The organism is Flammeovirga sp. SJP92 (assembly GCF_001583495.1).
Taxonomy (GTDB): Bacteria; Bacteroidota; Bacteroidia; order Cytophagales; family Flammeovirgaceae; genus Flammeovirga.
Window position 1 is genome coordinate 57,672 of record NZ_LQAQ01000060.1, and the last position, 108,209, is coordinate 165,880.

At 35.0% G+C, this 108,209-nt stretch carries 76 protein-coding genes (1 of these 76 only partly in view); 29 read left to right on the forward strand and 47 right to left on the reverse strand.

Going from position 1 to position 108,209, the window contains the following annotated elements:
• From AVL50_RS12440 to AVL50_RS12485, 10 genes are all read right to left on the reverse strand, one after another.
• Positions 1-4,664, reverse strand: partial view of a DUF6359 domain-containing protein gene (locus AVL50_RS12440; RefSeq protein WP_062616824.1) — the 5' portion only. 628 nt of this gene lie to the left of the window's left edge; 4,664 of the gene's 5,292 nt are visible here — the first part of the coding sequence; the start codon lies at positions 4,662-4,664; its stop codon lies beyond the left edge, outside the window.
• Between the two features lie 98 nt (positions 4,665-4,762).
• Complete coding sequence (locus tag AVL50_RS12445) at positions 4,763-7,486, reverse strand: TonB-dependent receptor (RefSeq protein ID WP_062616825.1); 2,724 nt, start codon at positions 7,484-7,486, stop codon at positions 4,763-4,765.
• Between the two features lie 2 nt (positions 7,487-7,488).
• Complete coding sequence (locus tag AVL50_RS12450) at positions 7,489-8,526, reverse strand: hypothetical protein (protein WP_062616826.1); 1,038 nt, start codon at positions 8,524-8,526, stop codon at positions 7,489-7,491.
• Positions 8,527-8,548: 22 nt separating this feature from the next.
• Positions 8,549-9,445: an endonuclease/exonuclease/phosphatase family protein gene (locus tag AVL50_RS12455; protein WP_062616827.1), complete on the reverse strand. Its 897-nt coding sequence runs from the start codon at positions 9,443-9,445 to the stop codon at positions 8,549-8,551.
• A gap of 779 nt (positions 9,446-10,224) precedes the next feature.
• Positions 10,225-11,664, reverse strand: coding sequence for an endonuclease (locus AVL50_RS12460; RefSeq protein ID WP_062616828.1), 1,440 nt, complete (start codon positions 11,662-11,664; stop codon positions 10,225-10,227).
• A 68-nt stretch (positions 11,665-11,732) separates the two neighbouring features.
• Positions 11,733-13,088, reverse strand: a complete 1,356-nt coding sequence (locus tag AVL50_RS12465; RefSeq protein ID WP_062616829.1) for a DUF5689 domain-containing protein — start codon at positions 13,086-13,088, stop codon at positions 11,733-11,735.
• Positions 13,089-13,245: 157 nt separating this feature from the next.
• On the reverse strand, positions 13,246-15,462 hold the full coding sequence (locus tag AVL50_RS12470) for a DUF5689 domain-containing protein (protein ID WP_062616830.1): 2,217 nt from the start codon (positions 15,460-15,462) through the stop codon (positions 13,246-13,248).
• Positions 15,463-15,560: 98 nt separating this feature from the next.
• A complete protein-coding gene (locus AVL50_RS12475; RefSeq protein WP_157491313.1) occupies positions 15,561-18,275 on the reverse strand; it encodes a hypothetical protein in 2,715 nt (904 codons plus the stop codon).
• A gap of 2 nt (positions 18,276-18,277) precedes the next feature.
• A complete protein-coding gene (locus AVL50_RS12480) occupies positions 18,278-19,315 on the reverse strand; it encodes a hypothetical protein (protein WP_062616832.1) in 1,038 nt (345 codons plus the stop codon).
• A 21-nt stretch (positions 19,316-19,336) separates the two neighbouring features.
• A complete protein-coding gene (locus AVL50_RS12485; RefSeq protein WP_172826829.1) occupies positions 19,337-20,221 on the reverse strand; it encodes an endonuclease/exonuclease/phosphatase family protein in 885 nt (294 codons plus the stop codon).
• Positions 20,222-20,877: 656 nt separating this feature from the next.
• Here AVL50_RS12485 and AVL50_RS12490 point away from each other — a divergent pair.
• Together AVL50_RS12490 and AVL50_RS12495 are read left to right on the forward strand one after the other, a co-directional pair.
• Positions 20,878-21,999 carry an MBL fold metallo-hydrolase gene (locus AVL50_RS12490; RefSeq protein WP_062616834.1) on the forward strand — a complete coding sequence of 374 codons (1,122 nt, stop codon included), beginning with the start codon at positions 20,878-20,880 and terminating at the stop codon, positions 21,997-21,999.
• Between the two features lie 14 nt (positions 22,000-22,013).
• Positions 22,014-22,604 carry a sigma-70 family RNA polymerase sigma factor gene (locus AVL50_RS12495; RefSeq protein WP_082795788.1) on the forward strand — a complete coding sequence of 197 codons (591 nt, stop codon included), beginning with the start codon at positions 22,014-22,016 and terminating at the stop codon, positions 22,602-22,604.
• Between the two features lie 127 nt (positions 22,605-22,731).
• Here the strand turns inward: AVL50_RS12495 and AVL50_RS12500 are convergent, their stop codons facing one another.
• The 13 genes from AVL50_RS12500 to AVL50_RS12560 form a co-directional block, all read right to left on the reverse strand.
• The gene (locus AVL50_RS12500) at positions 22,732-23,700 is read right to left on the reverse strand and encodes a permease (RefSeq protein ID WP_062616836.1); all 969 of its coding nucleotides are present in this window, start codon (positions 23,698-23,700) and stop codon (positions 22,732-22,734) included.
• A 12-nt stretch (positions 23,701-23,712) separates the two neighbouring features.
• Entirely contained in the window at positions 23,713-23,952 is a 240-nt protein-coding gene (locus tag AVL50_RS12505) for a thioredoxin family protein (RefSeq protein ID WP_062616837.1), read from the reverse strand.
• A 196-nt stretch (positions 23,953-24,148) separates the two neighbouring features.
• Positions 24,149-25,051: a homocysteine S-methyltransferase gene (mmuM, locus tag AVL50_RS12510; RefSeq protein ID WP_062616838.1), complete on the reverse strand. Its 903-nt coding sequence runs from the start codon at positions 25,049-25,051 to the stop codon at positions 24,149-24,151.
• Between the two features lie 6 nt (positions 25,052-25,057).
• Positions 25,058-27,025, reverse strand: coding sequence for a DUF3857 domain-containing protein (locus AVL50_RS12515; RefSeq protein ID WP_062616839.1), 1,968 nt, complete (start codon positions 27,023-27,025; stop codon positions 25,058-25,060).
• A gap of 72 nt (positions 27,026-27,097) precedes the next feature.
• Positions 27,098-29,059, reverse strand: a complete 1,962-nt coding sequence (locus AVL50_RS12520; protein WP_082795789.1) for a DUF3858 domain-containing protein — start codon at positions 29,057-29,059, stop codon at positions 27,098-27,100.
• 4 nt (positions 29,060-29,063) lie between these two features.
• On the reverse strand, positions 29,064-30,929 hold the full coding sequence (locus AVL50_RS12525; protein WP_062616841.1) for a DUF3857 domain-containing protein: 1,866 nt from the start codon (positions 30,927-30,929) through the stop codon (positions 29,064-29,066).
• A 99-nt stretch (positions 30,930-31,028) separates the two neighbouring features.
• Positions 31,029-31,613: a hypothetical protein gene (locus AVL50_RS12530; protein ID WP_062616842.1), complete on the reverse strand. Its 585-nt coding sequence runs from the start codon at positions 31,611-31,613 to the stop codon at positions 31,029-31,031.
• Positions 31,613-32,596 carry a Smr/MutS family protein gene (locus AVL50_RS12535; protein ID WP_062616843.1) on the reverse strand — a complete coding sequence of 328 codons (984 nt, stop codon included), beginning with the start codon at positions 32,594-32,596 and terminating at the stop codon, positions 31,613-31,615. The genes AVL50_RS12530 and AVL50_RS12535 overlap by 1 nt, the downstream gene beginning before the upstream one ends.
• Before the next feature lie 3 nt (positions 32,597-32,599).
• Positions 32,600-33,328: a carboxypeptidase regulatory-like domain-containing protein gene (locus AVL50_RS12540; RefSeq protein ID WP_062616844.1), complete on the reverse strand. Its 729-nt coding sequence runs from the start codon at positions 33,326-33,328 to the stop codon at positions 32,600-32,602.
• Positions 33,325-33,927 carry a ribonuclease HII gene (locus tag AVL50_RS12545; protein ID WP_062616845.1) on the reverse strand — a complete coding sequence of 201 codons (603 nt, stop codon included), beginning with the start codon at positions 33,925-33,927 and terminating at the stop codon, positions 33,325-33,327. The genes AVL50_RS12540 and AVL50_RS12545 overlap by 4 nt, the downstream gene beginning before the upstream one ends.
• Before the next feature lie 122 nt (positions 33,928-34,049).
• Positions 34,050-35,264 carry a peroxiredoxin gene (locus AVL50_RS12550; RefSeq protein WP_062616846.1) on the reverse strand — a complete coding sequence of 405 codons (1,215 nt, stop codon included), beginning with the start codon at positions 35,262-35,264 and terminating at the stop codon, positions 34,050-34,052.
• A gap of 173 nt (positions 35,265-35,437) precedes the next feature.
• Complete coding sequence (locus AVL50_RS12555; protein ID WP_062616847.1) at positions 35,438-36,454, reverse strand: ABC transporter ATP-binding protein; 1,017 nt, start codon at positions 36,452-36,454, stop codon at positions 35,438-35,440.
• Between the two features lie 141 nt (positions 36,455-36,595).
• A complete protein-coding gene (locus tag AVL50_RS12560) occupies positions 36,596-37,723 on the reverse strand; it encodes an ATP-binding protein (protein ID WP_062616848.1) in 1,128 nt (375 codons plus the stop codon).
• A gap of 348 nt (positions 37,724-38,071) precedes the next feature.
• On the opposite strand from AVL50_RS12560, the gene AVL50_RS12565 reads away from it, so the two are divergent.
• Complete coding sequence (locus AVL50_RS12565) at positions 38,072-38,854, forward strand: nuclear transport factor 2 family protein (protein WP_062616849.1); 783 nt, start codon at positions 38,072-38,074, stop codon at positions 38,852-38,854.
• Between the two features lie 239 nt (positions 38,855-39,093).
• On the opposite strand, the gene AVL50_RS12570 is transcribed toward AVL50_RS12565, so the two are convergent.
• The 3 genes from AVL50_RS12570 to AVL50_RS12580 form a co-directional block, all read right to left on the reverse strand.
• Positions 39,094-41,604, reverse strand: a complete 2,511-nt coding sequence (locus tag AVL50_RS12570; protein WP_062616850.1) for an endonuclease — start codon at positions 41,602-41,604, stop codon at positions 39,094-39,096.
• 265 nt (positions 41,605-41,869) lie between these two features.
• Positions 41,870-42,781 carry an oxygen-dependent coproporphyrinogen oxidase gene (gene hemF, locus AVL50_RS12575; RefSeq protein WP_062616851.1) on the reverse strand — a complete coding sequence of 304 codons (912 nt, stop codon included), beginning with the start codon at positions 42,779-42,781 and terminating at the stop codon, positions 41,870-41,872.
• Positions 42,762-47,297 carry a translocation/assembly module TamB domain-containing protein gene (locus tag AVL50_RS12580; RefSeq protein ID WP_157491314.1) on the reverse strand — a complete coding sequence of 1,512 codons (4,536 nt, stop codon included), beginning with the start codon at positions 47,295-47,297 and terminating at the stop codon, positions 42,762-42,764. The genes hemF and AVL50_RS12580 overlap by 20 nt, the downstream gene beginning before the upstream one ends.
• 491 nt (positions 47,298-47,788) lie before the next feature.
• Here AVL50_RS12580 and AVL50_RS12585 point away from each other — a divergent pair, with 491 nt between their 5' ends.
• On the forward strand, positions 47,789-48,160 hold the full coding sequence (locus AVL50_RS12585) for an Imm51 family immunity protein (protein ID WP_062616853.1): 372 nt from the start codon (positions 47,789-47,791) through the stop codon (positions 48,158-48,160).
• Between the two features lie 297 nt (positions 48,161-48,457).
• On the opposite strand, the gene AVL50_RS12590 is transcribed toward AVL50_RS12585, so the two are convergent.
• From AVL50_RS12590 to AVL50_RS12600, 3 genes are all read right to left on the reverse strand, one after another.
• Positions 48,458-49,582 carry a phytase gene (locus AVL50_RS12590; protein ID WP_062616854.1) on the reverse strand — a complete coding sequence of 375 codons (1,125 nt, stop codon included), beginning with the start codon at positions 49,580-49,582 and terminating at the stop codon, positions 48,458-48,460.
• Positions 49,583-49,674: 92 nt separating this feature from the next.
• Positions 49,675-50,217 (reverse strand): 5-formyltetrahydrofolate cyclo-ligase, encoded by a 543-nt coding sequence (locus tag AVL50_RS12595; protein ID WP_062616855.1) that lies wholly within the window; start codon positions 50,215-50,217, stop codon positions 49,675-49,677.
• On the reverse strand, positions 50,210-51,598 hold the full coding sequence (locus tag AVL50_RS12600) for an MATE family efflux transporter (protein ID WP_062616856.1): 1,389 nt from the start codon (positions 51,596-51,598) through the stop codon (positions 50,210-50,212). The genes AVL50_RS12595 and AVL50_RS12600 overlap by 8 nt, the downstream gene beginning before the upstream one ends.
• A gap of 381 nt (positions 51,599-51,979) precedes the next feature.
• Here AVL50_RS12600 and AVL50_RS12605 point away from each other — a divergent pair, with 381 nt between their 5' ends.
• Positions 51,980-54,418: a bifunctional UDP-N-acetylmuramoyl-tripeptide:D-alanyl-D-alanine ligase/alanine racemase gene (locus AVL50_RS12605; protein ID WP_062616857.1), complete on the forward strand. Its 2,439-nt coding sequence runs from the start codon at positions 51,980-51,982 to the stop codon at positions 54,416-54,418.
• A gap of 26 nt (positions 54,419-54,444) precedes the next feature.
• Here AVL50_RS12605 and AVL50_RS12610 read toward each other — a convergent pair whose 3' ends face one another.
• Together AVL50_RS12610 and AVL50_RS12615 are read right to left on the reverse strand one after the other, a co-directional pair.
• Positions 54,445-54,945, reverse strand: coding sequence for a hypothetical protein (locus tag AVL50_RS12610; RefSeq protein ID WP_062616858.1), 501 nt, complete (start codon positions 54,943-54,945; stop codon positions 54,445-54,447).
• 1 nt (position 54,946) lies between these two features.
• Positions 54,947-55,618, reverse strand: coding sequence for an outer membrane beta-barrel protein (locus AVL50_RS12615; RefSeq protein ID WP_062616859.1), 672 nt, complete (start codon positions 55,616-55,618; stop codon positions 54,947-54,949).
• Between the two features lie 223 nt (positions 55,619-55,841).
• On the opposite strand from AVL50_RS12615, the gene AVL50_RS12620 reads away from it, so the two are divergent.
• The gene (locus tag AVL50_RS12620) at positions 55,842-56,348 is read left to right on the forward strand and encodes a biotin/lipoyl-containing protein (RefSeq protein ID WP_062616860.1); all 507 of its coding nucleotides are present in this window, start codon (positions 55,842-55,844) and stop codon (positions 56,346-56,348) included.
• An 84-nt stretch (positions 56,349-56,432) separates the two neighbouring features.
• On the opposite strand, the gene AVL50_RS12625 is transcribed toward AVL50_RS12620, so the two are convergent.
• Positions 56,433-57,239 (reverse strand): hypothetical protein, encoded by an 807-nt coding sequence (locus AVL50_RS12625; RefSeq protein ID WP_157491315.1) that lies wholly within the window; start codon positions 57,237-57,239, stop codon positions 56,433-56,435.
• A gap of 483 nt (positions 57,240-57,722) precedes the next feature.
• Here AVL50_RS12625 and tgt point away from each other — a divergent pair, with 483 nt between their 5' ends.
• From tgt to AVL50_RS12665, 8 genes are all read left to right on the forward strand, one after another.
• Positions 57,723-58,859, forward strand: coding sequence for a tRNA guanosine(34) transglycosylase Tgt (tgt, locus tag AVL50_RS12630; RefSeq protein ID WP_062616862.1), 1,137 nt, complete (start codon positions 57,723-57,725; stop codon positions 58,857-58,859).
• 206 nt (positions 58,860-59,065) lie between these two features.
• A complete protein-coding gene (locus tag AVL50_RS12635) occupies positions 59,066-59,632 on the forward strand; it encodes a hypothetical protein (protein ID WP_062616863.1) in 567 nt (188 codons plus the stop codon).
• A 96-nt stretch (positions 59,633-59,728) separates the two neighbouring features.
• Complete coding sequence (locus AVL50_RS12640; protein WP_062616864.1) at positions 59,729-60,478, forward strand: bifunctional 2-polyprenyl-6-hydroxyphenol methylase/3-demethylubiquinol 3-O-methyltransferase UbiG; 750 nt, start codon at positions 59,729-59,731, stop codon at positions 60,476-60,478.
• A 100-nt stretch (positions 60,479-60,578) separates the two neighbouring features.
• Positions 60,579-62,267, forward strand: a complete 1,689-nt coding sequence (locus AVL50_RS12645) for a hypothetical protein (protein WP_062616865.1) — start codon at positions 60,579-60,581, stop codon at positions 62,265-62,267.
• 341 nt (positions 62,268-62,608) lie between these two features.
• Positions 62,609-62,863 (forward strand): hypothetical protein, encoded by a 255-nt coding sequence (locus tag AVL50_RS12650; protein ID WP_062616866.1) that lies wholly within the window; start codon positions 62,609-62,611, stop codon positions 62,861-62,863.
• A gap of 141 nt (positions 62,864-63,004) precedes the next feature.
• On the forward strand, positions 63,005-66,244 hold the full coding sequence (locus AVL50_RS12655; protein WP_157491316.1) for a hypothetical protein: 3,240 nt from the start codon (positions 63,005-63,007) through the stop codon (positions 66,242-66,244).
• Positions 66,245-66,527: 283 nt separating this feature from the next.
• Complete coding sequence (locus AVL50_RS12660) at positions 66,528-67,451, forward strand: universal stress protein (protein WP_062616868.1); 924 nt, start codon at positions 66,528-66,530, stop codon at positions 67,449-67,451.
• A gap of 253 nt (positions 67,452-67,704) precedes the next feature.
• Positions 67,705-69,321 carry an aspartate:alanine exchanger family transporter gene (locus AVL50_RS12665; protein ID WP_062616899.1) on the forward strand — a complete coding sequence of 539 codons (1,617 nt, stop codon included), beginning with the start codon at positions 67,705-67,707 and terminating at the stop codon, positions 69,319-69,321.
• A 68-nt stretch (positions 69,322-69,389) separates the two neighbouring features.
• Here the strand turns inward: AVL50_RS12665 and AVL50_RS12670 are convergent, their stop codons facing one another.
• Positions 69,390-70,226 carry an alpha/beta hydrolase gene (locus AVL50_RS12670; protein WP_062616869.1) on the reverse strand — a complete coding sequence of 279 codons (837 nt, stop codon included), beginning with the start codon at positions 70,224-70,226 and terminating at the stop codon, positions 69,390-69,392.
• Positions 70,227-70,418: 192 nt separating this feature from the next.
• On the opposite strand from AVL50_RS12670, the gene AVL50_RS12675 reads away from it, so the two are divergent.
• Positions 70,419-71,297: a YicC/YloC family endoribonuclease gene (locus tag AVL50_RS12675; RefSeq protein ID WP_062616870.1), complete on the forward strand. Its 879-nt coding sequence runs from the start codon at positions 70,419-70,421 to the stop codon at positions 71,295-71,297.
• A gap of 56 nt (positions 71,298-71,353) precedes the next feature.
• Here the strand turns inward: AVL50_RS12675 and galE are convergent, their stop codons facing one another.
• The 6 genes from galE to hutG form a co-directional block, all read right to left on the reverse strand.
• Complete coding sequence (galE, locus tag AVL50_RS12680; protein WP_062616871.1) at positions 71,354-72,388, reverse strand: UDP-glucose 4-epimerase GalE; 1,035 nt, start codon at positions 72,386-72,388, stop codon at positions 71,354-71,356.
• A 58-nt stretch (positions 72,389-72,446) separates the two neighbouring features.
• Positions 72,447-74,036 carry a S8 family peptidase gene (locus tag AVL50_RS12685; RefSeq protein ID WP_082795791.1) on the reverse strand — a complete coding sequence of 530 codons (1,590 nt, stop codon included), beginning with the start codon at positions 74,034-74,036 and terminating at the stop codon, positions 72,447-72,449.
• A 218-nt stretch (positions 74,037-74,254) separates the two neighbouring features.
• Positions 74,255-74,620, reverse strand: coding sequence for a translation initiation factor (locus AVL50_RS12690; RefSeq protein WP_062616873.1), 366 nt, complete (start codon positions 74,618-74,620; stop codon positions 74,255-74,257).
• Positions 74,621-74,630: 10 nt separating this feature from the next.
• Positions 74,631-75,494 (reverse strand): ABC transporter permease, encoded by an 864-nt coding sequence (locus AVL50_RS12695; RefSeq protein ID WP_062616874.1) that lies wholly within the window; start codon positions 75,492-75,494, stop codon positions 74,631-74,633.
• A 132-nt stretch (positions 75,495-75,626) separates the two neighbouring features.
• Complete coding sequence (gene ung / locus AVL50_RS12700) at positions 75,627-76,289, reverse strand: uracil-DNA glycosylase (RefSeq protein WP_062616875.1); 663 nt, start codon at positions 76,287-76,289, stop codon at positions 75,627-75,629.
• A gap of 44 nt (positions 76,290-76,333) precedes the next feature.
• Complete coding sequence (hutG, locus tag AVL50_RS12705) at positions 76,334-77,323, reverse strand: formimidoylglutamase (RefSeq protein WP_062616876.1); 990 nt, start codon at positions 77,321-77,323, stop codon at positions 76,334-76,336.
• A gap of 270 nt (positions 77,324-77,593) precedes the next feature.
• Here hutG and AVL50_RS12710 point away from each other — a divergent pair, with 270 nt between their 5' ends.
• Positions 77,594-78,292: a hemolysin III family protein gene (locus tag AVL50_RS12710; RefSeq protein WP_062616877.1), complete on the forward strand. Its 699-nt coding sequence runs from the start codon at positions 77,594-77,596 to the stop codon at positions 78,290-78,292.
• A 293-nt stretch (positions 78,293-78,585) separates the two neighbouring features.
• Here AVL50_RS12710 and AVL50_RS12715 read toward each other — a convergent pair whose 3' ends face one another.
• Positions 78,586-79,158, reverse strand: coding sequence for a cytochrome b/b6 domain-containing protein (locus tag AVL50_RS12715; protein WP_063850691.1), 573 nt, complete (start codon positions 79,156-79,158; stop codon positions 78,586-78,588).
• 180 nt (positions 79,159-79,338) lie between these two features.
• On the opposite strand from AVL50_RS12715, the gene AVL50_RS12720 reads away from it, so the two are divergent.
• On the forward strand, positions 79,339-79,749 hold the full coding sequence (locus AVL50_RS12720) for a hypothetical protein (protein ID WP_062616879.1): 411 nt from the start codon (positions 79,339-79,341) through the stop codon (positions 79,747-79,749).
• Positions 79,750-79,873: 124 nt separating this feature from the next.
• Here AVL50_RS12720 and AVL50_RS12725 read toward each other — a convergent pair whose 3' ends face one another.
• Positions 79,874-80,380: a hypothetical protein gene (locus AVL50_RS12725; RefSeq protein ID WP_062616880.1), complete on the reverse strand. Its 507-nt coding sequence runs from the start codon at positions 80,378-80,380 to the stop codon at positions 79,874-79,876.
• A gap of 159 nt (positions 80,381-80,539) precedes the next feature.
• Positions 80,540-81,907 (reverse strand): GAF domain-containing protein, encoded by a 1,368-nt coding sequence (locus AVL50_RS12730; RefSeq protein WP_062616881.1) that lies wholly within the window; start codon positions 81,905-81,907, stop codon positions 80,540-80,542.
• Between the two features lie 153 nt (positions 81,908-82,060).
• Here AVL50_RS12730 and AVL50_RS12735 point away from each other — a divergent pair, with 153 nt between their 5' ends.
• The 3 genes from AVL50_RS12735 to AVL50_RS12745 all read left to right on the forward strand — a co-directional run bounded on the left by AVL50_RS12735 (position 82,061) and on the right by AVL50_RS12745 (position 87,392).
• Positions 82,061-83,527 (forward strand): nicotinate phosphoribosyltransferase, encoded by a 1,467-nt coding sequence (locus tag AVL50_RS12735; protein ID WP_062616882.1) that lies wholly within the window; start codon positions 82,061-82,063, stop codon positions 83,525-83,527.
• A gap of 231 nt (positions 83,528-83,758) precedes the next feature.
• Positions 83,759-86,656 carry a DNA translocase FtsK 4TM domain-containing protein gene (locus tag AVL50_RS32730; RefSeq protein ID WP_082795792.1) on the forward strand — a complete coding sequence of 966 codons (2,898 nt, stop codon included), beginning with the start codon at positions 83,759-83,761 and terminating at the stop codon, positions 86,654-86,656.
• Between the two features lie 79 nt (positions 86,657-86,735).
• On the forward strand, positions 86,736-87,392 hold the full coding sequence (locus tag AVL50_RS12745; protein ID WP_062616883.1) for an outer membrane lipoprotein carrier protein LolA: 657 nt from the start codon (positions 86,736-86,738) through the stop codon (positions 87,390-87,392).
• Positions 87,393-87,465: 73 nt separating this feature from the next.
• Here the strand turns inward: AVL50_RS12745 and manA are convergent, their stop codons facing one another.
• Complete coding sequence (gene manA, locus AVL50_RS12750) at positions 87,466-88,665, reverse strand: mannose-6-phosphate isomerase, class I (protein ID WP_062616884.1); 1,200 nt, start codon at positions 88,663-88,665, stop codon at positions 87,466-87,468.
• Between the two features lie 206 nt (positions 88,666-88,871).
• On the opposite strand from manA, the gene AVL50_RS12755 reads away from it, so the two are divergent.
• The 3 genes from AVL50_RS12755 to AVL50_RS12765 all read left to right on the forward strand — a co-directional run bounded on the left by AVL50_RS12755 (position 88,872) and on the right by AVL50_RS12765 (position 91,166).
• Positions 88,872-89,591, forward strand: a complete 720-nt coding sequence (locus tag AVL50_RS12755) for a tRNA1(Val) (adenine(37)-N6)-methyltransferase (RefSeq protein WP_062616885.1) — start codon at positions 88,872-88,874, stop codon at positions 89,589-89,591.
• Complete coding sequence (locus AVL50_RS12760; protein ID WP_062616886.1) at positions 89,591-90,595, forward strand: AraC family transcriptional regulator; 1,005 nt, start codon at positions 89,591-89,593, stop codon at positions 90,593-90,595. Before AVL50_RS12755 ends, AVL50_RS12760 begins: the two co-directional genes overlap by 1 nt.
• A gap of 115 nt (positions 90,596-90,710) precedes the next feature.
• Complete coding sequence (locus AVL50_RS12765; RefSeq protein ID WP_062616887.1) at positions 90,711-91,166, forward strand: hypothetical protein; 456 nt, start codon at positions 90,711-90,713, stop codon at positions 91,164-91,166.
• Positions 91,167-91,310: 144 nt separating this feature from the next.
• Here AVL50_RS12765 and AVL50_RS12770 read toward each other — a convergent pair whose 3' ends face one another.
• Both AVL50_RS12770 and AVL50_RS12775 read right to left on the reverse strand, forming a co-directional pair.
• The gene (locus AVL50_RS12770; RefSeq protein WP_062616888.1) at positions 91,311-92,108 is read right to left on the reverse strand and encodes a bifunctional 2-polyprenyl-6-hydroxyphenol methylase/3-demethylubiquinol 3-O-methyltransferase UbiG; all 798 of its coding nucleotides are present in this window, start codon (positions 92,106-92,108) and stop codon (positions 91,311-91,313) included.
• 72 nt (positions 92,109-92,180) lie between these two features.
• Positions 92,181-92,645 (reverse strand): hypothetical protein, encoded by a 465-nt coding sequence (locus tag AVL50_RS12775; RefSeq protein WP_063850692.1) that lies wholly within the window; start codon positions 92,643-92,645, stop codon positions 92,181-92,183.
• A gap of 220 nt (positions 92,646-92,865) precedes the next feature.
• On the opposite strand from AVL50_RS12775, the gene AVL50_RS12780 reads away from it, so the two are divergent.
• Positions 92,866-93,642, forward strand: coding sequence for a murein L,D-transpeptidase catalytic domain family protein (locus AVL50_RS12780; protein WP_172826830.1), 777 nt, complete (start codon positions 92,866-92,868; stop codon positions 93,640-93,642).
• A gap of 173 nt (positions 93,643-93,815) precedes the next feature.
• Here AVL50_RS12780 and AVL50_RS12785 read toward each other — a convergent pair whose 3' ends face one another.
• Positions 93,816-95,753 (reverse strand): tetratricopeptide repeat protein, encoded by a 1,938-nt coding sequence (locus tag AVL50_RS12785; protein WP_082795794.1) that lies wholly within the window; start codon positions 95,751-95,753, stop codon positions 93,816-93,818.
• 367 nt (positions 95,754-96,120) lie between these two features.
• Here AVL50_RS12785 and AVL50_RS12790 point away from each other — a divergent pair, with 367 nt between their 5' ends.
• Positions 96,121-96,504: a group III truncated hemoglobin gene (locus tag AVL50_RS12790; protein ID WP_062616892.1), complete on the forward strand. Its 384-nt coding sequence runs from the start codon at positions 96,121-96,123 to the stop codon at positions 96,502-96,504.
• 57 nt (positions 96,505-96,561) lie between these two features.
• Positions 96,562-97,212 carry a vancomycin high temperature exclusion protein gene (locus tag AVL50_RS12795; RefSeq protein WP_062616893.1) on the forward strand — a complete coding sequence of 217 codons (651 nt, stop codon included), beginning with the start codon at positions 96,562-96,564 and terminating at the stop codon, positions 97,210-97,212.
• Positions 97,213-97,265: 53 nt separating this feature from the next.
• Here AVL50_RS12795 and AVL50_RS12800 read toward each other — a convergent pair whose 3' ends face one another.
• Positions 97,266-97,976: an NUDIX domain-containing protein gene (locus AVL50_RS12800; protein ID WP_062616894.1), complete on the reverse strand. Its 711-nt coding sequence runs from the start codon at positions 97,974-97,976 to the stop codon at positions 97,266-97,268.
• 276 nt (positions 97,977-98,252) lie between these two features.
• Here AVL50_RS12800 and AVL50_RS12805 point away from each other — a divergent pair, with 276 nt between their 5' ends.
• The 3 genes from AVL50_RS12805 (at position 98,253) to AVL50_RS12815 (ending at position 108,098) form a co-directional block, all read left to right on the forward strand.
• Positions 98,253-102,518 carry a CHAT domain-containing protein gene (locus AVL50_RS12805; protein WP_082795795.1) on the forward strand — a complete coding sequence of 1,422 codons (4,266 nt, stop codon included), beginning with the start codon at positions 98,253-98,255 and terminating at the stop codon, positions 102,516-102,518.
• Between the two features lie 296 nt (positions 102,519-102,814).
• Entirely contained in the window at positions 102,815-106,942 is a 4,128-nt protein-coding gene (locus tag AVL50_RS12810; protein ID WP_062616896.1) for a LysM peptidoglycan-binding domain-containing protein, read from the forward strand.
• A gap of 25 nt (positions 106,943-106,967) precedes the next feature.
• The gene (locus AVL50_RS12815; RefSeq protein WP_157491318.1) at positions 106,968-108,098 is read left to right on the forward strand and encodes a leucine-rich repeat domain-containing protein; all 1,131 of its coding nucleotides are present in this window, start codon (positions 106,968-106,970) and stop codon (positions 108,096-108,098) included.
• Positions 108,099-108,209: the final 111 nt, after the last annotated feature.

The window sequence follows — 108,209 nt, forward strand, 5'->3', positions numbered from 1 at the left end:
TCAGAGGCATCTGCTGTGTATTGGAATGCAATATATACAGCACCCAATCCATCTGCTACAAAGGCATTTTTATCTTCACCTCCAGTTGCCGCACGTGTTTCTTCTACTGAGAATTCATTCCAAGTTGCAGTAGTTGGATTGTCACTGTAGTCAGAAGAGTAGACAACTTTTATTGTTTCAAACCCTTGAGAGAATTTGATTACTTCTGTCAAGTATAAACGAGGAGTTGTGAAAGCTGAGAAATCAACTGCCGTTTTAGAAATCAACCATGATTTCACTTCTCCTTGCTGGTAAGCATTGATTGAAGCTTTTCCTGATGCAGCCGTCCAAATCACTGGGCTTTTCAATTCGTTATAAGTTGTAAAGTCAATTGAAGTCCCTGTCAAGTCTGTTCCATTGATTGGTGTCCCTACACCCTCAAATTCCTCTACTTTTTCTTCTTCTTCAGTAGCTCCGTCATAAGAGAATGAATTAACTCCTTTTATTCCTGGCAAACCAAAATAAGCTTCTAACGTACCCTTTACCCAAACTAATGTATTCATTTTATCAGGATTTTCATTTAAGTTCAATTCATCTCTGATAAAACCTGATGGCAACTGAACTGTGACAATCTTGGCCTGATCTGTCTCATCAGCAGCCAATGCCAATACAATATTTGAACCTGATGCACCTGATGCTCCTGGTACGAAACTGCTGTTCATCGATCCTACGATATAACCTTTCACCCAAGCTTCAGAATCATCTTGTGTAGCTTGTGCTGCTGGTACATTATAAGCATCTGCTAAAGTACCTGTACCTTCTGCATTGTTTGGTACTTCTGGCTCAGCAATTGTTGCTCCATCTAATGAGAACTGTGCTACTGATTTCAAACCTGCCAAACCATAATAGGCTTCCAAAGATCCTTCTAACCAAACTTGTGTTCCTACTAGGTTTGGATTATCTACCAAGTTCAATGAAGTTCTTACAAAACCATCTGGTAATTGAACCGATAACATATTAGTTGAAGCTGTTTCTCCAGCATTTACCGCAATCAACAAGTTAGTTGCTACAGCATTATCAGCACCTAGCTTCACTCCATTATCATAAGTTCCTACAATGATACCTTTCACCCACTTGTTACCTTCTGCATCTTGATTGTCTTGAGCGGCTGTTACATTATAAGCATCCGTTAAAATACCTGTACCTTCTGCAGCAGGTCGAACTGGAGCTTCAATTTCTTCATCAGAAACCTCAACAGAGTTAATTCCCCATGACATTACGGACTCTCCTGTGCCATTGTAAACAAAGGCTACATACACTGTTTCTTCTAATTTAAATTGTGATGTAAAATCACCATCTGCCTCTCTTGCAGTTTGTGCTGCAACAGGTGTCCATAATGCTGTTTTAGGATCTCCAGTTCCTTCATAATCTTTTGAGACCATTACTTGAACATCTGACTCTGAAGTAAAGAAACTTAACTTCTCCTTAATAGTTAAGAATCGAACAGCATCGTTGGAAATTTGAACTGCTGACTTTGTTATCATCCATGAAATCGTCGGGTCTTGATTGTAGGCATTTACAACAGCATTTCCATCAACTAATGCCCAATAAGCTGCTGATTCGTTCTCATTCCAAACTGTAAAATCGATGGCTGTATTTGTTAAACTAGAACCTAAGATTTCAGGACCTGCTCCTTGTACAGTTGGTGCTTCCTCTTCTATTTCAACTTTTTCACCGTCAAAAGAGAATTTCTCTACAGACTTCACACCCGGTAAGCCATTGTAAGTTTCTAATGTTCCCTCTAACCAAATTGAAGTTCCTAATAAAGCTGCATTCTCAACTAAGTTTAAAGAAGCTCTTACAAAACCGCTAGGAAGCTGTACTGTAAGCATATTTTGAGTAGAAGTTTCATCTGCATTTACTGCAATAACCAAGTTAAATTCTGATGCATTGTCAGTTCCTAACTGAACACCATTATCAAAAGTACCGATAATCATACCTTTCACCCACTTTGCTCCTTCAGCTTCTTGATTGTCTTGAGCGGCTGTTACATTATAGGCATTTTCAAGTGTTCCATCACCTTCTGCCGCTGGTTTTTCTGGAGTATCCACTTCCTCTTCCTTCACTTCAACTGTAGAGATATTCCAAGACATTACCTTCTCTCCAGTTCCATCATATACAAACGCTACATATGCTGTTTCTTCAATAGGGAATTGAGATGTATAATCACCTTCAGCTTCTCTCGCTACCTGAGCACTTACGGCTTGCCATGTTGCTGCTTTAGGATCTCCAGTTCCTTCGTAATCTTTAGAAACCATTATTTGAATATCTTCTTCAGCAGTGAAGTACTGTAATTTTTCAGTAATTGTGATATAAGAAGTTGTACCTTCTGCTACTTCAACAGCTGACTTTGTAATCATCCATGAAACCGTAGCATCTTTATTGTAAGCATTCACATAAGCACTGCCATTTGATGCAGACCAGTAAGCGGCTGATTTACTCTCATTCCAAACCGTGAAATCAATCGTTGTATTGGTTAAGCTAGAACCTAAAATTTCTGGACCTGCACCTTCAACAGTTGTTGGCTCTTCTGTATCATCATCTCCTTCAATATTTTCTCCATCAAATGAGAATTGAGCTACTCCTTTTACACCGGGTAATTGATTATACAATTCCAAAGAACCTTCTACCCAAATTGGAGTACCAGCCAATGCAGGGTTAGCCACTAAATTCAATGATTCTCTTACAAACCCACCAGGAAGTTGAACACATACCATATTTTGAGTGGCAGTTTCGTCACTGTTTACGGCAATCAATAAATTGAACTCCGATGCGTTATCAGCACCAGCTTGGAATCCATTGTTAAATGATCCGACAATAATACCTTTCACCCAATGCTCACCTTCTGCATCTTGGTTGTCTTGAGCTGCCGTTACGTTATAAGCATCTTCTAAAGTACCACTACCTTCTGCTTCTGGTTTTTCAGGACCTTCAATTTCTTCATCAGAAACTTCTACTGTATAGACGTTCCATGACATCACCTTCTCTCCTGTTCCGTTATATACAAAAGCAACGTAAGCATTTTCTTCAAGAATAAATTGAGAAGTAAACTCTCCATTGCTTGCTCTTTCTGATTGAGCCTCTAAAGCTTTCCAAGTCGCTGTTTTAGGATCTCCAGTACCAGAATAATCCGTTGACACCATCACTTGAGCATCTTCTGCTGAAGTAAAGAAATTGAATTTCTCTTCTACTGTTAAATAAGCAGTACTCATGCCTGAAATATCAACTGCAGTCTTTGTGATCATCCATGAAGTTGTAGGGTCTTGGTTGTAGGCATTTACATAGGCATTACCATTTGATGCAAACCAGAAAGCTGTTGATGCACTTTCATTCCAAACACTGAAATCAATACTTGTATTTGTAAGGTGAGCACCTAAAATATCAGGACCTGCACCTTCTACTGTATCAGGTTTATCAGGTGTATCTTCTCCTTCAATCGTTTCTCCATCAAAAGAGAATAATGATGTTTCTTTTAAGCCAGGTGCTGAGAAATAAGGCTCTAAGTCACCTTTCAACCAAACCATTACGCCAATTAATTCTCCATTAGAAGCAATATTCAATGACTCCCTTACAAAACCAGTAGGTAATTGAACTGGCATACCATTTTTCACATCTGTCTCGTCTTTTGAATCAGCAATCACCAAGTTAGTTCCTGAAGCATTAGCCGTTCCTAAGTTGAAATCATCCAATGATTTGCCATTAATAGTTCCTATGATATAACCTTTTACCCATTTCTTAGTCTCACCTTGTGCTTTTTGAGCTTCAGCCACAGTGTAAGCCTCGCTGATTTCACCTTCTTTCACTTCAAATCTTGCTCCGCTAAGGTTCACATCAGCTGTAGAGTTCAGCGTCAATTGATTTGCTCCATTATAAACCGTAAGAATAGCAGAAACTTCACCCGAACCCGACGGCATTGTCTCTCCTGCGAAATCGGCAAATTTTGAGTTTCTTACTATGATTGATTTACCTTCAACGTTAGTAAGATTACGATTTGTTGCACTAAATGCTCCTTCTGATACATCTGCATAAGTAGAATCTTTATCTACAAACTGAATGTTCTTTACCGTCACCCAAGTATTGTAAAGGTCTGAAAGATTAGATGGAAGGTTATTCAAATCAATAACAGTTGGAGTTGGCATTTCACCTTTCTCTCCTGCTATGATATGATTGTCAATATCATCTTCATCGATATTTCCCAAACTTCCTTCATATAAGCCTCCCAACTGCATTAAGCCACCATACTGACCTAAATACAAATCTTCTGCTTTGACAACAACTTCTTGTCCCTGAGCAAAATCAAGATACAAGTTTTGTCTGTTTAATTTCACTTGAATACCCGTCCCTTCTTCATCTTGTATTGTGATGTACTTGTACACGTTACCTTCCTCATCAGAAGAAATCACAGTACCTTTAATCACTACTTCCTGTGTTATTTGCATCATCTCCGAATCATCGTACATGGCGATTAACTCTTTGATACTATGCGTCGTTTCAATTGCATCCGGATCCTCTGGATCTTGTCCAGGTCCTTCAACTTCCTTGCTTGTACAGCCTAAGAAAGCCATTGTAATAAAGCTACCAATTAGTAGTAATTGAAGAGCTTTTTTGACAGTTTGCGTTTTCATTGTGATAAAAATGTTTAATGAAATGCTTGTTTTAGATTAAAAAAAAGAGAAAATGTATAAAGGTGAGGCACTCCAGAGAGCACCTCGTTCATTAATTTTTAGAATCTTAAACTCATATTTAAGAAAGCTCTTAAACCTTGAGCGTAATAGTATTTGTTAGGGAATTTTTCAGGGTTCTGCCCTTGGAAGTCAAATCGGTATTGCTGGAAACCTGTTGTTGCAATGTTTTGGTTATTCAAAGCATTGTTGACATTCAAGTTGACCTGAAGAAATTTGTTGTCAAACTTCCAGCTTTTTCCTGCAAAAATATCTACTATAAATGCATCTGGTAATTTCTCCTGATGTAAAATGGCATTGTATTCTTCACTTCCTTTATCAATACCTTCCACGGCTCTGTCTGTATATCTAACAGGATTCAAAGTCACATATCGATCTCCTAAGAAGTTCACCTGAAAACCTACATTCCAATATTTCTTTGACCAATATTCTATACCAATTGTTCCTGCTACTTCAGGAGATGCACCTACTTTTCTACCTTGGTAGAATACTTTTTCGTTCTCAATAAAAATGATTGAATTGTTATCTACAGTAGCTGTAGCATAAGGGTTCGCATTGTATAAGTAAGAAGCATAAGTACCAGCCGCTTTCACTCTTAATTCACTTGTGATATTATAAGACAACCCTAGTTCAACACCTGCATGATCCTCTCCGATTCCGGTAAGTGCATAGTTCATAAATGCATTTTGACCATCATCGAAATATGAAATCACTTTTGCTAAATCAGAAATTTGTGTATAAAAACCTGTCGCTCTTACCTTCAGCTTTTCACCTCTGTAGTAATAGTTAATATCCCCTGACATTACTTTAGAAGAAGATAAACCATCCACCGTTTCATTACGCGTTCTCAACGACAAGAATGAATCAATAAATAAAGGAGCTTTAGTATAAGAAGTCGCATTTACAGTAAAGACATTTCTACCATTTAAGAAGTATTCTCCACCCACTTTAATACCAAAATCAAGGAAGTTCAACTCTTCTGATTTCCCATAAGAAGTTTCAGGGAAAAGACCTTTCTTACGTTTACTGTCTCTGTACATGCTTGTTTGTGTCACATTACCACCTACATAAACTGATCCTTTATCAAAGGTCTTTTTTACCTGACCCCACCATCCTGCAGTTTGAATATGAGCAGTGTAATCATGTCCTATTCTGTCTCCTTCTTTTCTGATCCAAGTAGAATCATTCAAGTTGTTGATGGCCTTTTCAAGTTCAGCATAATCTCTTTCAGCAAAGTTGTCAATGTCTAGCCAGAAGTCTCCACCTAAAAGATCTTCTACTGTATTGTAATTATTGCCTTCATAATATTGATACTGTAAACCTGTAACGATATCTAAAGTCTCATTAGCCTTGAACATAAAAGTAGGATTCACATCAATTCTATGGTAGTCAAGGTGTCTACCTTCAATAATATAATGTGATCTATTTCCAGTATATAGTTCGCCATTCGGATGTTTCCAGCTTACTGGCACAGTAGTAGAATTCTCACGGTTAGTATTGTACATGTGATCCCAGTTGATTTGCCCAAATGTCCCGTTTTGCCACAACTCTTTCACTTTATCACCAATTTGATCTCCTACGTCGGTTCCTTCATTATAGAAGAAAGAAGGCAGGTAACGGTAATAATCAGGGCGAGGATCTGGTGAGTCGTACCAGTTTAATGCTGTTCTTGTCTCTGAACCCATTGTATAACCAAGAGATGCTTTGAATGTCAATTTCTCATTGATATTCCAAGTGTCTTTTAAGATGAACTGTGGCGACACCACTGTTTTCACTCTTGAGTTACGTTTCTCTCCATCTTGCCAGCCCCATGCGGGGTTATAATAATTAGTATCCTTCAGTTCTAAAGCTTCTCTCACTGTCGGCAACTGCAAACCTGCTTTTCTCGGTGCTACAAAAGATGTAAATACCATTTTGTGTCTGTCACTGAATCGCTTTTCTACACTCACAAAACCTGCCCACAGATCTGTCCAAGTACCTTCTGCATAACCTTCATCTGCCCATCTTTTTGAGCCTGAAACGGTGAAAGCCCAACCATTATCCATCAAGCCAGTACTGTAAGTAAGCATGACTCTGTGCTTATAATTTCCATTACCCAATGAATAAACACCTTTAAAGCCTGTTTTTTGGCTTGATGGGTCCGAAATAATGTTGGTAGAACCTCCAATATCTCCAAAGTCAAAATCAATAGGCTGTATAGAAGTTGTTACTTCTTTATTTCTAATCACATCATTCAATCCACCCCAAAGTGACCAATATGCATAACCTCTTTCTGGCGATGCCATATCAATTCCATCAAAATAGACCTTCATATAGGTTGAATTGTACCCTCTTTGTCTGAACCAATAAGGTCCCCAGGCAAAACCTGCCACAGAACTGTAAGCGTCTCCAGAAGAAAATAACAACCCTGGAGTGGACTGTGATTCATCATTATCCATATCCAAATCTGTCATCGACAATGCTATGGTACTTGCTTCATCTGTTTCTTGTACCAATTTTATCACCATATTTTCTTCCAAAAGAGCATCAATTTGGTAATAACCGTCCAACAAAATATGAATTTGTGTTCCTTCTGTTACAAGAGTTGTTGGTATTGAGAAAATACCTTTATCGTTAGTCAAATATTTACTGCCATTGACCTCTACCTGTACTGCCACCATTGGAGCGTTTGTTTCTCCAGACAATACTGTTCCAGAAATGAATTTTTCCTGTGCGAAAGTTAGCACAGCAAAACTCAAAAGTAGTAAAGTAAAAAAATGTTTCATTATTATTTTGAGGAGTTGGAATTTGCTTGTTTTAATAAATAGATTACGACTGGAAAGTGATCAGAATAACCACCAGAGTAAGTTCTGCGAGGATACCCTTTATACCTTCCTTCTTTGTTTTTCAGTTCAGGATAACTACAGATCTCAGCTTTCCAAAAGAACCAGCCTTTGTTTTTGGCTGTAAATTCTTTGGTGAAAATAATTTGATCAAATAAGTTCCAGCTGTCTCTATAAGCTAAGGTACCCAAACCTTTTTTATACATTTTGTAAAAAGGATTGTAGAGATATGCTTTTTCAGTCAGGTTACTGATATCACCTACTGCACCTAATTCTTTTTTAATGGATTTGTTTGAGGGATCATCATTGTAATCGCCCATTGTAATACACTTAATGCCAGAATGCTCACTTCTTAAGGAATCAATGATGTTTCGTTGGAGTTTTCCTGCCGCTTCTCTGTAACTTGAACCGGACCTGCGGGAAGGCCAGTGATTGACCAAAAATACAATAGATTCTCCTTCGAGTTCCGCTTCTACAATCAATTGATTTCTAGACTTGAATTCCCAGTTATCGCCTGCATAGGTTTCTTTGATTCGAAGATCTCTGGCAGATACCTTATTGATTTTCAATATATCTTTTTTATAAAGTAAAGCGACATCAATCCCTCTATTATCAGGACCTTCAATATGTGCAATACCATAGTTCTCATCCTTTAAAACGGGTGTATTGATGAGATCATTTAAGACATTTTTGTTTTCAATTTCTGCCAAACCAATGGCTAGCGGAGCTTTTTTAGTGACATCTTTCCCTAATTTAGCAATAATAGTAGACATGTTCTTTTGCTTGTCCCAATACTTCTGACCGGTCCATTTACGGTCACCATCAGGAAGATATTCATAATCTTTTTTACCTTCATCATGTAAGGTATCAAACAAATTCTCCATGTTATAAAACGCTACCGAATACACTTTGTAGTCGTTTTTCTGTGCTTGAAGAGCGAGCGGTGTAATAATAAAAAATAAGAGGATTGCTAGTTGTTTCATAATTATTAGAGTGTAAACATAATCAGTTCCTAAATACCGTCATGACAGGACGGTGATCACTTACTTGTGCATCAAAGGACGAGGAGCATTGATCCAAAGTGAGAGTATAGGATTGTTGAAATTGATTAAACCATTCATTGGTCATCAAAATATGGTCAATATGACTTCCATTGGGTCTCCAGCTTGGGTAAGACTTCTTTAATGAACTATCACTTTTGGCTTGATCCATATCTGAAAAAATATAATTGTCAGCGTCTTCAATAAAGTTATAAAACGACGATGAGGTCGTTGGATAAATTTCTTCATTGAAATCACCTAACACAATTACATATTCATTATTTAAATTTAAATCAATATACTTTTGTAATCTATTGCTTGCTTCTGTTCTTCTATTTTCATTTGTGTTGCCACTACAACATTTCAGATGGATATTGATTACGTAAAATGTTTGATTGTTGACCTTATTTAAAAATTTAACCAACAAAGGTCTTCTAGGAAAATAATAACTTTCAAAATCACCTGATGCTAAAATTTGACGTTCAAGAACTTCAAGGCGTTCGTTGTTATAAACAAAACCCAAGTGGAAGTCATTATTTACATTTCTGGCAATGTCATCGTCAATGAGCACCGAATAATTTGGACTATTTTGACTTAACAGTCGAAGAGTTCCTTCCTCTTCGATTTCCTGAATTCCCCATAAATCATAATTACTATTAACGATTGTAGCGTTTACCAAACCAGCTGTTTCATCACGCTTCGGAAAGTTTTCTATGTTCCATGTCAACACTTCCAGCGTCTCATCTGAAGCATTGACATTCAAACATTCGACTAGAGTGTCATCATATTCTACTGGAGCAGTTGGTAGACTTACTTCAGAAACACACGCATTTAAAACACTTCCAGCAATTAAAGAGGACAATATTGTAGAAAGAAGTTTAATAGTTTAAATATTTAGTTAAATAAAAAAATCAGTTAGCAACTCATTTAGAAAGAGAGCATTACAAATGTGGAGTTGAAAAACTGCAAATGCAAGAGGGTCAGTGTTAGGAGAGTGCAATTTATTTTAAGTTTACATTAACAATTGAAAAATAAAACTCGACTAATCTGTGTTGAGAAACATAATAATTGTTATCAACAATATTTTATACAAGTAAAAAATAAAAATACATTTAATTTATTTTACAAATGATATATTTGCAAACATTTGTTAAGTTTAAAATATGTGACATGGGGTTCATATAAAAACGTTGAATTAACATTGTTATTCGACATTTTTCGTTTTGCGACTTGCACTTTTCTATAATATCCTTCACGGTTGATATAATCATATACTAGGCTCCCTTCAACTATTAAATTACGATTCAATAAACCTTCAATGTTCTACTTCAAATCTTCCTTCTTCTTCCTATTTTTCTAATCACAAAAGCGAAACAATAAATCAAGGATTTGAGGTACAAATAGGTTTGAAAGAGCATGATTTTACAAACACAAATTCATTACATTTCGTATAGTACTATATTCCCCAAAAAGTCGAAATAAAAAGAGACTTACCCCATACGGAGTAAGTCTCTAAACCAACAGTCCTCTAATAATTAGATCTTTTACAGCAAACCGAAACAAATCGGTTTACTGCTCAACATGTTTGGTTTAATTAAGTTGTAGTTGAATTAATACATTTAGGGTTAATTCAATTGTAGATTATTGTACTACATCTCCCCAAATCATGTTGGCGTATTCTGGATGATCAATGAATGGATTTCTATTTCTCTGCAATTCAAAGATCTGTTCGTTTCTGTCAATTTCTTTATCTGAAACTGGGTCAGCATTGTGCCACTCCAGCATTAATTTCAAGTACCAGTCTTGGTATACTTTGTTTGAAGAACCATCTAAAACAGTTCCCGCTTGACCATTATTTACCCAAGAACCGATTTGGCTTTCATAACGAGTGGCCATGTATAAGTACATTCTTGCAAAGTCACCTTTGTACTCATCAATTGGTTCAAATACTTTACCTGTGTAACCAGACTCAGCAGTACCGCTTCCTAGTTTTGAACCATTGATTGATGTCCATGATGCATTGCCCACGATACCGAAAGGATTGTTTGATCTCATTGTGTTTACGTAAGCATCTACTGGAACAATATGGTGTGCATCTGCTACCATTGGTGATTTTTTATCAAACCAGCTTTGTGGAATTACGTGCTCTCGGTTGTAGCAGTGACCTTCTCCACTACCCGACTGCCCACATTGGTCAATTGTAATCTGGTATTCATATTCTCCTGGTTGTACCCCGTCAGGTACAGTAGGATTGTTTGGATCAGGAATGTCGCTGTACATGTCCCAGATGATTTCTGATTTTTGATACTTGTCATCCGATGTATGGTACAATGTCCAAAGATCACCATAGTCGATCCATTCGTGACCAGTGGTTGTAATTGATGCCAAAGCAGATTTCAATTCATAGCCCTCTAATCCTTCTGCATTTTTATAGTAATCGCTTGGATCTACTGGCTCCTCTTTTCCATCATCATTGAAAATGAAATTATCAATAGAATACCCGCCACTTACTACTCTCTCATCACCTTCGTAATAGAAAGCAACGCTCACATTACCATATGAAGCAAGATCAACTTTTCCTGAGTTTACCCATGAACCATATCCTGTTTTACCATCTTCACTAATTGTAACCTTTAATTCTTCCCAAGTATATTCTTCAGGAGCTGCTTCGCCGTCATAGTCTGGAGAAACCATTACTTTAAATACTACTCCTGCATCATATTCCTGACGGGTATCAAACGAGATGGTTTTGTCTTCTGCGTTTCTAACATCCAATTTTGGAGTGATTAACCAAGTTCTACGCTCTTCACCAGTATTATATACAGTGATATTGGCATAAGATGGATTAGAATAATGGCTTTGGTATTGGAATCCTCCTCTACCTCTCGTCTTGTAGTTTGTCCATCCTTCAATCTCTAATTGATCGTATTGGTTTCCGAAGAATTTCTCATTGATTCTTGCTACTACATTTTCATCTTCTACAGGAATTTCAACCGTTTCCTGATCTTCCTTCTCACAACTCCAAATTGAAATGGATAAAAGGGATAATAAGAGTAGGAATTGAAAATTGTTTTTTTTCATTTGCTTAGTTTATTAAAATGGATGAGCAGGGTTTATTGAATTAGGCGATCAACAAACCCCTTTCGTCTTTATTGGTTGAATTTGAAATTATCGATAGAATAACCACCGTCATTTACATTCTCTTCTCCATCAAATTGGAATCCGACAACTACATTGCCATAAGAAGATAAATCAATATCACCTGAATTCGTCCATGAACCATAACCACCTTGTCCATCATCGCTGATTTTAGCTGTGATTTCAGTCCATGTAAATTCTGATGGTGCTTTACTTCCATCATAATCAGAAGAAACAAATACTTTTAATGTTGCACCTGCCGCAAACTCTTGTCTTGTTTCAAAAGAGATCGTTTTGTTTTGTGCGGCATCCACATCAAGAATTGGTGAAATTAACCACACATTCCTTTTCTCACCTGCTTTGTATACCGTCATGTTTGCATAGCTGTTGTCGTTGAAAGCGTTGATAAACCACTTACGACTTCCCTCTTCTGTAATATTATTCCACCCCTCACGAGCGAAATCATCATACTGTGCAAATCCTTCAAAGTCTTCATTCAATGAAGTCACTACCGTTGGAGGAGTTCCTTCTACTGGAGGTTGCGTTTCAGAACCATCAAAACCAACAAAATCAACTTCAGGATTATTGATATATAATTGAGGAGTACCGTTGAAAATCGATACAATGGCAGTTACTGTACCTGCACCTTGAGGAATGATCTCTTCCGCAAAATCTGCATAACCACTGTTTCTCATAATGATGCTTCTTGAACTTCCTGAATCATCATTGAAATTTCTGTTTGTAGTCTGGTCTTTAACTGCAAACGGTACTTTACCGTCTCTGCCTGAAATATTTGAAATCCTTACTCTTCTTCCAACATAGCTCTCTGGTGCATCAAAAATTTCCTTTACAGTAGCATCAACAGTTGTCACAGATTCAGCAACTTCACCTGAATACATATATTGCTCTACCAATGGACCTGGTACACGGCCTGCCGCTGGAGATCCATTATAAAGGCTTGGAATACCCAATTGTACATTTCCGCCATAAGAACCTAATACTAACCTGTCACAAATAACAGCTACTTCTTGTCCGAAACGGAACTGAGGATAAATTGGAGCAATATCCAAACGGATTAAGATACCACCTGTTTTATCTTGTAAGTACAATTCCTTGTAAATGTTACCTGCTTCATCATCAGAAATAACTTGACCAACAATAATTGTATTTTCAGGAATTGATGTTGTATCGTTATCTCTTCCAGAATGAAGTGCTTTTAACTCCGCAATTGTCATGGTTGCAGTGCCTTCAGGAAGTGGCTCAACTTCTTTGTTTTCAGGATCGTTGTAGTTCTTGTCTACACATCCAAATAATAGTACACTAAAAAATAGCGTGATAAAAGATTTATTTAAAATAAACTGTTTCATCGAATAAGTTAATATGAATTTTAGAGGATTTTGGACTCCGCTCACTTTGTAACGCTCATGATGGAGTTTTCTAGTTTTAGTTCCCCACAAAAGTTGCGAGCTTTTGTGGGGAGAGCTGTATCAATTTCAGTGAATTGAGATTAATACATCTTAGATATTATTGTTTTTCGATGAATTTTACGTCATCAATGATAGTAACACCTCTGTATGCTCTGATTGAGTAATTGAAAGTTGATGCGTCTGCAGGAGCAACTAATTCAATTGAAGCTTCAGTCCACTCAGCGTTGTTTGCTAAGTACTCATTTGGCTTCCAGTCATCACCAGTAGCTGAACCAGTAGATGTTTTGAAGTTAGACCAAGGTCTAATTGTGTTTCCTGAGTTTTCATCTACAGTTGTTACTTTGTATTGGAAAGAAACAACATAAGTTTTACCTGGCTGAACTTTGAATTCTTGCTCGATGTAGCTTTTACCATCTAATTTGGCAGCGCTATTTCCTTCAAAAACGTCAGCAGTTTCTAAAACTGGATCAACACCTGAAGTTCTGCTCCAGTTAGCAGGAAGACCATCTACCCAAGTTTCAAATCCACCATTAGTTAAGTAGTTTTCACCTGGAGCAGGGAATTCGTGCTCCTCTTCCTCTTCTTTATCACCAATTGTTACCGAAGCAACATCCCATTGCATTGAACCAGCACTTGAACCGTCAGCTGCAGTATATCTGAATGCAATATATTGAGCACCGTCAAAAGCGAAGTTTAATAAGTTGTCTCCACCTTGGTTTCTATCCTCGTCAGAAGTAAGAGCTGTCCAAGTAGCATCATTAGGGTTACCAGTACCTGTGTAATCTGATGAACCTAAGATTTGAACATCATCAAACTTAGAGAAGTATTTTAAAGTCTCCTTTACGATTAATCTAGCGTTTGTGAATGAAGTTCCTTCTAGTGTTAAAGCTTCTTTAGTGATCATCCATGACTCTGAAGAACCTTGCTTACCGTATCCGTTTACAGTAGCTACATTATTTGATGCTGACCATGCAGCAAAAGAAGCTACGTTGTAAGTAGAGAAGTTGATTGTAGTTTCAGTTAAGTCTGAACCGTTGATATCTGAACCTGCACCATCAAAGTCAGGATCTTCAACAGGTACTTCACCTTCGTCTTCACCATCAAAAGAGTATTTTGTAGTACTTTTTAAACCAGGAACATTGAAGTAAGTTTCGATGTTACCGAAGATCCAGATTTCTTTTTTAGCGTTTTCTGGATTGTCTTTTAAGTTTACTGCTTCTCTGATAGCAGATCCACTTGACAATTGAACTGGAACACCTAAAGTAGCGTCAGCAATATCTGCGCCTGCAGCAATGATTACGTTTGAAGCTGATGAGTTGTCAGCAGCACCTGGTACGAAATCATTTTCTAATGAACCACCATTTACTGAACCGATGATGAAACCTTTCACCCAAACACCTTGTGCGCTGCCTAATTTTTTCACATCGCTGATTGAGTAAGGGTTTTCTAAAGTACCTTCACCGTCTAAGTTGATTTCAATTTCGAAACGATCATTATTGAAGTCGATGTCTTCTAAGTTTACTAAAGTTAATTGTAAAGTACCGTTGAATACTGTTAAGATTGCAGTGATATCACCGCTTTTTGATGGAACAGTTTCACCAGCAAATGTAGCGTACTTAGATGATCTTAAAATGATTGACTCACCATTCTTGTTCACTAAATCTAAGTTTGTGCTATTGTTTTCTTGGCTAGCAAATTCTACACCTTCTTGAGCGAACTGAACGCCAGTCACTTTCACTAAAGTGTTGTAAAGGTCACCAATGTTTTCAGGAAGTGCGTCTAAATCAATTGTAGTTGGAGTTGGCAAAGCCGCTTCACCTTCTTGCAAGAATACGTGATTTGCAATAGCGTCTTCTTCAATGCTACCTAAAGCGTCATTGTATAAACCACCTAACTGAACTAAACCACCGTAGTTACCGATGTACATATCCTCAGCTTTGATCGCTACTTTACGACCTTGAGGGAATGATTGGTAAAGGTTTGTAGCGTTTAATTTCACTTGAATACCATTACCTGCTTCGTCTTGTACAGTGATGTACTTGTATACGTTTCCAGTCTCATCAGAAGAAATTACAGTACCTGCGAAAGTCAATTCTTCAGTTACTTGGAAAAAGTCGTCATCGCCATCCTTGTTGCTTTCGTACATTGCCAATACGTCAGCAATTGTGCTGTTTACTTCAACATCACTTGGTACTTCAGGATCAGTACCTGGACCGTCGATTTCATCTTCTTTTGTACAGCCGAAGAAGGCCATTGAAATAAAGCTACTAATTAATAAAAATTGTAAAACTTTGTTGATTCTTTGCGTTTTCATTGCAGTAAAAAAAATGTTTAATGAAAGGCTTTAATTATTAGAAAAAATTAGGACACGTATATGAGAGGCACCCCGAAGGGCACCTTTATACTTTGCTTTTAGAAGCTCAAACTAAGGTTTAAGAAGGCTCTTATTCCTTGAGCGTAATAATACTTGTTAGGGAATTTTTCAGGATTTTGTCCTTGGAAATCAAAACGATACTGCTGGAAACCTGTCGTTGCAATGTTCTCATTATTTAGAGCATTGTTAACATTTAAGTTTAAACGAAGAAGTTTGTTATTAAATTTCCAGCTCTTTCCTGCAAAAATATCCACTGTAAAGGCATCATCCATTTTCTCTTGATGCAAGATACTGTAGTACTCTTCTGTACCTTTTTCTACACCATCCACCGCTCTGTCTGTATATCTGACAGGGTTCAACGTCACATAACGATCACCTAAGAAGTTTACTTGAATACCTACATTCCAGTATTTTTTCGACCAATATTCAATACCAATAGTTCCTGCAATCTCTGGAGATCCTCCAACGTGGCGACCATTGTAATATACTTTTTCATTTTCAATCAATACCTCAGAGTTGTTATCCACAGTTGCTGTTGCATATGGATTTGCATTGTAAAGGTATGACGCATAAGTAGCCGCACCTCTAATTCTCAACTCTTGAGTAATGTTGTATGACATACCCAATTCAACACCTGTGTGATTTTGTCCGATTCCTGTCAATGCATAGTTCATAAATGCATTTGCACCATCATCAAAGTAAGAAATCACTTTTGTCAAGTCTGAGATTTGAGTATAAAAACCAGTTGCTCTAATTTTTAATTTCTCACCTCTGTAGTAATAGTTAATGTCACCTGAAGTAACATTTGAGGATGATAATCCATCCACAGTTTCATTACGTGTTCTCAATGAAGTGAATGCATCAATAAAGTAAGGGGCTTGTGTGTAAGCCGTTGCATTTGCTGTAAATACATTTCTACCGTTCACAAAATATTCACCACCTACTTTTACTCCGTAATCTAAGAAGTCTAATACTTCTGATTTTCCATAAGAGTTATCAGGGAAAAGACCTTTTCTTCTATGACTGTCTCTGTACATGCTTGTATGCGTAATATTACCGCCTACATATACAGAACCCTTCTTGAACGTCTTTTTCACATGACCCCACCATCCAGCAGTTTGGATGTGTGATGTATAATCGTGACCAATTCTATCTCCTTCACCTCTGATCCAAGTAGAATCATTAAGGTTGTTGATTGATTTTTCACGCTCAACAAAATCTCTGTCTGCAAAGTTGTCAATATCCAACCAATAGTCACCACCTAAAAGATCATCTACTGTATTGTAATTGTTTCCTTGGTAGTACTGGTATTGTACACCTGTGATGATATCCAAGGTCTCGTTGGCTTTGAACATCAACGTTGGGTTCACATCAATTCTGTGGTAGTCGTTGTGTCTACCTTCAATGATATAATGTGATCTGTTGCCAGTATACGTTTCTCCACCTGGGTTAGACCAATCTACAGGTACTGTCGTTGGGTTGTTGCGGTTCACATTGTACATGTGGTCCCAGTTGATCTGACCGAAGTTACCGTTTTTCCATTGTTCTGTTACATAATCACCTGCTGCAATGTTTCCTTGATCATATTGGAACGAAGGTAAATAACGGTAGTAATCAGGACGAGGATCTGGAGCATCGTACCAGTTCAATGCCGTTCTCTTTTCTTTACCCATTTGATAGCCTGCAGATGTTCTCAATGTTAATTTCTCATTGATATTCCAAGTATCCTTTAAGATAAACTGAGGAGAGATAGTTGTTTTCTCTCTTGAATTACGCTTTTTACCATCTTGCCAGCCCCATGAAGGGTTATAGTAGTTAGAACCTTTCAAGTCATACGCTTCTTTAGTCGTAGCAAGGTTTTGTCCCACCGTTCTTGGTGCTACAAATGATGTAAATACTAATTTATGATTATCACTAAATCTTTTTTCAGCACTGAAAAATCCTGCCCAAACATCTGTCCATGTACCTTCAACATATCCTTCTTCACCCCATCTTCTTGAACCTGAAAAAGTAAATGCCCAGCCATTATCACTTAAACCTGTGCTGTACGTAAGCATTACTCTATTGGTGTAATTACCATTACCCAATGAATACACTGCTTTAAAACCTTCTTTCTGGCTTGAAGGATCAGAAATAATATTAGTAGAACCTCCAATATCACCAAAGTCAAAATCAATAGGCTGTGAAGAAGTTGTTACTTCTTTGTTTCTAGTTACATCATTCAAACCACCCCAAAGCGACCATGATGCATAACCTCTCTCTGGAGAAGCCATATCAATACCATCAAAGTATACTTTCATGTAGCTTGAGTTGTAACCTCTTTGTCTGAACCAGTATGGTCCCCATGCAAAACCTGCAATTGAACTGTAAGCATCTCCAGATGAGAATAGTAAACCAGGTGTAGATTGAGAGTCATCACCATCAATGTCTAAATCTGTCATTGACAATGCAATAGTACTTGCTTCATCCGTTTCAGCAAATAGTTTGATCACCATATTGTCTTCCAATAAAGCGTCTATTTGGTAATAGCCGTCTAATAAGATATGGATTTGTGTTCCTTCACTGACAATCTCTGAAGGTATAGAAAAAATACCTTTGTCATTTGTCAAAAACTTACTGCCATTGACCTCCACTTGTATTGCTACCATTGGAATGTCAGTTTCGCCAGACAATACGGTCCCCTTGATGAAATTTTCCTGTGCGAAAGTAACCACAGCAAAACTCATTAGAAGTAAAGTAAAAAAGTGTTTCATTATTATTTTGAGGAGTTGGAATTTGCTTGTTTTAATAAATAGATTACGACTGGGAAGTGATCAGAATAACCTCCATTGAATGATCTGAAAGGATATCCTTTGTATCTTCCTTCTTTATTTTTCAACTCAGGGTAACTGCAGATTTCAGCCTTCCAGAAGAACCAGCCTTCTTTTTTGTTTTTGAACTCTTTGGTAAAAATAATTTGATCAAATAAGTTCCAGCTATCTCTGTAAGCTAGCGTCCCTAAGCCTTTTTTATACATCTTGTAGAAAGGATTGAATAGGTAAGCATCTTCTGTCAACTCTTTTTCATCCCCTACTGCACCCAATGCTTTTCTGATAGATTTATTGGTTGGATCATCATTGAAGTCACCCATTGTAACACATTTGATACCAGGGTGTTCTTTTCTTAGTGAATCAATAATGCTACGTTGTAGTTTGCCAGCCTCTTCTCTATATGGTGATTTAGCTGCTCGTGAAGGCCAGTGATTGACTAAAAATACGATAGGTTCTCCTTCTAATTCAGCTTCTACAATCAACTGATTTCTTGATTTGAACTCCCAGTTGTCACCTGCATAAGTTTCTTTGATTCTAAGGTCTCTTGCAGAAACTTTGTTGACTTTCAATAGGTCTTGCTTGTAAAGTAATGCCACATCTACACCCCTTTTATCAGGACCTTCAATATGTGCAATACCATAGTTTTCTCCCTTCAATTTTGGAGTGTTCACCAAATCATTCAGAACATTTCTATTCTCAATCTCTGCCAAACCCACTACTAAAGGAGCTTGCTTTGTTACATCTTTACCTAATTTAGCAATGATAGTAGACATTCTTTTCTGTTTGTCCAAATACTTCTGACCGGTCCATTTGTAATCACCGTCCGGCAGGTATTGATAATCATTTTTACCTTCATCATGCAAGGTGTCAAATAAATTCTCCATGTTGTAAAACGCCACAGAATACACTTTGTAGTCATTTTTCTGTGCTTGGAGGACTAGAGGAAATGCTATTAAAAAAAAGAGGATTGTAAGTTGTTTCATAATTGTTTAGAATAAACAGAATCAATTCCTAAATACCGTCATAACTGGGCGGTGGTCACTTACTTTATCATCAAAGTAAATCGAACATTGATCCAGTGCTAACGTATAGGATTGCTGAAATTGATTAAACCATTCATTAGTAATCAGAATATGGTCGATATGGCTTCCATTTGGCCACCAATTCGGGTAAGATTTATCTAATGAATTGTCACTTTTGGCTTGATCCATATTTGAAAACATGTAGTTTTCGCTATCGTCAATAAAGTTTTTAAAAGACGATGATGAAGTTGGGTAAATCTCTTCATTGAAATCTCCTAACACGATTACATGCTCGTTATTCAAATTAGAATCAATGTAGTTTTGTAATCTTTTACTTGCTTCTTCCCTTCTGTATTCGTTGGTGTTGCCACCACAACACTTCAGGTGAATATTTATCACGTAAAAAGTCTGATTGTTTACCTTATTGAGGAATTTAGCTAACAAAGGTCTTCTTGGAAAAAAATAGCTTTCGAAATCTCCAGACGCTAAAACCTGGCTTTCTAGAACTTCCAATCGTTGGTTATTGTAAACATAAGCCAGATGATAGTCTCTATTCACCCCTTTTGCTATGTCGTTATCTACCAATATAGAATACGCTTCATTAACTTGAGATACTTGTTTGATTGTACCAATATTCTCCACTTCTTGAATACCCCATAGATCATAATCGCTCTCAGAAATTGTAGCGTTTACGATTCCAGAAGTTTCTTCATGTTTTGGAAAATGTTCAATATTCCATGTCACTACTTCCAATGTTTCATCAGAAGCATCAATAGTCAGACATTCTACTAAAGTGTCATCATAACCGACAGGAGCAGTTGGAAAACTTACTTCAGAGACACAAGCATTCAAAACACCTCCTACCACCAATAAGGATAATATAACGCGAAGAAGTTTAATAATTCAGATATTTAGTTTAGTAATTTAATTATTAGCGACTCATTTTTTGTGAGGACCCTACAAAGGTGTGCGTGAAAAAATGTAAAAGCAAGAAGTTGAATGTTAGGAGCAGGTAATTTAGCATAAATCTATATAGAAGTTAAAATTGTAATACAGGGATTTAGACATATTATTAAACTGCCTACAACATGTTAAGAGAATATTATTATCAACCATAAGTAATTTCACCAACTTTTATTTTGTTTTAATTTAACTCCTAAACAATTGTTAAAGTAAAAATATGTCACATTAAGTTAATATTAGAAAGTAAAAATGGGAACAACATTAAGCTAACATTTGCTAATAACACCTATTTAGTGTCGTTGATACTCTTTTTTAAAGATCTATCCCAAACAGTCCTTAACATTGTATTCACATTTGTTATCGGTGTTTTTTGAACGATTTTAGACAACAGATGTTTTTTTTAATGTTCTTTCTGAAATTCTCCCTTTTTCCCCTACTTTGCAATAATGAAATAACAGTTTTTATCAACTGCTTATTCGATCGTGATTTGTAAATATATTCTAACCCTGACAATTCCGATCATATTTTAGATTTTAAGTAATTTTTCAAAATAAAACTTTATGTTTAAAAAGTTTCTTCTTTTCATTTTCTCCATTGTCTTCATCATTATAGCCATTGGTTTTGGTTTTTTAACATTCAGTCCTCAATTCGGTGGATCTCATTCAGAATCGGATATTCGTCGATACGAGAAATCAGGACATTATAGTGAAGGTGAATTTTTCAATCTGGTCGAAACCAATATGGATATGAGCCTTTCCAACTTATGGGCTACTCTGAAAGAGTTTGCAGAAGGTGTTCAAAATGGCCGTCCTTCAAAAGATATACCGCCTATTAAAATTACAGCTGAAGCCATTCTTCAAGAAGATACACTTACTAAAGTAACCTGGTTTGGACATTCTGCTTTTTTATTAGAAATAGATAATAAAAATATTTTGGTTGATCCAATGTTCGGACAAGTAGCCGCTCCACATCCTTGGCTTGGAGAACCCCGATACAGCAAAGAACTTCCGTTGGAAGTAGATGAAATGCCAAATATTGATGTTGTTATCATTTCTCATGATCATTATGATCACTTGGATTACGAATCTATTGAGAAATTGAAAGATAAAGTCAGTGCTTTCTTCGTACCACTTGGTGTTGGTGCCCACTTTAGAGCATGGGGTATTCCAGCATCAAAAATTCATGAAATGAACTGGTGGGACTCTCAAAATTATAAAGAACTGAAATTAGTATTTACTCCTTCAAGACACTTTTCAGGCAGAGGAATCACCGACCGTAATAAAACACTATGGGGATCGTGGATTGTTCAAGGAAAACACGAGAACATCTATTTCAGTGGCGATGGTGGTTATGCGGATCACTTTAAAGAAATTGGTCAAAAATACGGTCCTTTTGATCTGGCTTTAATGGAATGCGGGCAGTACAACGACAAATGGGCACTGATTCACATGATGCCCGAAGAATCTGCTCAAGGAGCCGTTGACCTTAATGCAAAAATTATGATGCCTGTACACTGGGGAGCCTTCACTTTGGCATTGCACTCTTGGACGGACCCTGTGGTAAGAGTTACCAAAGCAGCCAAATCATTGGGTATGCCTATTACTACTCCACAAATTGGAGAAACATTTGTTGTCAATGACAGTGTTTCTTATCCTGCTCACCGTTGGTGGGAAGCCTACTAAAATAAAGATAGATTATGAGTTCGAAGTCTTGCAGTAATATGAATGAAATTGTTCATGATTATTACAATTATATCAAAAGTTTTATTCATAAAAAGGTGGGCAATCAAGAAGATGTGGAAGATCTTACTCAAGAAGTGATGTTTCAACTTTCTGTTGCTTGTGAAAAACCTGCGGAAATTAATAATATAAAAGCCTGGCTTTTTCAAGTGGCGAGGAATGTAATCTACCGTTATTATCAATCTCAAAAAATCAATACCGATTCAATAGAAGATGAGAATGCTTTTTTTGATGAAACGGAAGAGGAATCAGATGTGGCTGATTATATTATTTCTATGATTGGTTTGCTCCCTGAAGAATATGCAAAACCGCTAAGATGGGCAGATATTGACGGTATCCCTCAAAAGGAAATAGCAGAAAGACTGAAAATAAGCCTTTCTGCTACTAAGATGAGAGTACAAAGAGGAAGGAAGAAATTACTCGAACTCTTCCATCAGTGTTGTATAATTGAATATGATGCTAAAGGGAATTTCGTGCATTGTACTATCAATGATAGTTGTACCGACAAAGAACAGATTAAGATTAGTTTGGAGCAAGAACGAGATTGATTTTAATAGAAGTAACTCACATTAGATGTGGTTTGTATTGCGGTCAGTGAAGATACCATTCATTTGAACCAAAATACAAACCATTTTTTTTACTCATCTTACCTGATTACATTTACCTTTCAGCGTTTTACCCAAACATCATATTGAAGAAATAGCCAGCGAAAATCATCCCTAAACCTATAGTGGAAAAGAAAGTGATAATTAGCTGTTTTTTCATCACCTTTTTCAATAACAAAGCTTCTGGCAAGGATAAACCAACAGCACCCATCATAAAAGCAATAGCGGTTCCCATTGGTACTCCTTTGGCAATTAAGGTATCTATCACAGGCAAAATTCCTACTGCATCAATGTACAATGGTATAGCTGCAACAACTGCAATTGGCACTGCAAAAGGATTATCTGCGTTAATGTATTTTTCGAAAAAAGAAGCAGGTACAAATCCGTGAATAAAAGAACCAATAGCCAAACCAACTAGAATATAAGGGATCAGTTTCTTTAAAGTCTGTACAGTTTCTGAGTGAATTTCAGGCATACGCTCTTTTAAAGATCTTGTGTCATGCTCTTCTACTGCATGCGTTTCTGCCAAGTTCTGTACCCAATCCGCTACATATTTTGACATCCCTAGTTTATCCAATACTATACCTCCTATGACTCCTAATAGAATTCCGAAAAGCACATAAATCACTGTGAATTTCACACCATATGTGACTAAAAACAAAGCGATCGCCACTTCATTAACCAAAGGTGAAGTAATCAGAAAAGACAACGCAATGCCTAGCGGAATTCTTGACTGCATCATTCCCACAAACAAAGGAATAGAAGAACAGGAACAGAATGGAGTGACAGCCCCTAAAGTAGACGCTAGAATATTCCCTACTCCAAACTTTTTATTACGTTCCAAATAAGCTCTGATTTTATTGAGTGGTAAATAACTTTGGATAATCCCCATCAGATAAGTGATGATCACAACTAAAAGGATAATATGTGTAGTACCCACCAAGAAATAATGCAAGGCACTTCCCATTGTAGTCTCCGGTCTTAAACCGACTAACTCATATACGAGATAGTCGGCTACTTTTATTAATAAACTCTCCATTTCGCCTGAACATTAAGCATTCAACACTTCAATAATTTCAGCATCAGAATTTTTCTGTCTGTAGTTGATTACTTTACCATCCACTACTAGAGAAGGGAATTCTGTTGTCCCGAATTGCATGGTTTCCATCATGTCTGTGATATCTGTAATCATCACCTCCATATTGTTTTCAGAAGCCAGTCTTTCAATTTGTTTTCTGATTCGAGGATTAACGCCACAACATGCTTGATGTAAAATTTTGATGTCTTTCATAAGTGATATTATTTTAAGTTTTAAACTGTTTTCACCTATGTAGTGTGGGGAAGTTTGAAAAAGACACAGCTTTGGTCAAAAAAAATGAAATTATTTTTTCTAAGTGCTAAGTCAAAAACAATAAAGCCTGACTAGAAATTGTATTCCAATCAGGCTTATTTATGTTATAATCTTCCTGTTATATGTTTCTTTTACGCTAAGATGAAGAAATCGCTTTATCCATTGCTCGAATATGCTCATATCCCACCTGACAGCATCCTCCCACAATATCAGCCCCCAGTTTTACCCACTCCTGTGCCATCATTCCACAATGATTGGGATCTGAAATGCCTGACCATTTTTTTGTGTCTGTATGATAAACTTGACCGGAATTTGGATACATTACAATTCTAATTTCCTTGTTTATCTTTCGGATTTCTTTGATCAATGAAGAGATATAAACCGGTTTGGTACAGTTTACACCCATCGCATACACATGAGGTTGTTCTTGTAGAAATGAAGCAACTTCACGAATTGGCGTTCCATCATTTAAGTGCAATTCATCTTTACAAGAACAGCTGATCCATCCTTTATGTTTGGCCGATTTTAACAAAGTTGCTAAAGCTTTCACTTCATCAAAACTTGGTACCGTTTCACATGCCAGAAAGTCAATTGCTGTGTGATCAATTATGGTAAAGCGTTCTTGATGAAAAGCAATCAATTCTTCTATAGATTTATTGTAATCTCCTCTATACTCTGATCCATCTGCCAAAAAAGCACCATAAGGACCTACACTTCCTGCTATAAAAATTTCTTCATTGGGGAATTTTTGAAGAAACTTGTTTTTCGCGTTCAATGCCAAAGAAGTGGTTTTCTGAAGCAAACTTACACTTTCCTCCTTGGACTTTCCCGCTTTTATAAAACCAAGGATCGTAGCTTGGTAACTGCTTGTGATAATACACCTTGCCCCTGCTTCCAAATAATTATAATGGACTTTCTCTATTAGCTCTGACTGATCCATCAAAAGCCTTGCCGACCATAATTCATGATTAAGATCTGCTCCTTCTAGTTCTAATGCATTGGAAAGCCCTCCATCCAAAACAAGTGGTGTATTCTTCAAGATATATTAATTTTCTAAAGGTTCTAAAACCAATTGTACATTTAATTTTTCTACCAATAACGCAAATGTCTTTTTGATTTCAATATAATCCTGAGGGTTAAATTTATCTTTCTTGAACTGATAAGTATATTTCAACAGTAGTTCATTTTCTATTTGATGGGTAAAAAAATTGATTGTAATTAAATCGTTTTCAAGAATTAGATTTTCGGGAACTTCTTTTATGGTGTACCCTTCGGGGACTAAAATACTTGCTATATATTCTTTACTGTTTGCGTAAATAAAGTCAATTATATAGTTTCTTTCTTTTTCAGTAAATGGATTTTTTGCCAACGGAAAATCAAAAAATGGTTTCAAAATGATCTTATCCACTAATTGTTCAACAGGTTTTTCAGCACTGGTTTTAATCTCATATGATTGCGTTGGTGTATTTACACCAGCAGTCAATATCCTTCCAATATTTTCAAGTCCTTTATTTTCAAAGTACTCCTTCAATTTCTGTTCGGTATTCTGATACTCTCTTTTGTAAACGTAAGCATCCATACCTTTCAATGACTTCTTTACTTTCACTTCTGAGGTAGATAAATCTTCTGAAAAAGAAATGGTCAATGTCGTCTTATCATAACTTTTTACATGATTTCTAATTTTGATCCATGTTTCTCCATCATCATTCAAAATAATTCCCTTCTCATTCAAACATCTTACAGGCAATTCATTATAAGCCAAAAGTGAAGTAGTGGCATCTAGTAATAATTGTCCTCTATCTATCTTTAGATAAGCAATGAGGTAATTGTAATAATGTTTAAAAGGATATTCAGAAAATATTTTACCATTGTGGCGAGTACTTAACAATAAAGGATCAGCCTGAATTCCTCCTGCCCTTAACATTCCAATTAAAAATAGATTGATACTCCCCACAGAGCCTGTTTTCGTTTCTTGGAAAGATTTTAATGATTGATGAGCATAAATTCCAAATTCATTATCCCAAATGTAATTTTGCTTCACATACTGAACAATCTTCTTCACTTTTTCAACAGTAGTGCCTTCCAATAAATACGGTTGATTTGAGTATATCTTTTGAGCTAATTTTTCCACTTTTTTGATATACTTCCCAAAATCATCATCTTTTAATAAGTTCTCATGTAATTTTCCCCAAGTAGAAACATACTCCGATTTTTGAGACTTAAAAGGATTATAATATGTGTTCAACTGAAAGTTGGCTTTCATCAAATAATCCTCAATTGATGTAATATAGTTCTCGTCCCTAAAAGCAATAACATCTTCCATCACGAAACGATGTTCAATCAAACGATATTCATGACCATAATATCTCACTGGACTAGGCAAAATTTTGGATTCTTGAAAAGAAAAATCTCTTATATTTTGAGCTACAAAATAGTAGTCATAGTATGGAACTATTGTCAAATAATATTCGCTATATAAAGTTGGTATTCTGTCTTGAAAGGCCCACTCTGGAAGTTGCGATAAGAATGGAGATATTACTTTGTATTCATATTCGATCACAGAGCCTACTTTTACTTTGGGCAAAGTGAATTTATAAAACGTCAGATGGTCATTGTACTTTTCTTTGAAGACTTGCTTTTTATCGAATTCAGTTTTAACAATCTCACCCTCATCAATATTGTATACATTTCCTGTCACTTCCTTTACTCTTTCCTTCATCCTAGAATCTTCTGAATGATACAAAACCACTTTGACATCAGCCCACTTCGAGCCTTCATTTTTTAGGATCTTGATTCGAGATGAACGCGTATATTCTAAATAAAAATACCCTTCAGAGTTATACTTGATTTCAACTTTACCAATATCAAAAAGCTTAACAGCCTCTGCTTTTTCATCTTCTGACTGATAATTCATATCTAGCATTGAAATGCTACCTAGTTCCTTGGAGAGTTCCTGAGCAATAAGAGTAGTTGTAGTAAATAATAGAAAGACGAAAGTTAATAATTGTTTCATGTTTGTTATTCCAATGCTAAAAAAGCTGTTGAAAACTTTCTTAACTTTTAAGTCTCCAACAGCTTTATTTTATTAATTTTCTACCGGTTCTAAAACCAATTGTACATTGAGTTTTTCTTTTAAAAGAGAAAACATCTTCTTAAGATCCGAATAATTATTTGATGTATATTTTGCCTTCTTAAAGAAATAAGAATAAGTGAAAACAACTTGATTCCCCTGTTGTTTAGATTTAAAATTGATTTTTATTAAATCATTATCAACTACTTTTTCATCAGGTAATTCAGCTACTTTATAACCTTCAGGAATATTCACTTTCGAATCGTAAACTATGTTTTCAGTGTAAATTAAATCAATATCATAACTCCTATTCTCCTCTGTGAAAGGATTTTTAGAAATTGGGAGGTGGTAAAATGGACGAATAATTATTTTACCCATCAAACTTTCTGTTGGAGTCTCTCCTTTTACTGAAATGAAATAAGGCTTGTCTGATTTTTCATAATCCTTTTTTCTGATTTCTGAAACATCATCTAGACCTTGTTGTTTAAAATACTTCTTCAGTTTATTGTCTTTGTTCTCATACTTTGTTTTATACTTATAAGCAGACATTCCGTTCAATGACTTCAAAATATCAACTTTAGTAGCAGAAAGATCTTCAGTGAATTGAATCTCAAGTGTTGTTTTATCGTAACTGCTAATATGGTTGTAAATACTCACCCATTTACTTTCTTTTTCCTTAATCAATCTTCCTTTGTCATTGATACAACGGATTGGAAGATCATTAAATCTTAAAAGTGGTGTAGTGGCATCAGATAAAATTCTTCCGTTTCCAAAGTCTATATAAGCCACCACATAGTTGAAGTAATGATCAAATGGGTAATCTGAAGTGATCTTGCCATTATTACGAGTAGACAATATTACAGGGTTAGCATCAAGCCCTGCACCTCTTAGTAACCCAATTAAAAACAGGTTAATATCTCCAACAGAACCTACTTTCTCCTCCATTACTTTCTTTAAAGGATTGTGCGATAATTTACCAAATTCACCATTCCAGATATAATTATTTTTTACATACTCAACGATCTTCTGAGCTTTTTCAGGATCACTTCCTTTCAACAAATCAGGGTTCGCTTCAAAAACAGCCTTAGATTGTTTTTTAGCTTTGACCATATACCTCTCAAAATGTTCATTTTTCAATAACTCCTTCCTGAATTTATCCCATGTAGTCACTACTTCAACAGCTCCACCTGATCCTGTATAATATTTTGACAACTGAAAATTGACCTTCATTAAATAATCCTCAATTGAGGTAATAAAACTTTCATCCCTAAAAGCCACAACATCTTTCATGATAAATGTATGCTGCAGCTCTTTGTATTTGTTGCCGCGATAATTATACTCTGCAATTAGTTTTTTGGAATTTTGATAAGTGAATTTTTTAATATTTTGAGCAACAAAATAGTACTCAAAGTAAGGTATCATTTTGATATTAAATTCACTGTGCACTACTGGTATTTTATCTTGGAAGGACCATTGGGGTAATCGGAATTTAAATGGAGAGATAACTGTATATTGATACTCAATCACAGAACCAACCTTTACTTGAGGTAAAGCAAACTTGTACAACTCATAATAATTAAAAATCTTTTCCGTATAAAAATCCTTTTTATCATATTGAGTAATTGATGTTTTGCCATCTACAATGTTATATACATTTGCATCCACTTTGTATACATATTCTTTTTCCCCTCTATCACTCTTATGCAATGGAATTTCAATATTAGCTCTATTCAAGCCTTCTTCTTTCAAGATTTTTATTCTAGTAGTTCTTTTAAATTGGACATCAAAACCTCCATCACTACTCCGCACAAAACTCACGTCTCCTTTATCATAAAGAATAACGGCTTCTGCTTTTTTATCTTGGGGTTCATAATCAAAGTCCGTCATTGTGACTTTTCCAAATTCCCTTGTCAGTTTCTGTGAATACCCTGTTATAGAAAAAATCAGAATACTCGATAAGATGAATAAATATCGCATTTTACTAAGTTTGTTGTTTGATGATAATCGAAGATTGTTTGCTTCTTTTATTTATTGCTTTATAAAAATTGTAAAATTCAGGGTAGTCCTCAAGACTAATTCCAACTGGTTTTACATAAATACTTCTATCTAAATAAACCTTACCTTCTTTGATATAGAAATGATCTTTATACTCTCCATACTTTGATTGAAGGTGATAATCTTCAGGCAATTCCACTGTCAGTTTTTCTATATTTTCCAATGGAAATTCAAAATGTTCTTTTTTATGAATCACCACATTTATAATATAGGGGTTAAATCTTTCTGAAGGCTTTTCAATTTTAGTATTGATAATGCTTGGTGGAGTGATGACTTCAAAACCTGCAATTTCTCTTTCCAGTTTAGAATAATCTCCCTTAAAACTAGCAGTAATAAATGCCGTATTTCGATCCTCATTCTTAATTTGAATATTATCAATGTCACTCAATTCAAACGGTAAAACATGTTTTCTCAAAATCTTTTCTTGCTTTTCACTTCCAGCATCTGAATAGTGATTCAGCATTTCAAAAAGATCTCCACCACTTGAAGTTAAATTAATATTAACCTCTCTGACTTGCTCTTCATTGGGTAATGAAAAGATATAGGAAATACTATCTTCTGTATTTTCCCTTGTTAGGGTTGGTAAATCAATTAATTTACTTTTACCCTTTTCTACCCACAATCCTTTGCGATTTTGTGTAAAGGTTCCCAGGTAATTGAAAGGAGCAGTTTTTGAAGTATTCTCCAGAAATATTGTATCGTTCTCTACTACTACCCCTAAGAAAACATGATTAAACTGCTGCGCTGGAAAAGTTGTATCAATTTCATAAGGGTTGTCACCAGCAAAAACATCAATTGGATAAGATGAAATACCAATTTCATTCAACATAGAATGCATATAATTGGTCAATGCTTTACAATCACCATATTTATTTTTACAAACATAACTTGCAGGGTGTGGTTTCAGTCCTCCAATCCCTAAAGCCACATTAATATACCTTGTATGATCTTGCATATAATTATACAACACCTTTACCTTTTCCTTTGGATCATCAATAGAATCTGTGAGTTGATGTATTTTTATTTTCTCCTCTTCTGTTAAGTCATCCAAACCCGAATTGAGCAGATAAACCCAATCCCCATATTCTTTCCAATTTGTTACTTTAGAGGTGACTCCATAAGAATAAGTCTCCGGGACTATTGATACACTTGGAAAAGAGTTTCGTATGTTAGGGCTATTTTTTTCTTCAACATATTTGACTTCATCCTTCAACTTCCAAATTAAAGTCTTGAATTCTGAGTCTGAACTCTCTGAAAATTCAAATTGTTCATCTGCACTTACATTAATAGGAAAATCTAATGGATAAGTTACTTTAAGTGTCGATTTTAAAGTAGGTACTTCATGATAATCTAGTGTTGCAAACCAATTCGCCAAATACAAAATATTTCTAGTTGTAATTGTATAAGAGAAATTTACAATGTGAGGATATTGATTGGTTTTCAACTGAGCGCACAACAGGTAAGTATCATCGTGAAAAACACTACCCATCACTGCATTTGTCTTTTTAAAATCTTTCCGCTTAATGGATCTAATCTTATTCCCTTTAACATCGGTAATTGACGCATCATGAATAACAATATCTTCTCCTAAAGAATATAAAATAAATAAATCACCGACTTCGTGGTCAGATTTCTTACTTACTAGAACCTTTTGAGTGTAAGTAGTTCTAAGTTTTTTACCATCAAAAAACACTTCTTCATCATAGGAAAGCACTTTGGATTGCTGTGCAAAGGATACCTGAAAAGAAGTTAAAAAAGTAATTAGTAATAAATTGAAATTTAGTTTGCTCATTGTATTAATCCAAGTAACATAATTGTAAAGATAATTTAAAAAAATAAAGGCACTAACCTTAGCTAGCACCTTTATTTAAAATTTTATCTTTTGTTCATGTTATTTCCTTACCAAACCCCATATCAAAAGAGGAATACCAAGAATACCTAAACCCATACAAATTTGTGTCAGTAATTTTACTCCCTCTTCTAATAACTGGAAATAATTTTCTTTTTCTCCAGCATAACTGTATTTTACTTGTATAAGATCTCCTTCTTGTTCACCCAAAACCAGCAGGCGGGCGTGTTGTTTTACTCCCTGCCATTGAATGGGTGCATTTGAAGAAGTAGTTTCTTCTAAAAGAACATGAGCAATTTCCTCTCCTCTATAAGGAGCTTCTTCAAATATCAAATGTTGAATTCCTGAAGAAGTCTGTAGTTTCAATGTTTGTAATTTTTGTTCTACAGGCTTGAACCCTCTATGCTTACCGGCACCTGTAAATTCTTCTTTTGAAGCCAAAACAAAAAAGTGCTGCAGGGTGTCATTCTGTGACGACACTCTCCCTTCCAAAAACACTTTTCCATCTTTGTTCTCCAATGCCTCTTCTAAGTACGTTTGTTCTTTTGAAAGTTTCGGCTTCCCCACTCCATATAAGGTCAAAGCAATGACCGTGAGTAAAATGCCAATGACTACTCTGAAGTTCATTATTTAAGCTTTACGTAAGTGGCACCATAACCAAACTTCTCTTTTCGAGCATCTTCAAAATATTCTACATCTGCATGCTTCGAAAGACGCTTCTGAATCTCAGTTTTCAACTTTCCAGATCCCACACCGTGAATAAAAGTGATGTGATCCATTCCACTAACAATAGCCGCATCTAATTCTTTTTCAAAATGAAGAATCTGCATACTCAATGTGCTGTTGCCCATGTTAGGATCTAAACCTAGCCTTTCCGCGTGAAGATCCACTTCTGAAGCAGGCTTTTGAAGTACTTTCTCTACCTTCTGACCTGTTTTTGAACCAGACTCTACCAGCCCGTCCTTGATTTTGGCTACGTCTACTTCTGTGAGTGCTTTTATGTCTAATTGGAAAACATACCCATCTTTATTCATGCCAGGCACTTCCTGCTTATTATTAAAGAAGGTCGATGCTTTGAAACGCAACTTCTTCACTAATGGCTCATGATTTACGCTTCTACCAGGGTAAAAGAATAGGGCTTGGAAAATATAAGCTGGCCACTCTTCAAAATTCTGAAGTGTAACTTGATCTGCCTTTACCTGCGTTCTTGGCATCAATGTAGAAGTGAAAATCCCTTTGTACTCACCCTTTCTATCTGAACCTAATACAAATGGAATTGTAAGGTCTGAGTTATTACAAACATACACATCTAAGATTTGATCATTTTGATGTACAAATGCAATAAAAACGCCTCTTTCAGAAATCAGTGGTAACGCCGCCTTTGGTCTGTCTCTATGTTTTTTCTTCTGAGAAGTGGATACAATTCTATCCTCCTCTTCCACACTTCCAAACTCTTCTGATTCTACTGTTGAAACTACAGCAAGGTCCGTAGGAATAAAATCCATTCTGAAACCATCTGTATCTTCAATCTCAATAATTCCACCTTTTAAAGCTACAACAATACCTTCAATATCATCGTGTAAACTTCTTACTTTATCTCCAATATTCATTTTCTAATTACTTACGTGTTCGTATAAAATAAAATCAGGTCCGTATTGGGCTATCATTTGTGTACTTGTTGCTGAAACCACATAGAGTCCAAAACGGGTCTGTTCTAAAGAATCTTTGATGACGATAAATGAGCCATTACTCACTGGGGAAAAAGTCCCTGTAAAATTATCATCTTCACCTTCTTCACAGTCCTGTACTTTACTGATGTACTCAAAATTACCATTTCTATAAAAAACCAGCTCATCGTCTTGCAAGCACTCCGGCACAGATCTTTCCACTCCAGAAGTAACATCTATAAACTGACTATAGGCCCATCGTTTTCCTTCTGAAGACGACATATTTCCTATAAAAGAATTCCAAATAATAACTGTTATTGAGTTTCTAAACCCAATCTCTGATGTCAAAACATCTGTTTGTGTTGCCACCAATAAGTTATTCTTCTCTGTGTTATTATTTTCGTCTTTATATTTTGCCGCTATATAATACGTCCCTTCACCAAGATTCAGGAAAAATGCTCTACCATTTTCATCAGTATAGTTTGGTCCTTGTATAGTATCAGTCTCATTGATGAAATCTTCATAATTTCCGTAAAGTGTAACCTCACAACCTTGAACAAGATCACCAGTTTCATCTCTGATCAGCACATACAAATCGCCATAAGGTGTAGGAACCTCACACTGCAGACTCAATGCAATGACAATGAAAAGTAGAAATGCTTTGAAATACCTCATGAAAAGTCAATGGTTTTCTGTTCTGGTAACAATTTAAAAGAATTTCTATGCCAAGGTGTTGTACCATATTTAGCAATAGCTTCTCTGTGTTTTTTGGTAGGATAGCCCGCATTCTGTTCCCATCCGTACTGAGGGAATTCTTCTGACAATTTCGTCATCAATTCATCACGATGTGTTTTGGCTAAAATAGATGCGGCTGCAATACTTAAGTACTTCCCATCTCCTTTCACAATACACTCATGCTCAATTCCTTTGTAAGGTCTGAACCTGTTTCCATCAATCAACAACAACTCTGGCTTCTTTTCTATACCATCAATACAACGATGCATTGCAGTAAAAGAAGCTTGAAGAATGTTGATTTTATCTATTTCTTCTGCTTGTACTTCTACAACTTCATAGGCAATTGCTTCCTTCATGATCACGGCTCTCAATGCCTCTCTTTTCTTTGCAGAAAGTTTTTTAGAGTCATTCAAATCAGGATGCGAAAAATCTTTTGGCAATATCACTGCCGCCGCTACAACGGGTCCTGCCAAACATCCTCTTCCTGCTTCATCTAACCCTGCTTCTATCTTATCTTCTGTAAAACTTGATGCTAACATCTTTTCTTTCTATTTATTCCTCCCAACGCTTTCTTGCGAATTTAAAAGTTATTTAAGGATAAAAAAAGAGTGAAACAAATCAAACGTTTCACTCTTCCTTTTGAATGCTGTTTTATTACGTATTATTCTTGAATCAATTCATCAATTAATGATGTAAATTCACTCACATAATCCTCATAATAATGGCCAGTAGATGGTCCTGAAAAACCCGTATGGATTTGTGCCACTTCGCCTTTTTTATTCAATACAATTGATGTTGGAAATGACATCACCTTATTCAACATTGGTAATGCCTGGGCAGTTTGTTTTGGTGTTCCTGCATAAACAACCTCATAACTAATATCAAGCTTTTCTTTCATTCTGTTAATACGCTTGTAAGCTTTCTCAGCCTCAGAAGATCGTTCGAATGAAAGACCTACAATTTCTAATCCTTTTGCTTTGTATCTGTCATACAATGGAACAAAGAATTTAGCCTCATCTAGACAGTTTGGACACCAAGATCCCATAATCTGTACGATAACTACCTTGTCCTTGTACTCAGGATTTTCTAATGAGATGGTCTTACCTTCTTGGTTTTTGAAAGAGAAAGCAAACTTGTCAAATCCCTCTTTCAGATAAGTCAAGGTAGTTGGGTCTGGTAAAGCGGCGCGTGGATCATTGATACCCACCCAGTCTTCTGTTCTAGATTTTCCAGACCACATTTTACCGTTTACGATGGTATTTCCCTCCAATTCTCCTTCAAATCTTAAAATGTGGACACCATCAAAAGATGATAAAAACATCTTATTGCCACTGACACTGCCTTCTAAGAATCTATAATCACCTGTTGCTGTTAGGAAAGTTCCTGTCAGGTAATCCTCATGTTGGTTAAAAAGACCTATAGCGTCTGTTTTTCCTAATTTCACGGCATAGGTACCTGTGAAATCTACTGTTGGTTTTGCTCCTTTAGGAAAACGTTTTTCTCCTCCTTTTTTTGCTTGGAAAGGAAGTCTGTAAGCACCGTTTCTCACAAATTGCCCGTTGATCGTTTCTGCTCCTACTTTTACAACCAATTCTGCTTCATAAATTAATAATGGAATGTGCAATGAATCATTTTCATAAAACACTTCATCCAAAACCATTCTTTCATCTCCATTAATAACGGTCCAAACTTGCTTGTCCCCGCTTCCTTTAATGGTAAGGTAAAACGGTATGTCTTTTTGATGCGTATTTGTAATAGTTGCTCTCCATTTGGTCACCGCTACTTCTTCTTTCACAGTGTTGTCTTTCGCCTTATCGCAAGAAAAAATTAAAAGATTGATAGCGATTAGATAAAATAGAATGTCTCTGATAATCATAAAAAATGGTTTGTTAATTAGATTTAGATAACACAAACTAGATCAATAAATGTACCTAGTTTGTGTTGTTTTTTTATAGGTAGTTCTAAATCAGAAATTTCTTCTGACATTTCTGACTTAGTACTTCAAAAAATTCAGTTAAGACTAATAGATCGTTGAACAGCGGAAAGGAATTAACCTTCTAATTTCCACCAATCTATATTCGATTTCATTGCTATGCCTTTTTTATCGCCGATATGATAAGTGGCAAAACTATCATGGTGCACCCACAATTTACTTCCTTCATCCACTTCCCACTCTCCATAACTTGCATTGCCAAAGTAATCAATATGACGAAGAACTGCTGTATGACTAGCGGTATTTTCCTCCACCATTTCCAACCACTCTGGTCTAGCCATATATTTACCTTCAGGTTTTTCGATATCTAACTTCTTCAACTCATCTGCCTCAATCACATTACAGTGAGGAAAGAAATGAGCGGCATATTTATTTTTTGGCTGCTTGTAAATTTCTTCTGGAGTGGCAATCTGAATCAGCTTACCTCTAGACATCACACCTATTCTATCAGACATTGCCAAAGCATCGTGGGTATCGTGGGTTACGAACACAACAGAGATATTAGCTTCAATAGCAATATTTTTCACCATTCTTCTCAAGTCACTACGCAAAGCCATATCAAGGTGTGAGAAGGGTTCATCGAGTAAAAGAATTGGAGGTTCATTTGCAATTGCTCTCGCAATGGCCACTCTTTGCTTTTGCCCTCCTGACAATTCTTTAGGACGAGTATCCCTGTACTCCTCCAATTGACAGATACGTAAAAGTTCGTTTAATCTATATTCCTGATATTCCTTTGTGGTTCTACGGATAGGGTATTTGATATTATCAGCCACCGTTTGATGATTGAACAAGTTGTAATCCTGCTCTACTAAAGCAATTTTATCATGCCCTGCCAATAAGCGTTCATGTGGCCCCAAGATCCTTTCGCCATGTACATAGGCGGCCCCATCATCAGGTCTCATTTGTCCTGAAAGTAATTTTAAAGTTGTTGTTTTTCCACAACCACTTCTTCCAATCAGTGCAAAAACTTCCCCTTCTTTTACATCAAAGGACAGCTGATTGACAGCTAATTTCCCTTCTTCATAAGATTTAGAAAAGTTTTCGACTCTTAGTATAGTTTTTCTTTTTGACATATAATTTTCGTGTTCTGCCACAAAAATAACTGAATATTTATAAACCGTAGAATTTCTATGGTAATTGTATAATGAAAAAAGGCGAAAAGTGTTTTAACATCTTTCGCCGTCTTGATTGTAAAAAGTAAATAATGAGTGAAATTAATCTTTTGGTATAGTGAAATAAAAACAGCTGCCTTCTGTATCATTTCTTTCTACCCATATTCTCCCTTCATGAAGATCCACAATTTTCTTGCATTGTGCTAAGCCAATTCCTGTTCCTTTGAACTTATCGTTCGCTCTCTTAAAGAAGGAGAAAATTTTATGTTTATTTTCTAAATTAATACCAATTCCATTGTCCTGTACATAAAACAGCCATGCCCGACTTTTGTCAATTGCCCCCACTTTTATGATGGGCTGTTGGTCTTCTTTCTGAAATTTAATTGCATTACCGATAAGGTTTTGCAAAAGCATATGAAACTCCACTGCATAGCCATTTATAACAGGTAAATCCGCCTGATGAATAACGACATCACTATGTGCAATCTCCAATGTAAAATCCTCTAATACATTGTCTAGAATAGTACTTGTATCGATATTTTCTTTTTCGCTCTTGATTCCTAACTGACTAAATTCCAATATTGTATCAATCAAACGACCCATTCTACCAACACTTTGGTTGATATAACCGAAGTAAGTACTCCAAGTTTCTGGAATTTCAGTATCACAGTCTTCTTCCATCAACTGCAAAACTCCTTTGATATTCCTCAACGGGGTATTAAGGTCATGCGAAACGATATACGCAAACTGTTCTAATTCCTTATTCTTCTGTGCTAATTCTTTTAATTTCTGATTCAACAGTTCATTAGACTTCTTTAGTGAAGATTCCAGCTCCTTGATCTTCGTTATGTCCCTCCAACAAGAATTACTGTATAATATTTCCCCTTTATTATTCCTAACGGCTTTGGCACTTAATAAAACAGGAAATGTACTTCCATCTTTCTTCCTGACCAACAATTCTTCATTTTCAACTTCTCCACCTTCTAAAAAACTCTGAAATAAGCCTCTTACTTTATTATGACAAGAAATATCATAAAGATCGAAAATAGTTTTGCCAATTACTTCTTTAGTACTATATCCTAGAGTATGTGATAATGTAAAGTTGCAGGTAATTAATTTTTTGGTTTTCGGACATATAGACATGAACATTTCTGGAGACTCATGATAAAGAATCTCATGAGAATTATAAGGGTCACGTAGGTTAGTTTTTTCTATTTCATGTAATTTCATTCTACTCTTTAATTAAATTGGCGAGTTCATCTTATCCAATTTAAGGATATGATTTTCAAGTCTTTTACAATTATCGGAATATTACAATAGAATCATATATTATTGAAACCAAATGTGCGTTGAATATTTTATTTTGCGGTTTCTACAAAACGCTATATTGAGTTGAAGCTTTATACAGTAGTGTTTCATTTTATATCAATAAAATTTAAACAAAATTGTATTCAAGCAAGAATGGAAAGAATACTTCATTCCTGTAACACTATATCCTAAAAGGATCTATTTTAGGAGTACACTTCTGTAAGCTTTTTTTTACTCAACTTTAAATCTGTTTATTAAAATCCAAAAACAATGGGACAAAAATTAGACAATGCTATTGGCTTGTACATGGAAGGGATCAATCAAGGAAAGCCCCGTGAAGCCATCGAAAAATTCACCGGAGAACGTTACACTCAACATTCAACAGGTGTGGCAGATGGGAAAGAAGGATTTATTGAGTTTTTTATTCCTTTTCTGAAAAGAAACCCCATCAGAGATATTCAAGTAATCAGAACAATTGAAGATGGACAGTATGTCTTTGTACATGTACACCAAAACCTCAATAATGGCGAATGGTACTATGTAACAGCAGATATTTTTGACACTTCTGCTGATGATAAAATCATTGAACATTGGGATGTTATACAGGAAGAAGTGAAAGAAACCGTTTCTGGAAGGTCTATGGTAGATGGTGCTACGGAAATTGAAGATGAAGATAAAACGGAAGAGAATAGAAAACTTATTACAGGGTTTGTGAATGAAGTATTGATAGGAGGAGCGTTTGATAAAGTAACAGATTTTATCTCCACAGAAGAGTACTTACAGCATAATCCTGCTGTGGGTGACGGCTTGGAAGGATTTGGAAAATTTGCACAAGATTTGGCAGCAGCAGGAAAAGCTATGAAATATGAACAGGTATACAAAACACTTGTACAAGGCAATTTTGCCGCTACTTTGTCTCATGTAAAACTAGGGGATGAAGATTGGTGTATTATTGATATTTTCAGAGTGAAGAATGGAAAAATTGTTGAGCATTGGGATGTTCAAGAAAAAATTGGTCCTAAAGAAACTTGGAATAATTCAGGCAAGTTTTAAAAATTATATTTGGCTGTCTCTCGTAGTGACAGACAGCCATCTTGTTTTCTTCCTATTCCAGGCATCTATCATCAAGAATAAATCAATATAAACACCTAACTAACAATAGATTAAGTATTTCAAATAATAAACAGCGAATAACGATTATAATAACTTCTTTATAAAAATTCCTTCTTCATTTAAGCATCTTAAACAAAGAAGGAATAAAGTGTCAACCTATCACCAAATAGTTTAATTAATTAGTTTTTAACGAAACGTAGATTTTGAATTTGATCACCAATTAACATTTTCAAAATGTAAACTCCTTTTGGTAATCCTTCAGTAGCAATAGAAACTGAATTCCCTAAAACTCCCCTATTCACTGTCTTCCCTTCCATGGATATAATTTCATATTGCATTCCTTCTTCAGCATTTTGAAATCTCAAGACATCCGTAACTGGATTGCTGAGTAATTTCAATGCCGTAACTTCTAAAGCAAACTGTTTACGAGAACTTGAAGTTTGTGCTGCTGTGGTCCATGTGAGGTTGTCAATTTTAATCTGACCTGATGATGTATTTTTTTGAACCAACTTGATTCGAGCATCTCCAGTCACACCCACTTGTATATCTCCTGTATTTTCAGCTGAACCTTTTGATCCACCTTCCACAGTTGTATAATACACATTATTGACATAGACCTCTAATTTCACAGCAGTACTGTAAGCCTGTGAGTAATCAAAAGACAACGTTTGAACCCCACCACTGATTGTACTTGATTCCAAAGCTCCAGCTGGTGATCTGCCCTTCCCTAACGTCAAAGCAGTACCATTGAAGTTCAAATCACCTCTTGCACTAGCATAAGTCCATGTAATGCCATGAGATCCAACAAAGGATCCACTTTTATAAGAACCTCCTTCTGAAAAATTATCAAAAGTCTCCACAAACTCTTCAGTAACCACTGGAATTTCATCCAATGTTGAAAAAGTGGAAATAGCCCTCGCTGAATTATTTCCTGCGGCATCAAATGCAATAACCTCAACAGTGTAAGTTGTCAATACCTCCAATTCCTGCAAGACAAATGAAGTTGAAGCAGTTTGAGCAATTTCATTTCCATTCACAATTACTTTATACCCTTCTACACCTACGTTGTCTGAAGAGGAAGTCCAATTCATTGTAGCTGTAGTGGTGGTAATTTCACTTACATCTAACGTTGGCTGAGTAGGTGCTTGAGTATCGGCTGAAGCTAAAGATGTCCAAGTCACATTATCAATAGCAACTTGCCCCGAACTGCTTCCACTTTGTTCAAATCGCAGTGTGCAATTTCCATTCATATTTACATTGAACGGTCCTGCTGAAACGATCTGATTTTGACTTCCACCTTGTACAGTGGTCACCAATACAGAGTTTACATAAACCTTAAAACTGACCGAAGTACTAAACGCTTGCATGTATTCAAATGAAAGTGTTCCAATACCTCCAGCGATGACAGAAGATTGCAATGCTCCAGCTGGATTTTTTCCTTTTCCAAAAGTTGGTGTACTTCCTTCAATACTTATATCTCCCCTTGAACTATAATAATTCCATGAGATCTCATTGTCTCCTACAAAAGAGCCTGATTGATAAGAACCTCCTGCTGAAAAGTTGGAAAACGTTTCTACATAAACATCTGAATTAGGAGGTGTTACATCTTCATTACTTGTTGTGACATTAATTGAGGTAGACTGTGAAGATTCATTGCCTACTTGATCAACAGCAGACACTGCTACTTGATAAGAGGTACCGCTCGTTAAACCTTCAATAGTTACAGATGGATTGGAAGTTGTTTTTGATAAAATGCCGTTGACATACACTTTATAGCCCGTTACACCTACATTATCTGAAGATGGTGACCAAGCTAAGTGAAATGAAGTAGAAGTAATAGAAGTGCTGATTAAGTTAGATGGTTTTGTAGGAGGTGCTGTATCTGCAGGTGTTCCGCAATTATACACAAGGCAAACATATTCGGGATGATCAATATAAGGATTTCGATTGCCTTGATAGCTGTAAACGACTTCATTTCTGTTTCTTTCGAAATCATCAACAGGATCTTGTAAATGCCACGCAATCAATGTAGATAATTTTGCATGGATAGGTTCAGGAGTATAATCATTGGATGGAAGGTAATCTACTAATTCCAAATCAGGATCACCTGAAGTTCCTTCATAGCGTGTGGCCATATAAAATAGCATACGTGCCACATCTCCTTTTACTTCAGGTCTTGGTTCCCAAATCCATTCACTAGAACTTGTATAGTTGCCTGTCGCTCCATCACCATCAATATATTCCACACTGGCTTCATCAAACCATCGGCTATTTCTGGCTGAATTCACCGTAATGTCAGTGGGCCTTAGATGATGGCAGTCTGTTCCGGCACCTTGAGATGTCCCAAAATTACCATGCGACTTTGCCCATACATGTTCTCTGTTCCAACCTTTTCCACTGTTGTATTCTTGGTTAGCATTGACAGACCATCCTGTATAAAACAAAATCACATTGTTGGGGTTGTTAGGATCTTTATCTGTTTCTTTCAAAATATCCCAGACATCTGTGGAAGAAGAACTGTAAGGATATTCTCTATGCCCATCAATAATAGAATGAAGAGCATTTTTTAATTCCGAGCCTGATTTCCCCTGTGCTGATCGATAATAATTGGCTGGAATTTGAGCGTAAGACGTTGTGATTATCAAGGCCATAAGCTTTAATAATAACAACCCTTTAAGTTGGTTTTTCATGATAGAAGTTTAGTAATAGATTGACGTCCAAAAGTAAAAATTCAACCTACACAAACCCCTTAATGGAAGTTAATTAATACACAATTAAGTGTTACCAAAAAAACACTAAAAACAGCCTTTTCAGCCTATTAAAAGAGAATATTCTGACCTCTAAAAAGTGCAAGAAATATTCTATCAAAAAATTACCATTATACTTCCAATTATTATTGAACTAAAAAAAAGTAGTCCTTTTCTTTAAAGACTACTTTATGAATTTATTGTGAACTTAATTGTTTATCCAATCTATTCCTTTCTTCAGCAAGCTCAACGTTTCTTCTTCTTTTGATCCTGCTTTAGGCTGATAATCATATTCCCAATTGGCTTGAGGTGGCAAACTCATCAATATCGACTCCGTTCTGCCATTACTTTCTAAACCAAACTTGGTTCCTCTGTCCCAAACTAAATTAAACTCTGCGTACCTGCCTCTTCTCAGCTTCTGCCACTCTAGTTCATTTTCTCCAAATGGAATATCTTTAAATTTCTCTACTTGCTCTTTATAAGCTGGAATAAAAGATTCTCCTACATCTTGAACAAAATGCCATAATTGATCCGGGTTCAGTCCTTCTACATCTGGTTTCAATCGATCAAAGAAAATGCCCCCGATTCCTCTAGTCTCCTCTCTATGAGGTATAAAGAAGTAATGATCTGCCCACTCTTTGAATCGATCGTAATAACCCATTTTTGTATTTTCACAAGCTTCAAATAAGTGCTGATGGAAATCAGCGGCTGCAGATTTATCAACATAATGAGGTGTTAAGTCAATACCTCCTCCAAACCAGAATTCACCATTTGAAAGCTCAAAGTAACGCACATTCATATGGATAATCGGAACCATTGGGCTTTGCGGGTGCAACACAATTGAAACACCAGTAGCTTTAAATGTTTCCGCTGCTTCCACTTTCAATGCTTTAGCCATTTGATCGGATAACGTACCTTCTACTAACGAAAAGTTTACACCTCCTTTGGCAATAATATTTCCATCCCTGATGACCCTTGTTCTACCGCCTCCACCACCGGGACGCTCCCAAAGGTCTTCTCTGAACTTTGCTTTGCCATCAATCAATTCCAGATCTCTACATATATCATTTTGTAAACCTTTGAACCAGGCTATGATTTCGCTACTCTGTATTTGCTTCATTTTTCTTTCGCTTTTCTTCTTTTTTAAGTTTTCTAAGGTGTTTCCTATAGTGTTTGGGACGCTTCGTTTTTTCCTGTTTATTTTTATCAGAAGTGATCTGCTTAAAATTATCAAAACTCTTCGTATGCATTACACTTGCTCCCGTCAGAGACGTATTATCTTGATTGGCTGTAGTATAATAAACATCTTGGCGGTACTTCTGATAGAATTTCGCTCTTAATGCTCCATCCTGAGAAAGTACCACTTCCACCGTCCAATCTCCTAATACAGAAGCGGCTGTGGTTTGATTTTGATTATCTGTAAATCCTCCATCTCTTGTCACCCTCACTTTTCCTTGAGCAAAAGTATAGGATAATCGCATTTGTAAGTTCTGCAAGGCCTCCCGATCGAGACCGCTCATATCAAGATCAATTTCAAAATTATCGTCTACCTGAGAGAGAATATAACTGAGCTGATTGGTCAACAATTCACTTACACTGCTTGATGCTGTCTGACCAAATCCACCATATGAATCATTGGCTAAGAGCTGACGCATTACAATCAAACCAAATACTTGACGGTTCAACTCCTGTTCATCTCTATGGATTCTTTCCTCAAACGCCGCTACATAACTTTCTAAAGAGACAGGCCCTGCCTGTGTTACTACCGTAGCTGGATAATCATGAATATCAATATCAAAACCCAACTGTGGATTGGAAAGATCTCCCTTAATCATCAAGTCAACATCAGCGGGATATCTTTTCACAATTTCTGGTGCATTTCTCACCGTACTATCCTGAATATCAATCAACGGCAAAAGACTCACTCTCTGCTCATATTTGGCAATGATATTCATTTGAGCTTCATACGGATCACCATTCCAAGAAAGTGTAGAGCCTTTGTCAATCACAAATTTCTTGTCTACCAAATTAAACTCAGCCACCTTCATAGTGAAATTATAAGCTCCTTTTACAATCTCCACATTACCGAACATTTCAAAGTCACGGTTCTTGTCAATGTTCATCTGAATTTTACCCAGACCATTACCACGAATAATATCACCTGTCTTTTTATCAAAAATCAATTCACAATATGCATCAGGAGTGATGTCCAAATTCATCTTCATTTGGAAATTGGCCTGCTCAGTGGTTGATGTAGTATTTTCCTGTACAATTTCTTCTGTATTTTCATCCTGTGATGATGTATCTTTCTGAACATAGACAATGTATGGGTCAGTCTCTGAGTAATCGATCTCATTTAGAGGAATATAGATCTTTGTCCTTTTATTTGTTTTGGCATTCACATCAATAATAATGTCATCAAAAGGGCCAGAGATATTGACGTTACCCGTACCAAATGCGGTTCCATAAAAAAGGTCATTTCCTTTTTCAGGCTTCTTCATAATAAAGAAGTCATCAAAATTTACATCAAGACCTACTGTCATTTCCTCAAAACCTTCCTTGAAATTAATGCCTCCATTGAGGTAAGCATAATGACCGTATTCATCAACAGTTCTAAGATTTTCTGTATAGATTTTAGTGGGGCGAATCAAGATTCTTGGCAAGTCCTGAGAATCACCAAAGCTATAATCGACTCCAAGGTAAACCAGACGGATCAATCCATCTTTGGCAAAAACACTCCCCCACAGTTTAGGTTTATCAAGGTTACCTGAAATTTTAACCCAACCTGTTGTTTTTCCCTCTAGCTTTTCAACCACTTCATCAATAAAAGGTTGGAAAATACCAAGTGGAAGATCATTTACTTCCAGCTTCATGTCCAACTGATTGTTTTTATTTTGGGGATAATAATTTCCAGATAAATTGAATCGTTCTGAAAGGCTGTCTAGAATTTGAAGGTTAACGTTAAGTAATTCTTTTGTCCACTCCGACTGCCCCTTCAAATCTCCCAAGAAGTAATCATCTACACTTAATGAATCAATAGCAACGTGACCGTAAACTCTTGGCAATACAAATACATCTTCAATATAAAGATCCAAGGAATCCACACGGCCCTTAATATCTTGTTCCAAATACTTTTTAAATGATGATAAATCTAACTTCTGTGATTTTAGGTGAAGTGGCTTGTCTACGTCTTTCTTGGCCCAGCCATTGAGATAAATGACTTCTTCTTTGTTTTTTACATTAAAATTCACAAAGTGCACTCCATCCTGATACACTACAATTTTGGAAGGTTCTGAATCCAATGTAGTCCATGTTTCTTTTTCCCAAAAAATATGAGACTGAGGAAGTCTGAAAATTACGCTGTCTTTATCCAACAATATATCACCTCTCAAATTCAAGGCTAAATCATAATTGTAGACATCAATTTTTGTATTAAAAACCAGATGCTCATCTACTGTAAAAGCAGAGAAATTAAAATCTTTAGAGAGAAAACCATTGATGTCCTGTGCTTTTGATTTCACTTCAACAGAAGTATTATAAGCACTGGAATAGCCGTCTTTTTCAGCGAAATAATTGACATAGTTAGAATCTAAATCTACACCATAGAAATGAAGGTGATCACTGAATAATTTGGAATGAAAACCTACTTTTTTACCAAAATTCCCTTCAAGGATCAGCTTTGTATTATCAGCAATTTGAATACTGTCTGTAAAAATGGAGATAACATCGTTGACATTTTTGAAGCTTAATTCAGCGTCTATGGAATAATTCTTTTCTCCAAAGACCTCTTTTCTCTCCCTCTTTTTTTCGTAATATTTCTTCTGCACTTCATCTTCTTCGAAAAGAGACATATACCCTTCATCAAAGGCATCAATCACATCATTGGTGAGGGTAGGAATATCAAAAAAACCTGCCATGTTGAAGCTCATAAAGTCCGATTCAATATTCACCAACCTTAAACCTGTAGGCATAATATTGGTAATACCCATCAACTTTTCAATTTTGATTTCTCTTTTTTTATTGAAGACTTTGGTATCATAAAAAGATAATCCACCGGAAATTCCATTGTCTATTACTTTGTCAAATGAGGCCTCCATTCGGGTAAAAAGACCGACATTCTTTTCAGACAAGTTGACTTTTTTGAAGTTAGGAATATCAATACCTGACTGAAACTTAAAGGTACTGTCATTAAAATCTAAAAGTCCTTTGAGGAAAAACTTCAAGTTGGGATCGTTCACTACTAATTCACCATTAAAATAACCTTCTCTCATGTAGGTACTGTCAAGGTAAATATTGGAATAGTTATAGCCATTGATCCCTAATTTATTAATTGACGCATTGATACTTAATGCCAATTCATCTACTGAAAAACCTTTACCATCAAGATCGCCTTCAAAATCCAGCTCTCCTAGAATTGGTGTATCAAAGACTTCTCCAAGGTCCAAACTATCTGTTTTGAGATAACCCTGATAGCTTTCTTCTGGAATTGAAATATCCATTTTAGGCGTAATCACCCCATAATCTGAATTTAGAATTCCATCTAATTCAAAATCATCAAGGGTACCTTTGAAAGTTCCTTCCAGTGCAACTGCACCAAACATATTGATGTACTCCCGCATAAAAGCGGGAACGTAAGGGTTTAAATCTTCTGTGAAATAATAGGAATCATAAAAAGAAAGATCCATTACAGTTCTTTCCTTATCGATCACTTTATTGAATTGAAAATCACCTTTGATTGTACTTCCTCCACCGAAACGCATATCAGCGTTCTTCACCACAAAATCATTGACGGTTCCTTTTAATTCAAAATCACCTACAACATAATCATGTATAGAATCAAAGTAAACAAAGAAACTTGCAAGATCATCGGTATGTAATGTTGACTGCTTGAGCTTTACGTCCATCCCTACACAATAGTAGAAATCGTTGTAATCAGTATAGTCATCATAATTGAAATTGATATTTCCTTTCAGCGTACTTGACCCCAAATCTCCATCAAGATTATGCAATGACAGACCTGTAGTAGAAATACCCAGGTAGGTATCAATATCATATACTTTAAGCTGTGTTTTCCTTTCTATGGCACTAAGGTTTTTAATATCCATAGCAATGGTATCTCTCACAATTTTAAGTTGGGATACATCTGCATAGATACCGCTGAATTCCATATCGTAAACATCAAATTTACCTTTTTCTCGATGTGGAACATCTGGGTTGAGCATCACAAAAGAGCCATTTCTCAACTTTACATTCTCAAAAACTAAATGAATATTTCCAGGTTCTTTGTAATCATAGCGATGTATACCTTTTGGATCACCCGCCAAATGACGGATCCATTTTGTCATACTGTTCATGGAATCCAACCCAGAATCCATGATCATTTCTACCCTTGGTTCATTCAAGATTGTCTCTTCAATATGAATATACTGATCATCATTGTAAAGCAGAGTGATAAATGAAAAATCCAATACCACTGACTCCACCTCTATCAGCGGAATACTATCCAGGTCTAGGATCTTCACATCTTCCAAGGTCCATTTATCAAACCAGTCAAATTTTACAGAGTTGATTGTGGTAGGATGGGCAGTCTTTTCGGTCACTAAAGAAGTCACCTGATGAATAAGGTAGGTTTGCACAACAGGAAGTTGTGAAAGGCTAATTACACCAATCCACAAAAAGAGAAAAACAGTAGCCAGCCTAAAAAACCAAACACGAAGCTGCCTAAGTACTTTTCTTACTAAAAAAAGTTTCCTTAGCCTAATCCATCTGCTTACTTGTGCTTTTGTCTTTGTCTTACTCAACCTGAAGAATATTGCTAGAGTGTTTTAGTCTTCATTTTTTCTGATGAAGAACTTAATTAACCCACAAAAATAACAGTTTCAAGTGACACTTTTTATTAATAGTGCATAAAAAAGGGTACTTTTTTTATGGAAAAGGCGATTCACAAATTATTATTCCATTTTACATTATAACTTATACTACACTTCTTTAATAAATCAATTTAGTAATACTAATTTATTCCTAGAATAAGTAGGTTTATCAAAATAATTTAAGAACTTTAAAAAGTAAACTATTGAATGGATAAAACTTTCCGTTTATCCTGTAACCCTTTTTAAATTAAATTTAGATGAAAACCGATTTTGTAGATTATTTTATCAGCGAAGAGTATCAATCTATTTCAGTTAGGTTTGAGATAGAAAGACCTGCTCCTTTGATGTTGGGAGAAAGAATGAATGAAGTAAATGAAATGGCTTATATGAATGGCTATAATTGGGCTGCATTATTAGAACTCAAGCTCAAATTAAAAGACACATCACTTCTTAATGAATTTACGATGGACCCCGAAGCAGGGTCTTGCTTCATAAGCTGTCATAATTTGAATGATTCCAATATCGAAAAAGCTAAAAAGATCGTTGCAATCATCACTGATGTTGTAAACAATGAAGACGAGACACTTGACTTTCTTAAAGAGTATGGTGAAGAAATTGAATGGGACTAAAGTGAACGAAGTACAAATTCAAAATTATCTAATACTAATTCTATTTATTGTTTTGCGATTACTGCCTTCAAAAAACTTTTAATAGAACCACTATTAATACGTTTTTTAGCGTTGTACTCACAAATAATAAATTAGAATTAACTATGATTTATTTTTGATTTAGTACTTAGAAAAAATTATTCTCCATCATTAATCCAAAGGTTAATGATGGAGTTTTTTTTAAAAAAAGGCCACTTTCCGAAGAAAATGACCCGACTGTAATCAAAATATATGGAGAAAAGATGCAAATACTTTCACCTAGATTGCTTGGTCAATAATATTCTGAACCTTTTCCCAAGATATAATTTTGAAATTTTGAGCTTTTAATGAATCTCCATCATAATTGAAGCCATCCTGCACCACTAAAATTCCTTTTTTGTATTGGTCTCCCATCGGCATATTACAAACTTCCAAACCGTCCGTTTCTTCTACCCCATCTACCACTCCATCTACAATTTTGAAGCTTTTCAGGTACTCCTCTGTTTCTAGTGAGAATAATGCATAAGTGAAGTTTCCTTGGCTAGATGCAACTAAATAACCTGTTTTCTCCCCCGTTTTATAAATAGCGATTCCTTCAATATCAGCTACTAAAGCTTCGTTGTTTTCAACAGAAGTTGCCGCTATAAACTGCATTTGAGAAGACGCATCTGTTAAATCCACTTTCCATATACCCTTTGCTTCTTCTCCAACATACAAGATTCCCGTAACATCATCAGCCACCATACCTTCTGGCTGAGACGGCACCTTGAAGTCTCTCACCAATGACAACTCACCACTTTTATCTTCCTTTAAAGTCAGTTCAAATTGTTTGATTGTACCATCTTTTGAGTTCATGATAAAATACGGAGCGGAAGCCGTATCTTGATACATGCAGAAGCCATAAGAATCATCTAATAAGATTTCTTGAGGTAACTTAATTGCTTCTAACTTACCTAAACTATCCATTGTGAAAATACTTACATTGTGATGCGTCCTATTGGATGCTGCTATTATAGTTAATGTATCACCACTCACAACAGATTGCTGACGAACATCTACATTATTTACTTTTCCAACTGCAATAAAATCGAGCTGCTCTCCTTTTAGGTTATAAGTATATAGTCCTTGTTTTTTATCTGTTCCAATAATAATTGATTGTTCTGGACTTACAGCGTTATACCAGATAGCAGGATCATCCGCCGCATCTGCATCTACAGGTGAATTAACAGGAACTGTTTCAGCATCAGCTTTTATTGAATGTGGTATTTTTGATTGCATCTCATACGCTACTTTCATTGCTGAATCGTGATCACGAGGATCTTTATATTTTTTTTGAGAAGTTTCACAGCTCATTACCAAAGCTGCAAGTGATGTAATTAATGTAAGATTCGTACTGAACTTCATATCATGTTTGTTATGTTAATGCCACAAACATAATTTTTACATTGAATATTTTTTGTACTCCAAAAAAGGTTAAAGGATAGTTTACTTTCAGTTTACAGAGTTGCGATAATCAAACGATCCATCGGTACATCGTGTTCTTCTACAGGTAACTTTGGGATAACTTGAAAGTCATACCCTACTCCAATCTTCTTTGCATTGGGGAAATCAGAAAGAAATGTGTCGTAGTATCCTCCTCCATACCCCATTCTACCCAATTCTTTTGAGAAGCCAACTCCTGGCACCAATACATAATCTATTTCACCTTTGTATTCAATTTCCTCTAAAGGCAACTTGGTTCCAAACTTTCCTTCTTTCAGATGTGTAAGATTTTTCAACACCAAATGCTTCAATTGACGTTTCGGTAAGGTTTTAGGCACTACTACCGTCCACCCTAACTCTAAAGCTTTTTCAATAATCAATAACGTTGAGGCCTCATTATTGATGGGGAGGTAGGTATGCAAAACAGCAACTTCTTGAGAATTTTGATCCCAAAAAATTGCTGCTATATCTTTTTCAGCTTTATCTACCTGAGCTGTAGATAAAACGTTGCGTTGTTGTATAATTTGTTTTCGTAAAGTCTCTTTTTGATTATGCATTGCTTTTTATCCAGGCATTTTGATTTGCCTTATTATTTTTGATTTCCTGATTTGTTGTTAAGGTAAATCTAAAAAACAATAAAATAGCAGACAAAGTCAAGCCTGTAGAAAGACCAATCCAAACGCCTAAAAAGCTCCAATCTGTATAATTCGTCAAGAAATAACCTAACGGAAGCGATACAACCCAATAAGAAATAAAACAAATAAAAGTAGGAACTTTTACATCTGAAATTCCTCTTAAAGCTCCTGTCATAATCACTTGAGCACCATCAGAAAGCTGGAATAGTGCCGCGAAAAACAACATAGATGCAGCAAACTGAATTACCTCAAGGTCTTCTGTAAATAACGAAGGCAAGAACTCATCAAAAACCAAGAAAGTCACAGCAGAAATCGACATGGCCATCAAGGCAAATTGCATTCCTGTAAACCCTGCCAAACGTGCCTGTTCCCACTTACCTTCTCCATAGAAATTACTAACCCTCACTGAAACAGCTGAAGCTACACCACTCACCATCATAAATGTCAGAGAAATCATACTCATTACAATTTGATGCGCCGCCATAGGCTGAGTTCCTACAGAACCCACAATCATTGCTCCAACAGCAAAAGCACCTACTTCCATTAAAGCTTGCAAGCCAATTGGCAAACTCATTTTCAACTGCTGCAACAACTTACTGACATGTATCTTTGTGGTTTTAAAACTCTCTAAGTACTTATGGAAATGATTACTGTTCAACACATACAACATCATACCAACTCCTCCAACAACTCTAGAAATCAATGTTCCTATCCCAGCTCCTGTCAGCCCTAATTCTGGGGCTCCAAACTTTCCGTAAATCAAAACATAGTTTACACAGAAGTTGATAATGTTGGCCGTAAGTGTAAAATACATGGCCACTTTGGTGTGCTTCACTCCTTCTGCAAATTGCTTTGCAGTGAAAAACAGCATCAAAGGAATCAGTGAAAATGTATTGATCATCAAGTATGGTCTTGCTGCTTCCACCACTTCAGGTGTTTGCCCCATATAATCCATAAACAGTGTCAACGTCAACAACACTGCTACTAGGAATACACAGAATAAGGCATTTAAAGTCATGCTATGTTTGAACAGACTTCCCATTTCTTTGAAATCTCTCTGCCCATAAGCCTTCCCTACCAAAGGGGTTACACCTACTGCAAAGCCAATTCCGAAAACCAGAAAAATGGCAAATAAACTATTCGCAAATCCTGCTCCTGCCAAATCCACAGTGTTGTAATGCCCCACCATCATATTATCAACAATATTGGTAAGGTTTTGACCTGCCTGTGAAATAACAACCGGAGTGGCTATTCGAATAGTATCTTTGTAATGCGTTTTATATGTATTTAATAAATTTGTCATTAATAGTGTTTTCTTCTTGCTCTATAGTAAATCACATTACCTAAAGTTTGTCGATGAAAGTTATGCGTACTTTGAACTAGGTGGAATGTTTTGAAATGATTAATCTTTACGAGCTAAAATGTATTGATTGTAACAGTTTCACAAACATACGCGTTGTTTTTCAATTCTTTGATAAATTGCTCATTTGATTAACCAATATTAAATCAAAATTACAACTGCTAACACTACACTTAAACAATTGTTTATCAATCACTTTAAACTAAACTTAATACAATGAGAAAATCTATTCTCGAATTTAATCACAGCCAACCTTTAAAAGTAATTCTCAGAAACTTATCTTTAATCTTCGTTTCAAATTCATAAAAATAACAACAGGAAGATATGCCTCAATCGGAACTAGACTTTTCAACCTCTTTTTGGAATGCAGAATACCTGCTTATTGATAGTAGACAGCTTTCAGCACCCTCCAATACCATCTTTTTCGCATTGGATGGCAAGAAAAGGACCGGTCAGTCTTTCATCCCTGAACTTTATGAAAAAGGAGTACGAAAATTTGTGGTGACCAGTGCTTTCGACAAAGCCTATTTGTATAAAGAGGCCACTTTTGTGTACACTGAGAATACGCTCACCACCTTGCAACAACTCACTGCTTGGCATAGAACACAGCATCAGCAATTACCTGCTATCAGCATTACGGGTTCTAATGCAAAAACCATTGTAAAAGAGTGGTTATATTTTCTTTTGGAAATGGATTATAACGTAGTGAAAAGCCCTAAAAGTTATAATTCTCAAATTGGAGTCCCTCTTTCTATTTGGCAGATTAATGATAAACATGATTTAGGAATTTTTGAAGCAGGAATTTCTCAGCCCAATGAAATGGAAAAGCTAGAGAAAATCATTCAGCCTAATATTGGTCTTTTCACTAACATCGGTACGGCCCATGATAAAGATTTTGACACTTTAGAACAGAAAATTGATGAAAAAGCCAAACTCTTCAAAAATTGTGAAATTGTAGTTTACTGCAAAGATCACCCTCTGATTGATGAAAAACTGATGGCATTGGAACTTCCTACTTTCTCTTGGGGAGAGCACCCAGATGCTGATTTGAAAATTATGAAAGTAGCAGATTATGAAATCATGGTCAACTATGAAGGAGAAACGTTTCCGATGAATATTCCTTTTTTAGATGATGCTTCATTTGAGAATGTTATGCACTGTGTTGCAATATTGGTCTGTTTGGAATATCCTTTTGAAACAATCAATAGCCGAATCAATAAATTAAAGAGAATTCCAATGCGTTTAGAACGTAAGGAAGGAATCAACAACACGGTGCTTATCAATGACTTTTATAATAATGACCTGGGCGGTTTACAAATTGCGTTATCATTTTTAAGCCAGAATCAGGAAAAATACCCTAGAACACTGATTTTCTCCGATCTTTTACAAGGTGATAAAGATAAAAAAGCTTTGTATGAAAGAGTGAATCAGCTTTGTAAAGAATACAAAATCGACAAATTTGTCGGTGTTGGGGAGCAACTTCAATCTTTTGAAAAAGTCTTTCAAATCAATGAAAAATGTTTCTATTCCAATACAAATGAAGTCAGAAAAGCTATAAAAAATGGTGAGCTTCATTTCAATAAAGAATTAATATTACTGAAGGGAGCCAGACAATTTGAGTTTGAGAAAATTGCTACTTTACTTCAGAAAAAAATACATAGTACTCAATTAGAAATCAACTTGGATGCTGTAGTACACAACCTCATGTTCTATCGTTCACAGCTTTCACCTCAAACTAAAGTGATGGTAATGGTGAAGGCCCTTGGTTATGGGAGCGGTAAAAGTGAATTGGCCAACATTTTACAATATCACTTGGTGGACTACCTAGGCGTTGCTTTTGCAGATGAAGGTGTGGAACTGAGAGAGAATGGTATTAGAACCCCTATTATGGTACTCACTCCTTCTCCTGATTCTTTTGAGATGATGAGAATGCATCAATTGGAGCCTGAAATCTATAATATTGAAATGCTGTCTGCTTTGGAAAAGTTCATTGCAGAAGAAAACCATGACGAGCCTTTTGCCATTCAAATCAACTTTGATACTGGAATGCATCGTTTAGGTTTCACCTCAGACAATTATGATGAATTGGAGGAAAGACTTCTCAAATTGAGTGATAAAATCTCTGTTAAAGGGGCTTTCACTCATTTGGCTGGTGCTGACGAGAGCATTCATGATTCTTACAGCAAAAATCAAATCAAAGAATTCCAACAACTTACATCAAAACTTGAAAACGCATTGGGGTATCATGTCATCAAGCATTGCCTTAATTCAGCTGGGATTGTTCGCTATCCAAAAGCACAAATGGATATGGTTCGTTTAGGCATCGGTCTTCATGGTGTTGAAGTCAACAATCTTAAGCAAGATGATTTACAACCAGTGGCTACTTTGAAAACAGTCATTGCTCAGATCAAAGAGATGAAGAAAGGTGAAACTGTAGGCTATAGCAGAAAAGGAAAGGTAGAAGCTCCGAAAAAAATTGCCACCATTGGAATTGGTTATGCCGATGGTTTCGATAGAAGGCTGAGCAATGGCGTTGGGAAAGTTGTTATCAACGGGCAATTGGCACCCGTAATTGGTAATGTCTGCATGGATATGACAATGGTAGACATTTCCGATATCACAGCCAATGTAGGTGACGAAGTAATCGTCTTTGGCGAAGACCGTTCAATATCTACCATTGCAAAAGAAATTGGAACAATACCTTACGAAATTCTCACTTCAGTAAGTTCCAGAGTCAAAAGAATTTATTACATGGAAGGTTAAAACCTACTGTGTAATAAATTGATATATTATCTAAACCTGCGTCCTTTAATCTCACCTTCAGTATATTTATAATCTGAAGTGCTTCCTAAATAAAACGAGTTGTATTTGATGAATACTGAATCTGCTGTTTGTAGTACGTGATATACAGTATTATTGTGTTTATGAACTTCCATTCCGACCACAGAAAAGTTATCTCCGTTAATACTAACATTCTGCTCAGGAATCACGAATAAATTAGAATCACTTGCAATAGTATTCAAATCGTCCATGCTTAGAGTCCAATCCACACCATATTCCGGTTGAATCTCTATTCTGCCAGTCCCACTCACCTCACTAATACTCATGGATAAATAACCGCTGAAATCTTGCTCTGCATCAGGTTCTCCACCAGGAACTTTATAATATTTCACATGTGAAGTATAGATATAATTACTGTTATCAGGTACGTTATTGATTGGATTTTCCAATTCAGTACCACAACTGAATAGTATTGTTGCTACAATTGCTAATAATAAATTTTTATACATCTTATCCTCCAAATTTTAAACCTACAACAAGTTGAACATTTTGGTTATAATACTTTTCATCATCAAAAGTGACGTCAATTAAACCTCTGCTATATCTCCACTCTAAAAACAACATTTTAGCTTCAGCACCAATACCGGCAGTAAAACCAAAGTCACCTCCTTTAAATAAAGGTCCAACATCTACATAATCACCAAAAACACCACCTTCTCTTCTTTGTGCTCCTGCTAAAGTTGCTCCATATAAACCACCTTTGATATAGATATTTTCAGTCAAGTAATAATTAACAGTCAAAGGAAAAACGAAGTAGCTCAAAACATCTGTATATTTTACAGTTTCATTCGACTGACCTATTTCATGCATAAAGCCACTGAATTCTGTCTTTTGTCCCATTGAATTAAACATTGCATCAAACTCAACAGAAAGGCGTTCTTGCACGTGGAAATTGAATTTAAAACCAAAGAACATAGTAGTTCTTGTTCTTTCTCTCACACTACTAAACTGAGCTCCGGTCTGTAACTGTGGTGAACTTCCTGCAGGAAATGACCATGAAGGCCCCGCAAAAAATCCCCACTCCATGCCTCTTTTAGCAGGTGGATTGTATTTTGATTGATAATTTGAAAGCGAATCTTGGCTTTGATATTCCTGTGCAAAACTCACATTAAATACCCCCATTATTATAATTAGAGGTACGGAACATAAAAATTTGAGATAGTTTTTTTCCATAATTAGTTAAATAATAGTTTTCTCTAAATCCTTTTTTTTATATTTAAAGAAAGTAAAAACACCAATAAAAATAGTATCACAATTTAATGATACAAATTCTGATGCGTTATTTTATTAGATAATAAAACTTCGGATATACTATATTTATAAACACCAAATTAAACACAACACAATGCTCAATATTTCTGTTAATGACAAAGTATATTCTATTCTAAAGGACAAACAATCCGTAGTAATAGACAATAAAAATTACAATATTGAATACAAAGAAACTCACCCCAATGTATTCAATGTAAACCATGAAGGACAACGCTATGATATTGAGATCCTTACAGCAGACACTTCTTACAAAAATGTAACACTAAAAATAAATGGCAAAAAAGTAAATCTTGAGGCCAAGTCTAAACTTGATCAATTATTGGATCAGTTGGGAATGAACACGAAGAAGGGAAGCCAAGAGAATTTAATTAAAGCACCAATGCCAGGAAAAGTACTGGAATTACTTTGTAAAGAAGGTGATCAAATAGAAGAAAATGAGAACTTAATCATTTTGGAAGCCATGAAGATGGAAAACATTCTCAAAGCCCCAATGTCTGGCATTATCAAGAAAATTGACACTGCTGAAGGAAATTCAGTAGATAAAGGTCATGTCCTTATCGAAATTGAAAAAATGGAATAACAAGTCATTCCATAGAAGATTATGAAAAAAGGCCTTCTTTAGTTTTGAACTAGAGAAGGCCTTTTCGTTGAAATAAATGTAATCTTATTTCTTAAAAAATCTTTCGGTTTTATTATCGTAATTCACAAAGTAATATTTACCGCCAGGTAGTTTTGCACAATTGACCTCCTTAGAATTACCAGATAGAATTACTTTACCATATTGATCAAGTATTTCATATTTGATTGGTCTTGTAAAAGAAAGTGTTTTTGAAACCCTATTTGGATAAAACTTTACTTGTTCTGAATTAGAAGTATGCTCAAGTACACTTGAGTTGTATACTTTACCTGTTACTTCTAAATACTTAATTTTATATTGGTTTTCTCCAGAGTGGTGAAGTACCTTATAAAAATATTTATTTTTTTTCTGATCAGACTTACCCTGAATAATCTTCTCTTCTTTCCAAGAATTGTGCTCCATTCTCAGGATCACAAAATTGCCTTCAGCTGCTTCACCTGATGTAATCCATTCTAAGCCGTCTTCTGTAATATCCAATTCTACAAATTGAAAGTGGCCTTGGTCACGTATAGCATTTGGGTTCAACACTCTTGGCACACAATCATTGGAATGAAATATAACAATACTAATCTGATCTCCTTTTTTCAAATGCCCCATATCCAATTCGAAAGCACTTGCCAAAGGAAGCCGTTGCATCTCGCTATGGTTGATCATTACTTTTTTCACACAAAAAGTACCGTCTGACAACAAAGGATTTTCAACATATAAATTAGTTCCTTTGTACACGCCAGAGATAATCATTTCTCCATCTTGACCAAAACTCAACATTGGAAACAGCATGAGAAGAAATAAATTATAAATCTTTATCGCTCTATAAAAGCTAATTTGTTTCATTTATAATATGGATAATTAAAAGTAACTAGTCAGTAATTTAGTTATTAAATAATATACTAATTAAAATAATAGTATTGAAGAGAAATTTACTCCTCAACAATATTAATTAATAAAACACATTATTCTAGCAACTTTGCTATTAAATTATTAAAAAGGTTTTACAATCAATCAAATTTACTCAATTTTTAACAATATGTACTAAGTCTAAAATACTTTATAGGTAATTCTTACATTATTTTTTGTCATTACAACGCAGAAAAACAGTGTAATAGTACCTCTACGCCAAGTTTTTACGATAAAATCTGTAGAAAAAACTTTCGAACTTCAGTCAATAAATTACACTTTGTTACTTATAATGACTCTTAATGTGAATTGTGTGGAATGAAATTCTAAATGTCTTTGTTTACCTTTGCACCTAGCTATCTTAAGAGTATGCTTGGAACAGCTCTAAGCTCCTATAATTTAAAGGACGGAAAATAACATATGGCATTAACATTTGAAATAAAACAAAAGGATCCACAAACAAAGGCCCGTGCAGGTAAAATCACGACTGCACATGGTGAGATCCTTACACCTATATTCATGCCTGTAGGAACGGCAGGTACAGTAAAAGCAGTTCACCAAAGAGAATTAAAAGAAGATATTAATGCTGAGATCATTCTTGGCAATACTTACCACCTCTACTTAAGACCGGGAACTGAAATTCTTGAAAAAGCAGGTGGTTTACATAAATTCAACGGATGGGACAGACCGATCCTTACTGACTCAGGGGGATATCAAGTCTTCTCATTGGCTAACAACAGAAAAATCAAAGAAGAAGGTGTTACTTTCAGATCGCATATTGATGGTTCAAAACATTTATTCACTCCTGAAAAAGTGATGGATATTGAACGTTCAATTGGAGCCGATATCATCATGGCTTTCGACGAATGTCCTCCTTACCCTTCTGATTATACTTATGCTAAAAACTCTATGCATATGACGCACCGCTGGTTGCAAAGATGTGTCGACAGATTAGCAGAGACTGAACCTTTATACGGTTATCACCAATCTTTATTCCCTATTGTTCAAGGAAGTACATACAAAGACTTAAGAACTCAATCTGCTGAAACCATTGCAAGTTTTGAAAGAGAAGGAAATGCGATTGGCGGTTTATCAGTGGGTGAACCTGCTGAGATGATGTATGAATTCACAGAACTTTGCTGTGATATTCTCCCTGAAGACAAACCTAGGTATTTGATGGGTGTTGGTACTCCTGCAAATATCCTTGAAAATATTGCATTAGGTGTTGATATGTTTGACTGTGTGATGCCAACACGTCAAGCAAGACACGGACATGTTTTCACTACTCAAGGTATTATGAACCTTAAAAATAAGAAGTGGGAAGATGATTTTACTCCATTGGATGCTGAATTGGGAGGTTATGTAAGTACATTCTATTCTAAAGGCTACTTACGTCACATGTTCAAAGCCAATGAAGCTCTGGCCGGTATGGTAGCAAGTGTACACAACCTTACTTTCTATCTTTGGTTAGTGAGAGAGGCACGTCAACATATTTTAGACGGTGATTTTAGAGAATGGAAAAATGCCATTACTCCAAAATTAATGCAACGTTTATAGTCTAATCCCTATTAACACCAGAATAAAAGGTTTCAAACGCTGAATTTTACTTTTATTCTGGTGCTATTTTTTTAAACAACATAACTATTTCAGCTACTGAGAGTTATTATAATGTGATAATTGAAGCACAAAAGAATTTTTACCTTCACATACTGAAGAGGTAAGGATTTCAGTTATAAAAGTGAATCATTTTTTATTACGTTTTCATGAAAAAACTCTTATTTATACTGACTATCACTTTAATTTCTACTGCGTGTCAACCCTACAAAGATGTCATAATAGATCCTTTTGCCCCAAAGTTTGTGACATATGATCAAACAAGGATGTACTTTAAAAATGTAAGAGCAAGCTATTACGATAAAGTGGACCTTCCTCAAACCGACACTGCCACACATATGAATGTCTTGCTTTATAACAAAGCCGTTCAGGATTCTACACAAGCAATCATCAACCTTCATTTAGTCACCATTGACAGCAATGACAATGCATTTATCATGTTGGCACCCAATGAATTCTTTAAAGGATATCAACTCTTCAAAGTGCATTGGGTAGACCATGGCAATGAACTGAAAGGTGAAATCAGATACAAACAGGGCGGTATGGCGGATCAATTTTTATTTACTTCAGAAATTTATAACCTGCTCAACAAAGATGATGTCACTTTTGAAATAGAATTTGGAGACAAAAGAGTGCCTTTTTTGGATACAATAGAGGAAAAAAATGCCTTTCGTATCACTATGATTGATTTTTACAGACTGGTCACTCTCCTTTAAATCACAGTTATTAACACCAAACAATTGCCCATTCAGAAAAATTGTGGTTACTTGCATAAATTTTACACTTTAGTATTTTAACCATATTTTAAGGTCATGTCTCATATCACATACGGGAGAACATTAGAAGTAACAAAAGATGCAATGGGAGCGGCAATTGCCGCTTATGAAGAAGATAGAAATGAGGATTACTGTGTAAAAGTATATTCTGACTTTAGTGAGCCTGATGACATTCCTGTCCCTCTACTGTTTAGAGATGAAAAGGACATGCCAGAGATTGAAACACTGGCGTTAGATCACTGTAAAGGTAAAATTTTGGACGTTGGAGCAGGTGCTGGATCACATGCCTTGGCACTTCAAAAAAGAGGTAAAGACGTCACAGCAATGGATATTTCAGCATTGGCAGTGGAAACCATGAAAAAAAGAGGTATTCACAATGTCATTGGTGGAAATATTTACGACTATGACGGACCAAAGTTTGACACACTTCTTATGCTGATGAATGGCATTGGACTAGTAGGAACACTAGAAGGCCTAGCTGAATTTTTAGTAAAAGCTAAAAATTTCATTCAGAAAGACGGACAAATCATTTTTGACTCCTCAGATATCATTCATTTATTTGAAGACGAAGATGGTTCATACCTTATTGACCTTACTGCTGAATACTACGGCCAAATCCAGTATTGGATGGAATATGGCGATTTAAAAGGTGATAAATTTGACTGGCTTTATGTGAGCTACCCTGTATTGGAAGAATATGCGGCTGTAGCAGGTTACAAAGTCAATTTGATTCATGTGGGTGATTTGAACCACTACCTTGTTTCTTTAACTTTAAATAATGATTAAGATTGACGGTTCAATCCATTATTAAAGACCTAATACCATCGAAATAAGTAATTTACAATAAATATACTAATCAATTAATTTTTCAATTTAAATAGAATATATGATAGAATTAACAAGAGCACAGGCGTCGAGAGCAGCAATTGAAAGAATGTATGTAGTAATGAGACATCTCTTTATAAGAGGGTACTACAAACCCGGTGGAGCATCTGGTCATGCAATCATGCAAGATTTATTAATCCTTGAACCTGAAATTTATGGTTCTCTAGCTGACCCTCAAAAAGTCGACCTCAACGGACTTGTCTATGTTTTTGATCGTCTTCCTAAAGGAATTGAAGAAACGCGATATATCAAATTAACATCAGAAGAAGGGTACGAGAAATCTTCATTTACAAAGATTATTCCTCAAGCAAGACGAAGAAATTGCTATCGTATTGACGAAGAACAAATGTTCATTGAGATCACTCGAGGTAGAAGTGAAATCTATGACATCCTTACACATTTGACCTTTATATATATTGAGGCTGAAAAGATCAAACAGCACGCTCAAGATAAAAAAGGCAATGCACTAAGAGAATGGGAACAACTTGAAAAGATTGTCACAGGTGAACAAGCATTGACAAAGGAAAACGAGGAAGTAGCTTTCACTTACCTTGCGACAATTCTGGGCAGAACTTACCAAGAAACAAGAGATGCTCACCACCGCTTTATCAAGCATTCTAAGAAAAACAATGGTCTATTCCACATTGTATACTGGTTAGGAAAACTAGCTATCAATGAGGAATTGAAGAATGAAGACAGAATCATTAGCTTCAGCCCTACCTTACGTGAAAGAATTGGTCACCACATTTATGGTGAAAGATGGGCTAATAAGATTAAAAGAACTTTACTTCACAATGGTCTTATCCACCGTCCAATTCACATTATAAGCTCAAACCTGCACAGTGTTATGAACACGTTTTATGCTTGTGATGCATTAGGTAAAAAAGGGAAGAATACAGACTTCCTAAACTTAATGGAAGAAGTAAGCCAAGGTGACAACGGACATTTAAGAGAGAAGATCTATCACTCTGCAGTGGAAAAAGGCATGATTCAGGTACAAGAAGAATCAGGAACAAATATCTCAGTACAGATTTTTGATACTGCCAAAATTCTTCCTGCTTCTCTTCCCTCTAATATTAAGATGCCTGATGAGAAGAAAGAAGAAAATGCTCCTGTCATTGTAGTAATGGACTATGCTTTTGGTGAGCAGGCCTTTGAAACAATGGACGAGCTGTTAAAACCTTACGAATCAGAAAACGAACAAATCAACTTGGATGTTCAGAGTGTTTCTATCATGGGTAAAGCTGGCATCTTAAAAGGCGGTAAAGGTGATGTAATGACACCTACTGCTCATATTTTTGAAGGAACAGCAGACAACTACCCAGTGGAAAATGATCTTACACCAGAAGATTTCAAAGACATTAAAGATTTGAAGTTTGTAGACGGACCAATGGTGACAGTACTAGGTACATCCTTACAGAATAAAGATATTCTTACTTACTTCAAGAACTCTTCTTGGGGAGTAATGGGACTTGAAATGGAAGGTGCACACTATCAGAAAGCCATTCAAGGCGCTTCTAAAATCAGAAACAACATCAGTAAAGATGTTAAAGTAAGATATGCCTATTATGCCTCTGATAATCCTCTTATTACTGGAAGTACTTTAGCTAACGGTAGTTTAGGTCTAACTGGTGTAAAACCAACATATTACATTACACTTAAAATATTAGAGAAAATATTCAACAGTTAATCACTGTGGTGTATTAAATATCTAAATATTTTAGTAGTCTTGCACAATGGAAGGAATTTTCTTTCATTGTGCAATTATTTTTTATAGGAGTTTGTTATTTATTAAGGCAAAAGTTATCTGATAAATTTTAAAAGATAAATATAATTTCAAAATACCTATGTACATTTGTAATAATACTGGAGTAGTCAGAAAAAAACTGTCATTTACGATTTATTGCGAACTGCCCGAAAATGTTTCTAATTATGATGTAAGAATACAGGTATTCTCAATAAATTGACTACAAATAATGATGCATAACTTTTGTCCTGAATACTTCATAAAGTAATATAAATAAGATAGTTATGAGTAAAGATAAATCTGATCAGAACCAAGAAATTGATTGGGATGCTTTAGAAGCGGAAGATAGAGCAAATGAGGTTTCCAAAGAGGAAGCAGTGGATGTTGAAAAAATTGAGGAAGAAAAAAAGCTACTTTCTAAAGAAGAAAAGTTCAGTCCCTACCCTGATGATTTCCTTGCTGACATAAATATCATCCGAAAAGAATACGACGAAGACCAAAAAAATAACGATTTTCAAGAAAACGACTTGGAAGAGTGATAATTATAATCTTTCTTGTACAATAGAGATAGCAATATCGCGTTATTTTTTAAAAGGCTTCCTTTTATCCCTTATTTCCACCTATTGGGAAGACTATTTTTATGTTAAGAATACTTTCATTAATACTCTAATATGCCATTGATGTTTGATTCATCAAAATCCCGAGCTATACTCATAGGTATAGGTACTTTTTTAAAAGACGATGATCTTCATAGACGTGAGCATGTTTATAAAGATATCAGCTTATTAAGAGATACATTAACCGATACTCAGATCCTTGGAATTCATGAGAAAGACATTATTTCCCTAGTTGATTCTGAAGGGAATACAATGATCAAAGAACGTATTGCTGAAGTAGCAGATGCTACTGAGGATACGTTAATACTATTTTACTCAGGCTATCTCATTGAAAGAAAAGGAAAATTGATTCTTTCATCTCCCCATACTACTATTAATCAATGTCATATCAATGGCATTCCTTTGAACGAAGTACAGGAGATCATTAGTGAATCAGAAGCAAAGCGAGTGTTTATTATTCTGGACGCCGACTACAGAAGGGCCAACAAAGCGGAAGATTCATCTGACACTTCAATCAAGGAACTTCTAACATTAGGCTCAAAGAAAACTTATATTGTCTCTGAATTTGGCAAAGTCAATGCCGATAAAACAATTGCCTCTGAACTAACCAGTTTATTCCAAACTGGCATTGAGGAAGAAAGAGAAGTATTGACACTAAATGACGTAAAAAGTCATTTCAATAAAGACGATGCACTCCGCGAAGTATTGTTCATCACTAATGAAAAAGATGACATCCCGATTTGCCTTAATAAAAGGTTCTCAAAAGCCAAAAAGTTGAGAAGCGAAATTGAAAGCAAATTTGAGGAGAAAAAATTCGAGGAAGCTTTACCGCTTCTAAGAGAGGGAATTGAACTTTTCGAAAATGACGATGAGTTCAATAATATGGCTGCTTTCATTGAAACACTACATCAAGCTGATCAGATGTTTGACAACGAAAGCTATGATGCCGCCAAAAATAGATATCAAGCTGCTTTTGAAATCATCAATGAAGATACTGCCTATAAAGGCATTATTAAATCATTGGAAAAAATTGCGAACAGTCATTACGACAACGAAGATTTCGAAGCATCAAAACAAACATATACTGAACTGCTGAAGTATGATTCTGATAATGAATTATACAATGAAAAAGTAAATTACTGTGATAATGAATTACAGTTTGCTTCTCATATTGACTTGGGTGACAAGGCTTATTTTGAGAATAAATTTACAATTGCAAAAGAGCATTACAGTAAAGCTTTAGAATTTAGAAAAGATCCTGTTGTTCTTCGTAGAAAAGAAGAGTGCGATAAGATTTTATCTAGAGAGGAAAAGTTAAGAGAAGAGATAAAAGCTGAACTTCAAAAAGAAATCAAGGAAAACCTTGACAAGGAAGTTGAAGAACAGGTAAAAAATAAAGAGCTTGAATTAAAAGAACAATTACGTACTCAATTGGAAAGCGAGCTTTCTTCTGAATTATTGCCTAAGGCAAAAGATGAAGTGACACAGGAGATGGAAACTACCATTTGGAAGAAAACTGCAATCTGGAATAGTATTGAAGGGTATCAGTTTTATCTTTCTATGTTCCCAGAAGGTCATTTTACGACGAAAGCAAATCAAAGAATTGATCAAATTCATAAAAAGAAATTAGCTCAAAAAATGGGTGAAGTTACTCCTATTCCTGTAGCTAAGATCATTGATAAAAAAGAACCTGTCAAAGAAGAGCTCAATATTGAAAGAGCACTTCTAATGGACCTTAGAATGGAACCCATTGAAGATGTGCTTGCCAAAATTGAAGAATCAAGAGGCTTAAAAGGTGAAGTTTTACTTTGGACAGATAATGAGCGCATTCAATTGGAAAGAAATGAAGAAGAAAATGAGTATGTAGCCACTACTCCTGCTCCTTCAATTTCTGAATTGGATGAGGTTATGAATGAAGCCATAAAAGAAGTTGAGGAAGAGGATAGCACACCTGCTATTACTCAACCTGAAATTACTGAGGTTTCATCAGATTCATTCTCAATTGAAGAAGCGCAAGAGCTATCCAATGCAGTTCAAGAAACTCCAGAAGAGATCACTCTACAAGATTCAATCATTGAAGAGGTAGTAGAACTTTCTGAAGTAGAACCTGATCCAGTTGTTACTACCACTCCATCTGACAACAACTCTTTAGAACAATTAAGCGAAGAAGAACTATGGATTCGCTCTGAAAGGTTGAATACAAAAGAGGGATATCTGGAGTATATCAATTACACGAAAACAGCTGATCAGATTGCTGAGGCCTATTATAGAATCAACAAGATTGATCAGGGTGAAATTCCAGAAGTTTCTCCAAATATAACACCTGAGTTCACTCCGGTTGAAGAGCCTGTTGTAGTTGAGGATACAGTTGCTGAGGAAACTACAAATGAGATCATCGAAGAGAAATCTGTTCTTAATGAAGTAATCGAAGTAGAAACACCTCAACCTGAAGTTGAAGAAACTCATACTCCTGTTTCCAACACGGTATTTATTGATGGAATGGATGAGGAAACGCTATGGCAGACAGCACTTTCAATTAACACCATAGATTCTTACAAGGAATACCTTAACCGTACTGAATCAAATGATTATTTGGCAGATGCTTACTCTAATATCAATACCATTCAGCATGGAGATTTTGTGGACACTTCAGCTCCAGAGAAAGAAAATGAGGTAAGTTTCACTCCAACTTCTTTTGAAGAGATTGATTTTGGAAGCAGTGAAACTACTGAAGAAACAACTCCAGAGCCAGAGCCTGAAAGTGAAACATCTTCTTTTATAATAGAAGAAATTCCAGAACCAGTACCTGAAGTTTTATCAACTGATATTCCTGAAAATGGTGTTGATCCAATCCTTAGTGAAGAAACAACAGCTACTTCTTTAAATGGTTTCGAAAGTACTGAAATTACTTCTTCAATAGAAACTACATCAGAAATTGAAACTGAAGTAGAGACAGAAACAGAAGTAGAAGTGAAAGTTGAAGAACCTGCTGATGATTTATCTTTTGCTGATGAGGTAATGGAATTGAATGAAGACGAAGAGGATCTTTGGAAAAACACTTGCGAGGAAAATACTTTAGGAGCTTACTTCAATTATCTTAACCTTACTACACAGAAAAAATACTGGAAGGAGGCGAAAGAAAAAATCAGCTCTCTAAAAAATGATTCACAAGCAAAAGAGGAAGATGATTGGAAGCGTGCTCAAGAGATTGACACTATTGAAGGTTATAAAACTTACATCAGAAAGTATCCTCTTGGCAATTACTACGCAGCTGCAATGATGCGACTAGGAAAATTAGAATAAACAGAGTACTCTCTGAGTATCAAATCATTATTTAATGTAAAAGTAGGCCTTGTTTCTAAAGAAGCAAGGCCTTACTTTTTGTTAAAAAATATAAGTTTCATTAAAGTGTAAATTTGTTGATCACAATCATTGGATATTAATAAATATTTACGAAAATTATGTATATAAAAATCACTATCAAACGTAAATAATAGTAAGAAGTGAAACTGAATTAACTGTAGTACAAAGACAAAATGACGAGTAACTTTTTTGACTGAGTACTTTACTATAAAAGATTAATATTATGGGATTACTAAATAGAATATTCGTAGCATTAGATGCCTCAAAAAAAGATGTACCATTATTAAAACATGCCAATAAATATATCAATGATTCAAACGCTGATAAGGTTTATTTTATTCATGTCCAAGAGTCGTTAGATCTTCCAAAAGAAGTAACTGATAAATATCCAAATATGCTTAGCCCGTTGGATGAGTCTATCAGAATGAGTATGGACAAAATTATTCACGAAAACATCCCGAACATTGATAACATTAATCACGAACTATTGATTGAAGAGGGTAATCCCGCTGAAACCATCATTAAGTTAGTGAAAAGAAAACAAGCGGATATTGTTATTCTCGGTAAGAATAGTCAGGGTAAAGGTACTGGTTCTGTGGCACGTAAGATTGCAAGTTTTGCTCCGTGCTCTATCCTATTTGCACCTGAATTATTGCAATACGAAAAAGAACCTAAAGCTCTTATTCCAATCAATTTTTCTGAGACTAGCAAAGATGCTTTACAACAAGTAGAAGAAATTGCAGGGCATATACACGAGCTCAAATCATTAGCTATCAACTGCTTCCGCATTCCAAATGGATACAGCACTACAGGTAAGAGCTATGATGAAATGGTAGAAATCTTAACTGATGTGTCTCAAAAGAAATTAGATCACTTTGTGAAAAGTGCCGTTGATGATCATAATATAGAAACAAAACCTATTCTCATAGAAGAGGATGATACCACTGCTGACGCTATTTATAAGGCGGCAAAAGATGAAAATGCTGATGTGATCATTATCGGTTCTAAAAGCAGAACATTTATGGCATCAATGGTCCTAGGAAGTACTGCAGAAAAGCTCTTACTTTCTGATATTAATATTCCAATCCTGATTTATAAAAATAAGAATCAGACCCTAGATATTTTTAATTTCTTTGATAGAATTTAATTATATAATATTTATTATTACAAATTCTCTAAAAGGTGGATGGTATTAGCACTCTCCACCTTTTTTGTTTACATAATGTTACATAGTATTTTTTACACTTATATATACTAGCACATTTTTCAAATAAAAAGGATGAAAAAGATCATCATAATTATAGAAATCTAAATAGCAACTTTATTAATAAAAGGTTGTTCATTTGTATTATCAAATTATTCATTATCTCACACACAAAACATTCTTTCATAATATGGAGATGTTTCTATCGCTACTGAAATCAGATTACGTAGCATTATTTGCAATTATTGCATTTGGTATTTTATTAGGGAAAATCAGTGTCAAAGGAGTTTCCTTTGGATTATCGGCAGTGATTTTCGTAGCCATGTTTTATGGATACCTTATGAATGCATTAGGTTTTGATGACTTTGCAATACCAGGTATCATTCAAAAAATAGGTTTATTATTATTCATTTTTACGATCGGTATGCAAGCAGGGCCTTCATTTTTTGAGGCTTTCAAATCGCAAGGAAGCAAACTGATCATTTTAGCCACACTTTCAGTTGTTACAGGTGGTATTGTAACCTTCGTTTTAGGTGTTGCTTTTGATGTAGACTTTAAAATCGCAGTTGGTCTACTGACAGGAGCTTTAACCTCAACACCGGGTCTTGCCGCTGCTATTGAAAGTTCACAATCACCACTTGCCTCTATTGGCTATGGTATTGCTTATCCTTTTGGTGTGATTGGCGTTATTCTTTTCGTTAAACTAGCTCCTAAGTTCTTCGGTGTCAGCATTGAAGAAACAGAGAAGAAATACGAGGAAGAAGCAACCGCAGACACTCCTGACTTAAGCAATAAAAACTTCATTGTCACTAACGATAACGTTCACGGAAAGACCATCGGTGAATTGAATATTCGCTTTATGACAAAGGCTAATATCTCACGTGTTATGGAACCCAACACAGAGAGTAAGCCACCAATGAAAGATACCGTTCTTCATAAGGGAGATTTGGTAAAAGCCGTTGGTACTGAAGATGCTTTAAAAAGAGTTGAGCTACTATTAGGCGAGCCTACAGATCAGAAAATCCCACGTTCCGGTATACACGAGATTCGTTGGTTTGTAGTTTCTTCCAGAAATGTAGTCGGCAAAACATTAGGTGAACTTGATTTACACAACAACTACCTAGCAACTATTACAAGAGTAAGAAGAGCGGGTTTAGATTTATCACCAAGACCATCCACTCGTTTGAGATTCGGTGATAAACTTCTGATCTCATCTACTAAAGGTAACATTCTAGGACTTACCGAGCTTTTTGGTGACAGTATCAAAATGGTAGAAACACCAAGTTTCTTACCAGTTGCTTTAGGTATCATTATCGGTGTATTATTAGGTAAAGTTGAAGTACCAATTCCAGGTGGCTCTTCCTTCTCACTAGGTCTTACAGGTGGTGTTTTAATGGCCGCTTTAGGATTGAGTAGATTAGGAAAAACAGGTCCAGTCATCTGGCATTTACCAAGTAATGCCAATGCGTTGTTAAGACAATTTGGTCTATTGTTATTCCTTACTCCTGTAGGTGTTGGAGCAGGTACTAAGCTTGTTTCCACAATCAGTGAATATGGTTTCCAATTATTTGGAATCGGAGCATTGATTACTATAATTCCTATGCTTGTCGTTACTATTGTAGGACATGTGTTCTTTAAGGTAAACTTCCTTTCACTAATGGGTGCTTTAACAGGTGGTATGACTTCAACTCCGGGCTTAAGTGCCATGGACAACATGACTGAAAGTGATGCACCACAAGTAGCATATGCTACCGTTTATCCTTTTGCCTTAGTTGCAATTATTATTGTTGCCCAAATTATTGGAGGACTTTAGGATAACCAATCGAAAAGATTAATACTAGCCTCAACTGCATTATATAGTGGTTGAGGCTTTTTTATGTATTAATTTTTCTCTACAAATTTCAGAATTTCTGACAACACCTCTTCCTTTATTTTTTCATTGTGCATCTCATGCCTTAATCCATTCCAAAGCTTAAAAGTTATATTCTCTTGAGGTACCTTGCTCGAAAACTCTTCAGACGCTTTATAAGATGTAATATTATCGTCATCTCCATGCATCAATAAAGTATCTATTTTCAACTGATCTGCATTTTCAATATTCCACTCTCCCGCTTTTTTTACCCCAAAATATAATGCAGTACAGATTTTATTATGCACCAAAGGGTCTTTTACATACATCTCCCCTACTGATAAATCTGTAGATAAATCTGCAGGATTTAGTTTCGACGGGATCACAAAATCTTTAAAAATACTACCAATAAACTTTCCTATTTTCTCTTGCCACGCAGGTGGATCTTGTGCCAATCTCAACCATGGACTTGTTACAATTGCTCCTTTCAAGAAATCAGGATTTTCTTGTAATAGATAGGAAGTTACAATATTCCCACCCATACTATGTCCGTACAAAAAGATAGGCACCGCAGGGAATTTTTCTTTGATTAATGAAAGCAACTCTGATACATTATGCAAAACGGCAACGTAGCTTGGTACTACACCTCTTTTTCCTGGCGTCTTTCCATGTCCTCTTTGATCATATCCAATAAAACCATAATTACGCTGATTGAAATATGCTGCAACATGGGCATACCTTTCTATATGCTCTCCAAAACCATGAATCATAGCAATCATCGCTTTAGGTTTTTCGTCTTCGGGTAACCAACATTTACCGTATATTTCTATATTATCAGCTGTTTGCCAAGAGTACTCAAATGTTTTCATTTTATATTATAAAGTGGATATATGTATTTCAAAAATTAGTAAAAGATAATAATTTTTGATGATTTCTATCTTAACCCATCATTTTTCATCGTTTAAAAGTTATAATTAGTAATATTATTCTTTGGGATAATAATAAGGTGAGGAGAATAAAGTATATTTGCAGAAGTTTTTTTAAAAGTATAAAACTCACCTATGATACAATCGATGACTGGCTTCGGCCAAGTAGCAATAGAAAATGAGCATTTCAGTGCTTCTATTGAAATTAAAACACTTAATTCAAAGAATGCTGATTGCAATATTAAAATGTCATCAACTTTTTCAGACAAGGAAATTGAGTTAAGAAATTTATTGAGTTCAAAGCTTCAAAGAGGTAAAATCCTTTTGATCTTGAATTATGTTTCTAAACGTTCTGAGAGTTTAACAGCTTCGTTGAATACTGAAGTTATAAAAAGCTATTACAATAGCTTAAAGAGCATTTCTGAGGATTTAGATACTGATTCAGGTAATCTTCTTGAAATAGTGATGAATATGCCTGAAGTTTTTTCAAAAGAAAATCAGGAAGATATTACTAAAGAAGACTGGCCAGTGATTCATGAAGGTATTTTGGAAGCAATTAATAAAACAATTGAATTCAGAACGGTTGAAGGAACTGCTTTAGAGCAAGCATTAAAAGGTGCTGTGGTTAAAATTACAGAATACTTAGAAAAAGTAACTGAATTAGATCCACAAAGAATTGAGCGTTTGAAGGAAAGATTGAGAAATCAAATTGCTGAGTTTGAGAATAACGAAAACTTTGATGCCAATAGATTTGAGCAGGAATTAATTTTCTACATTGAGAAATTAGATATCAATGAAGAAAAAGTTAGATTGTCTCAACATTTGAAATACTTCATCCAAACATTAGAGCAACCTAAATCAAATGGTAAAAAACTTGGTTTTATTGCTCAGGAAATTGGCCGAGAAATCAATACAATTGGTTCAAAAGCCAACGACGTCGATATTCAGAAAATTGTGGTGAATATGAAAGACGAGCTGGAAAAAATCAAAGAACAGAATTTGAATATTCTATAAATGAAAAAGGCATTATTCCTGACCAGAATAATGCCTTTTTTGATACTTAAAAACGACTATGCATTTCCTTTACGGATAGCCTGTTCCCATTTCCAAGCAGACTCCATCATCTCATCAATTCCACTTTCTGCTTTCCAGCCTAAAATTTCATTGGCAATGGTTGTATCTGCCCAGATCTGCTCTACATCTCCTTCTCTACGGTCTACAATCTTATAATTCACAGGAATATCATTTACTTTTTCAAAAGCATTAATAACTTCTAAAACAGATGACCCTGTTCCCGTTCCTAAATTAAAGAATTCGTAACCTTCCTCATTCTTATTTTCCAACAAACGTTCTGCCGCAATGATATGGGCCTTCGCTAAGTCTACCACATGAATGTAATCTCGAATAGCTGAACCATCAGGCGTATTGTAATTATCACCAAAAACAGAAAGTTGATCTCTTAATCCAATAGCAGTTTGTGTAATGAACGGTACTAAATTTTGTGGAACTCCCTTAGGCAACTCACCAATCAATGCTGATGAATGGGCTCCTACTGGATTGAAGTAACGAAGTGCAATGGCTTTAATCTCAGGAAAAGCCTTCACAGTATCCCTTAATATCTCTTCGCATATTTGCTTTGTGTTACCATAAGGCGACTCGGCTGGTTGTACTTTAGCTGATTCTGTCACTGGTAAATCTTCTGGCTGACCATACACTGTACAAGAAGATGAAAATACCATATTTTCCACCTTATACTTTTTCATACTGTTCAGCAAATTAATCAACGAACAGATATTATTCTGATAATATTTCAGCGGTTCTTTCACCGATTCTCCCACTGCCTTAAAAGCGGCAAAGTGAATCACAGAACCGATGTTAGGATATTTCTTAAACAGAGCTTCTACACCACTTTCATTTACTAAATCAAGTTCTTCAAAAAATGGTCTTTTACCTGTTATTTTCTCTATTCTATCTACAACTTCAATTTCAGAGTTGGATAAATCATCAACTATTATCACTTCATAACCTTGATTTTGAAGTTCTACAACTGTATGAGAACCAATATAACCGGTTCCTCCTGTTACTAATACTTGATTTTTTGACATTTTATTAAATATTTAGTTTGATTATTAGAAACACTAACCTAACTATAAAGTGATAAAATTAATTCACTTTCACTTTAAAGGTCTTATAATATTCTTCTGTAGATACTCTTAATAATAAATATTGTCCTCTGTGATCTGCTGGTAATTCTAAAAGGACTATATTTTTTTCATTGACAGCTTCTTGTTTTTGAATAACCTGCCCTGCCATTGTATACCATACAAATTCTAAATCCATGTTCTTAAATTTGGAAGGTAACTCAACCTTAATGGCAGTGCCATCCACTGGGTTTGGGTATACTTTTACTTTTTTGAAAAGGCTTTCGTTTTCTTCCAAATCGGTGATCAATAAGGCTCTTTCGTAATTAGGAATACCATAACCGTATAAACTATCAGGAGCTGAGAATTTATCACCAGCTCTTCTTAATCTTGTAATGATATCCATTGGCATAGTGCCTTCAGGAAGTGCTTGCATCAGACCTGCACATAAAGCTGTCATTTGAGGAGCTGAAAAAGATGTACCATTTGACGTACTTACAGTACCAGTAGATTTCACAACCCATGCACCTTCACCGGCCGCCATCACGTCTGGCTTTGTTCTTCCATCTGCTGTAGGACCAAATGAACTTGAAATTGCTTTATTTAAAGTAGTTAGATTGACTGAACCTACTGTCAAGACAAAAGGGGAATCCGATGGGAATGATATTTTCTTCCATGACCCAACACCTTCATTTCCTGCAGAAGACACTACTAGGATTCCTTTTGTGAAAGCGTGGTTGGCACCTATTGTTATCCATGCCACTTTACCGTTCAGGTCAGTATGACTATAATTCTGTGAAGCATCATCAAAATCATAATAACCTAAAGAACTTTGAATAATATCCACACCAATAGAATCAGCACGTTCTGCAGCTGCCACCCACATCAATTCCTCAATTCTACTTTCATAAGCAGTATTTTCAGTTCTGTATAAATAATAAGTGGCTTCAGGAGCACCTCCTACATAATTTCCTTCATCAAAGGCAGCCATAGTGGAAAGCACATCAGATCCGTGAGTATGATCATCAGCTACATTAGAGTTTTTTGCATAAAAATCAAATGCTTCACCTAAATTCAAATCCGAAAAAAATGGATTTGTTGTATAATTTCTAAAGCCAGCATCTAAAACAGCAATATGTATTCCTTCTCCTTTATTTCCATCAGCATGCATCTTGTCGATCCCTAACAGTACATTCTGCTGTTCAGATTTACCATAATTGTAAGTTTCTGTTTTTAAATCTTCCTGAATTCCTCCCATAGTCTTATCAGACATATCCATCACTTTTGAAACAGAGGCTATTTTTTCAATTTCAGCAGGGTTTGCATTGCTTACAATGACAGCATTAAACCATTTCAAAGGATGCCATATTTTTGCTCCTGTAGCGGCTACTGCATCAATATAAGATTGAACAACAGGCAGGTCGGTAGAATCAATGGCAATATCCATCACTTTCCTCCTATTAACTGCTGATGCTGAAAGATATTCTTCTGGATTAGATAAACTGAAATTCGTTTGCTTCTTATCATTAAACTGTACAAGATGAAACGTTTCTTGTGCAGATAATAACATTGAAAAATGGAATAGAATTATGGTAAAAAGTGTCTTTTTCATAATCAAAAAGTCAAGATCTTCTGATTTTATTATAAGTTCTGTACTAAATAATGGGAGCTTCTATCTTAAAACTAGTAAACTGAGTAATACAAATAAAGTCTTTATATAATAAGAAAAAACCTCTTTCTACAAAAATCATAGATCGAGGTTCATTCATATCTTATTTATTGCCACAAAAATACAACTTTTTATAACAACAAGTGTTTATATTTAAATTTTTAACCTCCAGATTTTTTTGCTTTATAGCCTGCTTCTTTCAGCAAGTCCATTACTTTATCTCTGAAGTCACCTTGAATGATTATTTCTCCATCTTTGGCACTGCCACCCACTCCACATTTTGATTTCAATGTTTTGGCCAAAGCTTTCAAATCATCATCACTTCCAACAAAACCTGTTACTAATGTAGCAGATTTACCTTTTCTATTCTTACGGTCCAACATTACTCTTAAGTCTTGTTGATTAGGTGGTACTGTCTCTTCTTCAAAATCCGATTCGGTTTCATATTCGTAATCAGGATCAGTACTAAACACTACACCTAGACGATCTTTCCAATCGCCTCCGTCATTATTATTTTTTCTCCCCATGATCTTATGATTAATACAGGTCGTCTAACTTTAACTTTAAATATTTACTTATTGAAAAGTATACACTTGAGACTACTACTAAAGATCCCAAAATGACCGCTAATATACAAATAAACCCAATATCTTTTGTAGAGATGAGATGGATCAATTCTGGCATAGAAGATATTGCTGAAATGGCTACCAATGCTACAAACACTGAAGCTATTCCTCCTCCAATTGCCCCTTGAATTGCACCTCTCAATAAGAATGGTTGTTTGATGAACATTTGAGTTGCACCAACTAACTGCATTGAGCGAATTAAAAACCTTTGAGAGTATAAAGCCAAACGAATGGAATTATTAATAAGAATTACGGCCGTTGAGAAAAATATAAAGGACAATGCAATGACAACAAAACCGATTGTTCTCATGTTCCCCCTGATATTTTGAAGCATACTTTTGGTATAAACTACTTCGTATACACCGGGAATTGACCCCAGTTGATGCTTTATTTCTTCTAATGCACTCACTTCTATTCCGACATCCACACGAACAGCATAAGCATCTCTTAGCGGATTTTCTCCTAGAAACCTCACAAAATCCTCACCTGTGGTTTCAATCATTATCTCAGCCGCAGACTCTTTACTGATAAATTGAGGAGGTTGTTCTTTTGATACAAAAGAAAAGTTTTGAATTGAAGTGGATAAATTCTCTTTTTCCTCTTCTGTTAAATTCTTATCCAAGATGACCTGCATCTCAATACCACTTGATAGTTTGTTGGCCAGTCTTTTGGTGCCTATGGCGAAAAGTCCAAACAAAGCAATCATAAACAATGCAGCAGAAATACTGAACAGAACGTTAGTATAAGGATAACTTCCAACGATTTTTTTCTTCATTGGTATATAAAAAATTTTGCTTTTAGGGGATAAACTTGCTTAGAGTCCATTTGATAGCAATTTCCAAACAGACTCTCGGTGAGCATCGCACTCACATTTTATTAACGATAAAAATCTTCAGATCTTATTCCATTACCAATTAATTGATGTTTCACCTTGTTGCTTCAGATAATTATTGGCTTGTTGGAATTGATGATTTCCAAAGAACCCCCTGTGTGCTGACAAAGGTGATGGATGAACTGACTTCAACACCAAGTGCTTATCAGGGTCAATTACTCTTCCTTTTTTCTGTGCATAAGATCCCCATAAGAAAAATACTACACCTTCTTTTTCTTTAGCCACTTTCTCAATCACAGCATCTGTAAATCTCTCCCATCCCTTATTTTGATGGGAACCCGCTTTATGAGCTTCAACCGTAAGTGTTGCATTCAACAAGAGTACACCTTGATCAGCCCAGCGTTCCAGATTTCCAGACTGAGGCCTTGGAATACCTAAATCAGACTCTATTTCCTTGAAAATATTGACCAATGAAGGAGGTTGTTTGATACCATCACTTACTGAAAAGCATAACCCGTTGGCTTGACCTTCTCCATGATAAGGATCTTGTCCTAAAATAACAACTTTCACTTTATCGAAAGGGCAATGATCAAAGGCATTGAAAATCTTACCTGCTGGAGGGAAAATTGTTTTGGTTGCATACTCTTGTTTTACAAACTGAACAAGATCTGCAAAATAGGGCTGATTAAACTCTGTTGTTAGTTTTTCTTTCCAGGATTCTTCTATTCTTACTTCCATATATGAAAAAAGGAGTTACTTGTACAGTAACCCCATGCTATGATTTATGATTTTACAATTTCAAATGATAACGCCGCCGCTAGTTTAGCTGTCCTTTTGTCGATATCAAAACGAGGATTTAACTCTGCAATATCAGATGAAATCACTTTCCCACTTTTATATACCTTCTTGAACAACCTCATAAATGTAGGGTTAGGCTCTACACCATTGTAAGCTGAAGCACTTACACCAGGAGCATAATGCGCTGCAAATACATCCATACAAGTTGTTTGATAAATGAAATCTACATTATCTAAGAATGCACTTAGCTTATGTGTTGTTCCTACTTTATCTGCTTCTGACAACCTTCTACCTGTAATATATTTTACATTAAGATCGTTAGCCGTGTCATAAAGTTTCTGTGTATTACTGTTTTTTTGAATCCCGATCACCAAATAATTGAAAGATCTACTTTGCTCTTTTTGTTGCTGAGCAATTTGGTAAAATGGTGTTCCTGAACTTGGAAGCGGATTAGGCTCTCTTAAATCAAAATGAGCATCAAAATTGATAATACCTAATCTTTTACCCGGATGCACTTTATTCATATAAGCATTGACACCTAAGTAATGAGCATAAGCGATCTCGTGCCCTCCACCCCAAACTAGAGGACGATATCCTTTCGTTAAGACCATTTCGATAACTTTTCCCAACGCCTCTTGAGCACCTTCAAGATCTTCGTCATTACATTGAATATTACCAAGGTCTAAAAGGTGAACAGATTCAGGGAAGTGCACAGGTAGATTGGCACAGACTTTTCTCATCTCATAAGGTCCATCAACGGCTCCTACTCTACCATTATTACGTTTTACCCCTTCATCACACATGAAACCAACAATAGCAACTCCAGATTCCCCTTCTTTTAAAACAGGCATTTCTTCTTGCTCAAGATTGATCACCTGCATCTTCTGATGCCATCTGAAAACATCATAAGTTTCACCATCTATTCTTCCAGTCCAAATAGAAGGGTCGGTTGCTAAGTATCTATGATCTATCATGTATTTATATATTGTATTTTTCTAATAATTTTTTTGACTCAACTAAAAAGAAATTTTAGCGATTCACAAATTAACAAAAAGGTTGTTTAGGATAGAAAAATTATGTATATTAATTGCAATAAGCCTATTAAAAAGTTTAATTTACATTCACCTGTTGTGCATACTAAAAAAATATTTTGGCTACTCATCTAACATAATTGTCTTTATAATAATAGATGACTCATTAAAATCCATCACCCTAAACCTTTCTCTGATAAATATAATTATCCCATGAAAAAACTTTCTTATACATCCACTTTAGAAAACGACGAACTGAACCAAGCCTCCACCGCAAATGAACTAGAAATTCCACGCGACACCCCAGAAGAAGAGGTCGTCAACAGTATTACTCATGGTATTGCAGCACTATTAAGTGCTATCGGATTAGCCATATTACTGAACAATATTGATGCAAATGACCCCAAGTACATTATTTCTGCTATCCTATTTGGAGGAAGTATGATTATTCTGTTTACATGCTCTACACTCCTCCACCTACATTCTGATGACAACTACACTAAAACACTTGTGATACTTGACCATTCAGCGATTTATTGGCTGATAGCAGGAACATATACACCGATGTGTTTAATTGTTATACCAAACCAAGGTGGTACAGAACTCTTCATTGTTATTTGGGTAATTGCTATTCTGGGTACAATATTCAAGATGATCGTTGCAGACCGTTATCAGTGGGTTTCTATTACACTTTACTTATTAACAGGTTGGGTAGGTGTATTTGTATTTCCTGAGATGCTTGAGGCTTTGGGAGAAGGGATGAGATGGATCATAGCCGGGGGATTGGCTTATACACTTGGCGTTCCTTTTTACCTTTGGAGAAGGTTAAGATATAACCACGCTGTTTGGCACATATTTGTGATGTTTGGTGCTGGATTGATTTACTATGGATATTATCTCTATATTTTCTAGATCAATTTAACCTGAATAAAAATAGCCCTGTAATCAAAAACGATTACAGGGCTATTTTTTGTACCTGAAAATATTACTTATTCTCTTGGCTGGTCTTTCCTTTTTGAGGAGCTTGTTGTCTAAACATTTTGCGTTTATGCTTATAGTCTAGAAAGTAACCAATCATCGGAAAAACAGTACTTAAAGTCACAATAAATAATATTTTGTAGATTAATCCTTCTCCTTGCATAGTGCCAAATTTTAGGTTTGTATACTACAAATATACATGACGAAAGTCACCTTTCAAATGATTATCAGTTGTTTTTACCGTGAATCATCTTTGAAACAATATTTTTCTTATCTCTTAATTCACCCATTATGATTCCAAGGAAATGAATAATGATAAAACTCACTAGATAATAAAGTGACATTTTGTGTAAGTCTTCCATCAATTCATGATCTCCCACATCATAAATAAGACTCATCCCTGTAATTAAAGAACCTGCTATACAGACATAGAAAATAAAATATACCCATCCTTCCATTTTTTCTTTGCTGGTCAATTCTTTTGAAGAAAGGAAACTCAGTTTCATTCCTTTTTCTTTGACATTGGTTAATAGCCTTAATACATAAAGACCTATAAGTAGATACCCTGCATTGATATGCCATTGCCACATGTTTCCACGAATAGCTTTGGCTATTTTCATAGCTTGATCTGTTGAGATTTCTACATTAAAAGTTCCTAAATAATTAAGAATTACATCACGCATATAATACTTGCTCATCCAGTTCTCTCTCAAGAAGATCGTCATCAATATGAATAGCATAGTAAATGCAATGAGCCAGTGCAAGAGGCGATGTGGCAGACTGAAGTTTTGATTAGTCATTGTGTTTAAAGAGTGATATTATCATTAAAAAAATGTAAGTAATTACAATTCTACAAAATAATAATAAGATTTTTCTTTGTAAATTATAAATACAGTACATCACTTACACATCTATCAATAGACTTTTTTACAAGTATTTATTATTTTTATAACAACGCAATACAATTAAACACCCCTAGTATGAAACAATTTTTCCAAAAGAGTTTACTCATAACTTTATTATTCACATGCCATTTTGCTTTTGCACAAATCCAAACGGATTACCCTTTATTAGCCAGTTTCTATAGCAACGGAGGCCATTTTGAAGATAAAATCCAGCTGTATATCGTAGAATTTAGACATACTTCAGAAGTTAATGTTAGTGTTTCTTATGATAAGACTTCGGGAGATCTAATATTAAAATTTATGGATAAAAGTGGTTCTGAACATAGAGAGGTTCTACATGGATATGTGCCAAAATATAATGCAAATACACCAAGTGTTATCACTTTTTATAAAGAAAATGACAAGAAAAAATCTGTTTCTATCACAGAATATAATGGAGGTTTATCTGTGATTTGGAATGGAGAAGAATACCATATGACTTCATAAGAACTAATCAAAATAGTATCATTATTTTTGACAACCTTCTTACAAAAGTATATTCAAAAAAATAGGGCTACATTCACTAAAGAATGTAGCCCTTTATATAATCTTTCAAAATCCAAGTCTGTTGTTATTTCAACTTGGACTCATAATATACGTTTAGTTTCGATCTTTGATATTTAGCATCACCGGCAATACCATCTGCCCAAAGGATTCTACCTTTATCAACATCATAAAACGGTTTGATATCAATTACTCTTAATGTCAACTGACCTGATAAGATAAAAGAAGCCATTGTTTGACCGTCCTTCTCATATCCTAACATGTATTTGTAAGCCGCATCTCTCATATATTTACCTCTTAAAGAAGCTAACTTCAAATTACGGTCATCAGCTTCTCCAGAAGCTTGACCTCTACCTTCCAATGAGATTCTATACATTCGCTCAGGGTTAGCTACTAAATTCATCAAAAGTCTATCACAAATAGCATCTAACTGCTCTTTTTGATCTTTTGAGAATAAAGACATTTTAGTTTCTCCAGCTCCGTAAGTTTCAGAACTATAAACTACACCTATTGGTTGATTTCTTAATTTTTCCCCTACAGGTACTAAATTATCGTTGTATAAATTTGCACTCATTGGATTAATTTTTAAAGATTATAATTGAAAGAAGCAGACTAAAAAAATGTTTGTTTTTATCGTCTTGACAATACAAAAGTATATAAACTCTACCAATTTACAAGAGTAATAGAAATTAAATTACACAAATTAAACGCAAGTAACTGATTATCAGTATATTTATTTATCTAGCAATTTTTTAAATCTTCCTAATTCAGCTTGATAAAAGTCCTCATTTCTCTTCATTTCTTCCTGAGTTGCTTGCATCTCCTCAAGGTTTTGACGCATTTCCTCTTCCTGTGCTCTCATTTGCTCTGCTTGTTGTTGAGAAATGGATAGTAATTGCTTTAATTTTTCTGAAGCAAGCTTATTCAAAATCGTAATAGCTAAACTCTCACAAACTCTTGATAAGAATTCCAGTTTGTATTTTTCTAGCACTTTAAAACTGGCAATTTCTATAACCCCTTCTACTTTATCGTAAGCTTTTAAAGGATAAATGGCTACAAAAGAGGCTGTAATATCACCAAGACCAGAACTGATATTCAAATATCCAGAGGGAACGTCCTTAAGAATAATTGGTTTTTTCTCTAGAAAACACTGACCGATCAATCCTTCACCTTGTTCTATTTTATTGGAATTCAAATACTTTTTACGATCATAAGCGTAAACAGATTGTCTTCTCAAATAATCTCCTCTTTCCTTGTCTTCCACTCTTGAAAAAACAGCTACCTGATTCAATTCCAACACATTAGCTAAGAAGCTAGTCGACTGATCTATTAGTTCATCCAAATCTTCAACAGTTCTTGTTAAGTCATTGAATTCTGCAAGGCGTTGTGTGGTCCAAGTTCTTTGTTCATCCTCTACCTTTGTAATTTGGACTTTTTCTAAAACCTCTCTAAGTTCTTTATCTGATTTTTCCAGCTCAATATTTCTTTGCACGCTTTCCCTAGTCAACCTTTCTGATTCCAAGCGGTAACTCATTCTTTCCCTCTGCATCAAGAGCATTAAAATACCCATTCCTAACAAGCCAAGGTAGGCTCCACGTGTAGAATCTGGAGCATAAAGCGTATCATAATCAATCAATGGATCTACTAAAAAATCTTGAAGCTGGAACATCGAAAGCATAAACCCGCACAGCAGAATAAATAATGTCCATTGATATTTCTTCTCCCTGACATCAAAAATCAAAAAGGGAATGAGCAAATGAACCATTGCCACTATGTAACCTGATGTTCTTGGGTTAGCACCTTCAGGTGTTAGAAATGAATTGTAAATAACAACTACACTCATGGGTACAATACACAATATCACTCTTGAGACTTGAAACAATCTCAGGTGATTCAAAGTGAGCACAACCAAATTCCCTAAAATTCCCATCAATGGCCACTTCATCAAAACTGGGGCTTTCATGATAGAAAGTAACAGGTAAAAAATTTCAAAAAAGGTCAAATAAAAAGCAAACTGATTGGTGGTGATCACTTTTTCTCTTGTAATCCCTTGAATATTTTTATCTAAACCTATTGAAAATATCTGCTGAAAAATGTTCATATGTAAATCTTTAAACGCTCTATTATAGTTCGCTTCCTACTTCACTTACTAATTTCATAAATCAAAAGTACTATGACAAATGTACTTAAGTAGTTTTATCACTCAAAAAAGAAACGTAAATTCAATTTTCTTTAGTATAAAAATCATGCACAAATGAATATTTCAAAAGACTTATATAAAACATCTCTTACATTATTAACCGATTTCTATCAAATCACTATGGCTTATGGCTATTGGAAACAAGGTAAAGGTGAACAGAAAGCCGTTTTCCATGGTTATTTTAGAAAAGCACCTTTTAAAGGCGGTTATGCAATTTGTGCTGGTTTAGGTTATGTAATTGATTACATTAATCAATTTGAATTTACAGAAGATGACATTGATTTTTTAGCACAGCAAACCGATAATGACGGCACTCCATTATTTGAAAAAGGGTTTTTGGATTATTTATCGAATCTGAAATTATCTGTCAATGTTTATGCAGTGGAAGAAGGAAGAGCTATTTTCCCTAATGAACCGTTTATAAGAGTTGAAGGAAATTTGATTGAATGTCAACTACTGGAAACTGCCATTTTGAATATTGTCAATTTTCAAACTTTGATTGCCACAAAAGCCGCTCGGTTAAGAATCGCTGCTCAAGATGATACATTATTAGAGTTTGGCCTTCGAAGAGCACAAGGTATTGATGGAGGTATTGCTGCCACAAGAGCTGCATTTATTGGTGGTTTTGATGCTACTTCTAATGTATTAGCCGCTAAACTTTTAAATATACCAGTCAAAGGAACACATGCCCACTCATGGATCATGTCTTATGATGATGAATTAAAAGCATTTAAAGCTTACGCTGATTCTATGCCTACCAATTGTATTTTTTTAGTGGATACCTATAACACTTTGGAAGGAGTTAAAAAAGCCATTGAAGTGGGACTGGAATTAAGAGAAAAAGGATATGAAATGATTGGTATCCGCCTTGATTCAGGTGACCTTTCTTATCTCAGTATTGAAGCCAGAAAATTGCTAGATGAAGGTGGTTTTCCAAATGCAAATATTGTTGCCAGTAATGATTTGGATGAATACCTCATCAATAACCTTAAGAAAGAACAAGATGCCAAAATCAATGTCTGGGGAGTAGGAACAAAATTGGTAACTGCTTATGATCAGCCCGCTTTAGGGGGTGTTTATAAACTTGGAGCAATTGAGACAGAAGAAGGAAAACTAGACTATAAAGTAAAATTATCTGAGCAAGTCAATAAGATTTCTACACCCGGAATTTTACAGGTTAGGAGATTCATGGACGACAAAGGAAAATATAGTGCTGACGGCATCTATAATGAAGAGAGTGCCATGGAAGATATATGCACACTCATTGACCCGAATAATGGTATAAGATCAAAGAAAATCACAGAAAAAGACAAAGGTGAAGATCTGTTGATTCAAATCTTCAAGAATGGAAAATTAGTCTATGAAAAGCCCGATATTCATATTTCAAAAGAAAAAACATTAATAGAATTAAGTCGATTTGACAACAGTATTAAGCGTTTTTACAACCCGCATGAATACCCTGTAGGGCTTGAGAAAGGTTTATATGAATTAAAATTAGATGTTATCAATAAATTAAAGTAATTATCATTAGAGAAAATTCCGATTAACATTAGAAAATCCTAATTTTGGGTAAATAGTGATAGGATTTTTGTAAGATGTATTGCATCACAACCAACAGATATAAAATGATGTTTTACAATCTAAGTAGATTTTCAATCATGAAATAAATTTCAATTGATAATCCCTGTGTTGAAAGAGATCACTATTCCTTTAAATAATTTTTTTAACTGTTAGCGTTAAGCAAATTACTATATGGCTTCAGAAGCAAAAAAAAATATAAGAAAGAACATATATAAACCCAATGCTACCGTTCAGCCCACTTCTGCTACCCCACATGAAGAGAGAACGGAAAGGCCTTCAAGAATGAAAATGCCAAGCATGTCAATCAGCAATAATAAGCTTAGTGATCCACGATTGAAAACGAGTCTGGGAATGACTTTGATATTTCTTTCTATCTATACATTTCTCGCTTTATTCTCTTTTATTTTTACTGGTAAAGCAGATCAGAGCGTGATTGAGAATGTGGGAGGAATCAGTAATTTGATTTCATCAGGGAAAGAAGTACAAAACTGGCTTGGTCTGCTTGGTGCTTCTCTGTCACATTTATTGATTTATAATCTTTTTGGTATTGGCACAGCATTATTAATTCCAATGCTGTTTATTGGTGGTTATGAATTATTCACCTTGGGAAAAGGGAAACTAATCAGATTTAGAAAACTTTCTTACATCTGTCTTTTCTACATGATGTGGAGCAGTATTCTGTTAGGCTATTTTGTGGTTGTCAATGACTCTCCTAATTTCCTTGGGTTCCTTTGTGGTAAAATTGGTTTTACAGTAGCCGATGGACTTTACAGTCTCATTGGTTGGGGTACCGTAATTCTATTGGTTTTAGCTGTTCTAATACATACGGTTTACATCACCAAATTTAAAAAAGTAACTTCTTTGATTGGAAAGGTTACTAAAAATACTGTAGAAAATCAGACAGTTCCAATTCCAACACCTTCTTCTGATCATGATGAAGAGGAGGATAAAGAGCATGAAGAAATAGTTGATTCTTCAAGTGATGAAGAAGAAAATACAAATGAAGAGGATAAAGAGGAAGAGAGAGATACTGCTTTAGAAGACGAAATAGTCTCTACAATTATGGAGAAAGATAATCCTCCTTCTACTCCAACAGACATTGTCCCTCACAATGAAACTACTCCAACAGTTGTGGAGGAAAAAAGTGACAATAATTCACCTCAACAAATCAAAGTAGATCCAATTTCTGTTGATGTTAATATTCAAGTAGAACATGTTCAAGTTGGTGAAGCAACTCCTGTACCTCCAACTCAAAATTATTCTGAACATAGAACACAAAAAACGAAACAGGAACCATTACCTCCTGTTCCTCCAAAAAAAGAAATTCCTGCTTCTACTTCTAAAGAACCAGAGTCTACTCCTTCTTTTGAGTTAGAAAAAGAAAATAAAAAATCTAATCCTATAGCTTTAGACCCTCCTGCTCCAGCACCTGAAGTAGACAAATCAGTTGACCCGCATCAATTAAGCAATGTCTCAAATACAGACGATGTAGATAAAGCAGATTTAAATATTCAGCTTGATGAAGAAGAGGAGGATTTTATTCAAGTAGAAGATCTTGATGAATATGACCCGAAACTCGATTTAAGTCATTACAAACACCCTAGCTTGGAGTTATTGAATCCTCCTGTTGAAAATAAAGCGAAGGTAACTAAAGAAGAACTTGAGGAGAACAAAGAACGAATTGTAAATACCTTAAGACACTTTAAAATAGGTATCTCTTCAATTAGTGCCACTATTGGTCCTACAGTTACACTTTATGAAATTGTACCTGAAGTAGGTATTAAGATTTCAAAAATCCGTAACCTAGAAGATGATATAGCATTAAGTCTTTCCGCATTGGGTATCCGTATCATCGCTCCTATTCCTGGACGTGGTACAATCGGTATTGAAGTACCCAACAGTAATAGAGAAATGGTTTCTATTTCTTCTGTATTGGCTACTGAAAAATTCGCGAAAGCAAAAATGGACCTTCCAATTGCGTTTGGTAGAACGATTTCCAATGAAGTATTTGTAACGGATTTAGCCAAAATGCCTCACGTTTTAATGGCAGGTGCAACAGGTCAAGGTAAATCAGTGGGTATCAATGTTCTTTTGAGTAGCTTATTGTATAAGAAGCACCCTTCTGAGTTGAAGTTTGTGATGATTGATCCTAAGAAAGTGGAACTTTCATTATTCAATAAAATCGAGAGACACTTCTTGGCTAGCTTACCTGATGCAGAAGAAGCAATTATTACAGATACTAAAAAAGCGATCCATATCTTGAATTCATTATGTACGGAGATGGATATGCGTTATTCTCTATTGAAGTCTGCAGGTGTTCGAAACATTAAAGAATACAATGCAAAATTCAATAGCAGAAGGCTGAATCCTAAGAAAGGGCACCGTTTCCTTCCTTACATTGTTTTAGTAATTGACGAATTGGCCGACTTAATGATGACTGCAGGTAAGGAAATTGAAGGACCAATTGCACGTTTAGCACAGTTAGCTAGGGCTATTGGTATTCACTTAGTTGTGGCTACACAACGTCCTTCTGTAGATGTAATTACAGGTATGATCAAGGCCAACTTCCCTGCTCGTATTTCATTTAGAGTAACATCTAAAATTGATTCAAGAACAATCTTAGATGCAGGTGGAGCAGATCAGTTGATTGGTATGGGTGATATGTTATTATCAACAGGAAATGACATTACTCGTTTACAATGTGCATTTATTGATACAGATGAAGTTGAAAAACTTTGCGACTTCATTGCGGATCAAACAGGTTTTGCTACAGCATACATGTTACCAGAGTTTGAAGAAGAACAATCGGCAAGTAAAGAAACTGGAGGACGAAGTGTGGATGACAGAGATGATCTTTTCGAAGAAGCTGCACGTCTGTTAGTTAGACATCAGCAGGGCAGTACATCTTTAATTCAACGAAAATTAAGTCTTGGATACAACAGGGCTGGCCGAATTATTGATCAGTTAGAAGCAGCTGGAATTGTTGGGCCTTTCGAAGGCAGTAAAGCAAGGCAAGTAAATGTAAAAACTGAAATGGATCTTGAGGTTCTTTTAAGAACTTTAGAATAAAGTTTGAAACATTTTACCCTTCCTTTTACGTTAAACTAGGCTATAACAAAAAAACTGAACAAATAGAATCAAATTTAGCATGGTAACTACAAAAAAATATATATACGTATTACTTTCAATCCTATTTATTTCTACGCAATCTTTATTCGCTCAACAAGATGCAAAAGCAAAAAAGATATTAGACGAAATGAGTAGCTTTTACCAAGGTTTAGACGCATTTAGTGCTGATGTTCATCAAGAAGCAATTAGTACGAATGAAGGTAAACTAGGTGATATTGATATGAAAGCAATTATCAGCGGCAATAAATATCAGCTTCAATTAGATGGTCAAACGATTTATAGTGACACCAAAGACGTTTATAGATATGACCAAGAGATGGAAGAGGTAACTATTGAATCTGCTGAGGGAGACGAAGAAAGTTTAACAGGTTCACCTTCTCAGATCTATACTTTATATAAAAAGAATTTTAAATACTTATATGCAGGAAAAGAAAATGGTTTAGATATCATTGACCTTAGTCCTGATAAAAGTTTAGATATTAATTTCTTCCGTATTAGAATGTATATTAAATCTTCTACTAAAGAATTAGTAAAATGGGAAATGTACGAGAAAGGAAACTTAATGAAGTATGTTTATGTAATCAACAACTTCAATAAAGATGTTTCCGTTTCTGATAGCGATTTCAAATTCAACACTGCTTCTCATCCTGATGTTGAAGTAGTCGATCTGAGATAATTGAAAGATTAAAAACAAAAAAAACGTATCAAGTAACCTTGATACGTTTTTTTATATCCTTAATTTCTCAGCCTTATGCTACTGGAGCTGTTGCTTTGAATAATACAGCTGCACTTGAAGTTGAAATAGAGTAAGAAGAATCTACTAATAATAATGCTACCTCACCTCTTGTTAAAGTTAAAGTATCATCACCTTCAGTAATTGTTGCCTCTCCTTCAGATACAATAATAATCTGAGCAGTTTTAGCAGTATGCGTATACTGATCACCTTCTTTCAATGAGATTCTACTCAATTCGAAATCTGGAGCCGGACTCTTGTAAATTCTTTCTAAACCATCTGCTTGTAACTCACCTTCCATTACATCAGGATGCGTTTCATCAAATGTTACGTGCTTTAATAATTCAGGAACATCAACGTGCTTAGGCGTTAAACCACCTCTCAATACGTTGTCAGAGTTCGCCATTAATTCCATGTTTTGACCTTCCAAATAAGCGTGAGGAAGACCTGCGTCTTGGAATACTGCTTCTCCAACATCCGCTTTTACGATATTGAAGAAATAAATAGAGTAAATACCTTTATCCAAGTCTTCACCTTCAGCTTGTAAAGCAACAGATTTTGCTGTCCAATAGTCAGGAGATGACTTTTCAATTTTACCCTCATTATATAATGGCATTACTCTATCTACAAGCGAACGTAATTTTTCATTCACTTGAGCTGGAGTATACTCCATTACAGTTTTATATAATTCATAATACCCTCCATTTTCAAACACTTCCACTAGATCTGAAAACTCCGGCACTGTATTTAATACTTCCTTAAGTTTATCTTTTGGTAAGAAACCGTGCAATAGATAAAACTCTGATAACGCCACCATAATCTCTGGTTTGTGGTTATCATCTTTGTAGTTTCTGTGTGATGCTGTTAAAGGAATACCTTCTTCATTTTCTCTAGCAAAACCTTTTTCAGCCTCTACTTTTGTGGGGTGTACTTGAATAGATAATACGTCTTTTACATCAAGCACTTTGAATAAGAATGGTAAACGGCCAAATTTTTCGTTGATATAACTACCGATTGTTCCATTTGGATCTTCTTCAATCATTTTGTTCAATAATTGAGATTCACCAATTTGAGCAGGCGCATTGTTGTGTGCACCCATCCAATACTCAGCGTACGGCTTGTCTTCTTGTGGTATAGATACTAATTCAGGGATAAACGAACTACCTCCCCATGCGTAGTTTTGGACGATTCCTTTTAACGGAAATAATTTTGACATTTGAAATATTGGTCTTATAAGTAGATAATAATGTTTGTATGAAGTTTACAGATTAAATTGATAACTTCATGCCTCAGTTAACCTGTATACTTTGTGACTGTTTTTCAATAATAGTCGATCGACAACTCACTTAATTGTCACAAAAATAGAAATATTTTTTTCACTTCTATACTAACAAAACCTTATAAAACAGAAAATTAAAATATATGGATAAATATCTAACCTTTAAGTTTAAAAAGTTTGACATAGGTCATCAAAATTCAGCTATGAAAATTGGAACAGACGGAATCTTATTGGGTGCATGGGCTGATTTAACCGGTTGCAGAAATGTCCTTGACCTTGGAACTGGATCTGGACTTGTGGCTTTGATGTGTGCTCAAAGGTATAATGACACTTACTTTTTAGGTTTAGATATTGATAAGAGTGCAAGTATTCAAGCCGGTATTAATTTCAATAATTCCCCATTTGGAAGTCAGCTGAAAAGTGTTCATTCTTCTATTCAAGATTTTAAAAATGAAGAGCAAATACCGTTTGATGCTATTGTCAGCAATCCTCCTTTTTTCAAAAACAGTCTTAAGGCAGATGACCTACAGAGAAATACAGCAAGGCACACCGACAGCTTAAGTATGGATGATCTTTTTCAGTTTTCATCGACACTCTTGAATACCAATGGAAAACTCATCATCATCTACCCTTTTGACCAACTTGATGAACTGAACGAAAAAGCTTTAGAATATAATTTTCACGTTGCAAAACAATTGAATATCAAGCATAATAAGTCAAAACTTCCTAAAAGAGTACTTTTAGAGTATCTCTATCAATCTAAAACACGTAAACAAACTATAGACTTTAATATACGCAATGCAAAGGGAGAGTATTCAGAAGAATATATTTCACTTACAAAGGACTACCATCCATTTTTATAATGAAGAACAAAGCCAACATCTTACTAGATTCAACTACTATTGACACACTATACGCCTCCATTCACCAAAACATTGGTGGAGAAAGGATTGACAATAGAATAATAGGAAACACCAGCTTAGGGAATGTAAACCTTGAGTCCTTCAACCAGATCAAAGATTTCAATATCAGCATCAACCAAATGACACTCAATAAGACTGCACATATTTATAACAATGCAGATTATAGTGAAGGGAATATTTACATGTTAATTGTAAAAGACGAAGGCACAATACTCGCAAATACTGGAGAAAGAAAACTAAAAGAGGTCAAGAAAAACGAATTTATTGTTTATTCAAACATCAATAAAGTTATTCTTGAATTTCCTAAAGACCAATCTTTATCATTGATAGGGCTTCGACTCAACAGAGATCAATTAATCACTCTTTTGGATCATTCTGTAGAAGCCTACCAAGAGCTTACCAATTATCTGTCTGAAAACATTATTATAGATCAGATTACATCAGAAACTTTACATATTATAGAGGAGATTGTAAAAATTCAGAACAGCACTGTCATCGGTCGATCTTCTATTATTATTGGGAAAGGCTTAGAACTGGCTGGAAGATTTTTAACCCAGACACATCATAAAATCCAAAATCAAAGTATTACCACCAATCGTATTTCACAGGAAGAAATAGATCTATATCATAAAATCAAAGACTATTTGCTTCAAGATTATGAAAATATTCCTACTATAGCCACCATCGCTAAAGAATTTGGAATTGGTGAAACGAAACTGAAAGAACGTTTTAAGTCGATCTTTGGAAAACCTATTTTTAAGTTCATCACAACGCACAGAATGTTAGATGCACATCGTCTTATTGAGATGACAGACAAGCCAGTATCTACTGTTGCTAAGGAAGTTGGCTATCCACATTTATCTAAATTCTCTATGGTTTTCAAGAAACATTATGGATATACACCGACAGAATTAAGGAAAAATACCGTCATTAACGCTTATTAAAAGCATTCGACTAAAGTGGTAAACAAAATGTCTAAAGTGATAAATCTAATACAAAACATTGGCGTTATAATAACTATCAAAACCATTAGAAATATTAATTTTAACTTTTACAAAAATGAAGTTTACTACACAAACGATCTATACAAACGTTTTCCGTTTCTTTCTAGTTGCTATCTCTGCATTAACAATTGCAAGCTGTAGCAAAGAAAATGATGAAGTTACACCAGAGCCTGTAGCTTCTATTGAAATTACAAACCTTGAGGATGGCGATTTCATCAATGGTGCTGCAACATTTGAGCTTCAAACTGCTGTATCTTCATTAACAGGTACTATCATTGAACCAAAAGTTTCTTTCACAAACGATGAAGGTGAAACTACTGAATTCGAATTAATTGGTAAAATGCCAGAAATCGAAGGTCACGTAAACGTTACTTTATCTGCTCAAGTAAGTGGACTTGAGGAAGGTGAGTACTCAGTAATTGCTTCTTTCCAAGAAACTGGAGTTACAAACAGCATTGTGATTTCTGAGCAAATCAACATTACTGTTCAAAACAAAGATCCAAGAAATTAATTGTAATGGGTTCTAAGAACTCAATACGATAAATCCACGAAACAAAAAATCCCTAGTCTTTTGAGTAGGGATTTTTCCCTTTTATGAAAAAGGGTAACTTATTTTTCATTGGGCACCTGATTATACAAATAATCAGGTGCTTTTTTATTGTTTTTCAATTAAGTAAAACCCGCATGTGGTCACAAAATTACGAACCCACGGAATATCACCTAATATTGGAATTTTCTTTCGAGGCTTCAATCCAAATTTATATTCATAAATAGGGTTGATAAAATACAGAGTCTTCTCAATGATCTTATAATTCGACGCTTTGCTTATTCTTTCAAAACGTTCTAATGAGATACCTGTTTCCTTTATTTCCATTAATTCAGTCACATGCCCTTTTGCCACATTGCCATTTTTAAGAATAAACTTATAAACAGGTGCTGGCAGTAAATGAAAATAAGGAAGCTTTGATAAAACCTTGCTGGCACAAATCTGTTGATGCCCTCCAAATGGCATTTGCCAAGGTGGAAAACCAAAGAATATTTTCCCTTTTGGTTTCAGGAAATTTCTAAAATGATGAATGATTTTTTCTTGATTTGGAATATGCTCGATCACATCTTTCAATACAATCAAATCAAACTTGTCATCCAAGTCCTTGTCTACATCTATATCATATACATTTCTGCCAATGACTTTAGCCTGGCCTTTATCAATGTATTCTTTCAAAAATTGATTTGCTAATTTTACTCTATCCAAATTCAACTCTATACCCATACCAGTACAACCGCGGTCCAGAAAAGCTTTCAACACTCCTCCTTCTCCACAGCCAACCTCCAGTACTCTAGTATCTTTTGTTATAGGATATGATTGTTCGATAAAGGGTATTACATATTTGTTTGCATTATCTGTCTGATATGAAAAATATACCTCTTTATCTTGATGAAACTCAAAAGCCATCGTTTGAAGTTTTTAGTCTATTAATTTATTAATCAGTGGTGTGGTGGTGATCAATTACAAAAGCAGTACGTCTTATAACCTATTTCTCACCCATTCAATATGTTCACCAAAGTAAAAAATGACAATATTCATTATTATGCCCCAAAATACGGCACTTATAAACATATATGATATTATTCTTCGCTTTTTTTCACCAAAAGACAATGCTATTAACATTCCTAGAGGCGGACCGAATAAAATCGGTGTCAAAAAAGCTACTCCTTTCATACCATAGTCTTGCCATACCCTCACAATCATTCTGTTCCTTTTGGTGAACAAACGTCTCACTTTTCCGCGGTTCATCCATGTTAGAATTTTTGCTCTGGCTTTATGGCCCATATAGGTCAAAGTTACTACCGTCAACATCATGCCTAAAATAGTAATAATCGTTGTTTCCACGATAGTGAGCCCTGTAGTCATTCCAATAATAGGCCCAAATAGGAACTTTACAGCACTGATGAAGAGTAGTGAAATATATTTTGCGAGTTGATCTAACATTCTGTTATTACCGTTACCTCTTTTATGATATGAACGCAAAAAAGAGAAAGATAAATCAAATTTCAGCCAAAAAATTGATTTAATTCCATTAATTATTAAAAAAGAACTGATTATCAGGAAAAAAATTCTTTATTAACATCAAATACTTTAAAATAGTTTCAAGTTCATGTATTTTTATATCACTTTATAAACTACAATAAGAAACTATAAAATGATCTTTTTGAGAACCTTTTTATTAATCTTACTCATTATACCAATTTCAATGTCTACCCCTACTGCTACAACTTACAATAGTGGAGACAACTTTCTACAAACGGAAAATGAGTTCCTGATTTCTACATTATACGATTCGGCACGCCTTAAGGATGAGGGATTATCTTTTGATGCCTTTAAAAAAGGAATGATTGCCTATTTAAATCTTATCAATCGAAAGCAGATTAAGAATACTAGAGTATTAAGCATTCTGGATTTCAATCAGCCTTCCACTGCAAAGCGTTTTTATATTATTGATATTGCCACTGGCAAATTACTTTTAAAAACCTATGTATCACACGGAGTGAACTCAGGGTTACTATATGCTGAAAGGTTCAGTAATACTGTAAATTCGAGACAAAGTTCTGCGGGAGTTTACAAGACTTCTGAAACATACCAAGGGAAGTACGGTCTTTCATTAAAATTGGATGGGTTAGAAACCAATATCAATCATAATGCTAGAAAAAGAGCTGTAGTATTACACCCTGCCAAATATGTCTCTGAAGATTTCATTGCCAATAATGGATATGCTGGACGCAGCTTTGGATGTCCTGCCGTTTCTTACAAAGACCATAAAGCCGTTATTAATCATATTAAAGGAGGAAGTGCTTTTTATATACATTCAAGTGTTGAAAGGTTTCATCATAAAGCTTTTGCTGTGTTACCAGAAAATTCATTTGAACTCCTTGCGAAATATACCAATATCTCTCCTCAAAAAGAGGCATTAGAAACGAAGCTTTATTAGTAGTAAAGCTTTTGCTGTGTTACCAGAAAATTCATTTGAACTCCTTGCGAAATATACCAATACCTCTCCTCAAAAAGAGGCATTAGAAACGAAGCTTTATTAGTAGTAAAGCATGAAATGAGATTAGAACAGATACAGAAAAATAGAGCATGCTTTTGAACATGCTCTATTTTTTATTTCAACTCTGATCCCTGAGGAATAGGTGACGTCTTATAACCTAATGCCATGGCTTTTGATTTATCATCCAATGCCTTCTTTGCTTTTCCCAATTTTGTGAAGGTCAATGAACGATAATAATATAACTTCTTGTCCTTTGGATTATTCTTTAATGCTGAATTCAGATACTTCAAAGCTTTCTTATAATCTTTTTTGTTGAAGGCGATAATTCCCCTAACACCGCTCACTTCATTAGAGCTGGCATCAAGTTTCAATACATCATCAATCTGATTTTCTGCTAAATCATTATTCCCTAATTGTGCATAATTATAGCCCATTAGAATTCTAGCTGAAGAATAATCAGGGTATTTTTTGATGGCATTCTCTAAAATCTCATTGCTTTTAGTCAAATCTCCCAACTCCATCAACGCTACTCCTTCCCCGTAAAGATCTACATATTTCGATTTACCAAGGTTGTGCAATAATGTAAAATCTTCTAATGCAAATTCATAGTTTTTCAATTTGATAGAAGTCCATGCTCTTTGGTGAATAACATATGAAAACTGTGGTGTAATTTCTAAAGCTTTAGAGTAGTTCTTCTGAGCCATTTCCAAGTTTCCCTTCATGGAATAAACATCACCTAAATAAGAATAAACCTTTGAGTTATTTTTCATCAAACTCACAGCTTTATCTAAATCAGTAAGGGCTGAATCCAGCTCTTCAGAAAGTTTGTAAGCAAAACCACGTTGCATGTAAGCATAACCGTAGTTATTAGAATGAGTAATTGCTTTTGAAAAATAATCCTTTGCTTGTGTATATTCCTTTTTACCCAAATAAGCATTTCCCATCAAAACATAAGTATAAGCTTTTGAAGGATCTACATCAATAGCCTTATTCAATGTAATCATGCTCTTATCCAAACGTCCTAAGGCTAATTCGGTTTTTCCCTTTTCCACTAATGCGTTATAATAAGTAGGGAAATATTTTAAGGCACTGTCATAATCGTTTAACGCTTCAAGGTACTTTCTTGATTTTGTCAATAACATTCCTCTTTTATAATAGGCAAAACCATAACTTGGTGCCCATTTGATGGCGTCATTGTAATCTTTAAGTGCTTCTGTATTTTTTTGAAGTCTTGCATACAATTCCCCTCTTCTACAATAAGCATAAGCATAATGAGGATTGTAAAGCAATGCTTTATTGTAAGCTTCTAATGCATCTGAAAATTGTATTGAATTAGAAAGACAATCACCTTTCAAGCTCAGTAGCTTAATATTATTCTGATCAATCAATAGCCCCTGTTCTACGGTACTAAGTGCTTCTTCATATTCATTTTGCATAGTGTTAATCTCCGCTTTAAAAATATAAGCATCAATTATTCTTGCATCTAAGGAAATCGTTTTATTAAAGTCAGCAAGTGCCTCTTTGTATTTTTTCATCTTCATGAATGTATGGCCTCTTCTCTGGTAATACATTGCTGACGAAGGCGACAATGTGATCACTTTTGTATAATCAGTGATTGCTTTTTCATACTGTAATATGTTTCCATATGTCTCTGCTCTAAAAACATAAGCCGTTACAAAAGTGGAATCCTGTTCTATTGCTGTAGTAAATTCTTTTTCAGCATTTTGATACTCTCCTTTGTTAAGATAGATATAACCCATTAATGAATAACCAACAGGTTTAACGGCATCTATTGTCAAACCCATCTTCACATCTTGAGTAGCACTGTCCAATTCTCCTTTGTGTATATAGAGTTTAGCCCTCTCATAATAAGCGTTATCATTCAATAAATTCAGTTGGATTTCTTGAGTATAGGCATCGATTGCTTTATCAATTTGTCCGTTTAAAACATTTTGATATCCCTCTTCCATATAACTTTGGGCAAAAGTTGGAATAGCAGTACTGACCAATACCAATAAAGGGAAAATGTATTTTAATTTATTTATCGACATAAATAACGCTTAGTTAGAATTTACAATATCAACTAGTTCACAGGTAGCATACTGTATTAAACACATAAAAATAAGATTATGATATAATAGTTTAGAGTTATTAATAAAGTATTAACGTTTTTTAGAGAATAAGAGAACATTCATTGTTATCATTGTTGTTGATTTTAAAATGATATAAGTAGTATTCAAAAAAGTAGACTTTTCGATATTTACGATGCTAAATGTTTCACTTTTTTTTCGAGTATCAAAATTATTCTGAGTACAATCCTACAAAGAACTGCATTAATGTAAGATTTTATAGTAACTATCTAACTTTTGATACTTAAACATACTAAATATCAATCAATTACAGATAACACAAAACATTATGAATGACTTGAGAAATAGAGAAGATGTAATCTTATTGGTAAATACATTTTACAGTAAAGTAAGGGCACATGATGAACTAGGTCCTTTCTTTGATGAACATATAAAAATTGACTGGGATACTCACCTTCCTACTATGTATGATTTCTGGGAAACCAACTTATTTTTTGTCTCCAAATACAAAGGCAATCCTGTCAAGACACACCAAGAAGTTGATCAACAGTCAACTATAGAACAAAAGCATTTTGGGTTTTGGCTTCAGCTTTGGTTCAACACCATAGATGAGCTTTTTAAAGGAGAAAAAGCGGATTTATTAAAATCTAGAGCCCGAAATATGTCGCATATGTTATTTATGAGAATTTTCAATGCACGCCTAAAACCTTAATGTAATTTTTAGCTTTTTTTCTTTCCGATACAGTATATTTGGGCTGAAATAAACTCTATGAAGAAGAAGAAGATTTTATATGCCGTTGGCTTCATGGTGGCAGCTACGGTTGGGATGATTACTTTATTACTTTTCTGGAATGCCTATGTGAGCCAAAAGAGTGCACCTTATATATTGAATAAGGAAAACCCCTCCATCACATGTAAAACTGGTTTAATGTTAGGGACAAGCAAATTCTTGAGAAGCGGTGCTCCAAATCCATTTTTCACTAATAGAGTCAATGCCGCTTCAGAGTTAATAAGAGGACATGACGTAGAGTTTATCATTGTAAGTGGCGACAATAGAACTACACAGTACAATGAACCTAAAGTGATGCGGATGGCCTTGGAAAAAAAGGGAGTCAGCAAGAAAAAAATCGTGATGGATTATGCTGGTTTGAGAACACTGGACTCCGTTATCAGAGCCAATAAGGTATTCAAACAAGATAAGTATATCGTCATCTCACAGCTGTTCCATATTGAAAGGGCCATATTTATTGCAAGGCACAATGGAATAGAAGCGTATGGTTATCCTGCTGATGATGTACCACTAAACAGATCCTATAGGGTACACTTCAGGGAAATATTTGCTAGAGCAAAAATGTTTTTAGATCTCTATATATTCGATACGCAACCTAGATTTCTAGGCAAGGAAGAAGTAATTGAATAAAAAAGCATCAATTTCTACATAATGAAATTGATGCTTTCTAATTATATAATGGACTATGAACCAAATGCCATAGATTTTAATTCGAAGTTGAAACCTTGAGAAATAAGCTCATCGTATTTACCTTCTTCAAAGACATAATAGTACGCTCCTTTTTTGGACACGCCTTTCTGCTTCTCATCTAATTTTTTCAATAACCCAGTAGCAAGAATCTTCTTTCTGAAGTTACGCTTGTCAAATTGCTTCTGATGGATTGCTTCATACAATGACTGAAGCTCAGGCAAAGTGAATTTCTCTGGTAATAATTCAAACCCGATAGGTTGGTATCTTGATTTTCTTCTCAATTTACCCCAAGACATTTGAATCATTGTCTCATGGTCAAACATCAATTTTGGCAATGCCGTAATTGGGAACCATTGTGCTTGGTTCTTTTCTAAAGTATCCTCGTCTTGAGATTCAACTTTAATTAAAGAATAATATACTAATGAAATAACTCGTGCTTCTGGATCTCGGTCTACCTCACCAAAAGTACTTAGTTGCTCCATGAAAATTCTATCTAAACCTGTTTGTTTTTTTAGTACACGCTCAGCAGCATAATGTAAAGATTCACCATAATGCAGGAAACCTGTAGCTAAACCCCATGCTCCTTTATAAGGATCTACTTTACGACGCGTTAATAAGACTTTTAGTTCGCCTTTTTCGTATCCAAAAATAACACAATCTATGGCCAGTAAAGGTTTATATGCGCTCTGATAATATTCGTTCATATTCTAAATCTTATTTTAAAGATTGGAATTTTACTATAATTTTTCTTTTCCTTCCCATAAAGATAACTAATAAATTAAGAATACATTATCTTTTTAATCCAAATCTGAAATTGAATTACAAATATAAAGTTTTCATTCGAAAAAGATAACAAAACGGGACAATCTCATACATAATAAGCAATAACCGGTGATTATCTATTTATTTTTATTTACATTTATATTTTAATAACATTTTCACTCCTAAAGATTATACTACGGACTTCAAAATAGCCTACTATGAAATATATAGAATCTCAATTTTTCATAAAATGTCTGACTGTACTATTATTGCTTTTTTCTACACAACTTACAATTGCTGATAATGTCACTAAAAAAATTGACAATTTACTAAGGGTAAGTCAAAAGTATGCAGATGATGGAGAGTATAAAAAAGCACTCCTCTGGAATACAAAAGCACTAAGAAGAGCAAAAGGTAGAGACTCAGCATTGATTGAAGTTTTAGCGCAAAGAGCAAGTTTCCAGCTTTCTCTTGCTGAGTTGGAAGATTTTGAGCAATCAGTATCTTCGTTCATCTCATTAGCTAAAGGAAGGAAAAGTGCCAAATTTGGTCAAGCTTATACCCTACTTTTAGCAAGTAAACTGTACATCGATTATACTGATATCGTCAGTGCTTTCAACCTTTATACAGAGGCAAAAAGTATCATTAAGAACAATCCAGAGACAAAAGAATTCGTGGATAAGTCGTTGGATTTCCAAAAACTTGAGAAGGAAGTAATGGCCAGGATTTACCTTGAAAGAGGCCAATATGACTCTGTAATGACCGTATTACCAGATTTTCAAGCATTGAGTCTTGACTTTGCCAATAGCGGTACTAAGGATATCTATGAGATCAGAGGAAACAGAATCATCACCAAAAAATATACTAATCGTGAGCAAAACCGCTTGAAGAGAAATCATGCTTTCAGCCTGACAATGGAGGGCAAATTGTCTCGTTTAAGAGGGGATTACACAAGTGCGGACAGCTTATTGATGGCAAGTGAAGAATGGATCAAGAAGAACCTTAGAGTGGATGATGAGAGCTATATTGTCAATTATCACGAAAGAACACTGAACTATATTGAAAGTAAAATTGACCCTCTCGTTCCTCGTAAAATGCTTGAAAAGAATATTTACAGAGCGGAAAGAGTATTAGGGATCAGCCATAAAATGTTCTTCCAGATTCAAGAAGACTTGGTGGATTATTATGCATGGCAACGATTCAGCAATAAAGGAGACAAGACACAATGGGAATATTCTACTAACACTTCACTCTATTTTGGACGAAAAAGTATTAACCGTTCAAAATCAGACCGGTTAACGGCAAAAGATGATTATTTGAAAGGTAACTTTAATAAATCTTTGCGTCTTACAGGTGACTTGATGGGGAATGTGAAAGATAACATAATTCCGAAGAACCATCAGGAATATATTCTACTTCAAGAGCTTCGCTACAAATTAGGCCTTGCTCTTGAGAATCAAGGCCTTGCAAAAAGTTCTTTATATGCTTATATCAATGCCATCAAAAAAACATTGGGTACAAATGCACTTCAATACCACATTGCAAAGGTGGAAGAGGCTACTTACTTGACAATGTATTCTAATGAATTTGAGAAAGCGGATAGTTTATTCAATGTCCACCTGCCTGTTATTGAAAAACGTTTAAACCCTCATCATTATAAGCGCCTTGAAGCTGAAACGGAAAGAGCGAATTATTACTCTTTGATGGGCGAAACGGAAAAAGCAGCGACATTAAGTGCAAGTATCAAAGAAGCTTATGGTGAATATTATGGAACAGATCATTTAGAGTACGCTGCTGGTTTACAAGGAAGTGCTGCATATGCCATTGACTTAGGACATTATACTGAAGCAGATGAGCAAATCACCGAGCTATTGCAACTTTATGAGAAACACTCTTACAGAAAGGGCACACAAAACTCTACACATGCCAGAGCACTAGAAACTGCTGCACGCTTTCAGGTAATTACAGGACAGTTTAATGAAGCAACAAACAACTTATCGAAAGCCAACAGACTTTCTAAAAAGTCTCCAGGAACAGTAGCATCCTCATCGTTCGCAGATGTTCACGCTATTGTTTACTTACAGAAAGAGTACTTTTCTCAGGCGGAAGATATCATTCAAAAGTCAATTGATCACAGAACTGAAATCTTTGGAGAAAACAGCAGGTTATTAATTGTTCCTTATACTCAACAAGCCAGATTGGCTTACTTGAAAGGAGAATACATTGAAGCCGATTCTATTGCTCAAAAAGCATATTCAATTAGTTACAAGACATTTGGAGAGGAAGCTAAACAGTCCATTGAAACATTAGAAGTACAAGCTGAGATTGCTGTGGCAATGGGTAATTATGAAAGAGCTCAGGAATTGACACAAAGAGCATTGGCTACTGCAAAGAAACTATACGGTGAGCGACATATTGAGGTGGCTAAAGGTTATACTCAACTGGCTCTTATCGATTTATATATGGGGTATGACCCGAACGATGTAATGTATCTTTTCAAGGATGCTGTGGATATTGTGGCAGTTCAACTAGGAAAAGAAAATCCTGTCTTTGCACTTGCTTTGAAAAATTATGCTTTAGCAAAAATGGAGATTGGGAAGTACAATGAAGCGGAAGATTTATTGAATGAAGCGAATAAGATTTGGGTTGAAAAATTGAAAAATGAAAACAATACCAATTCTGCCGAAATCAAACTTCTGCTAGGTGACCTTGAAATGAGAAGAAGCAGTTACGACAAAGCACAAGAAAACTACACAAAAGCGCAGAAGACTTATAGTAAGCTATTCCATAAAGGCCATCCAATGTACATCAAGAGTACTTTGAAAAGAGCTCAAGCTTATTATAGTGCAGGGAATTATGGTAAATCAGTGAAGTATGCTAAAATCACTCTGAATGAGCATACCGAGTTTATTGAGAAGTACTTCCCGGTGTTAAGTGCTAAAGAAAAATCAAAATACTGGCAATCAATTAAGTTGGATTATGATTTCTATTACAACCTCGCTTTTGCTTCAGGAAAGAAGAAACTGAAATCAGACATGTATAATTATGCATTGGAGACTAAGCCTCTTCTTTTAAGTTCTTCTGTGAAAGTGCGTAATCAGATCATGCAAAGTAATGACTCAGTATTGATCCGTGAGTTTAATGCTTGGATTGAAAAGAAAGAGACACTGACTAAGGCATTTGCATTGACCAATGAACAACAACTTGCTGAGGGTATCAATGTGAAAGCTTTAGAGAAAGATATCAACGTTTTAGAGAAGGAATTATCAAAGAAATCAAGTGTATTCTCTGAACAAAGCATCAAGAAAGAAGGCTGGAAAGCAATTCAGAAGAAATTAGAAGATAATGAAGTGGCCATTGAAATTATTCGTTTCAATCAGTTCTCTAATGTTTATAGTGACACGGTGAACTACGCTGCCTTGATCATTACTTCCAAAACAAAGGGAGCTCCAATTGTGAAAATGATTCCGAATGGCAACCTTCTAGAAACAGAGAACTTAGGTTTCTACAAAAACAACTTGATCTTCGGTTTCCCTGATGATGAATCATATGACGCTTTCTGGAAACCTATTTATGATATTATCGGAAATGATAAAACGGTTTACTTCTCTGCGGATGGTGTTTATAATCAAATCAACTTAGAATCTATTCCTGTTGATATTGACAAAGGCGATTATATCATAGACCATAGTCATATTGTCTTGACGTCTACAACGCTTGATATTTTGAATGAAAGTGCAGGTAAAAGCGACAACAACAACATCTCATTATTTGGTAATCCTGTATTCTACAAGGACTTGAAACCTGAGGAATATAATCAATATACACCTAGAGCAATTACTCAGTTGCCTGGTACTTATAAAGAAGTGCAAGAACTAGATAAGTTACTTTCTACAGAAGATCACACCATAGATGCTGTTTATCTTAATAAAGACGCTACAGAAACTGCAGTTAAGGAATTAGAATCACCAAGAGTTTTCCATATTGCCACTCACGGTTTCTTCTTAGATGATATCAGTAATGAATCACAATCACTCTTCAAAAAAGCAGAAGGAGTTAATCCACTACTTAGATCCGGCCTTCTTCTTACAAATGCAGGTGATTTGATGGCTTCTGACAATGTTTATGCTTTCAATAAAGAAGAAGGTGTATTGACAGCTTATGAGGCAATGAACTTGAATTTCGACAACACTGAATTAGTAGTGTTATCTGCTTGTGAAACAGGTAAAGGTGACAACAAAGTGGGTGAAGGAGTTTATGGTCTTCAAAGATCTTTCTTGGTTGCAGGAGCTGATAATATTATTATGAGTTTATTTGAAGTATCAGACGTTGCGACACAGAAATTGATGACCTCTTTCTATCACTTATGGTTAAAAGAAGGGCATGATAAAAGAATCGCCTTCTCAATGGCCAAGAAACAGCTAAGAGAAGAATTCCCAGAACCGAAGTACTGGGGTGCTTTTATTATGATTGGTAAGATATAAGGGACTAAAACATATTTTTCTGAAGGACACTTTTTATAAGGTGTCCTTTTTTATTTTTATTAAAATAAATCGTTAGTGGTGGCAAATAGCTTTTTTAGAGTCTAATATCTAAATGATTCATATTTTTATATAAAAACAGTGGTTAGATATTATGCTTAATTTATTTTTTGACGATAATAAACTATTTTCTTTAATAGTCCTGAGATGATATTTTCTTTGGACGTGATTTATAAAGCAAACTTAAATATTGTGGTAAAAAATTCATACCACAGCCTATAAAACAAACTAATTGTATCATGCTCATTCATAAAAGTAAAGAGAGTGAAAGTGGTGAAAAATCATCAGGAGATTATACATCTGCTTTCAACAAAAGAACTCTAGAAGAAGAAAAGAAGCTTAAATTTTCAGATGGACAGCTTCAAGAGATTACAGAAGCTCTACATGAATTAATACATGGAAAAGAATTATTTAGTAATCTTCATGCTACTGAATTGCTATCCGACCCTCTCAACATCAAGGAAGATGTTATTTTTGACCTGCTTGAGGTGATTGAAGGAAATACTATATTTAGATATTATCGGCAGGAAATAGTTAAGGATAGATTAAATTCATTTTATTTTGACCCTGATTTAATTTCCCAAATAAAATATGCGTATCAAGAACGGTATAAAATTACACTGTGGGAAGACCTTGTAAAGAATAGCGGTATTGGTCTTAATAATCTAAAAATTATTAGAGGTTTTTCTTATCAAAAAAGATCTGCTCCTATTGTCGACCCTCTTGAAATTGCTATTTCTGCCCAACAATATTTTGAACGCTATAAAAAAGGTTCTAAGAAAGATTTCACTCCTTTGTTTGAACTAGAGGAATTTTTGTTGCTTCAATTAAAAATGCATCCTAAATCAGTCGATGCTGTGGATGAAGCCTATTCCAAAAAATATTCTATTTCTTTAAGAGAAAAATGGAGACGTTTACCTTCTGCTTTTTCATCTAAGTTAGATGATATATTACCTCTTTATTATCTAGATGAATTGAAATACTTAGATAAGGTAGCTGTAAATTTAAAAGAGCTTCAAATTTCTATCAGTGACTTTGAAGAAGGGTTAGAAAAAGCCAATTTACTAATATCAGACAAAATACACGACTCTGAAATTAATTACATCTTCGACGATGCAATGCTTAAGATGTTGAGAGAAGTGATAATAGATGAAATAGAAGGTTGTGGTTTAGTAAGAGATCAAGCTGGAAAATATTCATTCCTTGGTGATTTAACTTCTCAGGCATCCATTTATAGTTTAAATGAAAAAGAAATCAGCATTTATTTTCCACTCACTTATGTGATCGAAAATACCAAGCTTCATTTTGATCCTGAAATAATTTCAAAAAAAATAGAGATAGGTGAACAGAACAGAGAAAATTATATTCATAGTCAACCTAAGGGTAACATTGATTATCAACATTTAGCTCAAATTATTTACTCCCAAACAGTCAGAGGAGATTGGAAAGAACCATCTTTCATTTATTTTTTCTATGAAAATTTTTCATGGCTCTTACCTAAAATGAATTATCGTCAAGATGATAAACAAGATGAAATGCTGAAAGAGAAAATCAAAAAAGAGCACTCTGAGCAGAAAGAAATTAGAGCGAATCTAAAAAAGATAGAAGGACATCCACCCTCTATTAACGAACTTAAACTTCAGTTTAAAAAACTATACCAAACAGATCTTCTTATTTTTCTGGAAAAATACCTCGAAGAACATATCTCTTATTTCAATTATGTCCTGGCCGATAGTTCTACTAATGGTAGGGAAGGCATTGATGAAGAAAAAATTGCAAATTCCATAGAGGAGATACTTTGGCAATATCAATATTACCTTGATAGTATTGCTGATAAAAATTATAAGGCTGTAAGTAAATTCACAAGGGATAGAAAACGAGATGAAGTTTCAGAAAAAATAAAAAAACTACTTTTAAAGCTAGAGAATAACCCTGTGAGTTATAAGCGGATGCTTTATTTCTATGAAGGACATGATTTCACTAAGGATCTTCAACAGTATAAAATATATGAAGACCTGAAAGATTTTATACCTTTACAATTTGTACATCAATGGGTTACCGTTCGTTCTATTGGCAAAAAAAGTCAAAACTTAAATGAAATAGAGAAAGACCTAAAAAACCGACCAAAGAACCCTGATTCTACTGCCAATGGAGTAATTTTAGAGTATTATGACCATACCACTCAACAACACCTTTACAGATACTTAGTATCAGACAAAGATACTATTTATGGTATTGCTCAAAGAACAGACTCTAGTATTGACGATATTATTTCAGCAAATAACTGGAAGAAAATCGATCCTAATACAGGTATGATCTTGACAAAGCTAAATAGAGAAATGAAATTAAAAGCAGGTGATTACATTCATCTGCCCACAAACTACACTCCCAAAAAAGGCACTATTTTTTATAAGGAAGAAAAACTTGGCAATGACCTTAGATATGTAGCGGTACAGAAAGAAGAAGGATACTGGAAAACTAAACCTTTACAGATACATGAAGATGATAACATCAAGGACAAAATTCTAAAATATATTGGGTTAGAAGGTCAAATCGGAAATAGAAAAATAAATGGTTTTAGCCTTAGTCTTGAATTGATGGTAAAAGGAAAGTTATATGCTTTTATTGATATATCATTTAAGATAGGAAGTGAATTGAGCATAAAAACAGCAGATACAAGGTCGGTCAATGTATCTCTTTCTGTAATGCCCGCTATTGGTTTGTCGGCAGGAAAAAAAGGAGCTAATGTAGAAATTGGAGCCGGTATGAAATTTAGTCTAGATTATTTTAGAATATTAAATGGTTCATACACTTCTTATTCTCATTTTATGGCGTTCTTACAGTTAGCCTTTTTTCAAACATTTACCGGAATTAGTAAAGATGTTAATATGGTAGAAAATTGGGATGAGGAGACATGGAATGAACTTGCAAAAGGATATGTCCGAAAGGAACTATTAGAATATTACGGTTATGCTGGAGGAAGTTTCAAATTGAATCAGAATAATTTACAAAAAATGGGCGTCAATGTTGATGAAGATAAAAGTAAAAAATTCGGAGCTAAATATACATTGACTTCAAGTTCTGCCTCCTCTTACAAAGTAAAAGGCTTAGATAAAAATCTCAAAAAAAGAAGTGTTGATGAACAGGAACGTGCTTTAGAAAACTGGCAACCTAGTGAAAAAAAAGCTTTAAGAGATGACCTGTCCCATTCATTAACCCATGAAACCACTATAGGTGGAATTACCATAAAACATGAGGTAAAAGATACAAAATATAGTACCAACCAGAATAATATAGGAGAAACCAACGCTATTGAAATAGTATATCCTATCACTGAAATTACTGCTAAATCCCTTTTTTCATATAATACACCTAATCTTATTAAGATTCTTAAAAATATTGTAGGAGCGGTGCGTTCCTTTGACATTTTAGAAGGACCAAAAAGTATTCTTAGGAATATTGATCATAATTTATTTATGGACACCGCACCTACTTCAGAAAAAATGTGGAAGTTAAAAGGCAGTTCAAGTTTTAGTTTAATTTTTAAGTCTCAATTTCTATCCGAAGAAGACCTTCTTCCAAACCACCAATACACAAGAATGTCTATAAAAGGAAATTTAGGGTTTGCATTAGAAGATCCAGCTGAGAGGCTGAAACTTTCAGGTAACTTATCTGGAGATCATGAGATTGCAGAAGTATTCGGATCAGGTACAATCTCTTATATCTCTTCCGTTTTCAATGGTATTAACAGCGAAAAAGGAACAGAATACGGCTTAGACGAATCTCAATTCTCTACACAATACAATGATCTAATACTTGAAGCCACCCTAAAGGCAAAAAAGGAGTATTATAAAAATTCTGGAAGAATTACAGATGTACATGCAAAAATCCCTACTCTATCCGACCTTCTGAAATCCTATCAACAAGATGAGAATTTAAAGGAAGTTCGTGATAAACTACTCGATCAAACAATGAGCGAATGGAAAGGGTTTGTAGAGAAGGATAATGAAAGTTATAATGAAATGGTCATGGAGTTTAGTAATAATATTAGGGATGTGGTACTGCCGTATGTAAGTGATCCTAACAGGATGATATGGAAATGGAGTGATATTGCGAAGGATATTCATGGATTGAGTGCAAAACAGTGTAGATATTATTTAGGCGATATGAATGCTATTGGGGAATATTTTTACTATAAAAAAAGAGAATCTAGTAAAGAACTTTTAGAAAAAAACTCCTCAAGTTTCCTTCAAATAATTCTACTCAAAAAAAACAAAGGTGACCTTATAAAATCTTTTGAAAAAGATATTCTATTTCCACTATTTATAGAAAATAAAGTTTACAGTAATATATCATACAATGGTTAAAATAATAATTCCACTTATATTAATAATGGCTATAATACAAAGTTGCTCACTAAGTGAGCAAGAAGCACTTCATAAATTGCAACAGATGCATCCATCAAGTTTTGATTATGAATTAAATGAAAACACAAAAAAGGTAGAGTCTATTTCGTTTAACAAGGATACTAGTTTAAAAGAAATTCCTGAAGAAATTTTGGCTTTTGAACATTTAAAAACACTTGAAATCAGACGGACAGGAATAACAGAAATACCAGAATTCATTTCTTATTTTAAACATATTCAAGAATTACGTTTTTCAATAAATCCAATACAACAAGTCGCAGATATTTTTGGTCAATTCCCTGAACTCGAATATTTAAGTTTATCGCATACAAAAATAACTGAGTTACCTCCTAGTATTTTTAAATGTAAGAAACTTAAAAATCTTTTATATATAAATACTCCGATTAATGGTTTTGATGAAAGATTATACCTTTTAAAAGATCAATTAGAAATCCTATTTATTTCTAAATGTGAAGAACTACCTTCAAAAATTAGCACATTCAAAAATGTATCAGATTTTGGAGTAACATTAGGCAAAAGTTTTAAATATATAGATGATTTACCCAAGCTAAAAATGCTTACTCTTGATAATAGTACTGCTTCGCGTTTCCCTAAAGATTTTAAAACAATAAAAAAACTAAGAAATTTAAGCCTAGTTAACTGTGATCAAATCACTGAATTACCTGCCTCTCTAGGATATGCAGAAGTTGGAGAATATGATTTTGTAAGTTTCAATTTTAATGGTTGCAAAAAACTAAGAGGTCTTCCCGAATCCTTTAAAAATTTGAAGAATATAAGAACCTTTTACTTAGACAGTTGTTTCAATTTCTCTTATATCCCTTTAGGGCTAAGAATCGGAAGTTTAACAGCAATAGGAGCCAATTGGCTAAAAATGCCAAAAAACCTATTAAATACACCATGTACTAGCTTATGGATTGACGGCCACAGAATGGGAACCATAAGAGGTATCAGTGGTATGAAAGGGCTTGATTTTGCTGTGATTATAAACGGAAATATTTTAAAAGTGCCTGAAGAACTTTGTGAAATGAAGGATTTGCATCATATCAATTTAGAAAATAATAAAATCAAAAATTACCCTGCTTTTTGGAAGACCTGAATTGGATATTGCGTTGGGGGGAAATCCTTTGTAACCAAGATTTTATAGATTCTCATCACTGATACTTTGCACTTTTAGGATATACATAAATTCTTTCTATGGCTTGGCTTG

Coding starts and splice junctions, on each gene's coding strand:
- AVL50_RS12660 (WP_062616868.1), top strand. CDS start 66,528: ATGGGATTACTAAATAGAATATTCGTAGCATTAGATGCCTCAAAAAAA.
- AVL50_RS12645 (WP_062616865.1), top strand. CDS start 60,579: ATGATAGAATTAACAAGAGCACAGGCGTCGAGAGCAGCAATTGAAAGA.
- AVL50_RS12690 (WP_062616873.1), bottom strand. CDS start 74,620: ATGGGGAGAAAAAATAATAATGACGGAGGCGATTGGAAAGATCGTCTA.
- manA (WP_062616884.1), bottom strand. CDS start 88,665: ATGTCAAAATTATTTCCGTTAAAAGGAATCGTCCAAAACTACGCATGG.
- AVL50_RS12775 (WP_063850692.1), bottom strand. CDS start 92,645: ATGTTAGATCAACTCGCAAAATATATTTCACTACTCTTCATCAGTGCT.
- AVL50_RS12445 (WP_062616825.1), bottom strand. CDS start 7,486: ATGAAACATTTTTTTACTTTACTACTTTTGAGTTTTGCTGTGCTAACT.
- AVL50_RS12540 (WP_062616844.1), bottom strand. CDS start 33,328: ATGAGGTATTTCAAAGCATTTCTACTTTTCATTGTCATTGCATTGAGT.
- AVL50_RS12520 (WP_082795789.1), bottom strand. CDS start 29,059: ATGCGATATTTATTCATCTTATCGAGTATTCTGATTTTTTCTATAACA.
- AVL50_RS12475 (WP_157491313.1), bottom strand. CDS start 18,275: ATGAAACACTTTTTTACTTTACTTCTAATGAGTTTTGCTGTGGTTACT.
- AVL50_RS12685 (WP_082795791.1), bottom strand. CDS start 74,036: ATGAAAAAGACACTTTTTACCATAATTCTATTCCATTTTTCAATGTTA.
- ung (WP_062616875.1), bottom strand. CDS start 76,289: ATGGAAGTAAGAATAGAAGAATCCTGGAAAGAAAAACTAACAACAGAG.
- AVL50_RS12530 (WP_062616842.1), bottom strand. CDS start 31,613: ATGAACTTCAGAGTAGTCATTGGCATTTTACTCACGGTCATTGCTTTG.
- AVL50_RS12725 (WP_062616880.1), bottom strand. CDS start 80,380: ATGAGTGCAAATTTATACAACGATAATTTAGTACCTGTAGGGGAAAAA.
- AVL50_RS12480 (WP_062616832.1), bottom strand. CDS start 19,315: ATGAAACAACTTACAATCCTCTTTTTTTTAATAGCATTTCCTCTAGTC.
- AVL50_RS12600 (WP_062616856.1), bottom strand. CDS start 51,598: ATGACAAATTTATTAAATACATATAAAACGCATTACAAAGATACTATT.
- AVL50_RS12490 (WP_062616834.1), top strand. CDS start 20,878: ATGTTTAAAAAGTTTCTTCTTTTCATTTTCTCCATTGTCTTCATCATT.
- AVL50_RS12805 (WP_082795795.1), top strand. CDS start 98,253: ATGAAATATATAGAATCTCAATTTTTCATAAAATGTCTGACTGTACTA.
- AVL50_RS12655 (WP_157491316.1), top strand. CDS start 63,005: ATGTTTGATTCATCAAAATCCCGAGCTATACTCATAGGTATAGGTACT.
- AVL50_RS12615 (WP_062616859.1), bottom strand. CDS start 55,618: ATGGGGGTATTTAATGTGAGTTTTGCACAGGAATATCAAAGCCAAGAT.
- AVL50_RS12610 (WP_062616858.1), bottom strand. CDS start 54,945: ATGTATAAAAATTTATTATTAGCAATTGTAGCAACAATACTATTCAGT.
- AVL50_RS12635 (WP_062616863.1), top strand. CDS start 59,066: ATGAAAAAACTCTTATTTATACTGACTATCACTTTAATTTCTACTGCG.
- AVL50_RS12795 (WP_062616893.1), top strand. CDS start 96,562: ATGAAGAAGAAGAAGATTTTATATGCCGTTGGCTTCATGGTGGCAGCT.
- AVL50_RS12770 (WP_062616888.1), bottom strand. CDS start 92,108: ATGGCTTTTGAGTTTCATCAAGATAAAGAGGTATATTTTTCATATCAG.
- AVL50_RS12735 (WP_062616882.1), top strand. CDS start 82,061: ATGAATATTTCAAAAGACTTATATAAAACATCTCTTACATTATTAACC.
- AVL50_RS12650 (WP_062616866.1), top strand. CDS start 62,609: ATGAGTAAAGATAAATCTGATCAGAACCAAGAAATTGATTGGGATGCT.
- AVL50_RS12545 (WP_062616845.1), bottom strand. CDS start 33,927: ATGTTAGCATCAAGTTTTACAGAAGATAAGATAGAAGCAGGGTTAGAT.
- AVL50_RS12640 (WP_062616864.1), top strand. CDS start 59,729: ATGTCTCATATCACATACGGGAGAACATTAGAAGTAACAAAAGATGCA.
- AVL50_RS12460 (WP_062616828.1), bottom strand. CDS start 11,664: ATGAAAAAAAACAATTTTCAATTCCTACTCTTATTATCCCTTTTATCC.
- AVL50_RS12515 (WP_062616839.1), bottom strand. CDS start 27,025: ATGAAACAATTATTAACTTTCGTCTTTCTATTATTTACTACAACTACT.
- AVL50_RS12525 (WP_062616841.1), bottom strand. CDS start 30,929: ATGAGCAAACTAAATTTCAATTTATTACTAATTACTTTTTTAACTTCT.
- AVL50_RS12470 (WP_062616830.1), bottom strand. CDS start 15,462: ATGAAAACGCAAAGAATCAACAAAGTTTTACAATTTTTATTAATTAGT.
- AVL50_RS12715 (WP_063850691.1), bottom strand. CDS start 79,158: ATGACTAATCAAAACTTCAGTCTGCCACATCGCCTCTTGCACTGGCTC.
- AVL50_RS12710 (WP_062616877.1), top strand. CDS start 77,594: ATGAAAAAACTTTCTTATACATCCACTTTAGAAAACGACGAACTGAAC.
- AVL50_RS12730 (WP_062616881.1), bottom strand. CDS start 81,907: ATGAACATTTTTCAGCAGATATTTTCAATAGGTTTAGATAAAAATATT.
- tgt (WP_062616862.1), top strand. CDS start 57,723: ATGGCATTAACATTTGAAATAAAACAAAAGGATCCACAAACAAAGGCC.
- AVL50_RS12505 (WP_062616837.1), bottom strand. CDS start 23,952: ATGAAAGACATCAAAATTTTACATCAAGCATGTTGTGGCGTTAATCCT.
- AVL50_RS12790 (WP_062616892.1), top strand. CDS start 96,121: ATGAATGACTTGAGAAATAGAGAAGATGTAATCTTATTGGTAAATACA.
- AVL50_RS12675 (WP_062616870.1), top strand. CDS start 70,419: ATGATACAATCGATGACTGGCTTCGGCCAAGTAGCAATAGAAAATGAG.
- AVL50_RS32730 (WP_082795792.1), top strand. CDS start 83,759: ATGGCTTCAGAAGCAAAAAAAAATATAAGAAAGAACATATATAAACCC.
- AVL50_RS12745 (WP_062616883.1), top strand. CDS start 86,736: ATGGTAACTACAAAAAAATATATATACGTATTACTTTCAATCCTATTT.
- AVL50_RS12550 (WP_062616846.1), bottom strand. CDS start 35,264: ATGATTATCAGAGACATTCTATTTTATCTAATCGCTATCAATCTTTTA.
- AVL50_RS12670 (WP_062616869.1), bottom strand. CDS start 70,226: ATGAAAACATTTGAGTACTCTTGGCAAACAGCTGATAATATAGAAATA.
- AVL50_RS12605 (WP_062616857.1), top strand. CDS start 51,980: ATGCCTCAATCGGAACTAGACTTTTCAACCTCTTTTTGGAATGCAGAA.
- AVL50_RS12535 (WP_062616843.1), bottom strand. CDS start 32,596: ATGAATATTGGAGATAAAGTAAGAAGTTTACACGATGATATTGAAGGT.
- AVL50_RS12500 (WP_062616836.1), bottom strand. CDS start 23,700: ATGGAGAGTTTATTAATAAAAGTAGCCGACTATCTCGTATATGAGTTA.
- AVL50_RS12620 (WP_062616860.1), top strand. CDS start 55,842: ATGCTCAATATTTCTGTTAATGACAAAGTATATTCTATTCTAAAGGAC.
- AVL50_RS12760 (WP_062616886.1), top strand. CDS start 89,591: ATGAAGAACAAAGCCAACATCTTACTAGATTCAACTACTATTGACACA.
- AVL50_RS12560 (WP_062616848.1), bottom strand. CDS start 37,723: ATGAAATTACATGAAATAGAAAAAACTAACCTACGTGACCCTTATAAT.
- AVL50_RS12565 (WP_062616849.1), top strand. CDS start 38,072: ATGGGACAAAAATTAGACAATGCTATTGGCTTGTACATGGAAGGGATC.
- AVL50_RS12720 (WP_062616879.1), top strand. CDS start 79,339: ATGAAACAATTTTTCCAAAAGAGTTTACTCATAACTTTATTATTCACA.
- AVL50_RS12450 (WP_062616826.1), bottom strand. CDS start 8,526: ATGAAACAACTAGCAATCCTCTTATTTTTTATTATTACACCGCTCGCT.
- AVL50_RS12595 (WP_062616855.1), bottom strand. CDS start 50,217: ATGCATAATCAAAAAGAGACTTTACGAAAACAAATTATACAACAACGC.
- AVL50_RS12800 (WP_062616894.1), bottom strand. CDS start 97,976: ATGAACGAATATTATCAGAGCGCATATAAACCTTTACTGGCCATAGAT.
- AVL50_RS12495 (WP_082795788.1), top strand. CDS start 22,014: ATGAGTTCGAAGTCTTGCAGTAATATGAATGAAATTGTTCATGATTAT.
- AVL50_RS12665 (WP_062616899.1), top strand. CDS start 67,705: ATGTTTCTATCGCTACTGAAATCAGATTACGTAGCATTATTTGCAATT.
- galE (WP_062616871.1), bottom strand. CDS start 72,388: ATGTCAAAAAATCAAGTATTAGTAACAGGAGGAACCGGTTATATTGGT.
- hemF (WP_062616851.1), bottom strand. CDS start 42,781: ATGAAGCAAATACAGAGTAGCGAAATCATAGCCTGGTTCAAAGGTTTA.
- AVL50_RS12555 (WP_062616847.1), bottom strand. CDS start 36,454: ATGTCAAAAAGAAAAACTATACTAAGAGTCGAAAACTTTTCTAAATCT.
- AVL50_RS12625 (WP_157491315.1), bottom strand. CDS start 57,239: ATGAAACAAATTAGCTTTTATAGAGCGATAAAGATTTATAATTTATTT.
- AVL50_RS12815 (WP_157491318.1), top strand. CDS start 106,968: ATGGCTATAATACAAAGTTGCTCACTAAGTGAGCAAGAAGCACTTCAT.
- AVL50_RS12465 (WP_062616829.1), bottom strand. CDS start 13,088: ATGAAACAGTTTATTTTAAATAAATCTTTTATCACGCTATTTTTTAGT.
- AVL50_RS12755 (WP_062616885.1), top strand. CDS start 88,872: ATGGATAAATATCTAACCTTTAAGTTTAAAAAGTTTGACATAGGTCAT.
- AVL50_RS12570 (WP_062616850.1), bottom strand. CDS start 41,604: ATGAAAAACCAACTTAAAGGGTTGTTATTATTAAAGCTTATGGCCTTG.
- hutG (WP_062616876.1), bottom strand. CDS start 77,323: ATGATAGATCATAGATACTTAGCAACCGACCCTTCTATTTGGACTGGA.
- AVL50_RS12765 (WP_062616887.1), top strand. CDS start 90,711: ATGAAGTTTACTACACAAACGATCTATACAAACGTTTTCCGTTTCTTT.
- AVL50_RS12785 (WP_082795794.1), bottom strand. CDS start 95,753: ATGTCGATAAATAAATTAAAATACATTTTCCCTTTATTGGTATTGGTC.
- AVL50_RS12585 (WP_062616853.1), top strand. CDS start 47,789: ATGAAAACCGATTTTGTAGATTATTTTATCAGCGAAGAGTATCAATCT.
- AVL50_RS12695 (WP_062616874.1), bottom strand. CDS start 75,494: ATGAAGAAAAAAATCGTTGGAAGTTATCCTTATACTAACGTTCTGTTC.
- AVL50_RS12590 (WP_062616854.1), bottom strand. CDS start 49,582: ATGAAGTTCAGTACGAATCTTACATTAATTACATCACTTGCAGCTTTG.
- AVL50_RS12810 (WP_062616896.1), top strand. CDS start 102,815: ATGCTCATTCATAAAAGTAAAGAGAGTGAAAGTGGTGAAAAATCATCA.